At 64.6% G+C, this 109,015-nt stretch carries 80 protein-coding genes and 3 pseudogenes (1 of these 83 cut by a window edge); 44 read left to right on the top strand and 39 right to left on the bottom strand.

All coding sequences use genetic code 11. From position 1 onward, the window contains the following. The 4 genes from A7Q26_RS08580 to A7Q26_RS26140 all read left to right on the top strand — a co-directional run. Window positions 1-170, top strand: partial view of an amidohydrolase gene (locus A7Q26_RS08580; protein WP_066858959.1) — the 3' end only. Its footprint begins 1,417 nt before the window's first position; 170 of the gene's 1,587 nt are visible here — the last part of the coding sequence; the start codon falls outside the window, past its left edge; it ends in the stop codon at window positions 168-170. Between the two features lie 144 nt (window positions 171-314). Beyond that, entirely contained in the window at window positions 315-2,414 is a 2,100-nt protein-coding gene (locus A7Q26_RS08585; protein ID WP_066858960.1) for a TonB-dependent siderophore receptor, read from the top strand. A 13-nt stretch (window positions 2,415-2,427) separates the two neighbouring features. Then, window positions 2,428-3,060, top strand: a complete 633-nt coding sequence (locus A7Q26_RS08590; protein ID WP_066858961.1) for a DUF4198 domain-containing protein — start codon at window positions 2,428-2,430, stop codon at window positions 3,058-3,060. A 180-nt stretch (window positions 3,061-3,240) separates the two neighbouring features. Continuing rightward, window positions 3,241-6,201 (top strand): amidohydrolase family protein, encoded by a 2,961-nt coding sequence (locus A7Q26_RS26140; protein WP_066858962.1) that lies wholly within the window; start codon window positions 3,241-3,243, stop codon window positions 6,199-6,201. A 45-nt stretch (window positions 6,202-6,246) separates the two neighbouring features. Here A7Q26_RS26140 and katG read toward each other — a convergent pair whose 3' ends face one another. Next, window positions 6,247-8,448, bottom strand: a complete 2,202-nt coding sequence (katG, locus tag A7Q26_RS08600; protein ID WP_066858963.1) for a catalase/peroxidase HPI — start codon at window positions 8,446-8,448, stop codon at window positions 6,247-6,249. Between the two features lie 224 nt (window positions 8,449-8,672). Here katG and A7Q26_RS08605 point away from each other — a divergent pair, with 224 nt between their 5' ends. From A7Q26_RS08605 to A7Q26_RS08630, 6 genes are all read left to right on the top strand, one after another. After that, window positions 8,673-10,142, top strand: coding sequence for a diguanylate cyclase domain-containing protein (locus A7Q26_RS08605; RefSeq protein WP_066858964.1), 1,470 nt, complete (start codon window positions 8,673-8,675; stop codon window positions 10,140-10,142). 256 nt (window positions 10,143-10,398) lie between these two features. Then, window positions 10,399-13,137, top strand: a complete 2,739-nt coding sequence (locus A7Q26_RS08610) for a TonB-dependent receptor (protein WP_066858965.1) — start codon at window positions 10,399-10,401, stop codon at window positions 13,135-13,137. Window positions 13,138-13,163: 26 nt separating this feature from the next. Continuing rightward, window positions 13,164-13,829: a DUF6250 domain-containing protein gene (locus A7Q26_RS08615; protein ID WP_066858966.1), complete on the top strand. Its 666-nt coding sequence runs from the start codon at window positions 13,164-13,166 to the stop codon at window positions 13,827-13,829. A 22-nt stretch (window positions 13,830-13,851) separates the two neighbouring features. Then, complete coding sequence (locus A7Q26_RS08620; RefSeq protein ID WP_066858967.1) at window positions 13,852-16,554, top strand: exo-rhamnogalacturonan lyase family protein; 2,703 nt, start codon at window positions 13,852-13,854, stop codon at window positions 16,552-16,554. A 15-nt stretch (window positions 16,555-16,569) separates the two neighbouring features. Beyond that, window positions 16,570-17,892 carry an oligogalacturonate lyase family protein gene (locus A7Q26_RS08625; protein WP_066858968.1) on the top strand — a complete coding sequence of 441 codons (1,323 nt, stop codon included), beginning with the start codon at window positions 16,570-16,572 and terminating at the stop codon, window positions 17,890-17,892. Between the two features lie 300 nt (window positions 17,893-18,192). Further along, complete coding sequence (locus A7Q26_RS08630) at window positions 18,193-20,991, top strand: TonB-dependent receptor (RefSeq protein ID WP_066858969.1); 2,799 nt, start codon at window positions 18,193-18,195, stop codon at window positions 20,989-20,991. A gap of 60 nt (window positions 20,992-21,051) precedes the next feature. On the opposite strand, the gene hutC is transcribed toward A7Q26_RS08630, so the two are convergent. Both hutC and A7Q26_RS08640 read right to left on the bottom strand, forming a co-directional pair. Further along, on the bottom strand, window positions 21,052-21,750 hold the full coding sequence (gene hutC, locus A7Q26_RS08635) for a histidine utilization repressor (RefSeq protein ID WP_066858970.1): 699 nt from the start codon (window positions 21,748-21,750) through the stop codon (window positions 21,052-21,054). Continuing rightward, entirely contained in the window at window positions 21,747-23,111 is a 1,365-nt protein-coding gene (locus A7Q26_RS08640) for a formimidoylglutamate deiminase (RefSeq protein ID WP_066858971.1), read from the bottom strand. The genes hutC and A7Q26_RS08640 overlap by 4 nt, the downstream gene beginning before the upstream one ends. 73 nt (window positions 23,112-23,184) lie before the next feature. Between A7Q26_RS08640 and hutI the strand changes: the two genes are divergently transcribed. The 4 genes from hutI to hutU are packed head-to-tail and all read left to right on the top strand — an operon-like array spanning window position 23,185 to window position 28,391. Further along, complete coding sequence (gene hutI / locus A7Q26_RS08645) at window positions 23,185-24,384, top strand: imidazolonepropionase (RefSeq protein ID WP_066858972.1); 1,200 nt, start codon at window positions 23,185-23,187, stop codon at window positions 24,382-24,384. After that, a complete protein-coding gene (hutH, locus tag A7Q26_RS08650; protein WP_066858973.1) occupies window positions 24,381-25,910 on the top strand; it encodes a histidine ammonia-lyase in 1,530 nt (509 codons plus the stop codon). The genes hutI and hutH overlap by 4 nt, the downstream gene beginning before the upstream one ends. After that, window positions 25,907-26,710, top strand: coding sequence for an N-formylglutamate deformylase (gene hutG / locus A7Q26_RS08655; RefSeq protein WP_066858974.1), 804 nt, complete (start codon window positions 25,907-25,909; stop codon window positions 26,708-26,710). Before hutH ends, hutG begins: the two co-directional genes overlap by 4 nt. Window positions 26,711-26,723: 13 nt before the next feature. Then, complete coding sequence (hutU, locus tag A7Q26_RS08660; protein WP_066859057.1) at window positions 26,724-28,391, top strand: urocanate hydratase; 1,668 nt, start codon at window positions 26,724-26,726, stop codon at window positions 28,389-28,391. Between the two features lie 34 nt (window positions 28,392-28,425). Here the strand turns inward: hutU and A7Q26_RS08665 are convergent, their stop codons facing one another. Beyond that, window positions 28,426-29,547, bottom strand: coding sequence for an MFS transporter (locus A7Q26_RS08665; protein ID WP_066858975.1), 1,122 nt, complete (start codon window positions 29,545-29,547; stop codon window positions 28,426-28,428). 188 nt (window positions 29,548-29,735) lie between these two features. Continuing rightward, entirely contained in the window at window positions 29,736-31,250 is a 1,515-nt protein-coding gene (locus tag A7Q26_RS08670; protein WP_232313731.1) for a right-handed parallel beta-helix repeat-containing protein, read from the bottom strand. 235 nt (window positions 31,251-31,485) lie between these two features. Between A7Q26_RS08670 and A7Q26_RS08675 the strand changes: the two genes are divergently transcribed. Then, window positions 31,486-32,310, top strand: coding sequence for a HoxN/HupN/NixA family nickel/cobalt transporter (locus A7Q26_RS08675; protein WP_066858977.1), 825 nt, complete (start codon window positions 31,486-31,488; stop codon window positions 32,308-32,310). Here A7Q26_RS08675 and nikR read toward each other — a convergent pair. From nikR to A7Q26_RS08690, 3 genes are all read right to left on the bottom strand, one after another. Beyond that, window positions 32,290-32,763, bottom strand: coding sequence for a nickel-responsive transcriptional regulator NikR (nikR, locus tag A7Q26_RS08680; RefSeq protein WP_066859058.1), 474 nt, complete (start codon window positions 32,761-32,763; stop codon window positions 32,290-32,292). The genes A7Q26_RS08675 and nikR overlap by 21 nt on opposite strands. Before the next feature lie 106 nt (window positions 32,764-32,869). Beyond that, window positions 32,870-33,496: a response regulator FixJ gene (gene fixJ / locus A7Q26_RS08685; protein WP_066858978.1), complete on the bottom strand. Its 627-nt coding sequence runs from the start codon at window positions 33,494-33,496 to the stop codon at window positions 32,870-32,872. Then, complete coding sequence (locus A7Q26_RS08690) at window positions 33,493-34,641, bottom strand: sensor histidine kinase (RefSeq protein WP_066858979.1); 1,149 nt, start codon at window positions 34,639-34,641, stop codon at window positions 33,493-33,495. Before A7Q26_RS08690 ends, fixJ begins: the two co-directional genes overlap by 4 nt. Window positions 34,642-34,821: 180 nt before the next feature. Between A7Q26_RS08690 and A7Q26_RS08695 the strand changes: the two genes are divergently transcribed. Beyond that, a complete protein-coding gene (locus A7Q26_RS08695) occupies window positions 34,822-35,184 on the top strand; it encodes a hypothetical protein (RefSeq protein WP_066858980.1) in 363 nt (120 codons plus the stop codon). Window positions 35,185-35,251: 67 nt separating this feature from the next. Here A7Q26_RS08695 and A7Q26_RS08700 read toward each other — a convergent pair whose 3' ends face one another. Then, on the bottom strand, window positions 35,252-35,914 hold the full coding sequence (locus A7Q26_RS08700; protein ID WP_066858981.1) for an OmpW/AlkL family protein: 663 nt from the start codon (window positions 35,912-35,914) through the stop codon (window positions 35,252-35,254). A 625-nt stretch (window positions 35,915-36,539) separates the two neighbouring features. Between A7Q26_RS08700 and A7Q26_RS08705 the strand changes: the two genes are divergently transcribed. Together A7Q26_RS08705 and A7Q26_RS08710 are read left to right on the top strand one after the other, a co-directional pair. After that, window positions 36,540-37,526, top strand: coding sequence for a UbiA family prenyltransferase (locus tag A7Q26_RS08705; RefSeq protein WP_066858982.1), 987 nt, complete (start codon window positions 36,540-36,542; stop codon window positions 37,524-37,526). 12 nt (window positions 37,527-37,538) lie between these two features. Beyond that, window positions 37,539-38,237, top strand: a complete 699-nt coding sequence (locus A7Q26_RS08710) for an HAD family hydrolase (RefSeq protein WP_198162879.1) — start codon at window positions 37,539-37,541, stop codon at window positions 38,235-38,237. Between the two features lie 718 nt (window positions 38,238-38,955). On the opposite strand, the gene A7Q26_RS08720 is transcribed toward A7Q26_RS08710, so the two are convergent. From A7Q26_RS08720 to A7Q26_RS08730, 3 genes are read right to left on the bottom strand one after another with little or no spacing between them, the layout of a single operon-like run. Continuing rightward, complete coding sequence (locus tag A7Q26_RS08720) at window positions 38,956-39,399, bottom strand: hypothetical protein (protein ID WP_157102502.1); 444 nt, start codon at window positions 39,397-39,399, stop codon at window positions 38,956-38,958. A 49-nt stretch (window positions 39,400-39,448) separates the two neighbouring features. Beyond that, on the bottom strand, window positions 39,449-41,749 hold the full coding sequence (locus tag A7Q26_RS08725; RefSeq protein WP_066858985.1) for a GumC family protein: 2,301 nt from the start codon (window positions 41,747-41,749) through the stop codon (window positions 39,449-39,451). Window positions 41,750-41,773: 24 nt separating this feature from the next. After that, entirely contained in the window at window positions 41,774-42,922 is a 1,149-nt protein-coding gene (locus tag A7Q26_RS08730; RefSeq protein WP_198162880.1) for a hypothetical protein, read from the bottom strand. A gap of 364 nt (window positions 42,923-43,286) precedes the next feature. On the opposite strand from A7Q26_RS08730, the gene A7Q26_RS08735 reads away from it, so the two are divergent. The 5 genes and pseudogenes from A7Q26_RS08735 (at window position 43,287) to A7Q26_RS08750 (ending at window position 48,459) form a co-directional block, all read left to right on the top strand. Beyond that, complete coding sequence (locus A7Q26_RS08735) at window positions 43,287-44,720, top strand: pectate lyase family protein (RefSeq protein WP_232313735.1); 1,434 nt, start codon at window positions 43,287-43,289, stop codon at window positions 44,718-44,720. After that, on the top strand, window positions 44,717-46,024 hold the full coding sequence (locus A7Q26_RS08740; protein WP_066858988.1) for an O-antigen ligase family protein: 1,308 nt from the start codon (window positions 44,717-44,719) through the stop codon (window positions 46,022-46,024). Before A7Q26_RS08735 ends, A7Q26_RS08740 begins: the two co-directional genes overlap by 4 nt. A gap of 125 nt (window positions 46,025-46,149) precedes the next feature. Beyond that, a pseudogene (locus A7Q26_RS25130) lies at window positions 46,150-46,357 on the top strand (IS5/IS1182 family transposase); the annotation flags it as partial. Between the two features lie 565 nt (window positions 46,358-46,922). After that, window positions 46,923-48,227, top strand: a complete 1,305-nt coding sequence (locus A7Q26_RS08745; protein ID WP_066858989.1) for a radical SAM protein — start codon at window positions 46,923-46,925, stop codon at window positions 48,225-48,227. Then, window positions 48,217-48,459: a hypothetical protein gene (locus A7Q26_RS08750; protein ID WP_066858990.1), complete on the top strand. Its 243-nt coding sequence runs from the start codon at window positions 48,217-48,219 to the stop codon at window positions 48,457-48,459. Before A7Q26_RS08745 ends, A7Q26_RS08750 begins: the two co-directional genes overlap by 11 nt. On the opposite strand, the gene A7Q26_RS08755 is transcribed toward A7Q26_RS08750, so the two are convergent. The 4 genes from A7Q26_RS08755 to A7Q26_RS08770 all read right to left on the bottom strand — a co-directional run bounded on the left by A7Q26_RS08755 (window position 48,456) and on the right by A7Q26_RS08770 (window position 52,701). Then, window positions 48,456-49,682, bottom strand: coding sequence for a dicarboxylate/amino acid:cation symporter (locus tag A7Q26_RS08755; protein WP_066858991.1), 1,227 nt, complete (start codon window positions 49,680-49,682; stop codon window positions 48,456-48,458). The genes A7Q26_RS08750 and A7Q26_RS08755 overlap by 4 nt on opposite strands. A gap of 5 nt (window positions 49,683-49,687) precedes the next feature. Beyond that, the gene (dgcA, locus tag A7Q26_RS08760; RefSeq protein WP_066858992.1) at window positions 49,688-50,680 is read right to left on the bottom strand and encodes an N-acetyl-D-Glu racemase DgcA; all 993 of its coding nucleotides are present in this window, start codon (window positions 50,678-50,680) and stop codon (window positions 49,688-49,690) included. A gap of 5 nt (window positions 50,681-50,685) precedes the next feature. Then, window positions 50,686-51,723, bottom strand: a complete 1,038-nt coding sequence (gene dgcN, locus A7Q26_RS08765) for an N-acetyltransferase DgcN (RefSeq protein WP_066858993.1) — start codon at window positions 51,721-51,723, stop codon at window positions 50,686-50,688. A gap of 93 nt (window positions 51,724-51,816) precedes the next feature. Beyond that, a complete protein-coding gene (locus tag A7Q26_RS08770; RefSeq protein WP_066858994.1) occupies window positions 51,817-52,701 on the bottom strand; it encodes a LysR family transcriptional regulator in 885 nt (294 codons plus the stop codon). Between the two features lie 162 nt (window positions 52,702-52,863). On the opposite strand from A7Q26_RS08770, the gene A7Q26_RS08775 reads away from it, so the two are divergent. After that, a complete protein-coding gene (locus tag A7Q26_RS08775; RefSeq protein WP_084439046.1) occupies window positions 52,864-54,492 on the top strand; it encodes an N-acyl-D-amino-acid deacylase family protein in 1,629 nt (542 codons plus the stop codon). A 299-nt stretch (window positions 54,493-54,791) separates the two neighbouring features. Then, entirely contained in the window at window positions 54,792-55,802 is a 1,011-nt protein-coding gene (locus A7Q26_RS08780; RefSeq protein ID WP_066858995.1) for an extracellular catalytic domain type 2 short-chain-length polyhydroxyalkanoate depolymerase, read from the top strand. Window positions 55,803-55,878: 76 nt separating this feature from the next. On the opposite strand, the gene A7Q26_RS08785 is transcribed toward A7Q26_RS08780, so the two are convergent. Further along, on the bottom strand, window positions 55,879-58,755 hold the full coding sequence (locus A7Q26_RS08785) for a TonB-dependent receptor plug domain-containing protein (RefSeq protein WP_066858996.1): 2,877 nt from the start codon (window positions 58,753-58,755) through the stop codon (window positions 55,879-55,881). 408 nt (window positions 58,756-59,163) lie between these two features. On the opposite strand from A7Q26_RS08785, the gene A7Q26_RS08790 reads away from it, so the two are divergent. Beyond that, a complete protein-coding gene (locus tag A7Q26_RS08790) occupies window positions 59,164-61,545 on the top strand; it encodes a penicillin acylase family protein (RefSeq protein WP_066858997.1) in 2,382 nt (793 codons plus the stop codon). A gap of 11 nt (window positions 61,546-61,556) precedes the next feature. Here the strand turns inward: A7Q26_RS08790 and dacB are convergent, their stop codons facing one another. From dacB to A7Q26_RS08815, 5 genes are all read right to left on the bottom strand, one after another. Beyond that, entirely contained in the window at window positions 61,557-62,999 is a 1,443-nt protein-coding gene (dacB, locus tag A7Q26_RS08795) for a D-alanyl-D-alanine carboxypeptidase/D-alanyl-D-alanine endopeptidase (RefSeq protein WP_066858998.1), read from the bottom strand. A gap of 130 nt (window positions 63,000-63,129) precedes the next feature. Continuing rightward, complete coding sequence (locus A7Q26_RS08800; protein ID WP_157102504.1) at window positions 63,130-64,146, bottom strand: serine hydrolase domain-containing protein; 1,017 nt, start codon at window positions 64,144-64,146, stop codon at window positions 63,130-63,132. Between the two features lie 9 nt (window positions 64,147-64,155). Then, the gene (locus A7Q26_RS08805; protein ID WP_066859000.1) at window positions 64,156-65,658 is read right to left on the bottom strand and encodes a permease; all 1,503 of its coding nucleotides are present in this window, start codon (window positions 65,656-65,658) and stop codon (window positions 64,156-64,158) included. After that, window positions 65,658-66,389, bottom strand: a complete 732-nt coding sequence (locus tag A7Q26_RS08810) for a GntR family transcriptional regulator (RefSeq protein ID WP_066859001.1) — start codon at window positions 66,387-66,389, stop codon at window positions 65,658-65,660. Before A7Q26_RS08810 ends, A7Q26_RS08805 begins: the two co-directional genes overlap by 1 nt. Before the next feature lie 5 nt (window positions 66,390-66,394). Then, on the bottom strand, window positions 66,395-67,285 hold the full coding sequence (locus A7Q26_RS08815) for an N-acetylmuramic acid 6-phosphate etherase (RefSeq protein ID WP_066859002.1): 891 nt from the start codon (window positions 67,283-67,285) through the stop codon (window positions 66,395-66,397). Between the two features lie 173 nt (window positions 67,286-67,458). Here A7Q26_RS08815 and A7Q26_RS08820 point away from each other — a divergent pair, with 173 nt between their 5' ends. Genes A7Q26_RS08820 through A7Q26_RS08835 form a run of 4 tightly spaced genes read left to right on the top strand, consistent with a single transcriptional unit; the run spans window position 67,459 to window position 72,219 of the window. Beyond that, entirely contained in the window at window positions 67,459-68,517 is a 1,059-nt protein-coding gene (locus A7Q26_RS08820) for an SIS domain-containing protein (protein ID WP_066859003.1), read from the top strand. Next, a complete protein-coding gene (nagA, locus tag A7Q26_RS08825) occupies window positions 68,514-69,665 on the top strand; it encodes an N-acetylglucosamine-6-phosphate deacetylase (RefSeq protein WP_066859004.1) in 1,152 nt (383 codons plus the stop codon). Before A7Q26_RS08820 ends, nagA begins: the two co-directional genes overlap by 4 nt. Beyond that, window positions 69,662-71,362, top strand: a complete 1,701-nt coding sequence (gene dld, locus A7Q26_RS08830; protein WP_066859005.1) for a D-lactate dehydrogenase — start codon at window positions 69,662-69,664, stop codon at window positions 71,360-71,362. The genes nagA and dld overlap by 4 nt, the downstream gene beginning before the upstream one ends. Next, the gene (locus tag A7Q26_RS08835) at window positions 71,359-72,219 is read left to right on the top strand and encodes a BadF/BadG/BcrA/BcrD ATPase family protein (RefSeq protein ID WP_066859006.1); all 861 of its coding nucleotides are present in this window, start codon (window positions 71,359-71,361) and stop codon (window positions 72,217-72,219) included. The genes dld and A7Q26_RS08835 overlap by 4 nt, the downstream gene beginning before the upstream one ends. A 98-nt stretch (window positions 72,220-72,317) precedes the next feature. Here the strand turns inward: A7Q26_RS08835 and tenA are convergent, their stop codons facing one another. Next, complete coding sequence (gene tenA / locus A7Q26_RS08840; RefSeq protein WP_066859007.1) at window positions 72,318-72,980, bottom strand: thiaminase II; 663 nt, start codon at window positions 72,978-72,980, stop codon at window positions 72,318-72,320. 11 nt (window positions 72,981-72,991) lie between these two features. Continuing rightward, window positions 72,992-75,142, bottom strand: a complete 2,151-nt coding sequence (locus tag A7Q26_RS08845; RefSeq protein ID WP_066859061.1) for a TonB-dependent receptor — start codon at window positions 75,140-75,142, stop codon at window positions 72,992-72,994. Between the two features lie 617 nt (window positions 75,143-75,759). On the opposite strand from A7Q26_RS08845, the pseudogene A7Q26_RS08850 reads away from it, so the two are divergent. Continuing rightward, window positions 75,760-76,742, top strand: a pseudogene (locus tag A7Q26_RS08850) (carbohydrate porin). Here the strand turns inward: A7Q26_RS08850 and A7Q26_RS08855 are convergent. Next, a complete protein-coding gene (locus A7Q26_RS08855) occupies window positions 76,743-77,855 on the bottom strand; it encodes a ThuA domain-containing protein (protein ID WP_084439047.1) in 1,113 nt (370 codons plus the stop codon). Window positions 77,856-78,021: 166 nt separating this feature from the next. Here A7Q26_RS08855 and A7Q26_RS08860 point away from each other — a divergent pair, with 166 nt between their 5' ends. After that, window positions 78,022-79,944, top strand: coding sequence for a rhamnogalacturonan lyase (locus A7Q26_RS08860; RefSeq protein ID WP_198162882.1), 1,923 nt, complete (start codon window positions 78,022-78,024; stop codon window positions 79,942-79,944). Window positions 79,945-79,990: 46 nt separating this feature from the next. Here A7Q26_RS08860 and A7Q26_RS08865 read toward each other — a convergent pair whose 3' ends face one another. The 3 genes and pseudogenes from A7Q26_RS08865 to A7Q26_RS08870 form a co-directional block, all read right to left on the bottom strand. Next, window positions 79,991-80,872 (bottom strand): tyrosine-protein phosphatase, encoded by an 882-nt coding sequence (locus A7Q26_RS08865; protein WP_066859009.1) that lies wholly within the window; start codon window positions 80,870-80,872, stop codon window positions 79,991-79,993. A gap of 15 nt (window positions 80,873-80,887) precedes the next feature. Further along, window positions 80,888-81,595: a TonB-dependent receptor domain-containing protein gene (locus A7Q26_RS26220; protein WP_332308765.1), complete on the bottom strand. Its 708-nt coding sequence runs from the start codon at window positions 81,593-81,595 to the stop codon at window positions 80,888-80,890. 70 nt (window positions 81,596-81,665) lie between these two features. Further along, window positions 81,666-83,531: pseudogene (locus A7Q26_RS08870) on the bottom strand (TonB-dependent receptor plug domain-containing protein); the annotation flags it as partial. A gap of 137 nt (window positions 83,532-83,668) precedes the next feature. On the opposite strand from A7Q26_RS08870, the gene A7Q26_RS08875 reads away from it, so the two are divergent. Further along, window positions 83,669-84,883 (top strand): TetR/AcrR family transcriptional regulator, encoded by a 1,215-nt coding sequence (locus A7Q26_RS08875; RefSeq protein ID WP_084439048.1) that lies wholly within the window; start codon window positions 83,669-83,671, stop codon window positions 84,881-84,883. Between the two features lie 7 nt (window positions 84,884-84,890). Here the strand turns inward: A7Q26_RS08875 and A7Q26_RS08880 are convergent, their stop codons facing one another. Continuing rightward, window positions 84,891-85,775, bottom strand: a complete 885-nt coding sequence (locus A7Q26_RS08880) for a LysR family transcriptional regulator (RefSeq protein WP_066859011.1) — start codon at window positions 85,773-85,775, stop codon at window positions 84,891-84,893. Between the two features lie 96 nt (window positions 85,776-85,871). Between A7Q26_RS08880 and A7Q26_RS08885 the strand changes: the two genes are divergently transcribed. Beyond that, entirely contained in the window at window positions 85,872-87,371 is a 1,500-nt protein-coding gene (locus A7Q26_RS08885) for a CoA-acylating methylmalonate-semialdehyde dehydrogenase (protein WP_066859012.1), read from the top strand. A gap of 17 nt (window positions 87,372-87,388) precedes the next feature. Here the strand turns inward: A7Q26_RS08885 and A7Q26_RS08890 are convergent, their stop codons facing one another. Beyond that, the gene (locus A7Q26_RS08890; protein WP_066859013.1) at window positions 87,389-88,024 is read right to left on the bottom strand and encodes a TetR/AcrR family transcriptional regulator; all 636 of its coding nucleotides are present in this window, start codon (window positions 88,022-88,024) and stop codon (window positions 87,389-87,391) included. Between the two features lie 82 nt (window positions 88,025-88,106). Between A7Q26_RS08890 and A7Q26_RS08895 the strand changes: the two genes are divergently transcribed. From A7Q26_RS08895 to A7Q26_RS08920, 6 genes are read left to right on the top strand one after another with little or no spacing between them, the layout of a single operon-like run. After that, window positions 88,107-89,231 carry an acyl-CoA dehydrogenase family protein gene (locus A7Q26_RS08895; protein ID WP_066859014.1) on the top strand — a complete coding sequence of 375 codons (1,125 nt, stop codon included), beginning with the start codon at window positions 88,107-88,109 and terminating at the stop codon, window positions 89,229-89,231. Between the two features lie 12 nt (window positions 89,232-89,243). Then, window positions 89,244-90,428 carry an acetyl-CoA C-acyltransferase gene (locus A7Q26_RS08900; RefSeq protein WP_066859015.1) on the top strand — a complete coding sequence of 395 codons (1,185 nt, stop codon included), beginning with the start codon at window positions 89,244-89,246 and terminating at the stop codon, window positions 90,426-90,428. Between the two features lie 19 nt (window positions 90,429-90,447). Then, a complete protein-coding gene (locus A7Q26_RS08905) occupies window positions 90,448-91,209 on the top strand; it encodes an SDR family NAD(P)-dependent oxidoreductase (RefSeq protein WP_066859016.1) in 762 nt (253 codons plus the stop codon). After that, the gene (locus A7Q26_RS08910) at window positions 91,206-91,994 is read left to right on the top strand and encodes an enoyl-CoA hydratase/isomerase family protein (RefSeq protein ID WP_066859017.1); all 789 of its coding nucleotides are present in this window, start codon (window positions 91,206-91,208) and stop codon (window positions 91,992-91,994) included. Before A7Q26_RS08905 ends, A7Q26_RS08910 begins: the two co-directional genes overlap by 4 nt. A 3-nt stretch (window positions 91,995-91,997) precedes the next feature. Further along, the gene (locus tag A7Q26_RS08915) at window positions 91,998-93,158 is read left to right on the top strand and encodes an acetyl-CoA C-acetyltransferase (RefSeq protein WP_066859018.1); all 1,161 of its coding nucleotides are present in this window, start codon (window positions 91,998-92,000) and stop codon (window positions 93,156-93,158) included. Then, on the top strand, window positions 93,158-94,153 hold the full coding sequence (locus A7Q26_RS08920) for an NAD(P)H-dependent flavin oxidoreductase (RefSeq protein ID WP_066859019.1): 996 nt from the start codon (window positions 93,158-93,160) through the stop codon (window positions 94,151-94,153). The genes A7Q26_RS08915 and A7Q26_RS08920 overlap by 1 nt, the downstream gene beginning before the upstream one ends. A 36-nt stretch (window positions 94,154-94,189) precedes the next feature. Here A7Q26_RS08920 and A7Q26_RS08925 read toward each other — a convergent pair whose 3' ends face one another. Further along, on the bottom strand, window positions 94,190-94,966 hold the full coding sequence (locus A7Q26_RS08925) for an SDR family NAD(P)-dependent oxidoreductase (protein ID WP_066859020.1): 777 nt from the start codon (window positions 94,964-94,966) through the stop codon (window positions 94,190-94,192). A 168-nt stretch (window positions 94,967-95,134) separates the two neighbouring features. Between A7Q26_RS08925 and A7Q26_RS08930 the strand changes: the two genes are divergently transcribed. Beyond that, window positions 95,135-96,043 carry an SDR family NAD(P)-dependent oxidoreductase gene (locus tag A7Q26_RS08930; RefSeq protein ID WP_066859021.1) on the top strand — a complete coding sequence of 303 codons (909 nt, stop codon included), beginning with the start codon at window positions 95,135-95,137 and terminating at the stop codon, window positions 96,041-96,043. A gap of 25 nt (window positions 96,044-96,068) precedes the next feature. On the opposite strand, the gene A7Q26_RS08935 is transcribed toward A7Q26_RS08930, so the two are convergent. From A7Q26_RS08935 to A7Q26_RS08960, 6 genes are all read right to left on the bottom strand, one after another. Next, entirely contained in the window at window positions 96,069-97,658 is a 1,590-nt protein-coding gene (locus A7Q26_RS08935; protein WP_157102513.1) for an AMP-binding protein, read from the bottom strand. 35 nt (window positions 97,659-97,693) lie between these two features. Next, window positions 97,694-98,251 (bottom strand): nuclear transport factor 2 family protein, encoded by a 558-nt coding sequence (locus tag A7Q26_RS08940; RefSeq protein ID WP_066859022.1) that lies wholly within the window; start codon window positions 98,249-98,251, stop codon window positions 97,694-97,696. Next, window positions 98,241-99,134 carry an SDR family NAD(P)-dependent oxidoreductase gene (locus tag A7Q26_RS08945; RefSeq protein ID WP_066859023.1) on the bottom strand — a complete coding sequence of 298 codons (894 nt, stop codon included), beginning with the start codon at window positions 99,132-99,134 and terminating at the stop codon, window positions 98,241-98,243. The genes A7Q26_RS08940 and A7Q26_RS08945 overlap by 11 nt, the downstream gene beginning before the upstream one ends. Next, the gene (locus A7Q26_RS08950; RefSeq protein ID WP_066859024.1) at window positions 99,134-99,664 is read right to left on the bottom strand and encodes a nuclear transport factor 2 family protein; all 531 of its coding nucleotides are present in this window, start codon (window positions 99,662-99,664) and stop codon (window positions 99,134-99,136) included. The genes A7Q26_RS08945 and A7Q26_RS08950 overlap by 1 nt, the downstream gene beginning before the upstream one ends. Window positions 99,665-99,906: 242 nt before the next feature. Next, window positions 99,907-101,508, bottom strand: coding sequence for a family 43 glycosylhydrolase (locus A7Q26_RS08955; protein ID WP_066859025.1), 1,602 nt, complete (start codon window positions 101,506-101,508; stop codon window positions 99,907-99,909). Window positions 101,509-101,566: 58 nt separating this feature from the next. Further along, complete coding sequence (locus A7Q26_RS08960) at window positions 101,567-104,413, bottom strand: TonB-dependent receptor (protein WP_066859026.1); 2,847 nt, start codon at window positions 104,411-104,413, stop codon at window positions 101,567-101,569. Between the two features lie 764 nt (window positions 104,414-105,177). On the opposite strand from A7Q26_RS08960, the gene A7Q26_RS08965 reads away from it, so the two are divergent. Genes A7Q26_RS08965 through A7Q26_RS26310 form a run of 3 tightly spaced genes read left to right on the top strand, consistent with a single transcriptional unit; the run spans window position 105,178 to window position 107,094 of the window. Next, window positions 105,178-106,545 (top strand): pectate lyase family protein, encoded by a 1,368-nt coding sequence (locus tag A7Q26_RS08965; protein ID WP_443018154.1) that lies wholly within the window; start codon window positions 105,178-105,180, stop codon window positions 106,543-106,545. Continuing rightward, window positions 106,542-106,940 (top strand): cupin domain-containing protein, encoded by a 399-nt coding sequence (locus tag A7Q26_RS08970; protein WP_066859027.1) that lies wholly within the window; start codon window positions 106,542-106,544, stop codon window positions 106,938-106,940. The genes A7Q26_RS08965 and A7Q26_RS08970 overlap by 4 nt, the downstream gene beginning before the upstream one ends. A gap of 13 nt (window positions 106,941-106,953) precedes the next feature. Beyond that, window positions 106,954-107,094: a hypothetical protein gene (locus A7Q26_RS26310; RefSeq protein WP_084439050.1), complete on the top strand. Its 141-nt coding sequence runs from the start codon at window positions 106,954-106,956 to the stop codon at window positions 107,092-107,094. Here A7Q26_RS26310 and A7Q26_RS08975 read toward each other — a convergent pair. Next, a complete protein-coding gene (locus A7Q26_RS08975; RefSeq protein ID WP_066859028.1) occupies window positions 107,056-108,612 on the bottom strand; it encodes a carboxylesterase/lipase family protein in 1,557 nt (518 codons plus the stop codon). The two genes, A7Q26_RS26310 and A7Q26_RS08975, sit on opposite strands and share 39 nt — an antisense overlap. Window positions 108,613-108,698: 86 nt before the next feature. Continuing rightward, the coding region (locus tag A7Q26_RS08980; RefSeq protein ID WP_157102506.1) for an SDR family oxidoreductase at window positions 108,699-109,015 on the bottom strand (317 nt) is incomplete at its 5' end.

The following is a 109,015-nucleotide window of genomic DNA, read 5'->3' on the forward strand; positions in this document are numbered from 1 at the left end:
AGCTCAAGACCCAGAAATATGATCCGGTCCTGGCCCCCGACGACCAGCCGGCCATTCATCGCAACGAGAGGATAATGAACGAGTTGCGGCCGGAGATGGAGAAATATTATTATGATCCGGCCAGATATGGCAGCTATCTGGAGCAGCTGGGCGTGCGCTACGGCGACTGACGCGGGGTTGCGTTAGCCATTGCATATGCGGCGATCCTGGTCGCCGCATATCGCCCGTCTCGACATAAAATATTTCCGCTGTTTGCGAATTTGTCGCATTAGCGCTACTTGCGAGCGCAAATGAGTCGCAACAGGGGAAATCAGATGAATTTTCGACTATGGGCATTGAGCGGGGCGGCCGCGATCGCATTGTGTGGCACGGCTGCTCACGCGGAAGAGGTCGCTGCCGACGCGTCGGGCGATGAGGGCCAGATCGTCGTCACCGCAGCCAATGCGGGGACCAAGACCGAAACGCCCCTGATCGAATTGCCGCAGCCGATTACCGTCATCACCTCCGACCAGTTCATCGCGCAGGGCGCGATCAGCATCAGCGACACGGTCAAATATGCCGCCGGCGTGCTGGCCAATCCCTATGGTCGCGATACCCGCGTGGACGGCTTCAACGTGCGCGGCATCGACGCCTTGCAGTTTCGCGACGGGATGCGCGACATTTTCAGTTATTATGCCAGCATCACATCCGATCCCTATAATTTCTCTCGGGTCGAAATCGTGCGCGGCCCGGCATCGGTGCTGTTCGGCCAAGGGTCGATCGGCGGCTTGGTCAATCTCGTCTCCAAGACGCCGGAGTTCAGGACGGGCGGTGAAATCAACCTCGTCTACGGCAGCTATGACCGCAAGGAGGCGATGGGCGACGTCAATGTCGCGCTGGCGGACAATCTGGCGGTCCGCGTCGTCGGCCGCGTTCGCGATGCCGACACCTATGTCGATCATGTCCCCGACGATCGTGTGATGTTCGCGCCGTCGATCCGCTGGCAGCCCACGCCCGACACCGATGTAGTGCTGACCGGCCTCTATCAGGAGGATGACACCGGATCGACCTCCCAGTTCCTGCCGATCGTGGGCACGTTCCGCCCGAACACAGCCTATCCTGCGGGCACGCTCGATCAATATACATTTGTCGGCAAGCCGGGCTGGGATCGTTACAATGGCCGCTCGCTCCAGGGCGGCGGCTCGATCACCCATGATTTTTCGGACAAGGTCCGGCTTAGCCTCAAGGCCCGCTATATCGACAGCGACCTCGAATATTACACCCATTATGCGGACAGCTACACTTATCCGACCGATCCATTCTCGGTCTACGGGACGGACGGTCGGACGATCGGCCTCTATTCCAGTGCCGGCGACGCGAAGATGAACGTCTTTTCGACCGACAATAATCTTCAGTTCAGCTTCGACACGGGCGCAAATATCACACATAAGCTACTCGTCGGTCTTGATTATAGCTGGAACAGGGTCGGCAAGCGCACCACCTATGGTGCGACAGAGATCGTCGACCTGTACGACATCGATTATGATGCGCTGGCGGCCTACGCACCGACCGGCCCATTCGCTTATGATTCGCAGAAGCAACTCGGCGTCTATGTGCAGGACCAGATCCGCTTCTTCGACCGCGTCTCCCTCGTGCTGGGCGCGCGGCGGGATCATGTCACCAACTCGACGGGGCAGGAAGACAACGCAACCACTTTCCGCGCCGGCATCATCGGCGAAATCGGCGCGGGCTTCTCTCCCTTCTTCAGCTACACGGAGAGCTTCCTGCCGATCGCCGGCGCCAACAGCGATGGCGACCCATTCAGGCCGCAGACCGGCACCCAGTTCGAGGCGGGCGTGAAGTGGCAGCCCGAACGCGACACGCTCGTCACCATCACGGCCTTCCACATCAAGGAGCGCAACCGTGTCCTCTATCTGCCCAATGACGTCGTCACCCAGTCTGGTGAACTGACCACGAAGGGTGTGGAGTTAGAAGCAAGCCACCGCCTGCCCGGCGATTTCGAACTGCTGGTCAATTATGGCTACAACAAGCTCAAGTCCGAAGTGAACAGCAGCCTCGACTATATGCCGCGCCACACCGCGTCGATCTGGTCGACCAAGAGCTTCGGTGTCGTGGGGGGCGCGCGACTGAGGCTCGGCGCGGGCGCCGTCTATAGCGGCAAGAGCAAGTCGACCGGAGCGATCGACCCCTATGGCCTCAATCCCGCCATTCCTGCCGGTACGCTCTACACGATCGTCACGCCGTCCCGCACCACGGTCGACGCTCTCGCGGAGATCGACTGGCAGAACTGGCGCTTTGCGATCAACGCGACCAACCTGCTGAACAACCAATATTATGCGTCCTGCCTGGCGCGCGGCGACTGCTTCATGGGCGCGCCGCGCAATGTGATGGGCACGATCGGCTATCGGTTCTGAACGGAGAGAGACTATGCTGAAATGGACAAGCGCCCTGCTGGCGATCGCGTTCCTCCCGGCGCTGGCGCAGGCGCATGAAATCTGGGTCGAGCGCGACGGCGCCGGTCCGGCGCGCATCTATCTGGGCGAACCGGGCGAGGTGCTGCCCGAGGGTGGCGACCCCGAGTTCGAGAAGCTGAAGGCCCCGCGCCTGGTTCCCGCCGGGCAGGCGCCGCAACTGCGCAAGACCGGCTATATCGAGGTGGCCGCGCCTGCGGGCGATGTCCGCGTGACCGATGACAGCGTGTTCGCGCCATGGGGCGAGGAAGGCAAGAAGGAGGGCGTCATCTATTATGCCCGCGCCGGCCGCAACGAGACGAAGGCTGTATTGCCGCTGGAGATCGTGCCGACCGCGCCGGGCGCCGACAGCTTCATCCTTATCCGCGACGGCAAGCCGGTGGCGGGCGCGAAGCTGACCGCCATCACCCCGGAGAAATGGTCGAGAGCCTTCACCACCGATGCGCAGGGCCGGGTCGCGCTGCCGCTCAAGGACAAGGGGCGCTACATCCTCTCCGCGACGCAGGAGGAGAAAGGCGATCTGAGCCTCACCGGCCAGAAGGTCGCGACCATCTACCATATGACGACGCTCAGTTTCTTCCGCGACTGAGCGCTTTGGCTTGTCCTGATGCGCGCCAACGCGTTCCGGCTGGAGCGCGGTGGCACGCAGGATCCGGCCCAGCTGCGATTTCGCTTTCCAGATCGGTCAAGGTGCGGATTTTGCCGCCTCTTTCGTCCCAGCCTGTGTTGCCTTGCACCAGCAGCCGGCGCCGAAAGAGGATCATTCGACATGACGTCTTCGCTCAAGACCCTTGCGTTCGCGTTGATGCTCGGGGGTGCGGGAGCGGCTCTTGCCGAGCCCGCCAACCTGCCGCCTCCCGGAGGTGAAGCGCCCGTGGCTTTCGACGTGCATGAAGGCACCTCCATGGCCGTGTCGGTTTCGCCGGACGGCAAATGGCTGGCGGTCGACCTTCAGGGCAGCCTGTGGATCATTTCCGCAAAGGGCGGCAGAGCGAAGCGGATCACCGACTATTTCAACGACGCGCGCCAGCCGGTCTGGTCCCCGGACGGTGCACGCCTCGTCTATTTCGCCTATCGCGACGGCAACTATGACCTCTGGACCATCAGGCCCGATGGCAGCGACAGGCGGAAGCTGACCGACGGCGTCTATGATGATCGCGATCCGGTCTTTTCCCCCGACGGCAAGACCATCGCCTTCTCCTCCGACCGCAGCGGCAATTATGACATCTGGACGCTGGACATCGCCACCGGCGCGATGAAGCAGGTCAGCAGCAACCCGCGCGAGGATCGCCTGCCAAGCTGGTCGCCCGATGGTGGCCGCATCGCCTATTCGGGCGCGGAGGGCATGACGAAGAGCGCGATCTACGTCACCAACCTCGCGACCGGCCAGGAAAGCCTGCTGAAGGAAGTGCAGGGCAGGGCCGACGCGCCATCCTTCGGTCCCGGCGGCCAACTCGCCTATGTCGTCGCGGACGATGCCGGCAGCCACCTGGAAATCGACGGTACGCGGGTCAGTGGGAAGGAGAATGTCTTTCCCTTCCGCATATCCTGGGGGAAGCGGGGCGACTATTATTATGTCTCGGACGGCAAGATCCGGCGGCGCAGCGGAACTGCCCTCGCCACGGTCGATTTTGCCGCCACGCTGGAAGTCGTCCGCCCAAGCTACACCCGCGCAAAGCGCGACTGGGACTCCACCGCGCCGCGCAAGGCGCTGGGCATCGTCCATCCGCATATCTCGCCTGACGGCGGTCGCATCGCGTTCGTCGCGCTGGGCGATCTTTTTGTCGTCTCGTCAAACGGCGGGGTGCCGGAAAACCTGACGAAGGATGCCGCGCTGGACGCCGATCCGGCCTGGTCGCCGGACGGGCAGAGCATTGTCTTCAGCTCCGACCGGGTGGGCGGCCTGCCGCAGTTGTGGATCAGGGATCTGGGGACCGGCAAGGACCGGCAACTCACCCATATGGACACGCAGCCGCTGGGCGCGGCCTGGTCGCCCGACGGCACCCGCGTCGCCTTCATCGACGTGGACGGTCGCTGGGGCGTGGCAGGCGTGTGCGTCGTCGACGTCGCCACCGGCAAGGTCACGCGGCTCCAAAGCTCGCTCGGCCAGCCGGGCAGCCCAAGCTGGTCGGCGGATGGCAAATATGTCGCCATCAGCCTGTCCTACAAATATTCCAACAGTTTCCGCGAGGGCACCAATCAGGTCTATGTGATCCCTGCGGACGGCAAGGGCAAAGCCTTCTGGCAGATACCCGAACCCGATATGTCGCTCGACACGCGCAGCGGCAGCGGCCCCGCCTGGTCCCCGGATGGCACGAAAATGGCCGGCATCTATGAGGGGCTGCTCAAGATCTGGCCGGTGGACAAGGATGGCAAGCCACTGGGGCCGGTCCGCAGCTATACCGCCGACACGGCCTTCTACCCGACCTGGACGGCGGACTCAGGCACCATCCTCTATCAGGCGAACGACATGCTGAAGAGGATCGACGTCGCTACCGGGGTAATCGCCGACGTACCGCTCGACCTCAGCTATCGCCTTGCCAAGCCGAACGGTCGCACCGTCATCCATGTCAGCCATCTAATCGATTCGGTCACCGATGCCACCCAGGATGACAAGGATATCATTATCGAGGGCAATCGCATCGCCGCGATCCGCGACCATGATCCGGGCCTGCATTCGACCGGCCAGTTCGTGGACGGCACCGGTCTTACAGCAATACCGGGCCTGATCGAGTTTCATTCCCACGTCCAGAAGGACTTCGGGTCGAACCTGGAAAAGGCCTGGCTCGCCTACGGTATCACCACGGTGCGCGATCCCGGCACGCAGGTTTACGATGCGGTCGAGGATCGCGAGGCTGCCGAGGCTGGCGTGCGCCTGTCGCCGCGCCTCTATGTCGGGGGGCCGCTGCTCGAATGGCAGCGCGTCTATTACAAGATGGGCGTCGCCGTCTCCAGCCCGGCGCATCTGGAACGCGAGCTGGCCCGCGCCCGGACGCTCAAATATGACATCGTCAAAAGCTATGTCCGGATGCCCGACCTGTACCAGCGCCGCATCGTGGAGGCGGCGCATGCCATGGGCATACCCGTGTCGGGCCATGAAATCTTCCCGGCCGCCTATACCGGAGTCGACGGAACCGAACATCTGGGCGCGACCAGCCGGCGCGGCTATTCGCCCAAGCAGGGGCCGGGCGGCATGGCTTATGAGGACGTGATCCAGCTGTTCGGCCGCAGCGGACGCACATTGACCCCGACAAACTTCGGCGCCTTGACCGGCTATCTGGAGAAGAACCCCGACTATCGCACCGACCCGCGCGTCAACCTCTACCCGAGTTGGGCGCGCGAGACGGTGACCGGGACCAATGACCCGATGGCGATCTTCACCCGGCCGCTGCTCGCCGGTGGTCTGGTGAGTCTCAAGAAAATGTATGACGCAGGCACCCAGGTCGTTGCGGGCACCGACACGATGATCGCGACCAATCTCCATGCGGAGATCGCTTCATACGTGGATGCGGGGCTGACGCCGTTTCAGGCGCTCCAGACCGCGACCGTCAATTCGGCCAAGGCGCTGAACCTGGATGCCGGGACGTTGGAAGCGGGCAAGCTGGCCGATATCGTCCTGCTCGACGGCGATCCGCGCGAGAACATCGCCAACACGTTCAAGGTGCGCAAAGTAGTGGCGAACGGCGTCAGCCACGATGTCGAGCAACTGATCGGCGACGCCGGCAAATAGAACCGATCGCCGCCGGGACGGTCATCCCGGCGGCGATCAGCTACGTTACAGGTCGAACCGGTCCGCGTTCATGACCTTCGTCCAGGCCTTGACGAAATCGGCGACGAACTTGTCGCCTGCATCCGCCGCAGCATAGACCTCCGACAGGGCGCGCAGCTGCGAGTTGGAGCCGAAGGCCAGGTCGGTACGCGTGGCCGTCCATTTCTCCTCGTCGGTCGCGCGGTCGGTACCCACGAAGACCTCATCGCCCCGCGCGCTGACTTCCTTCCACGCCGTGCCCATGTCGAGCAGGTTGACGAAGAAGTCGTTGGTCAGCTGCCCCGGCCGGTCGGTGAACACGCCATGCGGCGAGCCACCATGATTGGCGCCAAGTACGCGCAGGCCGCCCACCAGAACCGTCATTTCCGGCGCACTGAGGCCGAGCAGCTGAGCGCGGTCGATCAGCAGTTCCTCGGTCGGTACGTTGAAACGGACCTGGAGATAGTTGCGGAAGCCATCCGCCCTGGGTTCCAGCGGGGCGAAGCTGTCGGCGTCAGTCTGCTCGTCCGTGGCATCGCCGCGACCGGAGGCAAAGGGGACGCTGATGTCACGGCCAGCCGCCTTCGCGGCCTTCTCGACCCCGACATTGCCGCCCAGCACGATCAGGTCGGCGATGCTCACCCGGCCGCCGAAATCGGCCTTAATCCCTTCATAGACCGACAGCACCCGTTCCAATTCGGCAGGTTCGTTGACGTCCCAGTCCTTCTGCGGCGCCAGCCGGACGCGGGCGCCGTTGGCGCCGCCGCGCTTGTCGGAATCGCGATAGGTGGCGGCGGATGCCCAGGCGGTCTTGACCAGCTGGCTGACGCTGAGGCCGCTTGTCGCGATCCGATCCTTCAGCGCCTTTACATCCGCATCGCTCAAGGTCGATCCGGTCGGAATCGGATCCTGCCAGATCAGATCCTCGGCAGGCACATCGGGGCCGAGATAGCGGACCTTCGGGCCCATGTCGCGATGGGTGAGCTTGAACCAGGCGCGGGCGAAGGCGTCGGCGAACTGGTCCGGGTTGCGATAGAAGCGTTCCGCGATTTCACGATAGGTCGGGTCTTCCTTGAACGCCATGTCGGCCGTGGTCATCATCGTCGGCACGCGTTTTTCCGGGCTGTGCGCGCCGGGCGCCATATCCTCCGGCTTCTGGTTTTTGGGCTGCCATTGCCAGGCGCCGGCCGGGCTCTTGACCAGTTCATAGTCATGGTCGAGCAGCATCCGGAAATAGTTCATCGACCATTGAATCGGGGTGGGCGTCCATGGCCCTTCCAGCCCGCTGGTGATGGTATGGTCGCCCATGCCACTTTCATGCCCGCTCTGCCAGCCAAGCCCCTGCTGCGCGATGTCCGCGCCTTCGGGTTCGACGCCCACCTTGGATGCGTCGCCGGCGCCATGGCATTTGCCGAACGTATGGCCGCCAGCCGTCAGCGCCAGCGTTTCCTCGTCATTCATCGCCATCCGGCTGAACGTTTCGCGAATGTCACGCGCCGACTGGAGCGGATCGGGCTTGCCGCCCGGTCCTTCCGGATTGACGTAGATCAGACCCATCTGAATCGCGGCGAGCGGGCTTTCCAGCACCATCTCCTTTTCAGGCTGGATGCGCGTCTCATTGCCTTCCTGCCCGACCCAGAACTCTTCCGTGCCCCAGTAGATGTCCTTTTCCGGCTCGAACACGTCCGCACGCCCGCCGCCGAAGCCGAACACCGGACCGCCCATCGATTCAATCGCGACATTGCCGGCCAGGATCATCAGGTCCGCCCAGCTGAGCTTGCGGCCATATTTCTGCTTGACCGGCCAAAGCAGGCGCCGCGCTTTGTCCAGATTGGCGTTGTCCGGCCAGCTGTTGAGCGGCGCGAAGCGCTGCGTACCCGACGACGCGCCGCCGCGCCCGTCTCCGGTGCGATAGGTGCCGGCGCTGTGCCAGGCCATGCGGATGAAGAAAGGACCATAATGACCATAGTCGGCCGGCCACCAAGGCTGGCTGTCCGTCATCAGCGCGGTCAGGTCGCGCTTCACGGCGGCGAGATCGAGGCTCTTGAATTCCGCAGCATAATCGAAATCGTCGCCCATTGGATCGCCGGTGCGGCCATGCTGGTGAAGGATGTCCAGCGACAGCTGATTGGGCCACCAATCCCGGTTGGTCCGCCCCAGCAGGCTTCGTAGCGCGGCCGGTTCCTTGGCCGGGTCGCTCAGGGGGCTTCCACTCGTCTTCGCGTCCATGGGAATAGACTCCTCTCTAGATCGAACCGCTACCCTTCGGCTCTCATGTTACTTATAGGCGTTCGCCGCCCCGAAGCGGAAATTGGAAAATCCGTTGACAGTAACAAGCAGAGCCGTTGAGGCCGCGACGACCAGTCGAGGCGGCGGGGCGATGACCCGACTCAGCCGGTAAGCATTTCTTAGCTTTATCGGTCAAACTTCATCTCGATAAGGAAACAGGGCGCATGAACCAGAGCCTCGAAGCGGCTCGCCTCGACAAGCTGGCGAGCTTTCGCATTCTCGATACGCCTGCGGAGCGCGATTTCGACGCCCTGACCGCGCTGGCACAGCGGCTGCTGGACTGCCCGATTGCGCTGCTGTCGCTCGTTGACGGCCGACGCCAATGGTTCAAGTCGGCCCAGGGCATGGGGCATGTGCGGGAAACCCCGCGCGAACAGGCTTTCTGCGCACATACGATATATGAAGACGATTTGCTGCTGGTAGAGGATGCGCGGCGGGATGTCCGGTTCGGGGACAATCCGCTGGTACGTGGCGACCCGCGCATCCGCTTCTATGCCGGCGTGCCGCTGCGTCCGCACAGCGATGGCTTTGCCGATGATCTGCCCGGACTCGGATCGCTGTGCGTGATCGACACCCGGCCGCGCCGCCTGTCGGAGGATCAACTGGCGATATTGCGCGATCTGGCAGCGCTCGCGAACAGTCTGCTGCGCGCGCATGTGTCGGCGGAGGAAGCCCGCGACCTGGCGGAATTGGCGGAGGAGCGCGCGAATATCCTGGATGGCCAGCATCGACTGCTGCGCCAGGCGGAAAAGCTCGCGGGAATCGGCTCGTGGAGGCTGTCTCTCGATGAGCGGCGAATGGAATGGTCGGAACAGGTCTATGCGATCCACGGTCTTCCCGTTGGCGCAATGCCGACGCTGGACGAGGCGCTTGATTTCTTTGCGCCTGCCGAAGCCGTCCGCATACAGGATCGGCTCGCCCGCGCGGCCCGACTGGGCGAGCCTTTCGACTTCGAGGCCGATATCACGACCGCCGACGGCCGTCATCGCCGGGTACGCAGCGTAGGCGAAATCGAGTTCCGCCATGAACGGCCCGCCGCAATCGTCGGCGTGTTCCAGGATGTGACCGAACGCCATTTGCGCGAGGAGGAATTGCGGCACAGCGCGAGCACCGACAGCCTGAGCGGCCTGCCCAACCGCGCCAGCTTCGAGCACCGCTTCGCCGAGTCCCTGGCCGCGGCGGAAGGCAATGCCGAGCCGATTGCGCTGCTGCTGATCGATCTCGACGGTTTCAAGGCGGTCAATGACAGTTTCGGCCACGCCGCAGGCGACGAGGTGCTGAAGGAGATGGCCGCGCATATGCGCGTTGGCTGCATGGCGAATGCCTTTCCGGCGCGGCTGGGAGGTGACGAGTTCGCTTTGCTCGTCACGCGGCCGCGCGACTGCGCCGACCTGGAAAACTATGTGCAAAAGGTTCTGGATCGTTTGCAGGTCATGGTGCGACAGGATGGGGAGGTGCGCCGCGTATCGGCGACGGTAGGCGCGGTCCTCACCGACGGCGCGATTCTGACACCGGTGGAACTGATGCGTCGGGCCGATCTGGCCCTTTACCAGGCCAAGCGTCACCAGCGTGGGTCCGGCCGAATTTTCGGAGTGGATGCGCCGATTTTCCGAGCCAATGTGAGCGCAAACTAGCTGGACAATAAAGGAAAATACGGCCTGTCGCGGCCTAAGTAGATCGTTTGCGCGTCCGGCTTCGGCCCGTAGGCAGGGCCTATTCAAGCTCTCCAAGTTCAAGTTGCAGCTACTTCATGGGCCGGCTCCATCCGTCGCGCCCGTGGCTCATTCTGCCTGCCCGCAAAAACAGTAGCTTGACAAGGTGGGGCAGTTTTTTCCAAATAACGCAATCAAAGTCCAATATGTGGAATATTGGCTAAAGGGAGGATGACTGGTGCGGTTGCGATCTGTGAAACTGGCTTCGATTTCCTATGCGACGCTGATCGCGGTGACACCGCTGGCGGCGGCTGCCCAGGACGCGTCGCCGCAAGCGGGCGGGTCGCAGCAGGGCGATGTCAGCGAAACCGATATCGTCGTCACCGGGATTCGCAGCAGCCTTCAGGGCGCGCTCAATGCCAAGCGCAGCGCACCTCAGGTGCTGGACGCGATTTCGGCCGAGGATATCGGCAAATTCCCGGACAAGAATGTCGGCGAGGCGCTCCAGCGCGTGACCGGTGTGCAGATCAATCGTGCCGATGGCGAGGGCGCGGGCGTCACCATTCGCGGCGCCGACCCGTCGCTGAACCGGGTCGAGATCAACGGCACCACCGCGCTCTCGACCACCGTCGGCGGCGGCCGCGACGTCGATTTCCGCGATCTGCCTTCGGAGTTCGTCAACCGGCTGGAAGTTGTCAAGTCGGCCACTGCCGACATGACCGAAGGTGGCGTCGGCGGCACCGTGCGTATCATCACTCGCCGGCCGTTCGACAATGGCGGCAAGCCCTATCTGGCCGGATCGGCCCAAGCCATCTATGCCGACATCGGCGACCATATGGACCCGCGCCTGGCCATCATCGGCAGCGACACCTTCGCTGACGGTACGCTCGGCATATTGGTGTCGGGCACGTTCGAGAACCGCAATGTCGAAAGCCATCAGGCGCGCACCACGGGCTGGGTTCAGATCGACCGGGATCGCGTGACGCCGGGGATGCAGGCCTTCGACCTCAACAATGACGGCATGGGCGATTTCTTCCCGGACATTCCGCGTTATGTCATCAACCGCCTCGAAACCCGCCGCTATGCGCTCAACGGCATTCTGGAATGGCGGCCGAGCGACGATTTCAAGGCTTATCTCGAAAGCAACTGGACCCGGTCGAACCAGTCGGTGACGTCGCAATATCTCCAGACGGGCACCAGCGGCGGCCTGCTCGATACGGCCAACACGGTGATCGGCAAGGACAATACTGTCCAGTATCTGCGGATGGTCAACAATCCGGCCCTGGCCCAGGGAAGCCAACTGGGCGTTTCCTATCGCAATATCCTGGGCGACATCCGCCGGACCACCTACAATGTGGCGCTGGGTGCGGAATGGACGACGGGCAAGCTGACCCTGACCCCGAAAATCTCCTATTCCAAGGCGAAGGCCTATAATAACGAGATCAATGCGACGGCCGCCGTCACCGGGATGCCGTGGCTGGAGGTCGATTACGGCAATGGCCAGAATGCGCCGAAGATCATCCTGCCCAACGACCCGACGACCACGGCCGGCATCAACCAGCTGACCGTCCTGCGCCGCCCGCGCTATGATGACCAGTCCGAGAAAATGGCCAAGCTGGATGCGGAATATAAGCCCGACGGCGGCGTCATCACCTCGCTCAAGGTGGGCGGCCAATATCGTGACCTGACCGTGAAGAGCAAATTCTTCAATCGATCGACGGTCCTCAACGGCGTCGGCAACCCGGCTGTCCAGGCCCAGATCAACAATGCCGTCGGTCTTGCGGGACTGGGCACCGCGCCCTTCTTCGACACCGGCGACCTGGGCTTTTCGGACGGCTATGCCGGTTGGCTTAACATGAACCAGGCGGTGGCGGACGCGATCGGCATCCCGGACCCGTTTGCCGCAGGGGGCTGCCCGGCCAATGCCGGCGGTACGTGCCAGGTCTTTACCGACACCTGGGAAGTGGGCGAACGCAACCTTGCCGGCTTCGGGCAGGCTGCTTTCGAATTTGACGTGGGCGCCGTCCCGGTCAGCGGTGTGATCGGCGCACGCGTCGTCAACACGAAGGTCAACACGTCGGGCTATCAGAGCGCGTCGCAGGGCGCGGGCCGGCCCCCGATCATCACGCCTGTCGCCTATGAAAGCAGCAACACCGAGTTCCTGCCGTCGATCAACCTGAAGGCGGACCTGATCCCCAACCGGTTGCAGGCGCGTCTGACGGCCACTGAAGTGATGGCCCGCCCACTGCCCCAACAGCTCGCGCCCCGCTTCACGCTCGACGTGGTGGGCCTGTCCGGCTCGCGCGGCAACCCCGCGCTCCAGCCGTTCCGCGCGCGCCAATATGATGCGGGCCTGGAATATTATATCAACAAGACGAGCTTCGCGTCCGTCACCTATTTCCGCAAGGACATCACCTCCTTCATCCAGAACACGACGGAAGCCTTCACCGACGCCAATGGCGTCACCTACAATATCCTGGTGCCCACCAACGGATCGCAGAAGGTGACGATCAACGGCGTGGAGGCAGGCGCGCAGCTGGCCTTCGATTTCGTCGACGTGCCGGTCATCAAGAATATGGGTGTGATCGCCAACTATACCTATTCGAAGGACAGCGGCTACGAAGGGAAGGATTATTTCACCGGGGAATCGCTGCCGTTCCAGGGCCTGTCGCGCCACAGCTACAATCTGTCGGCCTATTATGAGGATGATGTCGTCAGCCTGCGCGGCGCCTATAACTGGCGGTCCAAATATCTGATCGTCGCACAGGGGCGCGGCAACAATCCCGAGTTCGGCGAGGCCTATGGCCAGCTCGACGCCTCGCTCAACATCACGGTCATGCCCGGGGTCTCCTTCTTCCTCGAAGGCGTCAACCTGCTCGATGCCACGCGCAAGGAGAATGCGAACAGCGTCTATCGCCGTACCATCATCGAGACCTTCGGTCGCAGGGTCTATGGCGGCGTTCGCCTGAAGCTGTGAGCCCGAGGGGGTTGAACCGCCGGGCGATGCTCGCCGCGCTGGCCGCCCTGCCAATGGCGGCGCGCGCGCCCGGTCGCATCCTCTACCGTGACGACTTCCGCCATGGCCTGATGCAATGGCGGATCGAGGCGGCGGGGGACGCAAAGGTGGCGGCGCGGGAGGGCGTGCTCGACATCGATACCCCGGCCGGTCTGACCTTGTGGTTCCTGCCCACACTGGATGGCCCGATCGCGATCGACTATGAAGTCAGGGCAGTGGACGCGGGCGGACCGCATGATGCGGTCAGCGACGTCAACGCCTTCTGGATGGCGACCGACGCCAATGCACCGGATGGATCGGTGCTGGCAACGCGGCGCAGTGGCGTGTTCGAGGATTATGACCCGCTTCGCACTTACTATGTCGGCATCGGGGGCAACCGCAACACGACCACGCGGATGCGCCGCTATGTCGGCAAGGCGGGCGAGCGCCCGCTGCTGCCGGAACATGACCGGCTGGCCAGAGCCGATATGCTGGAGCCGAACCGGTGGTTCCGCCTGCGCCTGATCGCCGACGGCCAGCGCATCGCGGTGGTGCGTGACGGCGCGACCCTGTTCAGCATGACCGATGGCGCGCCCTACCGGCGTGGCCATTTCGGCGTGCGGACGACGCAGAGCCATATCCAGATTCGCAATTTCTCGATCAGCCGGCTGTAGACCGGCCCCGCAAGGAGGGGGCATGAAGGAAGATCTGACGGTCAGGCGGCGGGACTTGCTGCGGCTCGGTCTGCTTGGCGGCGCGGCGGCCTGGATTCCGCCCGAAACGCTGGCCGCGACCCGGCCCGTGGCGCGTGCGCCACAAACGCCGGTGCGCTGGATCGACGGCGCGGCGCCGGTGCTGAGCCTGGGCCAGACGTATGGCGTGCCCTGGCCGCGTGGCGCGATCCGGGCCAATGCGCCGCTTAGCCTGCGCGCCGAGGATGGCAGATCGCTTCCCTCGCAGCATTGGACCCTGGCGACCTGGCCTGACGGCTCACTCAAATGGTCGGCCCATGCGGTTCCGGCCGGCACCGACCAGCCATCGGCTCTTAATGTCGTGCCGGGAAGGCCGCAAGCGCCCGATGCCCCGGTCCTCGTGCGCGAAAACGGCGATGCGGTCGAGATCGTCAGCGGGGCGGCCCGCTGGCGCATACCCCGCTCGGGCAGGACCGTCATCACCGGCGCCTGGTCGGGCGCACGGCAGGTGATGGGCGCTCTGTCGCTGGTCGCCAGCGTCGATGATGCGCCCGAAGCAGGCCGGCGGACCCGTCTCACCGGGCGGATCGACCGGCTGACGGTCGAGCAGAAAGGACCGGTCCGCGCCGTCATCAAGATCGAAGGCGTGCATGAAGGCGAGGGGCGGACGATGTTGCCTTTCACCCTGCGGTTTTACGCCTATGCGGGCGGCGACCATCTGCGCGTCGTCCACAGCCTCATCTTCGACGGCGATCCGGCCAGGGATTTCGTCAGCAGCATTGGCCTCAGCGCCGCGGTGCCCATGGCTGGCGCCGCGCACGATCGCCATGTTCGCCTTGCCACCGCCGAGGGCAGCCTCTTTTCCGAGGCGGTGCGGCCGCTCACCGGCCTGCGCCGCGATCCCGGCGCAGCAGCCCGTGCGGCGCAGATTGCGGGCAAGGCGGTGGCGCTGGACAATATCGCGCCGGGTGTCCGCCCCTTGCTCGACCGGATTCCGACCTGGAGCGATTTCACCCTCAGCCAGTTGACCGCCGACGGCTTCGCCATCGCCAAACGGACGGCGCCGGGCCATGCCTGGGTCGACGCGACCGCCGGCACCCGGTCGCTGGGGCTGGGCTATGTCGGATCGCCGCAGGGGGGCGTCGCGATGGCGGCGCGCTATTTCTGGCAGCGTCATCCCGCCCAGATCGACATTCGCGGCGCAGCGGGCGACGAGGCAGCGCTCAACCTCTGGCTCTGGTCGCCCGATGCCCGGCCCATGGACATGCGGCCCTATCGCGGCGTGATGGGGATGGAAGGCTATGATGGCCAGAATGAAGGGCTGGCCATCACCTATGAGGATTATGAACCGGGCTGGGACAGTGCGACCGGCGTCGCGCGCACGAGCGAACTGACGCTCTGGGCCTGCGCCGCCACGCCCGATTCAGAGCGGCTTTCCGCCATGGCGCAGGCCAATGCAGTGCCGCCGCAATTGATGGTGGCGCCCGAACGCATCCACATGGCGGGTGTTTTCGGACCCTGGAGCCTGCCCGACCGCTCGTCGCCGATGAAGGCGCGGATCGAAGACCAGATCAGCAACCTCGCCGACTTCTATGAAGGCGAGGTCGACCGCCGCCGCTGGTACGGATTCTGGAACCATGGCGATGTCATGCACAGCTATGACGAAGACCGGCACCAGTGGCGCTATGACATTGGCGGTTTCGCGTGGGACAATAGTGAGCTGTCGCCCGACCTCTGGCTCTGGCTAAGCGTGCTGCGATCGGGCGATCCGAAGCTGTTTCGGTTTGCCGAGGCGATGACCCGTCATACGGGCGAGGTCGATGTATACCATCTCGGCCGATTCAAGGGGCTGGGCACACGCCATGGTGTCCAGCACTGGAGCGACAGCAGCAAGCAGCCGCGTGTCAGCAATGTCGTCTATCGCCGTATCTTCTATTATCTGACCGCCGACGAGCGAGTGGGCGACCTGATGCGCGACCTGCTCGATTCCGATCAGGCGCTCCGTCATGTCGAGATCGGCCGCAAGGTGCCCGGCGCCGAGCGAACCCCGCTGCCCGAAGGTGTGATCGATCTCAGCTTCGGCACGATGTGGTGTTCGGTCGCATCGGCCTGGCTCACCGAATGGGAGCGGACCGGGGAGCGGAAATGGCGGGACCGGCTGATGGCGGGCATGGACAGTATCGGCCGGCTGAAGCGCGGCTGGCTGGCGGGAGCCGCCCCCTATGACCTGGCGACCGGACGGTTCCTGGGGGATGGGGGCAAGATCAGCCTGTCCCACCTCAATGCCGTGTTTGGCGCGCTGGAGGTCAATGCGGAACTGCTACAGCTGATTGACGTGCCGCATTATCGCAAGGCCTGGCTGGATTACTGCCGCTGGTTCAACGCGCCCAGGGCGGAATGGGAAGTGGCGTTCCACGAACCCTATAAGGGGCGCAACCTCAGGGAAGGCCATTCGCGCCTGACTGCCTATCTCGCACGGGAAACGGGCGATTCCGCCATGGCGCGACGGGCATGGGTGGAGTTCCTGTCGGGCGAGGCTGGCCTTGGCCTGTCTCGCGGCGACCCCCGCGTGACGCTGACGGGCGCGCGGGTCATTGCACCGACGGTCGAATGGCCGGACGTGTCCACCAATGCGGCTGCCCAGTGGGGGCTGGCGGCGATCCAGAACCTGGCGCTCATCCCCGATGCGCTGCCGACGCAGGACTGACGAGAGGATAAGAGGATGAAGATCGGCATTTCGGCTGTGGCGCTGGTGGCGCTGGCATGGACCGGCATTGCGATGGCCAAGCCGGTGAAGCAATGGACCGACGCGCTGACGGGTCATGAGATCGTCCAGATTACAGACCAGCCGGGCGGTGCGGCCAGCCTCTATTTCCATCAGAACAGCTATACGCCGCAGGACGACAAGATGGTCATATCGACGCCGCAAGGGATCAGCGTCGTGACGCTCGCGGACTGGAGCATCAAGCCGCTGGTAAAGGGCGCGGACCTGCAACTGCTCTTCACTGGCCGCAGGACGCGCAGCGTCTATTACGCCAGTCGGCGCCGCGACGATGGGGCGGGCGCCACGACCATTTTCGCTGCTGACGTCGACACCGGTAAGGTCCGCAGGATCGCGACCGTTGCGAACGGATCGATCGGATCGATCAATGTCGACGAGACGCTGCTGCTCGGCCAATGGGCGGCGAGCGACAGGCCGCTCCAGCCCGATGGCACAGCGAGGGGCAAGGCGCCGGAGATCAAGCAGCAGTTCGGCCAGGCCAGTTATGCGGCCAACGGTCCCGACGGCAAGCCGCTGAGCTTCGCCGAAGCCAAGGAGGTGCGCCTCAACGAGCGGCTGGAGGCGAAGATCCCCATGGAGATCTTCACCATCGACATTCGCACCGGCGAACGGAAAGTCGTCGTCGCGTCGACCGACTGGCTCAACCATGTCCAGTTCTCGCCGACCGACCCCGGCCTCATCATGTATTGTCATGAGGGGCCGTGGCACAAGGTCGACCGCATCTGGACCGTCCGCACAGACGGCAGCGGTCGACAATTGGTCCACAAGCGGACGATGAACATGGAGATTGCCGGGCACGAGTTCTTCTCGCCCGATGGCAAGTGGATCTGGTACGACCTCCAGACGCCGCGCGGCGAGGTCCTATGGCTCGCGGGCTATGAACTGGCGACCGGCAAGCGCCGCTGGTATCATGTCGATCGCAACATGTGGTCGGTCCACTATAATCAGGCGCCGGACCTGAAACAGTTTTCCGGCGACGGCGGCGACAGCGAGATGGTCGCCCATGCGCCGGACGGGAAATATCTTTACCTCTTCACACCCAGGGCCATTCCCGACGTGGCGGGCATCCATGCCGACAATGCCGCCGACCTCATCGCGCCGGGCACGCTGGAAGCCGAGAAGATCGTCGACATGCGCCGGCACGATTATCGACTGGAACCGAACATCACCTTCACGCCGGATGGCCAGTGGATGATTTTCCGGTCCAACATGGACGGCAGCAACCAGGTCTATGCCGCGCGTGTGGCGCGCGGACCGCGATAGGCCGACCGGCGCGCACGAGGCCGAGTCTCAGTCGGGTGGCGGGGTGTGGCGCGAAGCTGGCACGCCGTCGTCACCTGCAATGCGACGTAACATTTCCGATGTGACGAAATGTGACGACAACTGATGTAACATTCTGAAATAGGTGTATTTTATAAGTCACAGGCGGCGAAAAAGCCGTCGTTTAACAGATGTGCAACATTGACGATCCGCCTGCTCCCTCGGCACATCGTCGCACCAACTCGATGCAGCCGATCCAAGAACTGCACGGGTCGCACATTGCGAAATCGAAGGGAGCATTTCATGATATCGGCTCAATTCAGCCGGCGCCTTCTGGCGTCGACGATCCTGCTCGGGCTGGCGACGCCGGCCTTTGCCCAGGGCTCCGCGGATGAAGGCGCAGGCGAGGACACGATCGTCGTCACCGGATCGCGCATCGCCCGGCCGGACCTGCAACAGGCATCGCCGATCGCGATCGTCAGCGCCCAGGAACTCAAGCTCAGCGGAAAGGTGAATGTCGAGGCGATCATCAACGATCTGCCGCAACTGATCCCCAGCACCACGGCTGCGTCGAACAATCCGGGCGGCGGCGTTTCGACCGCAGACCTGCGCGGCCTTGGCGCGAACCGCACGCTGGTGCTGGTCAACGGCCGTCGTTATGTGTCCTATGATTCCAGCCAGATCGTCGACCTGAATACGGTGCCCGCCGGGCTGATCGACCATGTCGAGGTGGTGTCGGGCGGCCGTTCCGCCGTCTATGGGTCCGACGCGATCGCGGGCGTCATCAACTTCGTGATGAAGCAGAATTTCTCTGGCGTGGAGGCGAACGCCAATTACCGCATCAATCAGGAAGGCGACGGCGGCACCTTCAACACCAATCTGCTGATGGGTGGCAATTTCGCGGACGGGCGCGGCAATGCGACCTTCTACATCGACTATACCAAGCGCGATGGCGTGTTGCAGAATTCGCGCAGCTACACCCGCCAGGCCTATACCGATGACGGCGAGGGCGGCCTCGCGGCTGGCGGCTCGGGCTCCATCCCCGGCACGCGCCTTGCGCTGGCCGGCAGCCAGTACAAGTTCAATCAGGACGGCAGCTATTCGGCGTATAGCGCGGCGAGCGACGCCTATAACTATGCCCCCGACAATTATCTCCAGGTCCCGCAGAAGCGCATCCTGCTGAGCGCACAGACCCACTATGAGGTCGACGATCATCTGACCGTCTATGCCGAGGGGCAATTCATCAACAACCGGGTGCAGAACCGCCTCGCCCCCACGCCCTATACCGGCTCAGTCTCGCTGGACGTCGATTCCTCCTTCCTGTCGGCTGGCTCGCAGGCATTGCTGGCCGCAGCCGATACGGACGGTGACGGTTACACCACCGCCGCCATCTATCGCCGCATGAGCGAGGTCGGTCCGCGCATCTCCAGCGTTGATAACACCGCCTATCGCGCCCTGATCGGCGCCAAGGGGCTGATTGGCGGCGACTGGAATTATGACGGCTATTACAGCTATGCGCGCACCAAACAGGTCGAAAAGCAGACCGGCAATGTCTCCGACAGCAGAGTCCGACAGGCGCTGATGACGACCTATGACGCCGACGGCAATCTGGTCTGCACCGACACCAGCAATGGTTGCGTTCCCCTCAACATTTTCGGTGCCGGCAACATCAGCGACGAAGCTGCCGCCTTCATTTCCATTCCCGTGCAGAATGTCAGTACCATCACCGAACAGGTGGCGAGCCTCGCAATCACGAACGGCAATCTGTTCGATCTGGGCGCCGGGCCGGCTGGTATCGCCTTCGGCGCGGAATATCGCTCCGAACATGGCAGCTATGATCCCGATTATGCGCTTTCCTCGGGTGACGTGGTCGGCTTCAACGCGGGCGAAGGCCTGTCGGGCGGCTATAATGTCAAGGAACTGTTCGCCGAAATCGACGTGCCGCTGCTGGCCGACCTGCCCTTCGTCCACAAGCTCGAAGCGAACGGTGCCTATCGCTATTCGCATTATTCGACGGCAGCGAAGAATGTCAGCACCTATTCCGCCGGCCTGATCTACGCGCCGGTCAAGGATGTCACCTTCCGCGGCCAATATAGCCGCGCGGTGAGGGCGCCCACCGTCTATGATCTCTATTCGGGTCAGGCCCAGGACTTCCCGACGGCGAGCGATCCGTGCGAACTGGCGGCGGCGGTCACCAACGCCAACCTCAACGCCAGCTGCCTTGCCACCGGCGTTCCGACCAGCGCTCTGGGCACCGCGATCAACGGCGGCAGTTCGCAGATCGAATCCATCACGGGCGGCAATCCGAACCTGCGGGAGGAGACGTCGGACACCTGGACCGCCGGCGTGGTCCTCCAGCCAACCTTCCTGCCGCGCTTCACCGCGACGATCGACTATTACAACATCAAGATCGACAATTATATCTCGACGCCGGGCACCGCGAACATCATCGCGGCCTGCTACGGTACGGCAGCCAACGGCTGGACGCCCTATGACAGCAGCTATTGTTCGGCCCTGCCGCGCAATGCGAACAGCTATGCGATCGAGGGCGCGGAAAATCTCCTGTCGAACACCGGTGGTCTCAAGACCAGGGGCGTCGATTTCGAGATGAACTACAGCGTGCCACTGAACTTCGGCGTCTTCGGTGCCAAGACCGGAAAGCTCAGCTTCCGCGTCGCGGGCACCCGCCTGATCCGCTACGACCTGAACCCGGTGGCGGCGATCCCTGATCTCAACCAGAGCTGCGCGGGCAAGTTCGGCGTCTATTGCGGCAATCCCTATTCCAAGCTGCGGCTCAACAACCGCATTACCTGGAACAGCGGGCCGATTACGCTTGGTCTGACGCATCGCTATCTGTCGAGCGTCAGGGACGACGACGACACCACCACCTACAGCGTGGAGAAGATCAAGGCCTATAACCTGTTCGACCTCGCCCTGCAGGTGCAGCCGACCGAGCATTTCGGCTGGTCGATCGGCATGAACAATGTCTTCAACAAGAAGCCGCCGATCATGGGCGACAATCAGGAACAGTCCAACACCTATCCGTCGACCTATGACGTCTATGGCCGCGCCTTCTTCGTGAACGCATCGGTCAAGTTCTGACACATATCCGCCGGGTGCTGATGCACCCGGCGGAAGCCGGTCATGGCGGCACGGGTCTGCTCAGGCGATGAAACGTGCCGTCAACGCATGGGAACCGGGATAGATTTGCCGGACATAGGTGATCCGTTCCGCCGTGCGCCAGGTCCATCGCTCGATCGACAGGCAGGGCGCGCCCGCCTCTAGGTCGAGATTGCCGGCGATGACCGGCGTTGCGGCGATCGCCGTGATGCGGTGGCGGGCGTCGGTCCATGGCACATGGCCCAGCAGCCATCGGCCGGGACTTTCGCGGGTGAAGTCGATGGTGCGCGCGGCGGGCACCATCGCAAGATTGATGAGCCGCTCCTCCAGCGCGAAGGGCGCGCCATCGGCGCGATGCAGGCAGGTCAGCGCCAGCACCCGACCGCCCGCCATCGCCAGCAGTGCGCGATCGGCCGCTTCCGCCTCCCGGTCGGCCTGATCGAGCATGACCAGCCCGTGGCTGCGCCCTTGCCCTTCGATCTCTGCGGCGATGTCGGGAATGTCGATCGCGGCGCGGTGAACGGTCGGGGCGGCGACGAAACTTCCGGCGCGCTTGCGCCGTTCGATCAGCCCCCGCTCGACCAGAGCCGAAATCGCCTTGTTCACGGTCATGCGCGAACAGTCATAGTCGGCCATCAGCGCATGTTCGGGCGGAATGCGATGCCCCGCCTCCCACGCGCCTGACATGATCCGACTTTCGATGTCCTGCCGGATGCGGTCATGGAGCGAGGCGGGCTTCATGCGAGAATGTCGGCCAGCGCGCGGCGATATCGGGCGACGATCGCGTCGCGACGGACATGGCGGCCCTTTTCCACCAGGCGCCTGCCGCGCCGCCACACCCCGTCGATCGCCGACCGCCCCGCCGCAAAGACCAGCCCGTCGAGCAGAGCGTCGCCCTTGCGTCCGGTCAAGGAGGGATGGTCCCCATCCAGCGTCAGGAAATCGGCCGTCGCGCCGATCTGCAGGTCGGCCGATGCCCCCAGTGCCTGCGCGCCGCCGCGCAATGCCCCGCGATAAAGCGCAGCGCCGGTCGATCCTGATGGCGACGCGAAGATGTTGCGCCGACGCATGGCGAGGCGCTGTCCATATTCCAGCAGGCGCAATTCCTCCATCGCGTCCACCAGAATGTTGGAATCCGTGCCGATCCCATAGCCGCCGCCCGCGGCCAGGAACGGCGCGGCAGGGAACAGGCCGTCGCCCAGATTGGCTTCGGTGATCGGACAAAGGCCGGCCGCCGCGCCGCTGGCCGCCATCGCCTGCACTTCGGTCTGTTTCATGTGCGTCGCATGGACGAAGCACCAGTGGCTGTCGACCGGCATGTTGGCGAGCAGCCATTCCACCGGACGCGCGCCGCTCCACGCGACACAGTCCTCCACCTCCTTCACCTGCTCGGCGACGTGCATATGGATCGGGCCGGCGGCCAGCGGGACGAGACGGGCCAACTGCTCGGGGGTCACGGCGCGCAGGCTGTGCGGCGCAATGCCCAGCACCGCATCGGGGAGGGGAGAGAGAAGGGCGCGCAGCCTGTCGAGCAGCGCGGCAAAGCCGTCGATGCCATGGAGGAAGCGCCGCTGGCCCTCCTCTGGCGGAACACCGCCGAAACCGGCATGGGCGTAGAAGACCGGCAGATGGGTGAGGGCGATGCCACTGTCCTGCGCGGCGGCGGCTATTGCCATGCTCATCGCGGCCGGATCGGCGAACGGCCGGCCATCCCTGTCGTGATGAAGATAGTGAAACTCGCCAACGCGGGTGAAGCCGCTTTCCAGCATCTCGACATAGGCCAGTGCCGCGATCGCTTCCAGCAGATCGGGCGTCAGGCGATCTACGAAGCGATACATCGTCTCGCGCCATGTCCAGAAACTGTCCTCGCTGGCGCAGCGCCGTTCCGCGAGGCCCGCCATGCCGCGCTGGAAGGCGTGGCTATGAAGGTTGGGCAGGCCGGGCAGGGCAGCGCCAAGCCGCGCGTCGGTCGCCTGCGGCCGGACGGCGCGTTCGATCGCGACCACCACGCCGTCCGCAACGGCAAGCCGGACATTCTCCGCCCAGCCATCGGGCAGCAATGCCGCGGCGAAGTGAAAGAAATTGTCTGCGCCCCTGTCCATCGAACGTCCTCCGCAATTATGTCTATACATTAAAATCGTTCGGTGCAATGCTCCAGGGACAGGGAGATTCGGGATGCGGTGCGATCGACTTTGGAAGGATGCGCGGCTGGCGACGATGGCCGGCAGCGACCTCGGTATCGTCGAAGGGGGTATCATCGCCGCTGCCGGCGGCCGCATCCTCCATGCCGGGCCTGCCGCCGATGCCCCGCGTTTCGACGCGGCGGAAGTGACCGGCTGCGACGGTCGCTGGATCACGCCCGGCCTGATCGACTGCCACACCCATCTGGTCTATGCCGGTGATCGCGCCCATGAGTTTGAATTGCGTCTGGCTGGCGCCTCCTATGAGGAGATTGCGCGCGCGGGCGGTGGCATCCTTTCGACCATGAAGGCTACCCGCGCCGCCAGCGAGGCGGATCTGGTCGAGGGCGCACTTCCCCGCCTCGATGCGCTGATCGCAGAGGGCGTGACCACGGTGGAGGTCAAGTCCGGCTACGGGCTAACGCGCGACGATGAGATCAAGATGCTGCGCGCCGCGCGCGCCTTGGGGGACGCGCGCGCCATCCGGGTCCGGACCAGCTTCCTTGGGGCCCACGCGCTGCCGCCCGAATATGCCGGCGATGCCGATGCCTATATCGCGGCGCTGTGCGACGACATGCTGCCCGCCGCGGTCGATGCCGGCCTGGTGGACGCGGTCGATGCCTTTTGCGAAGGGATCGGTTTTTCGGCCAGCCAGACCGCGCGCCTGTTCGATGCGGCGCGGCGCCTTGGCTTGCCGGTCAAGCTTCATGCCGAACAATTGTCCAACCTGCACGGCGCCCAACTCGCGGCCGATGCGGGGGCGCTTTCGGCCGATCATCTGGAGCATCTGGACGAGGACGGGATCGCCGCGATGGCGCGGGCCGGCACGGTCGCCACCCTGCTGCCGGGCGCCTTCTACTTCACCCGCGAAACGCAACGCCCCCCGGTCGAGGAACTGCGCGCGGCGGGCGTGCCGATCGCGCTCGCCACCGACTGCAATCCCGGCACCTCGCCGCTCACGTCGCTGCTGCTGGCGATGAACATGGGAGCGACCCTGTTCCGCCTGACGGTGGCTGAATGTCTGGCGGGCGTCACGCGCAACGCCGCCAGCGCGCTCGGCCTGGGGCAGGAGGCAGGGACGATCGAAGCAGGCAAGAGCTGCGACCTCGCTATCTGGGAGGTCGAGCGGCCTGCCGAGCTTGTCTACCGCATGGGCTATAATCCGCTCCATGCCCGCATCTGGAAAGGCCTATGAGCGAGATTATCCTGACCCCAGGCAAAGCCACCCTGTCCGACTGGCGCGCCATCTATCGCGGGGCCACCCCGCGCCTGCACGCTGCCAGTGCGCCGGCGATCGCCGCCAGCGCCGCTGCGGTCGAACGCATCATCGCGCAGCACAGGCCGGTCTATGGTCTCAATACCGGCTTCGGCAAGCTGGCGAGCGTCAAGATCGGCGACGAGGATCTGGCGATCCTCCAGCGCAACATCGTCCTCAGCCACGCGGCGGGCACCGGCGATCCGTCGCCCGCCCCAGTCATCCGGCTGATGATGGCGCTCAAGCTGGCCAGCCTGGCGCAGGGAGCGTCGGGCGTGAGGCCGGAAACCATCACCCTGCTGGAGGGGATGCTGCGGGCCGGGTTGACCCCGGTGGTTCCGGCGCAGGGATCGGTTGGCGCAAGCGGCGATCTCGCGCCATTGGCGCACATGGCTGCGACCATGATCGGCGTTGGCGAGATCGAGGTGGACGGGGAGCGCCAGTCCGCCGACGCGGCGCTGCGCAGCGGGGGATTCACGCCGCTGACGCTTGGTCCCAAGGAAGGGCTGGCTTTGCTGAACGGCACCCAGTTCTCGACCGCCAACGCGCTCGCCGGGCTGTTCGAGACGGAGACATTGTTCCAGTCGGCGCTCGTGACCGGGGCACTCGCCACTGAAGCTGCGAAGGGATCGGACACGCCGTTCGATGCGCGCATCCACGCGCTGCGCCGTCAGCCGGGTCAGATCGAAACGGCCGACGCGCTGCGCCGGCTGATGGCGGGATCGGCGATCCGGGCGAGCCATCTGGAAAATGACGCCCGCGTGCAAGACCCCTATTGTCTGCGATGCCAGCCGCAGGTGATGGGCGCGGTGCTCGACCTGATGCGTCAGGCGGCGACCACGCTGGAGATCGAGGGGAACGGCGTTTCCGACAATCCGCTCATCTTCCCCGATACGGACGAGGCGCTGTCGGGCGGCAATTTCCACGCGGAGCCGGTTGCCTTCGCGGCCGACATGATGGCGCTCGCCATCTGTGAGATCGGGTCGATCACCGAGCGGCGCATCGCCATGCTGGTCGATCCCGCGCTATCGGGCCTGCCCGCTTTCCTGACCCCCAGGCCGGGCCTCAATTCAGGCTTCATGATCCCGCAGGTAACGGCGGCCGCTCTGGTGTCCGAGAATAAGCAGCGCGCGACACCCGCAAGCGTCGATTCACTGCCGACCTCCGCCAATCAGGAGGATCATGTATCGATGGCGGCCCATGGTGCGCGGCGGTTGCTCGACATGGCGCGCAATGCAAGCGCGGTGGTCGGGATCGAATTGCTGGCCGCCGCGCAGGGATGCGATTTCCACGCCCCGCTGACATCGAGCGCCGCGCTGGAGCGGGCGCGGGCCTGCCTGCGCGCGCGGGTGCCGATGCTGGCGGATGACCGCCATTTCCATCCGGACATGGAGGCGGCGAATGCCCTCGTCCGGTCGGGCGCACTGGTCGATGCGACCGCCATGGCGCTACCGGGCCTCTCATGACCGACTGGCTCGACATACATCGCGGCGCCGCGCCGCTGGTGATCGGCCTGCCCCATGCCGGCACCGACATCCCGGCCGAACTGGAGGACGGCTTCCTATCCCCCTGGCTGGCGCGCAAGGATGCCGACTGGTGGGTCGATCGCCTCTATGGCTTCGCGGCCGACATGGGCGCGACGCTGGTGCGGACCCGAATGTCGCGCAGCGTGATCGACGTCAATCGCGATCCGTCTGGCCGCTCGCTCTATCCGGGGCAGGCGACGACCGAGCTTTGCCCGACCACGACCTTCGCCGGGGAAGCACTGTATCGCGATGTAGTACCTGATGCCGGGGAGATCGCCCGGCGCCGTGAATGCTGGTTCGATCCCTATCATGCGGCGCTGGCCGGCGAACTGGATCGACTGCGCGCGATCCATGGCAAGGTGGTGCTGTACGACGCCCATTCGATCGTAAGTCATGTCCCGCGGCTGTTCGATGGCGAACTGCCCGTCTTCAACATCGGCACCGATGGCGGCGCGACCTGCGCTCCCGCACTGAAGGCGGCGGTGGTGGCCGCGGTGCAGTCGACGGGACGCAGCCATGTCCTCAACGGCCGTTTCCGCGGCGGGTGGACGACCCGCCATTATGGCCGTCCGGCAGAGGGCATCCACGCCATCCAGATGGAGGTGGCCATGCGCGCCTATCTGACCGAACCGGAATATCCCTCGGCCGACAACTGGCCGCCGCCCTATGAACCCCAAACGCCGCTGATCCGCGATCTCAAGACCATCATGGCGGCGTGCCTCGCCTTTGGCCGCGCCTGAGCTGGAGACTGACATGACCCGCCTCGACAATAGCCGCCTCATCAAGCCTGCAACCGGCACAGAGCTTTCGGCGAAAAGCTGGCTCACCGAAGCGCCGCTGCGGATGCTGATGAACAATCTTCATCCCGACGTCGCCGAACGGCCGGAGGAGCTGGTGGTCTATGGCGGCATCGGCCGCGCCGCGCGCGACTGGGAAAGCTATGACCGCATTGTCGATGCGCTGCGTCGGCTGGAGGATGACCAGACCCTTCTGGTCCAGTCGGGCAAGCCGGTCGGCATCTTCCGCACCCACGAAGATGCGCCCCGCGTCCTGATCGCCAACAGCAATCTGGTGCCCAAATGGGCGAACTGGGATCATTTCAACGAACTGGATCGGCGTGGCCTCGCCATGTACGGCCAGATGACGGCTGGCAGCTGGATCTATATCGGCACGCAGGGCATCGTTCAGGGCACCTACGAAACCTTTGTCGAAATGGGGCGGCAGCATCATGGCGGCGACCTGTCGGGGCGCTGGCTGCTGACGGCGGGGCTGGGCGGCATGGGCGGCGCGCAGCCGCTCGCGGCGGTGATGGCGGGCGCCTCTTGCCTTGCGATCGAATGCCAGCGCAGCCGCATCGAGATGCGGTTGCGCACCGGCTATCTGGATCGCGCGGCCGACACCATCGAGGAAGCGATGGCGATCATCGAGGAAAGCCGCGCGGCAAGGACGCCCATCTCGGTCGGCCTGTTGGGCAACGCGGCCGAAATCCTGCCGGAACTGTATCGCCGGGGTATTCGCCCAGACCTGTTGACCGACCAGACATCGGCACATGATCCGGTGAACGGCTATCTGCCTGCCGGCTGGACGGTGGCCGAGTGGGTCGAACGGCGCGAGCGCGAGCCTGAAGCGGTCGCGAAGGCGGCCAAGGCGTCCATGGCCGTGCATGTCCGCGCCATGCTCGATTTCCAGGCGGCCGGCGTGCCGACGGTGGATTATGGCAACAACATCCGGCAGGTTGCGAAGGATGAAGGCGTCTCAAATGCCTTCGATTTTCCCGGCTTCGTTCCGGCCTATATCCGCCCGCTCTTCTGCCGGGGCGTCGGTCCCTTCCGGTGGGCGGCGCTGTCGGGCGACCCCGAGGATATCTATCGCACCGACGCCAAGGTAAAGGAACTGTTGCCCGACAATGCCCATCTCCACCGCTGGCTCGACATGGCGCGGGAGAAGATCCGTTTCCAGGGCCTGCCCGCGCGCATCTGCTGGGTCGGGCTGGGCGACCGCCATCGCCTTGGTCTCGCCTTTAACGGCATGGTGGCGCGGGGGGAACTCAGCGCGCCGGTGGTGATCGGCCGCGACCATCTGGATAGCGGTTCGGTCGCCAGCCCCAACCGCGAGACAGAGGCGATGCGCGACGGTTCCGACGCCGTGTCCGACTGGCCCCTGCTCAATGCGCTCCTCAACACGGCCAGCGGCGCCACCTGGGTGTCTCTCCACCATGGCGGGGGCGTCGGCATGGGTTACTCGCAACATTCCGGCATGGTCATCGTGGCCGATGGGACGGACGCGGCGGCAAGGCGGCTGGAACGGGTACTGTGGAACGACCCCGCCACCGGCGTGATGCGTCATGCCGATGCCGGCTATCCCATCGCCCTGGATTGTGCGCGCGAAAAGGGGCTGGACTTGCCCGGCATCCTGCGCTGATCCGTCAGGCATACAGCGCCGGACATGACGCAGGTCAATGCCCGCGGGCCGTCTGCGGCGCAAAGCGCGCGACGATGGCGGTCAGGAATGCGAGCAGCAGGAAAGAGGTCGCAAGGCTGGCCCACTCCGCCAGGAAGCCGATCGCGGCCGGCCCTGTCAGCACCCCGGCGAAACCTATCGATCCAGCGGCGGTCAGCGCGAGATTCTGCGGCATGATCGTCTGCCGCCCGACGGCGCTGTAGAGCAACGGAACCACGTTCGCCAGACCGGCGCCTACCAGCGCGAAGCCGCCCACCGCAAGGGTCCAGTGCAGCGGCACGGTGGCGAGGATGAAGCCCGCCGCCGCGATCAACGGGCCGGACAGGAGCATATGGCGGTCGCCGAAGCGGCGGACGAGGCGATCGCCCATCAAGCGTCCGCCAGTCATCGTGATCGCAAAGGCGACATAGCCAAGGCCCGCCCGCGCCGCGTCCAGCCCGAAATGGTCGGACAGCAGGAGGGCGCTCCAGTCGAGCACCGAACCCTCCGCCATGAAGGTGATGAAACAGAGCAGGCCGATGACCAGGACAACGCCCCTCGGTCGGGCATAGGCCGGACCCTTGCCGCTTCGCTGGTCGGTGATGCGCGGCGTGGAGATCAGGACGCCCAGCAGGATGAGGGAGGCGACCACAACGATCGACAGATGGGGGGCGACGCCAGTTCCCATGAGCAGGCTCATCGTCCCGGCGCCGAAGATGCAGCCGACACTGTAGAAGCCATGGAAACCCGACATCAGTCGGCGGTCCAGCGCACGCTCGGTATAGATGGCGTGGAGGTTGCGAGCGCAGCTGATGAGGCCCAGCGCCACGCCCAGGGCAAACAAGGTCACGGACAGCATGAGGGCGGTCCGCACGATCGCCAGCATCGGGAGAATGGCTGCGATTGCACAGCCGGCGGTGGCGAACAACCGTCGGCAGCCGGTCTTGCCCACCAGCCAGCCCGCGAACGGCATGGTCGCCATCGATCCGGCGCCGAGGGCGAGCAGCGCCAGCCCCAGCCGTCCGGCATCCAGGCCGATCCGTTCCTGGACATGGGGGATTAGGGGCGCCCAGGAGGATATGGCATAGCCGGGAACCACGAATGCCAGGCGGGTCGATGTCAGGAGGCCGGGGCGCAATCTCGTTCTTCCAGCGGAATGAAACGCGCCGGTGCTGGCTTGCTGGCCATTGCCGATGCACATTGCCATCGGCCATCTGCAAAACTGCTCCGCAGGTCAAGGCCGGGAGACGCCATTACCGCCCGGAACAGTTTGATACTGGCAAAGTGCGTCGCGATCACCGGCGATGCGCGAGGCCGTCCCGCCGATCAGCGGCGCGCCTGGAAGAAGGCGCTGCGCTGCGGCTGGCGGAGCTTGACCGGTTCGCCCAGTTCGCGCTCCAGCATCGCCAGCATCCAGCTGCGGTGGCGGACGATGAAGTCGGCAAAGCCCTCCGGGCTGGCCGGATCGAACGTCGGCACCTGCCAGTCCGTCGCCTGCTCGGCATAGGCCGGCATCGGTCGATCCGCGCCGTCGTCGGGCAGGTCGACATGGCGGCCGAGATAGCTGTTGCCCTTGAAGCGGATGAACGTCGCCGGCGCGAAACCGGCCTTGATGAGATAATGGGGGCCATCGCGCCCGGCTTCGCTGCCATAACGGGCCGTGCCCGCGACCTGGAAGCGATTGTCATGGAAGCGCACGTCGCGCGCCCATCCGTCCCACTGTGTCGCCACCACCATCTGCACGTCCATGTCCGGGCCGACATGGACGACGTTCTTCTCGACCAGCGCCCCGGTCACATTGCCGGCCAGCTGGACGATGCGGCTGCCGTCGTTGCGGCTGACATTGAAGCGGGCGACAGTGCCGCGATTGCCCAGATTATCCTTGTCGTTGAGCCGGGGCGAACAGATGAGCAGGAAGCCGCCGGCATTATCGTGGCTGTAATTGTAGAGGATCGTCGTCCAACGCGAATTGAAATCGGAATCGAAGCCCTGCCCGTCATAACGGGTTTGCGTACGGGCCGCCTCATTGAGCTGGATCAGGCTGTTGTCGGTACTCCACTGCCAGATGCCCGCCACATAGCCCGGCGCGCGGCTGCCGGCATGGCGCACGATATTATGTTCGATCAGCGCCCCGTCCGTGCCGCGCGGGACGATGCCGTCGCCGCCGATATCCTCGACATAATTGTCGCGGATGACGACCTTTTCGCTCGGAAACCAGTTGTGCGCCGTCACCTGGTCGCTGATCCCCGCGATGCCCGAGCGGTCCACCCGCCAGATGATATTGCGTTCGATCGCCAGGTCATGGAAGCGGGTCGCGATGCGCGGCCCAAGGGCGCGAAAGACGATGCCGCCATTGTCCTTGCGCGCATTGGTGCCGCGCACGTCGTGGATATACATGCCATTGACACGGATGCCACGTGTGACGCCACGATCCTCGGCTGAAATCAGCACGCCGAACCGGGGCGCCGGAGCCGGCGCGTCGTTGGTGATCTCGATCCCGCTGATCGTCACATATTCGGCGTTGAGGATGGCGACGCCATATGGCGAGACGCCACCGACATCGATACGCGGCATCGGCCCCGGTCCCGTTGCGCCGATGCGGATCGGCGCGCCTGCGCGGCCGGATCGCGTGATGGTGAGCGGTTCCTTCCACGCCGATCCCGCCGCGAGCAGCAGCTGATCGCCGGGCTTGAGGGGAAAGTCGCGCACGCGCGCGAGTGAGCGCCAGGGCCGGGCTTCGGACAATCCGTCCGCCCGGTCATCGCCCGTGACCGAGTTGACATGATAGACTTCCGCGCTGGCCACGCCGGCTGATCCGGCCGCCAGCAGCAGAATCGCCAACCATTTCCAAAGCGCGCCGGACACTCGAGCCACTCGCAAAGCGTTATCGTTGGACAATATCCTGCGTCCCGACGACTGAATGCAAGATGAAACCGGGTCTGCCGACATGCGGTCATATGCGGGGTTGGGCGGCGATATACGTCATATGCCCCATCCTCCGGCACATCGCCCAGCGTATGAATATTTGGATCATTATTCATACGAGGTGGCAAGTGTACGGGAATGGCGGTCGGATATGACGGAAACGGCGATCCTGACCCTGCCCGCGCTCGCCCTGACGGCCCTTGCGCTCGGTGCGCGCCATGCGCTGGACGCGGATCATCTGTCGGTCATTGACGCGGTGGCGCGCCGGGACGCACTGACTCGGCCCTGGTCCGCGCGCCTTGCGGGCCTGTCCTTCTCGGTCGGCCATGTGCTGGTGGTCGCCGCCGCGGCCTGTCTCGCCAGCCTGTTCCTCGATTCCGGTGATGCGCCGCCTGCCTGGCTTGCAACCTCCGGCATCACCATCTCCGCTTCGGCGCTGATGCTGCTGGGCCTCGTCAACCTCCACGCGGCCTGGCGGCCACCATATCATGGGGCGACCGCCGTTACAGGCTGGAAGAGCCGCTGGGTCCGTCCCGCCGATCGTCATGGTTTGATCCTGCTGACCGGCGCGCTGTTCGCCATCTCGTTCGACACCATCGCCGTTGCGCTGGGCCTTGGTCTCTCAGGCAAGCTGCTGGGCGGATGGCCCTTTGCGCTGCTTGCCTGTCTCGCCTTCGGGATCGGCATGATACTGGTGGGCACCGCCAATGGCGCGCTGACGGTTCATCTGCTCCGGTCGGCCAGTCATCGGGCCGCCATCATGGCTCGGGCGATGACGGCCGTGATCGGCTTCATCAATCTTGCCCTCGGCCTGCTCGCCGTCGCCGCATTGCTGCTGCCGCGACTGGATGCCTGGCGCGAAAATCATGGCCTGACGACCAGTGGCGCGGTCATCGGCCTGTGTCTGGCCGTATTTGCGGGCGCGGCGTTGCTCTGCCGGTCGCGCCCGGTCCGGTCATTTGCCGCGCGGGGATAGATGGGCATGGCCATGATGGTCGTGCGATCCGGGCTGGTCATGATGATCGTCCGTTTCCACGTCCAGCAGGTTGATGGTGCCGAACCGCACCCCGCGTTCGGCCCGGATGCGATCGGCGAAGTCCCGGACCGCGTCCGTCGGTCCCTTCAGCATCACGCTTTCCAGGCTATGATCATGGTCCAGCCGCACCAGCATGGTTGCGGCGACCAGATCATGATGGGCATGTTGCAGATCGGCCAGCCGCTGTGGCAGCGACCGCACCCGACGGTCGAACACATAGGAAAGGTTGGCGACGCAGTGCGCGCTCTGGCTGTTTTCCTGCCGCCAGCGCTCGATCGCGTCGCGCAGCATGTCGCGCATCGCCTCCGACCGGCTCTGATAGGCACGCTCGCCGATCATGCGGTCCAGCGCCTCCGCCAGATGATCGTCGATCGAGATGGTAATGCGTTGCATGGTGCCGGTGCCTTTGGGAAGGATGTCCATCCTGTCTGGCGAGGCGGCGCCCCGCCGTCAAACCGGCAGGCACGGGCGCGATGCTATAGGGCAAATATTACCCGGGTCAGCCGGGATTGTCCTGCGCCACCCCGGCGTGGAAGGCGATGCGCAGGGCTTCAGCGAGGCTCTTCACCTCCAGCTTCTGCATCAGGTTGGCGCGATGGATTTCGACGGTGCGGGGGCTGATGCCCAGATCATAGGCGATGGTCTTGTTCGGTAGACCCTCCACCAGCCCGTTCAGCACGTCGCGTTCCCGGTCGGTCAGGATGTTGAGCCGCGCCTGCGCCTCCTGCGCCTGGGCACTCGCGCCGCGTGCCGCGACCGATTGCTTGCGCGCAGCCTCGATGCAGGCGAGCAAGGCAGCCTTCTCGAAAGGCTTTTCGATGAAGTCGCTGGCGCCGGCCTTCATCGCCGCCACTGCCATGTCGACGTCGCCATGGCCGGTCATGATGACCACGGGCAGCATCACGCCGCGTGCACGCAGTTCACGCTGGACATCCAGTCCATCCATGTCGGGCATCCGCACGTCCAGCAGCACGCAGCCCGGTTCCAGTCCGCCCGCCGCCTTCAGGAAGGGCAGGCCGCCCTCGAACAGGGTCACGGAAAAGCCGCTGGTCCGCAGCAGGAAGGACAGCGACCGGCGGATCGCCTCGTCATCGTCGACGACATAGATGGGATAGGCTTCGCTCATTCTTCGTCCGCGCGGTCCAGGGTGAAATGAAAGGCAGCACCACCCCATTGGGAGGGCGTCGCCCAGATGCGGCCGCCATGGCCTTCGACGATGGTCTGGCTGATCGACAGGCCAACGCCCATCCCGGTCGCCTTGCTGGTCGTGAACGGGGTAAAGAGCGTGTGCGACATGTCGGGATCAAGGCCGGGGCCGGAGTCCGCCACGATCACCTCCACCCGGTCATCCTCGGCCGGGACGGCGGTCAGGCGCAGGATGCGGACCGGGCTGTGCTGCATCGCCTCGACCGCGTTGCGCACCAGGTTGATGATGACCTGCTGCAATTGCACCCGGTTGACCAGCACCTTATCGATGCGCCTGTCGACGCTGACGTCCATGTCGATGCCGCGACTGTCCGCGCCGATGAAGGCGAGCGCGGCCCCCTCCGCCAGCAATGTGCGGAGGGGTTCGGGCTGGCGGACGGTTTCGCCGCGCCTGATGAACTCGCGCAGCGACCGGATGATCTCGCCCGCGCGCAGCGCCTGGCCGGCGCTCTCCGTCATCGCCTCGCCCAGCATCTCGCGATCGACCTCGCCTGGCGCGGCCAGCAGGTCGCGACCCGCCTCCATATAGTTGGCGATGGCGGTCAGCGGCTGGTTCAGTTCATGCGCCAGCGCCGACGCCAGCGTTCCCATCGCCGTCACCCGGCTGGCATGGGCCAGTTCGGCCTGAAGGTCCGCGACCCGCCTTTCGGCCTGCTGCCGCTCGGTCAGGTCGCGGATGAAACCCGTGAACAGCCTTTGTCCCTGGTCCTGCACTTCGCCCACCGACAATTCGATCGGAAAGGTCGATCCGTCCCGCCGCCGCGCGGCCGTCAGCCGACCGATGCCGATGATCTTCTTTTCGCCGGTGCCCAGATAATGGCTGATATAGCCGTCGTGCCGCTCCCGGTCGGGGGAGGGCATCAGCATGGAGATATTTTCGCCCAGCACATCGCTTTCGGCATATTGGAACATGCGCTGCGCCGCCGCGCTGAACGACACGATCCGCCCGCGCATGTCGATGACGATCAGGGCGTCGGGCACCGTCGCCAGAATCGATCCCAGCAGCGCCTGTTCCAGGCTATGCGCGTCGGTCAGCGCCTCTGTGTCGTCATCCGCTACCGCCATGGGCCGACCATGCCGTTCTTTCCCGGCGCCAGCAAGAGCGTCCCCCCGAGGGGGCAGGCGTGGGGGGTGGAAGGGATGTTCGTCGGGATCATTCGGATCCGGTTAGGCGTGCCACCGTCAAGGGACCATCCGGGATAGTCCTTATAGCGTTCGCGGCCCGCGCGTCCGATGTAACGAACCATGACGTGGACCACGATACGCCTTGAACTTGCACGCACACCGGGCTTTCCCAATGGTTCTGCGGCGCGCAGCTATGTGATGCGGCTGCCGCTCGGTGTGGATGGCCTGATCGACGAGGGCGAATTTCGTCACCATCCCGAATATGCGACGGTGCGCCGGTTCTGGCCCAATGAGCCGGATCGTCATGGCTATCTGCTGCGGACCGCCGATGGCTGGGCGCTGTCTTATGCGCCGGGGAGCGAGGACGACGAAAATCTTTTTCGCCTGGATGCACACGCCATCCAGTCCGGCAGTTATCTGACCCTGACAGAACCCGATGGCGAGCGTTTGCCCTTCGTGGTCAAGGCGCTCGCAGCGGCCTGAACTCCCTTTCTTCGTTTCCGAGAACCGGAAGGCGGGGGCATCTGTCGAGATGCCCCCGCCTCCTGGCTCACAGGCGGAAGCCGATACCGACGCCGAAGACAAGCGGGTCCAGATCGACGCGCACCTTCTGTACGCCGGCCGCCGTGGTGGACAGACGGGCGGTGGTGTCGATGTCGATATATTTGACGTCCAGGTTCAGGAACATACTGTCGTTGAGGTCGATGTCGACGCCTGCCTGAGCCGCCCAGCCGAAGCTGTCGGACATGTGCACCCTGGTGTCGCCTACTGCGCCCTCCAGCGCGCTCGACGGCTTTTCATTGTAGAAGACGGTATAGTTGACGCCTGCGCCGACATAGGGGCGAATCTTCCCCTCCGGCATGAAATGATATTGTGCCGTCAGCGTCGGCGGCAGCACCCACGTCGATGCCAGCTTGCCCAGCGATCCCGTCGTGCCGGTCCGGCCGCTCGCCGAATGTTTGGTGGTTGCGGCGATCAGTTCGAAACCAATATGGTCGGTGGCCATATAGGTGAAGTCGATTTCCGGCATCACGGAATTGTCGATGCTGACCTTCTCGCCGGGGAAGGCGGGCAGCACGCTGCCGCTCTTCTCGTTGGGCGCGACGAGGATGCCGCGCAGGCGAACAAGCACATCGCCCTGCCTGGCCTGGGCGGGCGAGGCCAGCGCGGCCGTTATCGCGGTGGCGCTCAGTAACAGGCCTTTGATATACATGATGGAGTCTCCTTCCCTTTCGTTGGCGACCCCGCTTTGCGCGTCCGTCCGATGGATGGCATTGATCCCGCGCAAGCTGCAATTTGACCTCGCGCAATGCAGCGATGACCAGCGCGTGCGAAGCAATGGCCATGTGGATTTGTCGCTGATCGGCGCATCATGACGGGTCGCATCATCAAATCTGCGTCGCCCAGCCAAAACCGATGCCTTGTCAATGATTTCGTACAAACCGTCGCATGGCCAACGACATGATTATTCATCGCCGCAATCCAGCTCTTCCCTCGCCGCATCACAAGGGCAGGAAGCAAGCCGAAAATTATGAGACACGGACTCCGCCAGGAACGGCAACGCGCTCTTTTTTGCAGCGTTATTACAGTTTTCTGGGAGCTGCCTCTCCCAATCGATCGCTCCGGCACCTGCTCTGCATGGCTGTCTATTGATGACTACCCGTAAGGGTTGCGGCGCTGCCCATTTGAACCCGCCGCCCCACTGGCGAGCGGCGGATGGCTGTGGCACTTCTTCATTGTATTGCGCAAGATCGCCGGACAGCGAGCCGCGCTCGCGTCCTGACGGATCGTCGCGAATGGAACCACGAATCTGAAATGGCCGGAAGGGACAGAGACACATGATCAACCAGTCCGACGTCAATCCAGCAGCCTTGGCGTCCCAGGCTTCGGTGCAGGACTATCTGGCAATCGCGCGCTTCGATCACATGACGAAGCATGTCTTTATTGTGCCTGGGATCGTGCTTGCTTACGCCCTGCATCAGGGTTTCGCGCAGCTTTCGGTCGAGAGGCTCTTACTGGGATTTGCCAGTGCAATCCTGATCGCATCGGCAAATTATGTGATCAACGAATGGCTGGATCGGTCGTCCGATGCCTACCATCCGGTAAAGTCGCAACGCACCGCCGTCCATCGTTCGCTCTCGCCGATCTTGGTTTATTCCGAATATCTCGCGCTTTTGCTCTTCGGGCTGCTGCTGGGTTATCAACTCGGGATATTGTTCTTCACTGCATCGGTCGCGTTCGGTATCTCCGGTATCACCTATAATATCGAGCCGATCCGGACAAAGGACAAGGCCTATCTGGATGTCATCAGCGAATCGGTGAACAACCCAATTCGTCTAATTCTTGGCTGGGCCATGGTAGATCCCCATACTTTGCCTCCGGCTAGCCTGTTCATCGCTTATTGGGCGGGGGGCGCATTCCTGATGGGCGCCAAGCGCCTGAGCGAATATCGTGATGTCGTTGCCGGGCAGGGTGTTGAAACGCTACACCGCTACCGGAAGTCGTTTCGAAACTATTCGGACGAGAGCCTTACCGTATCCTGTTTCCTCTATGCGATGCTTTCCGGGTTCTTCATCGCGGTGTTCCTGATCAAATATCGTATCGAATATATTGTTGCCTTTCCGTTCATCGCCGGACTGTTCGCGATCTATATGTGGCTAGCTTTGCGACAAGGGTCGGTCGCGCAGCGACCCGAGCGCCTGTTTCGTTCGCGTCGATTGCTGGCCACGGTTGGTTTGGCTGTTCTGTCGGTAGCTTTTGCAACCGTTGTCGACCTTCCCTGGTTGAACTCGCTGTCGCAGCCCTCGCTCATCCACGTAGACTGATCGGGCGAGATTGTGGCGACACAGCTTTCGGTCCCGCTCGACTGGAGTGCGGTTGAACTTGTGGTCTTCGACATGGATGGGACACTTTATGACCAGAAGCGTCTTCGACTACGGATGCTGGTGGCATTATTGCGGGATGCCATTGCCCGGCGGAGTTTCGACACATTGCTTACATTGCGAGCCTTCCGTCATTGTCGCGAAGCATTGGCCGAAAGTTCGTCGGAAAATTTCCTGATCGCGCAATATGCAATTCCAGCGGTTCGACGCGGCTGTACCGCAGAAACGGTGCGCGCGCTTGTAACCGAATGGATGGAAGAGCGGCCGCTGAAGATGCTCAATTCCTGCCGGCGACCTGGAGTCGAGCAACTTTTTACGGCGCTTGCAAGCGCGGGCAAGCGGATTGCAATCCTGTCCGACTACCCGGCAGCGGATAAACTGGCCGCGTTGGGCCTTGCCGCCGATTTCGTGGTTGCAGCCACTGACCCCGATGTGGGACGCCTTAAGCCCGATCCGACCGGTCTCCACAAGCTGCTGCAAATGGCCGGCGTAGCTCCCGATCGGGTGGTGCTGATTGGGGATCGCGTCGATCGTGACGGAGCCGTCGCAGCGCGAGCAAATATACGCGCGCTGATTCTATCGCGTGGTGGCAAGAGCGATGCCAATCAGTTTGCCTCCTTCTCGGATGCGCTGTTTCAACCGCTGTTTGCGTAAATGTGGCATGCTGCCTGCTGGAAGGACATCGAGATAAGGCTTTTCCGCAGGCGCATTGATCAGCAGGTATCACAGTGTAGCGGCGCAGTCTCCCAATGGATCGGCCAGCGTAGAAAGGCTCAGATCCACGCCTTCCCGGACATGCAGAACACGCTGGTGATTAAGGGGTTGATGCGCGCCGAACGTCTCGCATAGCAGCATCACCAGGAAGCTGGGGCCGAAGCGCCTCCGGGGGGCGTGACATAACATGACATGACATGACATGACATGGCGTCTGCGACCGGGTGATCTGGCAGGAGCAGTCCTCCCGCACGGGACCACATTCCTCTGGCGCGACATGAGAGCGAGCGTCTCGGTGTTATCCTTGCCCAGGTTGCACAGCCGGTCCGAGTTGCAACAGGGGCCAGTCTCGGCTGCGGCGGCGACAACGCGCTCGCGCAGCAAAATGCTCGGGCAAGGGCTTGTGCGCGGGCCGATTCCGTTCAAATGGCGAAGCATCGGCCCTCGACGCTGCAAGCGGGGCTGGCGCCTCGGATTCGATGGCGGCGGCTTCGCCTCTCAAAGGCCAGCTCCATCGGATCAATCCAATGGCGCGGATGCTCGATGCCTTTGACATGCCGCGACCTTTATACCGAATGCCTCTTTCGCATTACGTCTGTTCATTGGCAGACCATACATCGGAATGAGGGAAGTTTCGGCGAGCAGGTCATCCCGAATGTCACAGGCTGCGGGCTGTTTCCACTCCGCCGGTCGTATGTTGCGATCGTGTCTTCGATGGCGCGGACAGTCCGATCAGCATCACTCCGAAAACGATAGCGCCAACACCAACGAGTTTGCTCGCGGTCATCGCTTCGCCCAGAACAAAATGACTGGAGGTCACGGTGATGACCAGGCCCAAACCTACAAAGGGATACGCAATCGAGAGTTCAACATGGGCTAGAACGAGCAACCAAATGACGGCACTCAATACGAAACAGGTGAGCCCGCATATCACCAACGGTGAAGTTGCGACGACAATCGCTGCGCGAAAAGGCGGCAGGTCGTTTTGGGTGAGGGCGCGCTGTACGATTTCGCCCGACATTCCTATCTTGAGGATCAACTGAGCGGCCGCCGCCAAGAGGACGCTGGCTAATACCAGTCCCATCAACATCAGCTTTGCCAAAGTTCCATTCCTTTCTCGTCACCCATGTCGGTTCGGACTATGGTAGCCCTTAGCTGTGCTGCCGGCCCAGGCGTAACCAAGGCTTCGCTATCTTCTCCGGTTGAATATAATATCCGCCGCCATAGCGCGAAGCATGATCGATCGCATCGCCATAGGCACGCCTTGCGTGCTCAGTATAGTCGACGCCATTGATGACTACACCCATTAGCTCGTTGCCGAAGATATCGACCGCAGTGGCGGCTGCGCTCGGATCCGTCACCCCCCAACGGATGACAAGAATGGCGCTGTCGGCAATCGAGGTAAGAGTCTTTGCATCGCGAACTGGAATTATTGGAGGCGCATTGAGCGCGACCAGATCGAAGCGATTCCTCAACTCTTCTATCAGAGCGCGCAAACGGGGCGATTCAAGCAGCCCGCGCGGATCCACAACTTTCTGGCGGATACTTATCGTTGAAAAGCCATGCTCCCCATCGACCAGCAGTTCGTCCAGGTTCGCATGATCGCCCAAGAACGCGATCAGATCCGCTCCAGCGCTGGCGTCGTCATCCGCTTGGTTTCCAGGTCGGCGCATGTCCAGGTCGACGACAATGGCGCGTCGTCCGAGAGAAGCGGCGGCGGCGGCTAGTGCTGCAGAAATTGTCGACTTCCCGTCGTCGGGCACGGGTGAAGTAATCACCACCACTTGCGACCCGGGCTGGGTTCGCCTCGTCTCCAGTTCGATCACCAGATTCCGCATCGCTTCCGAGAACAGGCTTCTAGGCTGATGCGTGATCATCTCAGCGGGCGGAAGCTTGCGCATCTCCTGCGAAAGCAGTGGCACCATCGCCAAAGTCGGGAGGTTCAGAAGTCTCTGAACCTGGTCAGCGTTGCGGATGCGATCGTCAACGGCCTCCGCTGCCAGAGCGAGGATGACGGCAAAGGCGAGGGCCGAAATCAACGCAACAGCAAGGATCTGCTTGGTCTGCGGGAAGCTTGCGCTGTCCGGTAGCCATGCGCGAGAAACGATCGAGATATCGGCGTCTTTTGATTGACGTTCGCTTTCCCGCTTCAAACGCTCCAGGAGGGACTGATATAGCGTCCTGGTCGCAGCGGCTTCGCGTTCCAAGCTTTGCAGATTGACGTTCGATAGGCGAGCCTGAATCGTGCTCCCGCTGACCAAGCCGACTTCACGGCTCAAAGCAGATTCACGAGCCATCGCTGCAGCAGTCAGGGCTGCGGCCTCCTGCCGCTCAGCTGTTTGGACACGGGCGGTTTCCACTGATATGCGACGACGGATTTCGCTCAATTGAGATACGCTCGCCACAACCTCGGGATGAGCGCTGCCGTAGTTGACTTCCAGTTCCAGAAGGCGCCGAGCTACGGTAGCTTCCTGGCCACGCAAGCTCTCCAACAGCGCGGAGGAGGCGCTGACAGCGCTACCCCGGCCATTTTGTTGATTGTCGATAGCAGCGCGATCGGCGCGCGCTTGTGCCAGCGCTATACTGGCTTGGCTGAGTTGCGACTGTTGCATCCCCGCGGGGTCTTCAGCGATGAGACCATGGCTAGCGCGATATTGTGCGATGGCGGTTTCCGTTTCGCGCAGTTGGCGATCGAGGGCTGTCACACGCTCGGTCAGCCATTTGTGTGATGCTTCATCAGCATCGTCTTGACCTTCGGTCACCCCCTTGATGTATGTCTGTGCCACACGATTGGCGAGCATCCGTGCGAGCATTGGATCCTCAGACTTGACGGATATGTCGACAAGATTGGAATCGCCGACACGATCCACGGACAAGTTGCTGAGGAATTTTCCCGTTACATTTTCAATTAACTTCTGCTGCGCTTCCTCTATCGCGTCCTTGTCATTCAAGGATACTTTAGGCTCATTTTGGCTCGAACGCGCTGGCCCAAACCAGTTGGAGATGCTGTCAATCAGGCCCGGCTTTTCCGAGTTAGGCGCAAATTCTTCGATATCCTGCAGGCCCGCAGACTTGACGACCTGTCGCGCCAGCGACCGGGACTGGAGCAGACGGACCCTTGTCGCAATGCGGGCAGCCTCATTGGGCGGTGCGGTGATTGGGGTGTCGCCTTGTTGGTCTACACTGGCCTGCTCCAACAACGGCTTGACCAATACCGTAGTCGTGGCTTCATAGATCGGCGTGATCCGCATCAGTGCAATTATGGTTATCGCCATAATCACGGCTATTGTTGACACGATGATACGCCGACGCCTGCGCAGCAAGCGGATAAAGTCTGTCAGACCGGAGTAAATTGGCGCAGTCGCCGAGAGCCGCTCGGTCTCATTATTTGACGAAAACCGTTCAAGAGGCTTGGCCTCTTGAGTCCATGTGCTCATGGAACGACTGGCCATGACGAACTACTCCTAGCTTACGTCTTACGGTTGTTTGGACATGCCTGCTCCGGCAAAATAGCGGAGTGGCGCGGTGGGTGGCGCAGAGGGCGTCCGATCATATGCTGAATGTTCATCTTCGGGCGGGCGAACGCCTGGACGTTGCCGTGAAACATTCGCGATGGCGCCAAGCAGAAACAGCGGCACGACGAACATCATAATCCGACCGAGATTGTACTGGACGTCAAGCGCCAAGGCGAAGAGGAAAAGGGCGGCTACGACACCGACATCGCAACCATAGACTATCGGATTACGATCCCGACTGAGGCTCGCCCACCACATCAGCAAGAGAAGCATCACTGGCCAGAGATTCTGATAAACTCCCTTGGGGTTAGCCAGATGGCGAACGGAACTGGCGATCGCCGAAAAATAAGTGCTCGGATCTCGCTGATTTTCAAGCCCAGGGAGAGCGAGGGCCAGCACCAAGACGGCATAGGCCGCAAGCGCGATCGCGGCAAAGCCTGCCATCAAGAAATGGGCCTTGCGATGCTCCGGAACCATTAGTGCCCGGAAGCCAGCGCAAAGGAGCGCGATCAGCGCCACCTTCTCGTTCACGACGGTGCCCAGTATGACCACTATGGCAAAAAGCGCGACCTTGCGCTCAATCATAGCGATGGCTGTGATCATGAGCAGCGGCGTCGCTATCCCGTCCGCCGAGCCCATGCCAAGGTAGCGGGTGAGCATAAGAAATACGAGCGCAGCGGAAAAAGCCCATCCCAACGGTACATCGCGCCGTTGCGTGAGATACAGCGTCGCGAGAACCGCCGAAAGCGAAGCATATACCGCGTTGGCCGCGCACATCGCCTGCAACGCCTTGGCATATTCCGGTGTTGTATTAACCAGCGGATGCGAAATGCCTTCGCCGGAAAACAAAACGAGCGGCAGATGGTAGAATGGTGCGGCCATGATCACCGAACCTAATCGGTATACATGAGGACTCGGTGGAAGTTCGCCCCCCGGTTCTCCCAGAAACCACAACAGGTATCGCGAGTAGTTATCGAACGACATGGTGCCATAATAGGCGGTCCTGTAGGCGTCGAAGAACATCGGCAGAACAACGGCTGCGAGAATGGCCGTCAAGAAGATCGGGGTTAATAGCCTGCGATGCGCGTCCGTCGGATTTTTGCTCCACATAGTCCGGCAACCCCTAGGCGAGCGCTTCAGAGCGGACGCCAAAGGTCTGCCTGAATCGGTCAAGCGAGAAGCTGGGACTCTGGGATATGGCGGTCACGGAAAGGCCTCCGTCTTTGGAACTTGTTCGTAATTTTGTATCGCAGCGCTTCCCGATCCCCATGCGCAATTCCGGGTGAACTTGACCCCTTTGGATGATGGCTATGGCACTTTGGATAGTTTCTGGAATAGTTCTTCCGATCCTCGCGCCATCCGCAATGATAGGCCTATGAAATCGGCGCTAGAATCAGTCCGCAGCGGGGCGACTCCCTGCCCCGGGGCCGTCGCGTCCGGGCTCGCGAGCCGGGGTGCTATTCCCTTGACCAATGTGCTGCGGCGGCTTTCCCACGCTTGCGCAGCCTTGTTGTTGATTGGCCCGCTCGCCGCCGAGGCCCGGAATCTTGAGGCTTTTCCCGATGCGTCAGGTTATGGTCGGTACGCTAAGGGCGGACGAGACGGCGCCATCATCTTCGTCACGAGCCTTGCGGATCGCGGACCGGGAACATTGCGCGCCTGCATTGACGCGCAAGGTCCGCGCACCTGCATATTCCGGGTCGGCGGCATCATCCGCTGGACATCTGAGCGCCCGATAATCCGCAATCCCTATATCACCATCGCGGGACAGACTGCGCCGGGGGGCGGAATCCTGATTACCCATGGTGGCGGCAGATACGGCGTCACGCCGCTCGTCGCGAAGAACACGCACGATGTCGTCATCCGTCATATCCGGGTAAGACTGGATAACAGGGGCGCCACACGCGCGGTGAACAGCGGGATCATTTTCGAGAATAGCAAGAATGTAATTGTCGATCATGTCAGCGTTTCATGGGCGGAGGACGAAACGATTGGCGGTCAGGGGCAGAATGACAATATAACCATATCCAACTCTATCCTGGCGGAGGGATTGCGCAGGCACGACAAATGCGCGCTTCTGAGCAGCGACCCGCTTGGCAGTCAGAATATGACATTTATCGGGAATATCTGTGCCCATAACGGAGATCGAAATCCAGACGTTAATTTCTTTCCAAAATCCTGTGTAGATGTCGTAAATAATGTAATATATAATGCGCGTTCTGATTTTGTTGAAGTGTGGGAGCAACATGGTGGCAGCCCAGTCAATATTGTCGGAAATTATTTCAAATCAGGCCCCAACATGGTGCCAGGCAGATACATTATTGCCCGACAGTCGGTGAAATCGACTGGTCGCGCCCGGATCTATGAAGCAGGCAACCATATCGACGGTAAGATCGAACGTGAGCCTCCGCCCTATGTGCGCGAAGCGATGGTCGATACTCCAACCTGTCCGCTTGGGGCGCCGGTCCTTGATGCACGGCAAGCCTTTGGTCGCGCTTTGCGGGAGGCTGGAGCCTTTCCCCGCGACACAGTGGACATGAGGTTGGTGAAAGAGGTGAAGAATGGTACCGGCAGGATCCGCAACGCCCCCGGCATCCTTCCTGAAATTGCCGATGGTACGCCCTATGCGGACTCGGACAAGGACGGGATGTCGGACGAATGGGAGCGAACGAACGGTGCCGACGCCGGAAGGAGCGACGCATGGGATGATGCCGACCATGATGGTTGGCGGAATCTCGACGAGTTTCTCGACTATGCGCATCGACGTTCGTTGGCGGGTTCGAGTGTCGCAGAGACCGAAGGAAGCGTGACGCGTCCCTGGACTCTGGCGGCATTGGCAGTCGTCCTCATCGCGGCTGTTATCGCCGGTTTCGGTAGCCTCTCGAATACAGGTGCAGTTTCATCATGACGGCATCGTCCTTGCCAACGAGACTTCAGAAGGCCGAGTTTTGGGCGATCCAGGCGGCTGTTTTAATGGCTCCCTTTCCCGCGATCCGTCACTCGACGATTTTCTTCACTGTCAGCGACTATCTGTTTCTCATAGCAATCATCCTTCGCCTGGGTTGCAAGATCCCGATCGCTCCGTTGGGGGCCCTGACTGGCGTATGGTTTGCTGGCTTGGTGGCATTGACAGGGGGGCTGATGGCGAGCAGCCTTGTAAGTGGCGATCCGCTCCGCGGACTGATTGTTGATGCCCAGTATGTGTTCGCATTCATGATCCTGCCTTTCGCCCTGCTCGGACGGACAAATGATCAGGCGTGGCGTCTTGTGAAATGTTTCGTGGTCGCGATGGCGGTCATGAGTGCCATTGGCATCGCATTTTATGCTTCTGGTTATAATGGTGGAACGGCACGTCGCCTCGCAATCGTGACGGGCGGAAACCGCCTCTCTGGCTTCGTCGACAATGCCAATGGTATGGCGGGCTATATCGTCCTCACGCTACCGCTGCTTTGGCTTTTGTGGCAGCAACGGAGCCTGAGTTCCAAGTATGCTCTTATAATATTGATCATCCTTATCACCGCACTTATATTAACAAGTTCAAACACAGGACTTATAGGACTCGGCGTTGTTACAATAATATTGCTTGGAGGGCGCCGAAATCTTTTTGCGCTATCGTTTGTTGGTGTCCTCGCAACTGTGATAGCGACATGGGGTCAGCCATATCTTCCTCAAGTTTTCAAGGATAGGGTTCTTAACGCAATACTCAATGAAGATATCACGCAGGCCGGAACGTACCAGGGGCGGCACGATCTTGCCGTCGAAGCAATGCGCTGGACAGAGGATCATCTTTTTCTCGGAGTCGGGGCAGATCAGTATCGGTTATTGAGCGAATATAATTTGCCGGTTCACAATACCTACCTGCTCTTGTGGGTCGAAGGCGGCTTGGTTGCGATGCTGGGCTTCGTCATTTTGTTGCTATGCATCATCGCCGCTCCCTTGACACAGCGAGGAGGCTCTCCAGCTGGGAGCGTCGCATTGGCCGCATTCGCGACCACAGTGGTCTTCGCGGGGATGGGCATGGGCTATACCCACGTCTATGCACGGTCATTGATCCTCCCGATGCTGCTGGCGATCAGCCCTGCCGTCGCCGCGATCCCGCAATTTAGAAACCGAAGGCGCAATTCATCAGCCAATGCGGAAATGCGTAACAAGATGTCTGCTGCCGCTCTCGGCGTACCGGCTCAACGGCTGAACCATTCGACTGAAGGATGACATGGACTTTACCTAATTGCCGGCAAAGACCCCGGACCTGCTCGCCGAACGTTCGCTCATTCTGATACGAGGCCTGGCTCTGGAAGGAGCAGGTGCAATCAGGAAGGGGCGTTTCGCCCGAGGCCTCGACGCCGGCCAAGGCGCGGCAGAAGGACTGTGGTGTGCGCTGGTCGATCAAATACAACAAGGCTAAGGTCCGCGAGATGCCGACCCGAAGGCGACAAAGCCGGTTGATCTTACCATCCATATGCCCGGCCACCAAAATCGCATCGGCATTGACAACCCCACCGCTTGATCCGTGCCTGGGGCGCCAGCGCAGCCAATGGCGATGATCCTGGGACCTGATCAGGCCCGCCAGTCGCTCCAGATCGAAAATCAGGCCATCAAAATAGCCGAAGATTATACTCCATCAGCCGGCCGCGCCCCTCAACCAGCCGGCCGGGCGAAATCGGACGGTACCCGGAGGCGTCCATGTCCCGCCGAACTTGGAAGATGTTTATCTTTCAGGTCATGGAAGATCGCTATTTCAGCTGGCTGGCTGTCTGATTGAACGGATCGGGTCGTATCCCTAAGATCATCGCATTCGACAAGTGGCACATGCTGCCCAGCGTTACGTAAACGCGTAAATGCTTCCTCGACTGGTCCGGTGATATCAAGAACTGAAAGTTGACGACGGTTCTTGAGATAAATCAAGGTACGGGCAAAATCCGTCTCTTATATGCCTGTCTCTGCGCAGGGGCGACATCGGCTCCGGTGACAGGAGATCTCAGCCGGAGCTACTCAGCATGTCTATCCCTATCGCGATTTTTCCCCAATTGGAAAATTGGGCGGGGCAGAGTGACAAGGATGATAAAAATGCAGTTTGGCAGGCCCCTGAGAGCGGTCTTGAGACAGCCTGATGTGGACCTATCACCCCGACCTGCTCGCCCGACCGGTGCCGCGCTACACCAGCTACCCCACCGCGGCCCAGTTCACCGACGCTGTCGGGATTATCGAGATGGCGGAGCGGCTGGACCGGGTGGAGGCGGAAACGCCGCTCTCGCTCTATCTCCACATTCCCTATTGTCATGACATTTGCTGGTATTGCGGCTGCAACACCGGCGCGGCGAACAAGGCGCAACGCTTGTCCGCCTATGTCGAGGCGCTGGAGCGGGAGATTGCGCTGGTGGCGCGGCGGCTTGGCGGGCGGGCGCGGGTGCGGCGCATCGCCTTTGGCGGGGGCAGCCCCAATTCGCTGCCGCTGGTCGACTTCATCCGGCTGCTCCAGCAATTGCTGCTCTGCTTCGACGCGCAGAATGCCCGGATTTCGGTCGAACTGGACCCGCGTCGGCTGGACCGGCAATGGATCGACGCGATGGCGGCCATGGGCGTCGATCGGGTCAATCTGGGCGTGCAGACCTTCACCCCGTCGGTGCAGGCGCGCATCGGCCGCATCCAGCCGCTCGACATGGTGGAACGCGCGGTCGAGGGACTGGCTGCTGTCAATGTCGCTGTCGGTTTCGACCTGATGTATGGCCTGCCGGGCCAGTCTCCGGACGATCTCGTCGCGACGCTCGACGCCAGCATCGCTATGGCGCCGGCGCGGATCGCCCTGTTTGGCTATGCCCATATGCCCCGCCTTCTGCCCCGCCAGGCCCGTATCGACGTCACCGACCTACCGGACCTGCGGACGCGCTTCACCATGGCGGCCGAGGGACATGACCGGCTGGTCGCGGCCGGATATCACGCAATCGGGTTCGATCATTTCGCCAGTCGGGGCGACTCCCTCGCGCGCGCTGCGCAGCAGGGGCGTTTGCGGCGGAACTTTCAGGGCTTCACCGACGATGACGCCGATGTCCTCATCGGCATGGGGGCGAGCGCGATCAGCCAGTTTCCCGACCTCATCATCCAGAACGAGAAGCGCGCTGGCCCGTATCGCGAGCGGATCGCCGTGGGCCAGTTGACAGCGACGCGCGGGCTCGTCCGCACCGGCGATGACCGGCGCCGGGGGCGGATCATCGAAGCGCTGCTGTGCCAGGGGGAGGCGCATCTGGGCATGGTTCCGCCCGTCGACCTTTCTCGCTTCGAAGCGCTGGGATTGGTTCGGTGCAGCGGAGACCATGTGCGGCTGACGCCGGCCGCACGGCCCTATGCCCGCGCCATCGCCGCCTGCTTCGACGCCTATCTGGAGCCGCAGGAAAAGCGGTTCAGCCATGCGATATAGTCTTGCCCTGTTGGCCTGCCTGGATCTGGCCATCGGCGCCGGACCGGCGGTTGCCGCCAGCCGCCCCATCGCCTTTTGCGGAACCCCGCCGCCCGGCTGGACGCCCCCGGGCCCGCGCAGGCCGGCCCTGCCCGACAGGCCGGGTGGCTACTGCCATGTTGCCGGTTGCGCCGCCAAGAAGGACCGGAGCGGCTGTGCCGGCAGGATCGTGCCGGAACGGGGCGGCCGCTAACCGTCGATCGCTTTTTCCTGCCGCGCGACGACCGCGGTGACGGTCAGGTTCGCGCTGGCGCTGGCCACCGTACGCGTCATGTCGAGCAGCCGGTCGAAGGGCAGGACGAAGCCCACCACCAGTGCGGTCTGTTCCGGCGAGACGCCCACGGCAGACAGGACGGCGGCCAGCATGAAGAGTGAAGCGGAAGGGATCGGCGCGGTCCCGAAGGCCGCAAGCGATCCCGTCAGCAGCATGATCGCCAGCATCGCGGGATCGGGATGCACGCCCAGCGCCTGAAGACTGAAGACGCTGAGCAGCCCGACATACATGGCAGTCCCGTCCTTGCCGATGCTGGCGCCGATCGGCAGCACGGTGGAAGCGATCGCCGGTTCGATGCGTAACGTATCCTGCGCCACCCGCAACGCGACCGGCAGGGTCGCGGCCGACGAAGCGGTCGAGAAGGCGACCAGCAACGGGTCGATCGCGGCGCGGAAGAAGCGGCGGATCGACAGGCGCGCGACGAGCGCTATGAGCGGCAGATGGACGATCAGTATCTGCGCGATCACGCCCAGCAGCACGCAGAGCGCCAGCCAGCCGATATTGGCGAAGACGGCGACGCCATTGTCCGCCACCGCCTTGGCGATCAGGGCAAGGACGCCGAACGGCGTGATTTCCATGACGATGCGGACGAGGTGGAACAGCACGCGACTGGCCGATTGGAGCATGGTCGCCATCGGCCGGCCCTCGTCCCCGGCCAGTATGACGCCGAAGCCCAGCAGCATGGCGAAGAAGATGATCGCCAGCATGTCCCCTTCGGCGAGCGACTGAACGATGTTGACCGGGACGATCCCGACCAGCTGGTCGTGCAACGACTTGGCTTCGCCCAGCGCATGGGGCACCGCCTTGCCCAGCGCAGTGCCCACGCCGGGACCGACCAGAAGACCCAGCGCCATCCCGACCGAAACGGCGCAGATTGTGGTGAGCGCGAACAGAAGCACCGTGCGTCCGCCGACGGATCCCAGGCGGCGCGGATCAGCCAGGGCCGTCACGCCCGAAGCGATCGACACGAAGACGATCGGGACGACCAGCATCCGGATCAACCGGACGAAAATCTCGCCGACAAAGGCGATCCAGGATGCGGCGGCGGGCCAATAGAGGCCCAGCAGGACACCGACGGCCAGTCCGCCCAGCACGCGCTGCCAGAGCGGGACGGCGAACCAGCGACGGGCGAACGCGGTCATGGGGGTTACAGCCCGCCCCAAAAGCCCGGCTGCGGCGGCAGCAGATAACCGCGATCGCCGGTGACGCCGCCGTCGCGATCGGCCGAGAGCCAGAGCGGCCCGTCGAGATCGACGAAGGCGCTACCCGCCGCGATCGCCCAGGCGGGCGCGATCGAGAGGGAGGAGCAGATCATGCAGCCGGTCATGACGTCCAGGCCACGCGCGCGCGCGGCGTCGGCGAGGTGAAGTGCTGCGGTCAGCCCGCCTGCCTTGTCGAGCTTGATGTTCACGACGCGATAGCCATCGGGCAGACCGTCGAGGTCGGCTGCGACATGGACGGATTCGTCCGCGGCGATGGGGATGGCGGACCGGAAACCATCAAGCGCGCCATCCTCATGCGCTGGCAGCGGCTGTTCCAGCAGGTCGATGCGCAAGTCGATCATCAATCCCTGAAGGTCGCTGACCTCCGCGATGGTCCAGCTTTCATTGGGATCGACGATCAGGCGCGGCGCGGGCGCAGCGGCCCGGACCGCGCGAAGCTGGGCGGCGGGATCGTTCCGGTCCACCTTGACCTTGATGAGCGGCACATGGGTCAATGCTGCGGCCGCCAGTCCCATGGCGTCTGGCGTGTCGAGGCCGACAGTCATGGCGGTCGCGATCGGACGCAGCGGCCTGGGCAGGCTCAATTCGGTGGCGATGTCGCTGCCCGCCAGTTTCAGTTCCAGATCCCAGAGCGCGCAGTCGACCGCGTTGCGCGCTGCGCCCGCCGGCAGGATTTCGAGCAGCCCGCGGCGGCTGACGCCCTTCTCCAGCGCCTCGCGCACCGCCTCGATCTCCGCGATGCTGGTATCGACGCTTTCGCCATAGCGGGGATAGGGCACGCACTCGCCCCGACCGATGGCGCCGTTTTCGGCAAGGGTGACGGTGACCACTTCCGCGGCGGTCTTGACCCCGCGCGAGATGCGGAAGGGGGTGGCGAGGGGGAAGACTTCCCCCAGAGCGGTCAGCGTGCGGCGCATGGGATTCAGGCATTCTCCGTGGCGTGGGCGACTGTCGCGGCAGATGATTCCAGCAGACGGTCCAGGATTGCCTCCACACCCATGCGATAGGGATCGGAACAGGGCAAGCCGAACTCTTGCGCCGTGCGGGCGCACAGCGCAACGGCGTCGGCCTCCTCCATCGCGGAGGTATTGAGCGCGATGCCGACGACGCGGACGTCCGGATTGGTCAGGCGCGCAGTTCGCAGGTTCGCCTCCAGGCAATCGGCGAGCGATGGCGGGCTGTAATGCGGCAGGCCGCGCATGGTCCGGCGCAGCGGATCATGGCACATGACCAGCGCATCGGCCTGGGCACCATGGAGCAGCCCGGTCGACACGCCTGCGAAGGAGGGGTGGAAGAGCGAACCCTGACCCTCGATCAGATCCCAGCCGCCATCGTGGCGATCCGGCGAAATCTGCTCGATCGCGCCGGAAATGAAGTCGGCGACCACCGCATCCAGCGGCACACCGTCTCCGGCGATCAGGATGCCCGTCTGCCCGGTCGCGCGGAAATCGGCCACCACGCCGCGCGCCGCGAGCGCACGGGCGAGGCAGAGCGTCGTATACATCTTGCCGACCGAACAGTCAGTGCCGACGGTCAGAAGGCGCTTGCCCGCGCGGCGCCTGCCATTGCCCACCGGGATGTCGGGACGGGGATCGCGCACGTCATGCAGGGTGCGGCCGAGCCGCGCGGCCGCTTCCACCAGCCGGGGTTCATCCTTCAGTCGCTGGTGCAGCCCCGAGGCAATGTCCAGCCCCGCCGCCATCGCGGCGAGCGCGTCCTGCACCAGATCCTCGCCCAGCCGGCCGCCGGCATTGGCGATGCCGAGCACCAGCGTCCGCGCACCCGTGGCATAAGCCGTCGCGAAGTCCATCCTGCGCAGGCCGAGTGTCAGGCGGCAGTCGTCGTGGCGAAATTCCCCCACGCAGACATCCGGCCGGAACACCGCCAGGCCGCGCGAAGTCTTGATGCCGATCTCGTCATTGCTGTGGCCGAGATAGAGGAGATAGGGCGTGGCGATCATGGATGTCTCGAACCTGTGCTGATTGGACGTCCGCTGTATCGTCCCGGCGGGTCCAACCCCAATAGCAAGGCCCGCATAGGCTATAGCCTGACGCTATAGGCTTTCGATTACCTCTGACAACAGGGCCAGAAATTCGGACGCGGTCTTGGACGGCGGACGGTTCTGGAGATAGACGGCGTTGATGTCGAAAGTGATGGCCGGCTGGAGCGGGCGGCTCGACAGACCCGGCGCGGTGGCGGCGTGGGCGGTGAAATTATCGACGATCGCCATGCCCACCCCGGCGCGGACGAGGGCGGCTGCGATATAGTAGGTGCGCGCAGACACCACCTCGTCCAGTTCGACGTCGAGTCGGTTGAGTTCGCCGGAGAGGACGCGGCCGATCGGACCGCTCTGCACCGGGCTGATGAACTTCTGGTCGCGCAGTTCCTCCAGATGGAGTCGGCCGGGCGCGTCAGGCATGTCCTCCTCGCGGTAGAGGACGACCAATTCGCCTTCGCCGATCACCTGATGGGCGACCGGCGCGGACAGAGGTACCTCGAAGCTGATCGCGATGTCGGTTTCGCGCTCATAGAGTTTGCGCACCATTTCATCATGATGCAGCGTCTGGAGGTCGAACATGATGTCCTCATGTCCGCGCAGGAAGCGCGCTACGGCATCGGGGATCGCGCCGAGGCCCAGCGAGGGCAGGGCGGAGACGCGGAGGATCGCGCCGCGCCCATGGCGCATATTCTGCGCCGCCTGGCGCAGCGAGCGGACCCGATCCTGAATGTCTGACACTTCGGTGAAGAGCGTGCGGGCGTCCTGCGTCGGGATCAGGCGGCCCTTGGCCCGTTCGAACAGCGGCAGGCCAATCGAACGTTCCGCGTGGCGCAGTACCTTCGTCACGGCGGGTTGCGACACGTTCAGCGCGCGCGCGGCGGCGCTGACGGTGCCGTGGAGATAGACGGCGTGGAAAATTTCGATCTGGCGCAGGTTCATCGGCGCGTCCCCTTTGGCTGCGGCCCGTCCTTGCGATAACGACAGCGGCGCTGCGAGCCGCTATGACATCCGGTTATAGGCCGCGCAACACGCCGCTCTGGACGGGCGCGACTTATAGGGGCCATGTTGCCAATAAGGCTCACCTTCCAAGGACTTCGCTGTATGCCCTCGTCTGTCGTTCTCCGCCGCCTTCGGACGCTACTGCTAGCGGGGGGACTGGCGGCCGGAACAGCGGTGGCAGGCCCGGCACCGGGCGAGAAAGCCGACATCCTTATCCGAGGCGGCACCATCCATGATGGCGGCACCGGCGAACCCTATGTCGGCGATGTCGCGCTGAAGGGCGACCGGATCATCTATGTCGGCCGCGCCGCGCCCATGACGGCGGCGCAGGTGATCGACGCACGGGGCATGATCGTCGCCCCCGGCTTCATCGACGCCCATACCCATGCCGACAGCTTCATCCGCTCGCCCGACGCCGCGACGCGGGTCAATGCCGCCTGGCTGAACCAGGGGGTCAGCACCGTGATGATCGGCGTGGACGGTTTCGGCACGCCGGACGTCGGCGCGGATGCGGCGAAGCTGGAAGCGTCGGGGATCGGCACGAACATCGTGCCCTTCATCGGCTTTGGCGCGGTGCGGCAGCGGGTGTTGGGGCAGGATGCACGCCCCCCCCGGCCGAATGAACTGGACGCGATGAAGGCGCTGGTCGCCAAGGGCATGTGCGAGGGCGCAACCGGCTTTTCGGCCGGGCTTTTCTACCCGCCGCAGAGCTTCGCCAGGACGGAAGAGGTGGTGGCTGTTGCGCGGGAGGCGGCGATCCGGGGCGGCCTGTACGACACGCACCAGCGCGACGAGTCCAGCTATTCCATCGGTTTGCTGGGATCGGTGAAGGAAGCCATCGCCATCGGCCGGCAAGCGGTAATGCCGGTCCATTTCGCGCATCTCAAGGCGCTGGGCGTGGATGTGCAGGGCCAGGCGCCTGCGGTGATCGCGGAAATCGAGGCTGCGCGGAAGGCCGGGCAGGATGTGACGGCCGACCAATATCCCTGGCTGGCATCGGGATCGAGCCTGGACGCATCGCTTCTGCCGGGCTGGGCGGTGGATGGCGGCGGCGCGGCGCTGGTCCGGCGGCTGGACGATCCTGCGACGCTGACGAAGATTCGGGATGAGATGCAGAATAATCTGCGGCGGCGCGGCGGTGCGAAGGCGCTGCTGTTGATCGCTCAGGGCTTCCCCTGGACCGGCCGGACGCTGGAGCAGGTGGCGGCCGAGTGGCAAGTCGATCCGCGCGATGCGGCGCTGCGCATCATTCGCCAGAGCATCGAGTCCAGCGAACCGGGAAAGAAGGGCAAGGGCACGGCCGTCGCCTCCTTCAACATGGCGCAGGCCGATGTCGACCTGCTGATGAAGCAGCCCTGGGTCGTGACCTCCTCGGACGGGTCCGATGGGCACCCCCGCATGTTCGCGACCTTCCCCGAAAAATATGTCCAATATGTCCGGGACCGGAAGGTCATCAGCCTCCAGGCCTTCGTTCGTCAGTCGACGGGATTGACTGCGGACATCTACAAGCTCGACCGTCGCGGCTATCTGAAGCCGGGCTATCATGCCGATGTGGTGGTGATCGACCCCGCCCATTATGCCCCGCGCGCGGACTATGTGCATCCGCGCGAACTGAGCGTTGGCGTAGCCAGGCTGTTCGTGAACGGCCAGTTGGCGGTCAGCGACAGCCAGGCGACCGGCGCGACGGCGGGTCGGGCATTGCTGCGGCCTCGGCCGACGGCCTGCCCTTGAGGGTGTGAAATCACTCAACAACGGTCGGTAAAGTTTTAGCAAGGGTGGCACGATTGCCGGGGCTGCGGCGGAGCCGATACCTATCCCCCACCCTGCAAATAAATTGCGACCCATTGTACCCATTTCCGGCACATCCTCGTGCCTTATCCATAATTAACCCCAATTCGGAATATTTCATATCCTGCTCGCAACGATTCTGTGCGAAAAGGATGGAAGAATATTCATAAGAAACGGATGTGAGAGGGCGTGAAGGGCGATTCGTCTATTCATGAAAATTTATAGATATTTAGGAGGCAATCATGCGTATTGGCCGACTAACCCTGTCGTTTCTTTCGATTTTCGTTCTCCTTGCTCCGCAAGGTGTATCCGCTGCGGAAAAACTGCCCGCACTGGGCGCCGATCCAGCCCGAATTTCGATTTCGGGCCTGTCGTCCGGCGCCTTCATGGCGGTGCAATATGATGTCGCCTTCTCCGCCAGCACCATCGGCGTGGGCGTGGTTGCTGGCGGTCCCTATAATTGCGTCTATGTCAATCTGGGCGGAATCTACACCTGCATGCAGGGGGCGCCTGTCGGGCAATCGTCCTACCAGGCTGCGGTCGGCTTTGCCGGCCTGGGTCAGATTGATCCGGTCAATCACATTGCCGGTCAGAAAATCTATCTGTTCAGTGGCACCCAGGACACTACCGTCAGGCAATCGGTGATGGACGCGGTGCATGATTTTTATCGAGCGGCGAACGTGCCGGCGAGCAGCATCCAATATGTCAAGGGAACCGCGGCCGGCCATGCGTTCATCTCGGACGATTTCGGCAATGGCTGCGCCATCACCCAGGCGCCGTTCGTCAACGAATGCACCGTGGCCGGCGCGCTCTACGACCAGCCGGCGGCGATCCTGACTCAGATCTACGGGCCGCTGAAACCCAAGGCCACGAGCCTGTCTTCCTCGCCGATAGCGTTCGATCAGGCTCAGTTCGCCGGTGCGCTGAGCGGCATGGCGCCCTCGGGCTATCTCTATGTCCCCAAAAGCTGCCAGCAAAGCGCCGCGAAATGCGCGGTGCATGTCGTTTTCCATGGCTGCCTCCAGAGCGCGGACGCGGTCGGCGACGCAGTCTATGGCAAGCTGGGTTATAATGAATGGGCGGATAGCAACGGCATCATCATCCTCTATCCGCAGGTCGACAAGAGCAGCATTCCCTTCAATCCGCAGGGGTGCTGGGACTGGTGGGGCTATAGTGGGCTGAACTTCCAGACGAAGGGCGGCGCGCAGCTTTCGGCGGTCCACGCCATGGTCCAGCAACTGGTCAGCCAATAGCATCCGCGACATTGGCCGACGAAAAAGGGGGTGGAGAGGCCTATTGCTCCTCCACCCCCTTGTCCTTTGCCTCGCTTCAGTTGGTCTTGAAGCGCACGCCCACGCGGAAGGCGCGACCCAACAGGTCGCTGAAGGTCGAATTGGCCGACAGGCCGCTTTCTGGCAGCAGGATCGGATCCTTGTCGAACAGGTTGGTGATGTTGAAGAACAACTGACCGTCGGACCCGCCAACCTTGATCTTCGCGGTGAAGTTGAGGTCGGTGTAGAATGTACCGTCGATATGGTTGCTGTTGATCGTCGGATTGGCCGCGGTGCTGGTCGGGCAGGCCGACGTGCAGACGACATAGGTGTTGTTGTAGGTCCCCGAACTGACGCCGCGCCCGACCGCGGTGATCGAGTAGCTCGGCGTGTCGAAGGTCGCCGACAGGCGGAAGATCCACTCCGGCGTGCCGCTGGTCTGCCCGCTATTCTGGCCGACCGTGTCGACCGCCACAGACACGCCGTTGTCGACGAGGTTTTCCAGATAGTTGGTCGCGGTGCCGCGCAAGGTCAGGTTGCTGGAACTGCTGTTGAATATCTGGTCGAGCGGGACGCGGTAGCTGGCTTCATAGTCGATGCCGCGCACCTTGACCTTGGCGAAGTTGAAGGGGCTGGCCGAAACGAAATAGTCGCGCACGCCATCCGGATCGGGGACGATGGCATCGCAGAAGGATTGCAGTCCTTCGGTGCAGCGGCGGGCGATGTCGTCGGCGAAGAACTGGCTGATCGCATCTGACACCTTGGTGCGGAACCAGTCGACCGAGAAGGAGAATCCCGGCAGGAAGCGGGGTTGCAGCACGGCGCCGAGCGTCAGCGTATCGGCCTTTTCCGGCTTCAGCGCCAGATTTCCGGTAGTCAGTTCGCGGAAGGTCGCGCCGGCATATTGGCCATAAGCCGACCCGGTGCTGAATGTGTTGGTGCGCGACGTGCCCGACTGGAACAGTTCGTTGAGGTTGGGCGCGCGAATGTCGCGTGAGCGGGTGCCGCGCAGGCGAATGTCGTCGATCGGCTGCCAGGTCAGGCCGGCCTTCCAGGTCGTCACCGTGCCGGAGGTGGAATAATCGGTCACGCGCGCCGCGCCGTTGAATTCCGCGCCCAGGCCCAGGGGCACGACCGTTTCCAGATAGGCTTCCTTGACATTGTAGCTGCCGAAGGTGGGACGGAAATTGCCGACCGACCAGCCGCTCTGATATTCGATCGGGACATAGCCCGAAACCTCTTCCTTGCGATATTCGCCGCCCACTGCGACGCTGACATCGCCGGCCCAGGTGGCAAAGGGCGTCATGGACAGGTTGACGCCCGCCACCGTCTGCTTGAACCGTTGGTCGCGATAGGGATCGCCCAGCACCCATTCGACCGCCGCCGGATTCGCGACGCCGACGCCGAGGCGGTTCAGCGGAATGCAGCCATTGGTCGGGCTGGTCAGGGTGGACCGGCAGACGATCGTGCCCGCCGCCACGCCCAGCGCATTGCCCGCCGGGGCGAACACGGCGTCGGTCGCCAGGGCCAGGCGCGACGTGTTCATGATGTCGCGCAGCAGTTCATGCGTGTCGGTCTGGCCATATTGGGCATAGGCATCCCATATCGCCTTGTTGCCGAACATCTGGAATTCACCGCCCGCACCGATGGTGTAGCGCTGCACCTCGCGGCTGCTGTTGTTCTTGCGATAGGGCATATCGGCTGCCGACGTGCCCAGCGTGACGTTCGTCACGCCCGCCAGCGCGGCGCTGCCCAGCGCCTGGATCAGATAGGCATTGTCGGCGGTCAGGGTGAAGGTCGCCGCCTGCGGCCCGGAATTGAACAGCGTCTTGTTCCAGTTGTAGGACGCTTCGCCATAGACCCCGATCCAGTCGGCCAGTTCGTAGCTGAGGCGGCCATAGACGCCGCGCCGATCGTCCGTGGCGTCGAGGCCGATGCGACGCGATGTGTCGTTGATCGCCCAGTCGCCGCCGACCGTCTGCGAACTGTCGGTCAGCGAACCGAACTGATATTGCCGCGCGACGCCGCCTTGGTCGAAATAGGTGCCGCGCAGCGCTGTCGATCCGCCGACCTGCGAGCGGATGATGCTGCCGGGCGTGGCGTTCCATGTGCCCGCGCCGCGAACCACCAGATTGGCCGGGCCGCCAGCGGCAATGGCGGCTGCGGTATTCGCCACGGTCCGATACCCTAGCTGGTTCCAGTCGCGATCCACTTCGAAAATGCCGTCGCGATGGGCATATTCGCCAGCCAGAAGGATGCGGCCGCGCCCGCCGGCGAAGCTCTTGCCCACCGCGCCGGAGAAGCTGTAGTTGAAGCCGTCACCCTTGTCGGTGATGCCGCTGTCGGCCTCCACCTTGATGCCTTCGAACGTCTTGTCGAGCACATAGTTGACGACGCCGGCGACGGCGTCGGAGCCATAGGCGGCCGAAGCGCCGCCGGTCACGATCTCGACGCTCTTCACCAGCGACTGGGGGAAGGTGTTGATATCGACCAGCCCGGTGATGGTCGATCCGACCGAGCGGCGGCCGTCGAGCAGCACGAGCGTACGCACCTCACCCAGATTGCGAAGGTTCATCGTGTTGACGCCCGCCAGACCCGAACTGATCGCGAGCCGTGAGTTGGACGGACGGGTGCTGCCCGCCAGCGCCGGGATCTGATTGACAAAGTCGGCGATATTATTGGTCGGCGACTGGTTCTCTATGTCCTCCTGCGTCATGACTGTCAGAGGGGTAGGAGACTGGAAGCCGTTGCGGATGATGCGGGTGCCGGTGACGACGATCTGGCTGTCGGGCGCATCCGCTTCGACGCCCTGCTGCGGGGCGGCCGAATCCTGCGCCAGGGCGGGCGCGCCATGGACCAGAGCCAGCGCGGTCATCGCCAGACCAAGGCCGTGCGAGCGGCCGAACGACCGACGAATTCGCCTGAAATCACGCATGTACAGAACCCCCTTGTCACGGGACAGGGCTGCGCGCAGTGATTGCACGCGCGGCGTCAGAGCGCCGATCTGGCCCGACCCTTCCCTTCACCACATGACCGCAGGGCGGGCTCAAGCCTTCTGCCGATCCCCGCCCTGCCGTCATCACGATCCCCGCCGCGCCCCTCACTTGACGGGGGCAGACGCCGGTTCCATGACGGGGAGGTTACAGGGTGGTCGCGGCTGGTCAATAGATTTGGTATTACTTTGATCGTATAAAGGTATAGCCTGAGGGAATGGCGGCGAACCGCGACGGCCATCACGCTGGTTGATAGCTTGCAGTTATGGGCGCTGGGCGGCTTGCTATATGTGCGGCCGGCCATCCTGCGATAATCGTCGCATAACAATCCCCTAGTCAAGGAGGCTGAGTTGATTCAGCGTCGAGCGTTTCTTCTGGCCTCCGTGGCCGCCCTGGCCCTGCCGGGCAAGGTGATGGCGAAGTCGCTGGTCAAGGGCGGCAAGGCCTCGCAGCTCCGGGCGAAAGGGGCGAGGGCGCCGATCGAGATCATCGAGGACGAGCTGGGCGTGCCCCATGTGCGGGCACGGTCGCCGCATGACGCCTATTTCGGGCAAGGCTATCTGGTGGCGCGCGACCGGCTGTTCCAGATCGACATGGAGTATCGCCGCGACATGGGGCGCATGGCCGAAGCCTTCGGCCCACGTTTCGTGGCGGCGGACAAGGCGGCGCGGCTGTTCCTCTATCGCGGCGACATTGACGCGGAACTGGCGGCATTGCCGCCCGGCGTGCTGGACTGTGCAAAGGGCTATGTCGCCGGCGTGAATGCGCGGATCTCCGAACTGGCGGCCGATCCGACGCAACTGCCGCTCGAATATGGGATATTGAACCTTCAGCCGCTGCGCTGGGACGTGCGCGACCTGGTGCGCAACAGGGGCATCGGCATGGGCGATGCCGATGATGAGGTGCGCCGCGCGCAGATGCAGGCGCTAGGGCTGCTGGATGCGGATCAGTTGATGGCGCCGCTGCGCCCGGCCTGGTCATTCACCGTGCCGGAGGGGCTGGACTGCGCTGCGGTGAGCGATGCGGATTTGGGAATATTGGACCCATCGGCGCGGCCCGTGCCCTTTGACGCCATCCAGGAGGCATCGCTCGATCGTGCCGAGCGCCGCGCCGATCGTTTTGCCCAGGGCAGCAATGCCTGGACGATCGCGCCGTCCCGCAGCGCGACCGGGCGACCGATCCTTGCCAACGATCCGCATCTGGGCATCGGCGGATTCAGTCCCCGCCACATGGTCCATCTGACCGCGCCGGGGCTGGACGTGATCGGTGCGGGGGCACCCGGCCTGCCGGGCATCATGCAGGGGCACACCGATCGCTTCGCCTTCGGCCGGACCAATTTCCACATCGACCAGACAGACCTGTTCATCCTGCGCACCGACAAGGACGATCCGGAGCGATACTGGCACAAGGGGCGATGGAGGCGGTTCGAGACGTTCGAGGACGAGATTGCGGTCAAGGACGGGCCGGCGCAGCGCGTGAGCTTGCGTTATGCGCAGGGGCGGCCGATCGTGGCGCAGGACGCAGCGCGCCAGCGGGCCAGCGCATTCGCCACGGTCAGCATGTTGCCCGGCGCCAACATGCGCTTCGCGATCATCGCGATCAACCTGGCGAGGGACTGGACGTCGCTGCGGCAGGCGTTCAAAATCCATGTGTCGCCGACCAATTTCCATTATGCCGATGTGGACGGCAATACCGGGTGGCAGACGATCGGCTTCACCCCCCGGCGGCCCCGGCATGACGGGCTGTTCCCGGCGCCGGGCGACGGCGATTTCGACTGGACGGGCATCATGCCGGTCGAGGAGATGCCCCATGTATACAACCCCAAGGAAGGCTGGTTCGCGTCGGCCAACCAGTTGAACATTCCTCCCGACTATCCCCACGCCAGCAACGTCATCAGCTTCGACTGGAGCGACCCCTTCCGCTACGACCGCATTTCCGACGTGCTGCGCAGCCAGCCCAGGCATCGCATCGAGGACAGCATCGCGCTCCAGCATGATGTTCGGTCGCTTCCGGCGCGCGCGCTCATGAAGCTGATCCCGGACAAGCTGCTGCCGGCGGCCGCTCCGGCCGCGGCGATGCTCAAGCGCTGGGATTGCGGGCTGGAGGCCGACAGCGCGGCAGCCTTGCTTTATGAAATGGTGATGCCGGAATTGCAGGCGGGCTTCCGCGATCTCGTCGTACCCGCCGCCGCGCGCGAGTTCATACCGTCGGTCAACCTGTTCGAGATGCTGCGTATTCTCGCGACACCGGACAAGCGCCTCGGTCCGGTGCCGAATCTGGCGCGCGACGCGCTGATCGAGCGGTCGCTGGTGGCGGGTTGGAACAAGGCGCTGGAGCAGGGCGGTCCCGATCCGGCGCAATGGCGCTGGGGCGACCTGCACCGGGTCACGATCGCCCATCCGCTCTCGTCGCTGCCGGGGATCGGTGCGGCCTTCCCCAAAATCGACGGCGGCCGGTCGGGCGGCGACGGCTATACGCCGATGGCGCGCGGCTTCAATGGGAAGCGGGGCTATCAGGTGTCGCACGGTGCCAGCTATCTGCTGGTGGCGGATGTCGGCGCGTGGGACAATAGCCGCTTCCTGCTGCTGCCCGGCCAGTCGGGCGACCCTCGCTCGGCGCGCTATCGCGACTTCTATCCGCGCTGGGTGGCGGGCGAGATGCAGCCGCTCTGGTTCAGCCGGGAGGCGGTGGATCGACACGCGGCCGGGCGGATGGAGATTGTGCCGGCGTGATCTGACGAGGGTCAGAACGCCCCGGCAATCTCCACCAATATGCGGTCGACGGCGTCGCTGGCCTGCGCGTCGGTGCCGTCGGGCATGTCGTTCGCGAGCGCGGAAAAGACCAGCGTCCGGCCGCTTTTCGTCACCAGATAGCCCGACAGTGCGCGTGACGCGTTGAGCGAGCCGGTCTTGGCGAACAGCCTGCCTTCCAGCGTCGTACCCTTGAACCGGTTACGCAACGTCCCGTCCTGCCCGGCTATGGGCAGCGTCTCGCGCCAGGCCATGCCCCAGGGTTGACGCGCAATCCATGCCAGCAAGGTAACGGCGGCGCGCGGGGTCATACGGTTGTAGGAGGACATCCCCGAGCCGTCGGCGAAGCTGTAGCTGCCTTCGGTCAGGCCCGCCTGCGCCATCAGCCGGTGCAGCGCAGCCTGTCCATCAGAGATCGAGCCGCTGCCCGTCGCGCGCGACACACGGCGCAGCATCAACTCGGCGTGCAGATTCTGGCTCTGCTTGTTGATGATACGCATGTCGTCGGCCAGCGGCAGGGCGGGAAGCTGGGCCACCATATCCGGTGCGGGCGGCCGGGCAGCGGGCGCGCCCTTGCGGATCGTCGGGTCATCGGCAGGCGCAAGCGGGCGATGGCGGGTCTGGATATCGCCGTCGACGCGCACGCCGCGGGCACGGAGCAGTTCGCTCAGGCGCCAGGCGGCATGGTGCGCGGGATCGTCGACACCGAAATGGAGCGAAACGGGCTGCGCCTCCGCACCGATCGTGCCGGTCAGACGCAGGAGGCGGCTGTTGGGCGCGCGGTCGGCGACGATCGCCGCGACCTTGCCTGGGACGGTCGTGATGCGATTGTCGATCGCATAATAAGTGGACGCCTTGATCGCCGGACGAGCGCCGATTGCACCGGGGATCACTGTGGCGGCTAATTCATTGTCGTCCAGCGTGAGCGCGGAAATGCCGGTGCCATAACGCGACTGGATATTGTTCCAGCTCATTCCCGGTCCCCAACGCTCATCGGGAAACCAGCTGTCGTCGCCTACGATGTGGCGGACTTGCCGGATTTTTGCGGCGATCGCATCGGCGAGCGTCTGGAGGCAGTCGCTCGCGCAATCCTCCGCGCTGGACAGGCGTGCGTCCCCGCGACCTTCCAGGATGACATCGCCCTGCTCGATGCGGACGCCTGTCCCCTGCGCGGCTCGGTCCAGCGCCGGGAGATCCGCATAGGCCGCTGCGGTGGTGAACATCTTGGTGTTGGATGCGGGAATGAAACGCTGGTCCGGCGCGATCGCGATGATCGGCTCTCCCTCCAGCGTGGCGACCAGCAGGCCGTATCGGGCGCCGGCCGGACCCTGGGCCAATTGCCGTTCGATCCGGACCTGTAGCGGCGGCGCAGCTTCCTGCGCGGCGACACCGGTCAGGGGAAGGACGAGAGCGAGCAGGGGGAAGGCAAGGCGCATGAGGCGGACTATAGACCGCAACTAGACCGGTGAAACAGAGGCACGAAGGCCGCAACCCATAACCTGCGGCAATAAGGTGGGGAGGGGGCTTGGCGACAAATTGGCGCGGTTTCGCGCGCTTACATCCCCTTCACTGCGCCTCCCAAGCCCGGATCAGCGCGTCGCCCACCGCCGGGCGGAGGGCGAAGATGCCGCTATCGGCGTGGCGGGTGGGGTGGACGCGGTTGGTGAGCAGGGTCCAGGCGAGACCGCGTTCGAAATCGATCCAGAGGCCCGTGCCGGTAAAGCCGGTGTGGCCGATGGTTTCGGCTGAGCAGGCGTCGCCCCCCGACCAGCCGTCGAATGCCCGCTCCCAGCCACAGGTGCGGTGCCCTTCCTGCGCCGTCCGGGCCTCCGCCAGCATCGCTGGGGACAGGATCGATCCGTCGAGCATCGCCCGGGCAAAGCCGAGTACGCCATCGACCGTGCCGAACAGCCCGGCGTGGCCCGGTGCCCCGCCGAGCGCGAACGCGTTTTCGTCATGCACCTCGCCCTTCAGCACCCGGCCGCGCCAGCTGCACGCTTCGGTTGCGACGGCGGGGCCGGGGGGCGGCCCGTAGGACAGGCCTTCACCCAGCGGCCATGCGGAAAGCGGCGCGCCAGTGATGCGCTCGATCGCGATGCCGAGCAGGATGAAGTTGATGTCGGAATAGACCGGCGGGCCATGGCGCCATTCCCGTTGCAGGACGAAGGCACGCAGCCGGGCGGGATCGTCGCCATAGGTGTAGATGGGCTCGACCGCCGGCAGGAAGCTGCGGTGGGCAAGGCAATCGCGGAAGGTCAGTCTGCGTTCCGCGGCGTTCGCCACATCATATTGGCGCAGGTCAGGGATGGCATCGGTCAGCGGCCGGTCAAGGTTGAGCCGGCCCTGCTCCGCCAGGTGCAGGATCATGGTGGTGGTGGCGATCACCTTCGACACGGAGGCAAGGTCGAACCAGTGGTCGCGGGTCAATGGCTCCCGGTCCGGCACGATCGCCGCCGCTCCGGCGAAGCGGACGGCGCTGCGGCCATCGATGCTTACCACGCCCAGCGTCGCGCCGGGGATGCGGCCGCTGTTCACGGCGGCTGCGGCCGGGGCGAAGGCGGCTTCGCAGATTTGCTCGATCATCATTGGCCTCTAAGCAGTTCTGGCCCGAACGCGCATCACGATCGGCAGGAAGAAAATGGCGGCGAAGCTGAGCGCGCCCGACAGGATGAAGAAGCCGTCATAGCCGATCTGCTTCTGGATCGCCCCGGCCGCGCCCCCGATCAGGCGCGGCAACAGGAAGGCGAAGCCCGAAAGAAACGCATATTGGGTGCCGGGATAGCGGGGGCTGACCAGCATGGAAAGATAGACGACGAACACGGCGCCCTCCAGCCCATGGCCGAACTGGTCTACACCGGCGGCGACATAGAGGACGAAGGAGGAGGGTTCGGCATACCAGAGCCAGACGAACACCCAGTTGCCGATCGCCGACGCGCAGGCCCCTATGATGAGCGCGACCGTCATCGGAAGTCGCGCGGCGCAAAGTCCGCCCAGCGCCACGCCGGCCATGGAGCAGGTGAGCGCGACGACGCCGTCCGCCATGCTGATCTGTTCGAGACTGTAGCCCGCCGCATTCCAGAGCGGATGCGAGAGGGTGAGCGTCAGCACATCGCCCATGCGGTAGAAGGAAACGAAGGCCAGCACCGGCAGCACGGCATAGCCGTCGCGCCAGAAAATCTCGACATAGGGGGCGATGAAGCCCGGCATTTTCGAGGGGGCGTCGGCGGGCAGTCGGCGGATGCGGGGCAGGGCGATGGCGAGCGCGACAAAGGGCAGCAGCGCCACGGCCAGAACGATCGGCGTCACGTTGGTCTGGGCGGAGAAGCCCGCGCCCTGCACGGCGGAAAGAAGCGCCCAGCCGATCAGGGCGGTGGCGACGCCGGTGACGGCGAGGATGGCGAGGCTGACAAGGGTGCCGCTGGCGAGCGCGCTTGCTCGCCCCTTCGCGCCCTCCTGCTCGGGTCGCATCGCCGCGAGCATGGGGAAGGGCAGGAAGGCAGCGATGGCGATGGCCAGATAGGCCCATGTCCAGTCGGCCCAGGCCGCGACCAGCACAGCGCCGCTCCCCGCCGCGACCATGGCGCTGCGATAGCCCCAGAGATTGGCGGCGACGATCGGTCCCTGTTCGGCCTGCGTGGGCGCCAGTTCGATACGCCAGCCGTCGGCGGCGACCTCCAGCGTGGTCGTCCAGAAGGCGAGCAGAATCGCGAACAGGGCGGTGAGCGGCAGGCTCTGGTCGCTGGAGGTGAAGGCCATCGCGACCATCGAGAAGAAGATACCGAGTTGCGACAGCATGATCCAGCCGCGCCGCCTGCCCCAGAAGCGGGAGAAGCCGGGGACGCTGTAGCGGTCCAGCAACGGCGCCCAGACGAACTTGAACGTCGGCAGCAGCGCGATCCAGGCGAAGAAGCCGATGATGACGATGTCGACGCCGTGCCGGGCGAGCCGCAGGGTTAGTACCGCGTTGAACATGTAGAAGGGCAGGCCGGCCGAAAAGCCGAGCAGCAGATAGAGGCCCAGCGTGCGCAGTGGTGGCCGCCTGGCCTGCGGTCCTTCGCCCAGATCATGTGCCTCGGCGGCGATCGTGGCGGTCATCAGCCGATTTCCTTGAGTTCGGTCACGAAGTCATAGCGGTCGCCGCGATAGACGGACCGGGTGAATTCCACCGCCCGGCCGCCGGGGATGCGGGTCAGCCGCTCGATCCGTAGCACCTCGCTATTCTGGCGGACGCTTAGCAGGCCCGCTTCGGTGGGAGTGGCGAGCGAGGCGCGGACGCGCTGGGTGCCGGATGTGGGGCGAAAGCCGCTGCGCCCCATCGCCTCGTAGAGAGAGTCGCCGATGGTCGAGAGATCGGGCAGGCAGTCGGCGGGCACGACCGCATGTTCGATCGCCAGCGGCTCCCCGCCCGACAGCCGCACCCGGCCGAGCCGGGCGACACGGGCGGACGTGGAGATGGCGAGCATGGCGGCTTCCTCCTCGGTGGGCTGGGCGTAATTCTTCATCATCCATATGACGCCGGGATCCTCGCCGCGCGATCGGGCGTCGCTGGTGAAGCTGGAGAGGACGGAGGCGGGCGCCTCGATCCGTCGGGCCACGAAAGTGCCCGATCCCTGCTTGCGGAACAGCACGCCTTCCTCGATCAGCTGCTCGATCGCTTTGCGCACGGTGACGCGGGATATGCCGGCCATTTCGCTGAGGTCGCGCTCCGACGGCAGCGCGTTGCCGGGGGTGATGGCCCCGCTTTCGATATGATCGCGCAGGTTGCGCGCCAGTTGCAGGTAGAGCGGCGTGCCGTCCTCGCTGCGAGGAACCAGTTTTTCCCGCATCTCCGCTATCCCCCCTGTTGCACGGCCCGCATTGCGTCCGGCAGATTCTGGCCATGCGCCTCCAGCAGCCGTTGCGCCTCGTCCGCCGCTACGCCCATGGCGACAAGCACCGCCTGCTTGATGTCCTGCCCGACCGAGTCCAGCGCGCGCGCGGCCGTTCCCAGGTCGACATCGGCAATGTCGCGCACCATTGCCTGGCCGCGCAAGCGCAGCTTTTCGTTGGAGATTCGCATGTTGACCATGCGGCCGCGATAGACGAGGCCCATGCGCAGCATGATTGCGGTCGACAGCATGTTGAGCATCGCCTTCTGCGCGGTCCCGGCCTTCATCCGGGTGGAGCCGGCGACGATCTCCGTCCCGGTTTCCGCGACCAGCCCATGGTCGGCGGCGTCGAGCAGGGCAGTGCCGGCATTATTGGCGATGCCGATGGTGAGCGCCCCGGCTTCCCGCGCGGCGGCGATGGCGGCGAGCGTATAGGGGGTGCGACCGCTCGCGGCGACGCCGATCACCACATCCTGCGCGCCGATTTCAGCGGCGTGGATTTCGGCGCGCGCGGCGTCCGCATCATCTTCGGCGCCTTCGGCCGCCTCGGTCAGCGCGGCAAGGCCACCCGCCATCAGGAAGATCAGCCGTTCCTGCGGCCAGTTATAGGTCGGGTAAAGTTCCACGCCGTCCTGCACCGCGATCCGGCCGGAGGTGCCGGCGCCGACATAGACCAGTCGTCCCCGCGCGCCCAATCGCAGGGCGGCGGCCTCCGCGGCCTGCGCGATCCGGCCGGTCTGCGATCCGATCGCGGCGATGGCGGCCATCTGCCCTTCCAGCATCGCCTCGACCGCGCGGATGGTCGGCCATTGGTCGATATCGACATAGCGCGGATCGATGGCTTCGGTACTCATGGATACTCCGGGACGGGGCATTGGCGCCGGCGGTGTGGTCGGTTCATCGACGAGCGGCCGGGACACGACGGGCGCGCGCAGCCGTTCGTTGATCTGGTATTATCCCTCCTTTGGTCTGATGCAACCAAATTAATTCCAATTGCCCTTTCAGCGGCATTTGGTATTGTTTCGGCATGATCGACCACCGAGACGAGCGGATCGCCACGCTGATGGCGCGCGAGGCTGCGGAAGCGCCCGGCCGCTGCGAAGCGCAGGTCACACGCAATGCCGGCCTCATGCGGCAGGCGGGACAGCGGCTGCGGGCGCTGGCGCCGCCCTTTGCCGCGACGTTGGCGCGGGGCAGTTCGGACCAGGCGGCCTCTTTCGCCAAGTTCTTGCTGGAAACGCGTGCGGGCATACCGACGCTCAGCCATGCGCCTTCGATCGGATCGCTCTACCATGCGACATCTCCGCGCTTCCGGGGTGTGCCGCTGATCGCCATCTCGCAATCGGGCCGAAGCCCGGACCTGATCGCGGCGGCGCAGGACGCGCAGCGGCAGGGTGCGCTGGTGGTTGCGGTCGTCAACGACGAAGCCTCCCCGCTGGCGGCGATGGCAGACATCTGCATCCCCATCCATGCCGGACCCGAAACCAGCGTGGCGGCGACCAAGAGTTTCATCGCCACCTTGGTCGCGATCACGCATCTGGTTGCCGAATGGAGCGGCGACGAAGCCCTGGGCGAGGCGCTGCCCGTCGTGGGCGATACGCTGCGCGCGGCGGCGGCGGCAGACTGGGGCGAGGCGGTGCCGCTGCTGCGCGACGCGCGCACCATGCTCGTGCTGGGGCGCGGCCCGACCCTGCCGATCGCCGGCGAGGCGGCGCTGAAATTCAAGGAAACATCCAATCTGCACGCGGAAGCCTTCAGCATCGCCGAGGTCGCGCATGGTCCGATGACCCTGGTCGGGGCGGGCGACCCCGTGCTGGCGCTCGGGCCGACGGACCCGGCGCGGGCGGGGCTGCGCGAGCGGCTGGAGGATTTCCGCGCGCGTGGGGCGCAGGTGATCGCCGCGGGCCATCCCGACGATGTCGTTGCCGCGACGCTGGCGCTGCCCAGTCGTTGGGAGGTCCATCCGGTACTGGGCGCCATCGCCCAGATCCAGAGCTTCTATGGCCTCGCCAACGCCCTGGCGCTGGCGCGCGGGCGCAATCCCGACACGCCCCCGCATCTGGCCAAGGTGACGCGGACGCTATGACGATCCAGGCGCTGGTCGGCGCGACCATCGTGCTGCCGGACGGGATAGCGCCTGACAATGCGCTGTTGATCGACGGCGCGCGCATGGGGCCGGTCGTACCGCGCGGCTCGCTGCCGGCCGGGTGCGTAGAAGTAGACCTGGATGGCGGCTGGCTGCTGCCGGGCTTCATCGATACGCAAGTCAATGGCGGCGGCGACGTGCTGCTGAATGACCGGCCGGACGTGGACGGCATCCGCACGATTGCGCAGGCGCATAGGCGCTTTGGCACCACTGGCCTGTTGCCGACCCTCATCAGCGACGATGCCGATGTCGTGGATGCGACGATCGCGGCGGGGGAGGAGGCGCTGAGGCAGGGTGTGCCGGGCGTGCTGGGCGTCCATATCGAGGGGCCGCATCTCAATCCCGGAAAGAAGGGCATTCATGACGCGGCCAAATTCACCGCCATCGATCCAGCGGTGCTGGAGCGACTGACGCGGCCCACCATCGGGCGGCGGATCGTCACGCTGGCGCCTGAACTGGCCCCGCCCGGAGCGATCCGCGCCCTCACCGAGGCGGGTGTGCTGGTTGCCGCGGGGCACAGCCTGGCCGACTATGCGCAGACGGTCGCGGCGCTCGCCGAGGGGCTGGCCGGGTTCACCCATTTGTTCAACGCGATGACGCAGATGGGGAGCAGGGAGCCGGGCATGGTTGCGGCCGCGCTGCTGGACCGGGGGAGCCATTTCGGCCTGATTGTCGATGGGCTGCATGTGCATCCCGCCGCCCTCCGCGTCGCGCTGGCCGCGCGGGGGTTGGAAGGCGCGATGCTGGTGACCGACGCCATGCCGCCGGTCGGAGGGGAGCGGGATAGCTTTACCCTGATGGGCCAGCCCATCCATGTGGTGGACGGAACCTGCCGGGGACCGGACGGCACGCTGGCCGGATCGGCGCTCAGCATGGCGCAGGCCTTCCGCAATGCGATGGACCTGATGGGCTGCTCGATGGTCGAGGCGTCACGCCTGGCGAGCGGCAATCCGGCGCGCTTCCTGCGGCTTGACGGGAAGACGGGAGCCATCGCGCCGGGGCTGCGCGCAGACCTGGTGCATCTCGACGCGGACCGGCGGGTGCGGCGCACCTGGATCGGCGGACAGTTGAGCGAGGCCGGCGAATGAGCGACCTGATCGCCGCGCTGCGCGTGATCGTCGGGCCGCGCCATGTGCTGACGGGCACGCAGGCGACGGCGCGCTATCGCCATGGCTATCGCACCGGCTCGGGCGCGGCGCTGGCGGTCGTGCGACCGGGCAGTCTCGTCGAACAATGGCGCGTGGCGCAGGCCTGCGTGGCCGCCGACGTGTCGATCATCATGCAGGCGTCCAACACCGGACTGACCGGAGGGTCGACCCCCGATGGCGAGGATTATCCCGGCGGCTGCGTCATCATCAGCACCACGCGGATCGCCGGGCTGCACCTGATCGGCGATGGGCGGCAGGCGATCTGCCTGCCGGGCACCACGCTCCATGCCCTGGAAAAGGCGCTGGCGCCGCTGGGCCGGGAACCGCATTCAGTGATCGGCTCCTCCTGCTTCGGCGCATCGGTGGTCGGCGGCGTGTGCAACAATTCGGGCGGTTCGCTGGTGCAGCGGGGGCCGGCCTTCACCCAGTTGAGCCTTCATGCCGTGGTCGGCGGGGACGGGACGCTGCGGCTGGTCAACCATCTGGGCGTTGCGCTGGGCAATGATCCCGAAGAGATGCTGCGGCGGCTGGAACAGGGCGATTTCGACGAAGGGGACGTGGACCCGGCGGTGGATCGCTGGGCGCATGATCGCGCCTACGCCACGCATGTCCGCGACATAGACAGCGAGACGCCGGCCCGCTTCAACGCCGACAGCCGCTGCCTGTTCGAGGCGGCGGGCAGTGCGGGCAAGCTGATCGTCTTTGCCGTGCGGCTTGATACCTTCGCGAAGGAGGAAGGGGCGGCGACCTTCTATATCGGCACCAATGATCCGGCGGAACTGACGGCGATCCGCCGTGCAATCCTGGGCCATTTCGCCACGCTACCGATCGCGGGCGAATATATGCACCGGGATGCGTTCGACATCGCCGACCGTTATGGCAAGGATATGTTCGTCGCGATCGAGCGGCTGGGAACGGACCGGTTGCCGAGGCTCTTCGCGCTAAAGTCGCGCGTGGACGGGATGCGCTTTCTGGGCGAGGGTTTCAGCGATCGGATGATGCAGCGGATCGGACGGCTTCTGCCCGATCATCTGCCGCCCGAGATGCGGCACTATCGCGACCGCTTCGCCCATCATCTGCTGCTCAAGATGCCGCGACTGGCTTTGGCGGAAACGCGCGCACTCTTGTCAAATCTGCTGGCCGAGGGCGAGGGCGATTATTTCGAATGTACGCCCGAATTGGCGGCCAAGGCATTCCTCCATCGCTTCGTGACCGCAGGGGCCGCGGTGCGCTATCGCGCGGTGCATCGCGAACAGGTGGAAGACATCGTCCCGCTGGACGTAGCCCTGCCGCGCAACATGCTGGACTGGCAGGAGGTCTTGCCCCCCGACCTCGCGGCGCAGAGCATCCACAGCCTCTATTACGGCCATTTCCTCTGCCATGTGTTCCATCAGGACTATATCGTCCGCAAGGGCGTCGATCCGTTGGCGTTCGAGCATCGGCTATGGGCGCTGCTCGACGATCGCGGCGCGGAATATCCCGCGGAGCATAATGTCGGCCATCTCTACCGGGCCAAGCCTGCGCTGGAGGGTTTCTATCGACATATCGATCCGCGCAACCAGTGCAATCCGGGGATCGGCCACACGACGCGCGATCGTCACTGGGGCGACGAACAGAAGGAGACGGCCGGTTCATGACCTTTTACTTGGGCATCGACGCCGGCGGCAGCAATTGCCGGGCGCGCCTGATCGCGGCGGATGGCACGGTGATCGGCACGGGACAGGGCGGGACCGCCAATGCGCGGATCGGGCTGGAGGCGCTATACGAGACGTTGCGCGCTGTGTCCGAACAGGCGACGACCGCAGCCGGGCTATCGACGGAGCAGGTTGCAACCATTCGTGCGGGCATGGGCATCGCCGGCATCTCGCGCCCCGGCGTGCGTGATGCGCTGCGGGACTTCGCGTTTCCCTTTGCCTCGGTCACTTATGAAACCGACGCCTTCATCGCCAATCTGGGTGCCCATGGCGGTGCGGACGGCGCGATCCTGATCCTGGGCACCGGCAGCATCGCTCAGGTGCGCGCAGGCGGTCGGGATTTCACCATCGGCGGCTATGGCTTTCCTATCTCCGACGAAGGGAGCGGCGCGGCGCTGGGCCTCAGCGCCATGCGCCATGCGCTGCGCGCGCTCGACGGGCGGACGCAGGCGACGCCGTTGAGCCGCGCCGTGACGGACCGCTTCGGCCATGACACGGCGCAGGCCATCGGCTGGATGGATCAGGCAAGCCCGAGGGATTATGGCAGCTTCGCGCCGTTGGTGATGGATTATGCCGAAGCGGGCGACGCCATCGCGCGATCGATCGTCGAGGATGCGGTGGCGCATGTCGAGCGCTTCATCGAGACGATCTTCGAGCGCGGCGCGAGCCGCTGCACGCTGGTCGGCGGCCTTGCCCCGCGAATGCGCCCCTGGCTCAAGGCGCGGACGGTGGCGCGGCTCAGCCCTATGCTGGGCGACCCGCTGGACGGGGCGCTCCATCTGGCGGGCTTTCGCGGCTAGAGCATCTTGCGCAAAAGTGGGCACCGGTTTTGCGAAAAACCGATGCGACAACAAACATCTAGAGCGCGCGTCCTCCGTTCAATTTAATGCAGCGCGCTCTAGATCGGCCAGCTTTCGCGCCGATAGGCGGAATCCCAGAACATCCATTCATAGCGGGTCGCCATGCGGAAGGCCTGCGCCATGGCGTCACGCAGCAGAGCGGGCGCTGTTTCCGCCGCCTGGTCGACCAGTGCGCGGACGCGGGCGGTCGCCTCGCCAAAACCCGGATCGGCATAGGTATCGATCCAGGGCGCATAGGGATTGGGGCTGGCGGCGCGCGGCTTGATGGCGCAGCCAACCTCCCAATAGACCCAGAAACAGGGAAGAATACCGGCAATCAGTTCCTCGTAACTGCGCGTCGCCGCCAGCGTCATCAGATAGCCGGTATAATTCTGGCAGGCCGGGCTGGGCGCGCTGGCCCGTGCCATGTCGGGTGTGACGCCGAACTGCGCGAAAAAGGCCTGGTGCAGCGCTTCCTCCACCTGCACCGCGACCTTGGCGCCGTCGGAAAATTCCAGGCGGCCTGTGGCCGTCGGCGCGCGCGCGGCGGCGATCGCCAGCACCCGCGCATATTCGGCGAGATAGAGGCTGTCCTGCACGATATAATGACGGAAACTTTCGGGTGGCAGCGTGCCCTGCGCCAGTTCCTCCAGGAAGGGCTGCGTCAGGATCGCCTGGCGCAGCGGCGCCACATCGGCCCAGATTTCGTCGCAAAATCCCATGGCGTGCTCCTTCAGAAGCGCAGGCTGGCGCTGGCGCCGAACTGACGCCCGCTATTGATCGTGAAACTGTCATAGGGACCGCCCGGCCCCAGCCCCAGCAGCAGCGGCAATTGCTGCTGGCCGAAGGCGGAGATCGCCCAGCGGCGGTCGAACAGATTTTTCGCCCAGAGTTCCAGCGTCCAGTCCTGCACGCTCACCCCGACCCGGCCGTCAACCGATATATAACCGGGTGAGTATAGGATATTGTCGATCTCGAAATCCACTCGGGAGACGTAGGTGGCGGACAAGCGCGCATCGACCGTGGCCGCACCGGCCGCTCCGCGCCAGCCGACGCCCCCATTCGCCGTCCAGTCGGGCGCGTTGGGCGTGCGCTTGCCGCTCATGTCGACGATCGCCGGTTCGCCCGGCTCGAGGGTGGGATTGGGGGTCAGGTAACGCCCGGTGCGGCTGTGGGTCCAGGCCAGCCCGCCGTCGACGCGGAAGCCCGCGCCCAGCGCCACATCGGCCGACGCCTCGATTCCATGGACATTGACCTGCGGGACGGACAGCACCACAGAATTGCCGAGGAATACGGTATTCTGGAAATTGTCATAGTCGGTGACGAAGCCCGCCAGCGTCGCACGAACACGGCCGTCGCTGCTCTGTGCCTTGATGCCAGCCTCGACCGACCGGGTGGTTTCGGCCTTGAAGTCCGCCTGCCACACATCCGTCGGGCCGGGCAGGGGATTGAAGCCGCCCGCCTTGAAGCCCACCGCGCCGGTCACATAGGCGGTCAGGTCTGCCGAAGGGCGCCAGGCAATCGACAGCTTTGGCTGCCATTTGTCGAAGGTGCGGGCGCGGGCCGCTAGCAGCGCGCCGCTGGCCGTGCCCACCGTGTCCTCCCTGCGCCGGTCGCGGTCGTAGCGCAACGCGGCCGTGAGTTCGACGCGGGGCAGCAGGTCGTAGCTTGCCTGGCCGAAAATCCCGACCTGGCTGGACCGGGTTTCCGCCCGCAGGGCCTCGCCGCCGAACAGCAGCGGTCCGAAATCGTCGGTCCGTTCGCGCTCCAGCCGCTGGAAGAAAAGGCCGACATGCCAGCGTAACGGCGACGCAGCGCGCGATGTCAGGCGCAATTCGCTGGTCCAGGCCTTGATATCAACCGGTTGGGCGATGGGTTGAATACCGTCCGGGAAGAAGGGTACGCCGTTCAGCGTGATCGGCGTGTCATTGCGGAAATCCAGTTCCTCAACAAAATCCTTGTGATATTCATCATAGCCGCCAGTCCAGCTGAGCAGAAGGGTATCGCCCAGTTCCTGCTCATAGCTGGCCTGCGCGCCCCACCACTGCCGATCGGCGCGCCCTTCGAAATCGCCGAAGGGATTGGTCAGCGCCTTGCCCGAGAGGCGACCGCCATAAAGGCCGGTGACATTGCCGGATGAAATATAGGCCGCGCCGCCTTCCTCATCGGCCCAGCCGAGGCGCAGCTTCAGCGTCGCCGTTTCGGTCAGCGCCACCTTCGCCTTCAGCCGCAGGTTGCGGCTGATCGCGCCGTCGACCTTCTTGTCCAGATAGCTGTTTCGGATGAAGCCATCGCTGTTGCGGTAGGAGCCGGAAAGGCGCAGTTGCACCTGCTCGGAAACCGGCGCATTGACCACTCCGTCGGCAGTCCAGGTGAAGCCATTGCCGATCCCGATCGCCGCTTCGCCGCCCCAGTCCGGTCCCGGATCATTGGTCGCGATGTTGATCGCGCCGCCCGAGGCCGAGCGGCCGAACAGGGCGCCTTGCGGACCCTTCAATATCTCGATCCGGGCCATGTCATAGGGACGCAAGGTGAAGAGCTCTGAATCCGGCAGCGCCAGCCCGTCGACGATCATCGCAATGGAGGGCGACTGGTTGCGATTGGTGGACACGCCGCGAATCGAGATCAGGTTGGTTCCGGGGTCCTGGTCGTTTATCAGGAAGATGCCGGGCGTTGCTGCGATAATATCATCGATCGTGGTGAGCTTGCGTGCGATGATGTCGGCCGGGCCGAAGACGGTGACGCTGTCCGGCACGGCGATCGCCGCTTCCTCGCGCCCGCGCGCCGTCACGGTGATGCTCGCGTCCGCGGCACGGGTTGCGGACGGCATGGCGCAGGCAAGGGAGATCGCGCAGATGGATGCAGTGGTGACGTAACGCTTCATGGTCCCTATTCCTCCGCCGGTGTGAACCGGATCAGGTTCTCGGGTCCGCGGCCTAGACGCCCCCTGCGCCCGATCCGCGTCTCAGCCCTGACTGCGCCAGGACACCCCGTGGGTTGACTGTGCCGCCGCGCCTATGCGTTCGGCCCGCCGGCGTCAAATGCTTCCGTCCTCGCCTTGTCATGCCGGCCGCCCGATGGGCCAGGCCGGAAGCCTGTCGCTGCGGCGTTTCCTGCTGAACCGCCACGGAAATTCGATCATCCATGGCGTGCCGGGCCTGAAATCCGCGCTATCCGATCGGATAGCGCCCGCCTACTGTACGTCACCATGATGTCGAAGGCCCACAACCCCGTCCCGCCCATGGAGCGACTGACATGATCGGCGCGGCACTACTGCTGGCTGCTGCGGCCGCCGCGCCCGCGACCGAGGCAACGATGGACGCCGGCGCAATCAGCCCGCGGATCACGCCGATCCGGCCACATTCGCATATCCATGCCGGGGAACATGCGCCCGGTGAGGGGCCGATCGTCTTCGACCTCAGCTATAGCAGCGACATCATGGGCACGGTGGCGGGCGGATTGAAGCGGCGCGCCCGCTATCTCGACAATCTCGACCTTGTAATGGAAGTCGACCTGGAGGAATTGGTCGGCTGGCGCGGAGCCGAGATGCATGTCTACGGCCTCTACAATAATGGCCAGTCCATTTCGGAGGTGGTGGGCGACGCCCAGATGGTCAGCGAAATGGAGGCCAATGCCCAGGCGTTCAAGCTCTACGAAGCCTGGATCGACCAGATGCTGGCGCCCAACCTGTCGGTGCGCGCGGGCATCTATGACCTCAATTCCGAATTCGATATGCTGGAAACGGCAACCCTTTTCGTCGGCGGCGCGCATGGCATGGGCAGCGACATCGGCATGTCGGGCCGCAACGGCCCCTCGATCTTCCCCGCAACGGGCCTTGCCGCGCGCGTCCTCTACCGGCCGGCGGAGGGCTGGGCGGTGCGAGCGGCGGTGCTCGATGGCGTGCCCGGCAACCCCGACCATCCGTCCCGCACCAGCATCCGGCTTGGCAAGGGGGAGGGCGCGCTGCTGATCGGCGAAGTGGAAGCGCCGGTCGCCGGCGGTCGTCTGCTCATCGGCCATTGGCGCTACACATCCTCCTTCGAACGGTTCGACGGCGTGACGGCCGACGGCGTGACGGCCGACGGCAACGACGGCTTCTATCTGCGGGGCGAAAAGACGCTGGCCGAGGATGGTGATCGGAAGGTCGACGGCTTCTTCCGCCTCGGCATCGCCGACAAGAATTCAACATGTTCGATCGCTTCGCCAGCGCAGGGATCAAGCTGGGCGGCTGGGTCGGCGGGCGGCCGGACGACGAGATCGGCTTTGCCGTCATCGGCGCCTTCACCTCGCCCGAATATCGCCGCGCGAATGACTCCGAGCGGGCGGAGATGGTAGCGGAGGCGACCTATCGTGCGCCACTGACGTCCTGGCTGACGGTCCAGCCGAACCTGCAATATGTCCGCAATCCGTCTGCCGATCCGACGATCGACGATGCCTGGGTGCTGGGACTGCGTGTCGAAATGGCGTTCCGCCTGATCGACTGATCAGTCGCAACGCGGGCCCTTCCTCCGGGGTGCCGCCACCCAGGCCAGCGCATTGTCCAGCATCCGACTATATCTCGGATCGGTGTAGGTTTCGGGCCGATGTCCGATCGCTGAGTAGAAGACCCGGCCCTTGCCGACGCAGCGGCTCCACGCGATCGGATGGTCGCCCATGATGAGCGCCGCGCCCGGCTGATAGCTTTTCTCGTCAAGCGTCGCGACGATCCGCGCGCCGGTCGCGCGGGGGTTGGCGCGGAAACTATACCATTCATCCTTCATGATCCATTGATCGGGCAATCCCTGCGCGACCGGATGGGAACCGTCCTCGATCATGATCCGCCCATCCTGGAACTGCGGGTTCATCGGGTGGCCGGCGAAGCGTGCGCCGATTAGCGTGTCCGCATACCAGGGCCAGAAGGTCGCGGGATCGCCCGAGGAGCCATGCACGCCCACGAAGCCGCCGCCTTGCTCGATATAGTCCCGAAACGCCTGCCGCTGAGACAGAGTGAGGACGTCGCCGCTGACATTGTTCCAGATGACCGCGTCGAACTGCCGCAGAGTCTGCGCATTCATCGCCCCGCCCTTGTCGGTGACGGCGATCGCCCATCCCCGGCGCGCCGCAAGGTCGACAAATGCCGATCGCGCCGCCTCCACCGACGGACCATCGCGAAAGCCGGTCATCTTCTCGAACAACAGCAGGCGGGGCCGACCCGCCGGCAGCGTGAAGGTCGGCCGGTCGTCATCATAGCGGGCGCAGCGGACCTGCCCGTCCTGTGCCGTTACCGGTAGCCGCCGTAGCGCCGCATCGGCGCGCGCGACCTGAGCGGCGGGCACCCGCCCGGAAGCCACCATCTCGTCCAGAGTCAGGATCGCGGCGAAGGTTGGCGCCTGGGTAGTAAAGAAGCGTGGCGGCAGCGCCTTGAAAAGATCGGGAACATCGCGTTCCAGGACCGCCTTTGCCTGAGGGCTGAGCAGGATGTCGACGATCGGCAACGCTTGCGAAAAAGGCGCATCGCGAAACGGGCAGTCGATCGCTGCGGCCTGCGCTGCCTTGAACGGCAACAAGCTCAAGCCCCACGCAGCCAGCAGCAACGCCATCGCCTTTTTGCGCCTCATGACCATCCTCTCCTCTTATGGCTATGGCCAGCCTAATCGCCCGTCCCCGGCCTGGGAAGGTCATATATATCCCATAATGCGGGATGATATATGTAAATATGGAACGCTATTGCTGCGTCCATGTACTCGATCTATAGCTGCCACCAAAGAGGAGAGAGGAGCGGCTATGCGGTTGGCAGATGCGTTGGCAGGTTTGGGCGGCATGGCGGGACTTTTGCTGGGAACCGCGGCGATCCAGGCGGCGGCGCCCGCTGCGCGCCAAATGGAGCGGCTCGATCGCGCCCTCGTGGCCGTCCCGCTGGCGGCGGCGCAGGGAATTCATGTCAGTTGGCGCCTTCTCCGCACTGATGCGGCCGATCTGCGCTTCACTCTGCTGCGCGACGGCAGGCTTATCAAGCGCATCGGCGCGAAGGATGCGAGCAGCGTCACCGATCCCGCTGGTACCGCGCAGAGCCGCTACAGCCTACGTGATGCGACTGGTCGGACAGTGGCGACTGCTACGCCCTGGGCCACGGGCTATCTTCCTGTCCCGCTCGACCGGCCGGCAGACCGGATGACGCCAGACGGCGAGCGCTACAGCTATACCGCCAATGATGCGAGCGTGGGCGATCTTGACGGCGATGGCCGTTATGAAATCATCGTCAAATGGTATCCGTCGATCGCCAAGGACAATGCCTTTGGCGGCTATACGGGCGAGACGCTGCTGGACGCCTATACGCTCGACGGCAAGCGGCTATGGCGGATCGACCTTGGCCGCAACATCCGCTCGGGCGCGCATTATACGCAGTTCATGGTGTTCGACCTGGATGGCGATGGCCGCGCAGAGGTGGCAATGAAGACCGCCGACGGCACGATCGACGGCGCGGGCAAGACGATCGGCGACGCCAGCGCGGACTGGCGCGAGCATGATGGGGAAGCGCCGCAGGCCGATCGCACCGGGGCGACCGTGCTCCCGGACGGACGCAAGGTGGCGCGGCTCAAAGGGCGGATACTGCGCGGCCCGGAATATCTGACCCTGTTCGACGGGATGACCGGAAAGGCGCTCGCCACCGCGCCCTATGCTCCCTCGCGTGGGCCCAGCGGCGACAACCCGGCGGCCGAGGAGATGAGCGCCAGCTGGGGCGATGCCTATGGCAACCGATCGGAACGCTATCTCGCGAGCGTCGCCATGCTCGACGGGCAGCGCGCCAGCCTGATCTTCGCGCGCGGCTATTATGGCCGCTCTACCATCGCCGCCTGGGATTGGCGCGACGGCAAGCTGACGCAGCGCTGGCTGTTCGACAGCGCCGCGCCGGGTAATGGCGACTATGGCGGGCAGGGCAATCACCAGATGTCGGTGGCGGATGTCGACGGCGATGGCCGCGACGAAATCTTCTACGGATCGATGGTCGTGGATGACGATGGCCGGGGGCTATGGTCGGCGCGTCTCTTCCATGGCGACGCCATGCATGTGTCGGACCTCGATCCCGCTCGCCCCGGCCTGGAGAAATTCGGCGTGCATGAGGATATGCGTAGCAACGGCAATATCGGGGCCGCCATGCTCGACGCGCGGACCGGGGAACGGCTCTGGACCAAGCCGGCCGATCGCGACACCGGACGCGGCATCGCCGTGGACATCGATCCGCGCCACCCCGGCGCCGAAGCCTGGGCCTCCAATTCGCCCGACCTCTGGGATGCGAAGGGCAATGTCATCCCTGGCGGCCATCCCCGCGCGGCCAATTTCGCCATCTGGTGGGACGGCGATGGCCTGCGCGAGCTGCTGGATGGCACGCGCATCGGCAAATGGGACTGGCGGGCGAGCCGGGAACTACCCCTGCTGACGCCCGACGCCGTGGAATCCAACAACGGCACCAAGCAGAACCCGGCCCTGTCGGCTGACATCGTCGGCGACTGGCGCGAGGAACTGCTGGTGCGCAGTAGCGACAGCAGCGAGTTGCGCCTCTACACCACGCCCTGGCCGACCGCGATCCGCCTCGCCACGCTGATGCACGATCCGGTCTATCGGCTCGGCATCGCCTGGCAGAACAGCGCCTACAACCAGCCGCCGCATTTGTCCTTCGCCATTCCGGTGCAGGCACCGGCGCAATGAAACGGAGCGGGCGGGGCATGACGCCCCGCCCGCCCGGAAGGCCGGATCAGGCACCGGCCCTGGTCAGATATTTCGCCCGCAGGCTGGCGATCTTCACATCGTCCAGGCCCAGCTTCTCGCGATAATAGCCTTTCATGCCGCCGGGATAGGCTTCCATCGTGGCGAAGGCGGCCTCGATATAATGGCGGTCGACGCCCATCAACGCCTTGACCGCCTCTGGCGGCAGCTTGCGGAACATGGCCATGTTGGGATCATCCGCCTTCATCGCCTGCGGCCGGAAATGGGCGTTGGACAGAAGATAGTCCTGGATCACCGTTTCCCGATCGACGCCCAGCACCGACAGCAGGATGGCGGCGGCGACCCCCGTTCGGTCCTTGCCCGCCGAGCAGTTGAACGCCACCGCCCCGTCGGTCGCGAGCAGCTGCTCGAACAGCGTGCGATACTGGTCGGCGAACAGGTTGGGGATGTCCCGATAGAGCGTGGCCATCACCTTGCTTACTTCCTCACCGGTCTGGTCGGGCTTGAGCAAGGCGTTCATGAACATGCCATGCTCCATCGCATAGTCGCGCGACAGCACGGTCGGCTTTGCTGTCGCGGGCCAGTTCACCGGCTCGGCGGTGCGTTCGCGGGTGTCGCGAAAGTCTACCACCGTCTTGAGGTCATGCGCGGCGAGCCAGGCGAAGTCCTTTTCGGTCAGGCGCGACATCGCGCCCGACCGGTAGATCCTGTCCCATTTCACCACCCGCCCATCGGCAGTGCGATAGCCGCCCAGATCGCGGAAATTCTGCCCGCCCTCCAGTGGCAGAAGCCGGTCGTGCGCGGACGTCGCGATGGCAGGAACGGGCGCGGCCTGGGGCTGGCCGAAGGCGGGAACCGCCATGGCCAACCCGATCGCCAGAAGCGGTAAACAACGGAAAAAGCGCATCATATTGGTCCTTCTGGTTCAGAGCGCGAAGCGGATGCCGAACATGTAGCGGCGGCCGACCTGTTCGACTTCGGTGGGTCTGGACTCATCATCCTCATAAGCCATGTAGATGGCGTCGGTGAGGTTGGTGGCGTCGGCGAACAGGGTCAGATTGTCATTGACCGCATAGCGGACCGACACGTCCAGATTGTCATAGCCCTTGCGATATTCGCCGCTGCCCAGGCCGCCCAGCGTGTCGAGCCAGTCGCTGCGCCACTGATAGCTGACGCGCGCCGACAGGCCATATTTCTCATAGTAGAAGGAGCCATTGAGCACGGTGTCGGACAGCCCCTGGAAGGGCAGTTTCTTCGCCGTCGACGTGTCGAAATGACCGCCCAGCAGCGCGATATTGCCCTGCACGCCAAAGCCGTCCAGCGGCGACGGCAGGAAGCTGAACTGCTGCTGATAATTGAACTCGACGCCATAGAGCCTGCCGCTCGTCCCGTTGAAGGTCGAAGTCAGCAGATAGCCGGACCGGTCGACACCGTTGCTGTCATACAGGTCGCTGCCCACCGCCTGCTGGTTCTGGTAGAGAACATTGTCGACCCAGCGATGGAAGGCCGAGACCGAAGCCAGCCCGCCGCCGGACAGATAATATTCCAGGCTGGCATCCACGCCCCAGGTATATTCGGGCTTCAGATCGGGATTGCCGCCGGAAATCGTGCCGGGCGAATTGGTGTCGTTGATGGAGCTGCCGACGAATCTCGCCGAAGGAGGGGCGCGCGATGCCGCGCTGGCCGGCGATGCGGAATACCAGGTCCGGGGTCAGGTCGAAGCGGGCGTTGATGCTGGGGAAGAAGTCGGTGTAGCTCTGTTGCGCCGAGAGCGGCACGGTGCCCGCCGCGGTGACGGCGGTACCGACATTGTCCAGTCGGAAATGTTCGACGCGCACGCCCGCGACCACCTGCCCGCCTTCGAACTCGACCTTGCCCATGACATAGCCGGCCAGCGTCTTTTCATTCAGGCGATAGCGGTTGGCGGCGGGCACATTCTTGGCCGGATCATAGAGGCCAGCGGCCTGCAACGCCGCGAGCAGCGAGTCGACGTCGCGGCGCATCGCGACATTGTCGATCTGGTTGAAGCTGAAACCGAGCGGGAAATTCGTATCCCACGGCTTGCTGGTCACATATTTGCCGATATTGAAGGGCTGGCCCACGCTCGCGCCGCTGGCGAGCGAGACGATGTTCGACGTGGCGAAGGTGAAGCCGCTGATGTCCCGGTCGGCGTAGAGGAAGCCGCCCGACAAGGTGGTGGCGCCCAGCGCCTTGGAAAAGTCGGCCTTCACCGTGTAGCTGTCGGAGAATGTGTCCTGCATCCCCGGAATGACGATGCCGCTGGAACTGACCGTCGTCTGGTCGATGGCGGTCAGCGACGCGCCGCGCGTGCGGCTCGCACCGGTGCCGACTGTGCTGTAGAGGCTGATGATCGGAAAACGCGGATCGCTGGCGTCATAATGGATCGAGGGCGACGCATTGCCCGACGTGCGCAGCTGGGTCAGCGGCAGGTAAGTGGTATTTTCCGTGCGGGTATAGTTGAGGTTGACCGACGCCTTCAGCCCGTCCTCGCTCTCATATTCGCCGCCGATCGTGTTGATATAATTGCGGGTGCGATATTCGCCATAGTTGAAGGTCGACACGACCGGCACGCCGACCAGGTCGCCGCTGGCAAAGCCGCGCGTGCCGATCGCGCTGCTGCTGTCCAGGTCGAACTCATACTGGTTGCGCTGCTCGTCATCCTTGAACTCGGTGTAGATGGAGCGGATGAAGAAGCGCTGCCCCTCGACCGGTTCATATTCGATCGCGCCGAACAGCCCATTATTCTCGCGCTCCAGCTGGTAGGAGCGGATGTCGAACTCGGTCGGCCCCTTGGCGTCATAGGCGCCCACCTCGCGATTGTCGGTCGTCTGCTTGCGGCGATAATGCGATCCGCCGACCACGACGCCGAACGTACCGTCGGACCAGCTGGCGCGCAGCGACGCCTGGCGCTGGTCCTTGTCACCCAGCTCCATGAAGCCGTAGCCGACATCGCCCTGCAGGTCGAAGCCGGTCTTGGCCAGCGGCGAATAGGTGCGCAGGTCGATATTGGCGACGATCGCCTCGGCCTGGAGGTTCGACGTCAGCGACTTGTTCACTGCCATCGCGCTCAGCAGCACGGCGGGCACCGCGTCGAACCGATAGGCGCGGGTCGTGCCGCCTTCATCGACGCCGATCATAGGCACGCCGTCGATGCTGACCGATGTCCAGCGGTTCGGCGCGCCGCGCACCTGGATATAGCGTTCCTGACCCTGGTCACGCTGCACAGCGACGGCGGGGAGTCGTGACAGGGCGGCGGCGCTGTTCTGGTCGGCGAAACGGCCGACCGAATCCGCCGCCACGATGTCGATCAGATTGTCGGCCTTGCGCTTGAGTTCGACCGAGGCCGCCTGCGCCGTCGCGATCGAACCGGTGACGACGATCGCCTCGCCGTCGAACGCATCGTCCTCCATGGCGGCGGGCGTTGCCATCTGCTGCGCCTCAGCCCTGCTCGTCGCCGCCAGCGCCAGCAACGCCGCGCCTGCGAACATCATGATGCGAACCTGCGTCCGCTGCGACCTGTGAACCGTCATATATTCCCCCGATGTCATGGTGAGTCGGGGCGCGGTTAGAACGTCTGTATGTAACAGGAGTGACGGGACAGTTGCAGTTTTGTGGAACCGGCGGGGGTTGGCGGTGGCGAATGATCTGGTAGATTTGCATCAGCCCCAACAAAGCGACTGCCAGGATGTCAGCGACAAATTCCGAATTTTCCGGCCTTTCGATGAAGGCGCAACTGCTGGTCGACACGGTCCTGGCCATCTGGATGGAGCGCGGGACGGGGGAGATGTCCGCGCGCAGCATCGGCAGCGCTGCCGGCTTCAGTCCATCCGCTCTCTATTATCACTTCGATGATATTGAACGATTGTATGAAGCCGCGCAAGAGCGTGCTGTGGCGATGGGCCAGTCATGGTGCGACGCCAAACTGTCCATGCTGGACGAGGCGTGCGGCGCCGATGCACCTTCCGCCGATGCGCTGGGCCCAGTACTCGCCGCGCTGATCGACGATTTCTGCACCCAGGAGCGCATGACCGCCTTCGCCTGGCGCGAATGCCAGATGCTGGCCGGACGATCCGCGCGCTTCGCTACCCTCAGCGAACGCTGGGACGCGGTATGGCGGCATTTCTGGCAACAGGTCTGCGCGCACTTCGACATGGCGGACAAGGGCGAACTGTGCCGCCATTTTTTCGATGGAGAAAGCGGCCTGCACCTGATGCGCTGGAACCGTGCGGCCGACCGCGCCAGCCTGGATGAAATGGCGGCGGCCTGGGTGGGTTGGCTGATGGGCGAACTGCCCCGCCACGCCCCATGGCGACGGTCGCTGATGGCGCGCGCCATTGGTTCGGGCGGGTTGGACAAGCCTGACGGCCTGCGTCTCGACATCGCGCGCGCCGCGGCGGCGCTGCTCGCCGACGGGGGCGTGGGCGCGATCACCCATCGCGCCGTGGCGGCGGCGACCGGCCTGACGCTGGGCGTCGTTTCGCACAATTGCCGGCGAACAGACGATCTGCTGCGCCTCGCCTATGGCGAGGTCTATCGCAGCCTGACCAGCGAGCGGGAGGAGATGTCGGACAGGGACGGGCCGTCGGTCGCGCCGGTTTCAGACCTGCCGGCACGGCTCCAGTTGCGCGCGATCGATGAACTCATCCTGGCCGTCGCACGCGGCCGCACCGATGCGGCGCTGACTTTGCAGTTGCGCTATCTGCGCGGCATCACCAGCCGCCAGGCGCTGCTTGATCGCGTGGCCCTGCGGGGCGAGGCCTTCGATCTGCTGGCTGCCGTTTATTCCAGCGCGATGATGGGTGTCTTGCGTTCTTCCGGCTGCCAGCCGGAGGACGATGCCAGTCCGGTTGTTTCGGCAGTCAGCGACCAGCTTCTCTCTCTCCTCCCGCGCGCGCTCTGACCCCTATTCAGAGGCGATCGCGCGCCGCGCGAACAACCTCCCCGATGAAATCGGCGACCGCCCGCACGCGCGGCAGGCGCTGAAGATCGGCGTGCATCACCAGCCAGTAGCTGCGCGACAACTGCATTTCGTCGGGCATCAGCTGCACCAGCCGGTCGTCATCCTTGGCAGCGAAAACATGCAGGAAGGCAAGGCCGAGGCCCGCGGCGGCGGCGGCCTGTTGCGCGGCGCTCGAACTGGCGCGAAAGCCGATGGTGGCGCCGGGCAGCAACTGATTGAGCGCGATCATCTCCGGGAAGCCGGCCAGTTCCTCGATATAGGAAATGAAAACATGGTCGTAGAGCTGCGCCCGCGTCTCGGGCGCGCCATGCCGGTCCAGATAGGCGCGCGAGGCGAACAGGCCCAGCTGGTAATCGGCCAGCTTCCGCGTCACCAGCCGGCCGCGCGGCGGCGGCTTCAGCATCACCGCCATGTCGGCCTCTCGCCGCGACAGGCTGTTCGTCCGGCTTTCCGACGCCAATTCCAGCACCAGCCCCGGATGCCGGTCCCGCAGCTGGGCGGCCCTGGGGGCCAGCAAATGGCTGGCGAAGGCCTCTGGCGTCGCCAGCCGCACTGTGCCGTCGACCGCCCGGTCGCGATCGCGCACGCTGGCGGCGGCGGCCAGCAGCTCGCTTTCGATCCGTTCGGCATGGGGTTGCAGCGCGAAGGCGGCCTGCGTCGGCGTCACCCCGCGCGGCGACCGATCGAACAGGCGCACGGCCAGCGCCGACTCCAGCTGGCCGATCCTTCGCGCTACCGTGCTATGGTCCATCCCGACCCGTCGGGCCGCCGCCAGCATGTTGCCTTCCCGCAGGATGGTCAGGAACAGGCGCAGGTCATCCGGGTTCAGCATATGTATTTCTACACAATGATTGTGGGTTGATTACCGTATAATCACCAATCAGGATCGTCTAGTCCCGCCGCAGCGAATTGGTGTGAGGAGAGTGTCATGCGGACGGTCAATCATTTCATCCATGGGGAACAAATGGCGCTTTCGGGCGGTCGCGCGGCGGACGTACTGGACCCTTCTACCGGGGCGGTTCAGGCGCAGGTACGGTTGGCGCGCGCCGTCGATCTGCAACAGGCGGTGGACTCCGCCCGCGCCGCTCAGCCGGCCTGGGCCGCCATGAACCCGCAGCGTCGGGCGCGCGTCATGTTCCGGTTCAAGGAATTGATCGAACAGAATATGGACGATCTCGCCCATCTTCTCTCGTCCGAACATGGCAAGGTCGTGGCCGACTCGAAGGGCGACATCCAGCGGGGCCTGGAAGTGGTGGAGTTCGCCTGCGGCATCCCCCATCTGCTGAAGGGCGAATATAGCGAAGGCGCAGGGCCGGGCATCGACGTCTGGTCGATGCGCCAGCCGATCGGCATCGCGGCGGGTATCACGCCGTTCAACTTCCCGGCGATGATCCCGCTCTGGATGGCCGCGCCGGCCATTGCCTGCGGCAACGCCTTCATCCTCAAGCCGTCCGAACGCGATCCGTCGGTGCCAGTCCGGCTCGCGGAACTGGCGATGGAGGCCGGCTTGCCGGCGGGCATCCTCAATGTCGTCCATGGCGACAAGGAGATTGTCGACGCCATCCTGGACCATCCGGACATCAAGGCGGTCAGCTTCGTCGGCTCGTCCGACATCGCCAACTATGTCTATGGCCGGGGCGCGCAGAACGGCAAGCGGGTGCAGTGCATGGGCGGCGCCAAGAATCACGGCATCATCCTGCCGGACGCGGATATGGACCAGGCGGTGGCCGACATCATCGGCGCGGCCTATGGCAGCGCGGGCGAACGCTGCATGGCGCTGCCGGTCGTGACCCCGGTGGGCGAAGCGACGGCAGAGATATTGCGCGCGAAGTTGGTGACGGCGATCGAGGGGTTGCGCGTCGGCATCTCGACCGATCCCGATGCCCATTATGGCCCCGTCGTCACCGCCCAGCATAAGGCGCGGATCGAAAACTACATCCAGATGGCGGCTGATGAGGGCGCGGAGATCGTCGTCGACGGCCGCGGCTTCTCGCTCCAGGGCTATGAGCAGGGCTTCTTCCTTGCGCCCACGCTGATCGACCGCGTGACACCGCAGATGAAAAGCTATCAGGAGGAGATTTTCGGCCCCGTGCTTCAGATCCTGCGCGCCGATACGTTCGAGGAAGCGCTCAGCTACCCCACCAACCATCAATATGGCAACGGCGTCGCCATCTTCACCCGCAACGGCGACTATGCACGCAAGTTCGCGGCCCAAGTGGAGGTCGGCATGGTCGGCATCAACGTGCCGATCCCGGTGCCGGTCGCCTATCACAGCTTCGGCGGCTGGAAGCGGTCGGGCTTCGGCGACCTGGATCAATATGGCATGGACGGCGTGCGCTTCTACACCCGCACCAAGAAGATCACCCAGCGCTGGCCCTCGGGCGGCGGCGTGGTCGACCAGAGCTTCGTCATCCCGACCATGGGATGACGGGCGACGCGTCCCGGCTACGGCCGGGGCGCGAGTCCGCCGATAACCGTGTCGACCAGCGCATCGGCGATGGCGTCGACAGTCATCGGCCCAGCCGGATCATGCCAGCGGGCCGGCCAGTTGAGCGCGCCGGCCAGGGCGAAGGCCGCCATCTTCACGTCGACCGGCGCGATCGATCCGTCAGCGACTCCCGCCTCGATCAACCCGCGCAGCGCCAGGTCGATGTCGCGTTTCCCCGCGCGGAACAGCGCCGCGCCATCGGGCGAGAGGGACTCATCGCCGGTGCGAACCACGCAACGGCCGAAATCATCCATGTTGATCTGCGCATAATGACGCAGGAACTTGCGCAGCCGGTCAAGGCCGCTGCCCGGCTCGTGCCTGGCTGCTTCCGCCGCGAGGCGCAGCGGCTCCAGCCCGCGCGTCACGCACTCGATCAGCACCTGCTCCTTGTTGCCAAGATAATGATAGATGGTCGGTTTGCTGATCCCCAGCGACGCCGCCACATCGTCCAGGGAGGTTGCGTGATAGCCGCGCGCATTGAACATCCGCACCGCCGCCCGCAGCACCGCCTCGCGCTTTTCCTCGCGGTCCCGGATCTTTTCGGCGCGTGTGCGAAAGGGGGAGGGGGCTTGCGAAGCGGACGCGGTGGACAATGAAAACTCCTTCGCCCTCCTCTTGACAAAAAACGCAGCCATAAGCAATCTACTCATCAGTATATAAACGACGAGTGAGTTTATGCTGACCGAAATTCAGCTGTCGATCCGGGACATGGTGAGAGGATTTGCGCAGGATCGGATCCGCCCCCACAGCGCCGGATTCGAGGCGGAGGGCGGCTATCCGCCCGCCCTGTTCGAGGAGATGGGCGGGCTGGGCCTGTGGGGCATGACCGCACCGGAATCCTTTGGCGGGGCGGAGGCGGATTCGGTGTCCTATGCGCTCGCGCTGATGGAGATCGCGGCGGCCGACGGCGCGCTCTCGACGATCGTGTCGATCCAGAACAGCATCATGGTCGGCGGCCTGCTCAAGGACGGCAGCCCCGCGCAACAACGGCGCTTCCTGCCCGACCTGATCGCCGGCCGGACCATCGGCGCCTTCGCCCTGACCGAAGCCGACGCCGGGTCGGACGCCGCCGCGATCCGCACTCGGGCGGAGAAGGTGGAAGGGGGCTGGCGCCTCAACGGTTCCAAGCAGTTCATCACCTCGGGCCGGATCGGCGGCCTCACCATGGTTATTGCTGTCACCGACCCGCAGGCCGGCAAGAAGGGGCTGTCCGCCTTCCTCGTCCCCACCGACCGTCCCGGCTATGTTGTCGACAAGGTCGAGCACAAGATGGGGCAGGGCGCGTCGGACACCTGTGCCCTGCGCTTCGACGATCTGTTCGTCGAGGACGACCTGCTGATCGGGGAGCCGGGGCAGGGCTATCGCATCGCACTCGCCAATCTGGAGACGGGGCGGATCGGCATCGCCGCGCAATGCGTCGGCATGGCGCAGGCCGCGCTGGAGATCGCGGTCGGCTATGCGAGGGATCGCCGCTCGATGGGCAAGGCGATCATCGATCATCAGGCGGTCGGCTTCCGCCTCGCCGACCTCGCCACCCGGCTGGAGGCTGCGCGGCAACTCGTCCTCTCCGCCGCCGCGCTCAAGGATGCAGGGCAACCCGCCCTGACCCAGGCGTCCATGGCCAAGCTCTTCGCCTCCGAAAGCGCCGAGGCAATCGTGTCCGGCGCGCTCCAGACGCTGGGCGGCTATGGCTATCTGGAGGAATATGGCGTCGCCAAAATCTACCGCGATGTGCGCGTCTGCCAGATTTACGAGGGCACATCCGACATCCAGCGCATGGTCATCGCGCGCAGTCTTTGAAGGGAATCCATCATGGAACATGATCCGGTCGTCATCGCGGGCTATGCCCGCACCCCCATGGGCGGGTTCCAGGGCGTGCTCTCGCCGCTCAAGGCCACCGATCTGGGCGCGGCGGCGGTGAAGGCGGCGGTCGCGCGCGCCGGGGTCGCCGCCGACGCGATCGACCGCATCTATATGGGCTGCGTCCTGCCTGCGGGCCTTGGTCAGGCGCCTGCGCGCCAGGCGGCGCTGGGTGCGGGCCTTGGCCTCAACACGCAAGCGACCACCGTCAACAAGATGTGCGGATCGGGGATGCAGGCGGCGATCATGGCGCACGAGGCGCTCGTCGCCGGAACCGCCGACCTGGTCGTGGCGGGCGGCATGGAAAGCATGACCAACGCCCCCTATGCCCTGCCCAAGCACCGCGCCGGCGCGCGGATCGGCCATGACAGGATCATCGACACGATGATGATGGACGGTCTGGAGGACGCCTATGAACCCGGCAAGGCGATGGGTGTCTTCGCCGAGGAGGCAGTGCGCGACTATCAGTTCACGCGCGGCGACCAGGACGACTATGCCATCCGCTCGCTCGCCCGCGCCAATGAAGCGATCGCCTCGGGCGCCTTCGCACGCGAAATCGTGCCGGTGACGGTGTCGGGCCGGGGCGGCGACAGTGTGATCGACACCGATGAGCAGCCCGGCAAGGCGCGGCCGGACAAGATACCTTCGCTCAAGCCCGCCTTCGTCAAGGACGGCACCATCACCGCCGCCAACGCCTCCTCCATCTCCGACGGCGCCGCCGCCCTGGTGATGACGCGGCAGAGCGTGGCGGACAGGCTGGGCCTGCCGGTCGTCGCCCGCGTCGTCGCCACGGCCGCCCATGCCCATGAACCTGCGAAATTCACCACCGCACCCGTCCCTGCCATGCGCAAGCTGTTGGAAAAGGCAGGCTGGTCGGTCGAGGATGTCGATCTATTCGAGGTGAACGAAGCCTTCGCCGTCGTCGCCATGATCGCCGCCCGCGAACTGGACATCCCGGCGGACAAGCTGAACGTGAACGGCGGCGCGACAGCGCTCGGCCATCCGATCGGCGCATCGGGCGCCCGCATCCTGGCGACGCTGATCGGCGCGCTGGAGCATCGGGGGCTCAAGCGCGGCGTTGCCAGCCTCTGCATCGGCGGCGGCGAGGCGACGGCCATGGCGGTCGAACTCGTCTGATTTCGGAGAGGGAAAGAACATGGACATCAAGGGACTGGCCGCCATCGTTACCGGCGGTGCTTCGGGCCTGGGCAAGGCGACGGCGCAGATGCTGGCCGCCAACGGCGCGAAGGTTACGATCTTCGACCTGAACGAGGAAGCGGGCAAGTCCGTGGCCGCCGAGATCGGAGGCGTCCATGTCGCCGTCAACGTCGCGGATGACGCCAGCGTCGCCGCCGGCCTCGACGCCGCCGAGCAGGCCCATGGCGTCGCCCGCATCCTCGTCAACTGCGCTGGCATCGCACCGGCGGTCAAGACGGTGGGGAAGGAGAATGTTGCTCATCCGCTCGACAGCTTCGCCAGGACGATCGCGGTCAATCTGGTCGGCACCTTCAACGTCATCTCCAAATTCGCCGCCCGCGCGGCGGCGGCCGACGAACTGGACGGGGAGCGCGGCGTCATCGTCAACACCGCTTCGGTCGCGGCCTATGACGGCCAGATCGGCCAGGCCGCCTATTCGGCGTCTAAGGGCGGCGTGGTCGGCATGACCCTGCCGGTTGCCCGCGACCTCGCCCAGCACAAGATCCGCGTCATGACGATCGCGCCCGGCATTTTCCTCACCCCCATGCTGGAGGCATTTCCCCAGAATGTGCAGGATGCGCTGGGCGCGCAGGTGCCGCACCCCAGCCGCCTTGGCAAGCCGGCTGAATATGCGCAACTGGTCGAATCCATCGTCCGCAATCCCATGCTCAACGGGGAAGTCATCCGTCTCGACGGCGCCATCCGCATGGCGCCCCGGTGAGCGGGGCGGGCATCGCCTTTACGGTCGAGGACGGCATCGCCCGGATCACGCTCGACCGGCCGGACGCGGGCAATGCCATCACCCTGCCGCTGGCGCAGGCGATGCTGGCGGCGGCGATCCGGTGCGAGAATGATCCCGCGGTGCGCTGTATCCTGATTACCGGCAATGGCCGCCTCTTCTGCGCGGGCGGCGATCTCCCGCTGCTCGCCGGGGCGGGCGATCGCCGCCCTGAAGTGCTGAGCGAACTTATCGCCACCCTCCATGCCGCAATCCAACGTCTCGTTCGCGGGTCCAAACCGCTGGTCACCATGGTCAACGGGCCGGCGGCTGGCGCCGGCTTCAGCCTGGCCCTGCTCGGCGACGTGGTCGTTGCTGCCCGGTCGGCGCATTTCACCGCCGCCTATGGCGCGATCGGCCTGACGGCAGATGGCGGCCTCAGCTGGCTCCTGCCGCGTCTCGTCGGGTTGCGCAAGGCGCAGGAGATCATCCTGACCAACCGCCGCATCAAGGCGGACGAGGCCGAAGCCATTGGCCTCATCACCCGCATGGTCGATGATGACGCGCTGACGGATGAAGGATTGCGCGTGGCCAGGGCGCTGGCCGACGGGCCGGTGCGCGCGCTCAGCGCCGCCCGCGCGTTGCTCTACGACAGTTTCGAGACGGGCCTTGAAACCCAGCTCGACCGGGAATTGCGGTCCATGGCGACAGCGGGCGCCGCGACCGAAAGCGAAGAGGGGCTGGCCGCGCTGCTGGAAAAGCGCAGGCCCGATTTCAGGGGAGTTTGATCCATGGCACAAGCCTATATCGTCGAAGCCGTCCGCACGCCCGGCGGCAAGCGCAAGGGTGCGCTGGCCGGCTCCCATCCGGCCGACATCGGCGCGGTCGTGCTCAATGCGCTGGTCGATCGCACCGGCGTCGATCCTGCCGCGATCGACGATGTGATCCTGGGCTGCGTCACCCAGGCGGGGGAGCAAGCCTTCGCCTTCGGCCGCAATGTCGTCCTCGCATCGAAACTGCCGCAGAGCGTTCCTGCCGTCACCATCGACAGGCAGTGCGGCTCGTCGCAACAGGCTCTGCATTTCGCGGCGCAGGCGGTCATGTCCGGCACGCAGGACCTGGTGATTGCCGCAGGGGCCGAAAGCATGACCCGCGTGCCGATGATGTCGAACTTCACCCTTCATGCCCAGGCCGGCATGGGCGATGGGCCATGGCCTCGCAGCATCCAGCAGCGCTTCGGCATCGCGGAATTCAGCCAGTTCCATGGTGCCCAGGCGATCGCCGACAAATATGGCTTCACCCGCGAGGATATGGACGGCTTCGCCATGCGCAGCCATCACAAGGCCGCTGCCGCGATCGCTGCTGGTGCCTTCGATCGGGAAATCGTGCCGGTCGAAACACTCCAGGGCCCCTTCGTCCAGGATGAGGGCGTGCGCGCCGACAGCTCGATGGAGGCGCTGGCCGGCCTCAAGACATTGGCCGAAGGCGGCACCATCACCGCAGGCAACGCCAGTCAGATGACCGACGGGGCGTCAGCCGTGCTGGTGGCCAGCGAAGCGGCGCTCAAGCGCTTCAACCTGACCCCGTTGGCGCGCATCCACAATCTTACGGTAACGGCGGGCGATCCGGTCATCATGCTTGAGGAGCCGATCCCGGCCACCCGCCGGGCGCTGGTGCGGGCAGGCCTGAAGCTGGACGATATCGACCTGTTCGAGGTCAACGAGGCCTTCGCCGCCATCCCCATGGCCTGGCTCCAGGCGATCGGCGCGGACCCGGACAAGCTCAACGTCCATGGCGGCGCGATCGCGCTCGGCCATCCGCTCGGCGCCAGCGGCACAAAGCTGATGGCGACGATGATCCACGCCCTGCGCGCGCGCGGCAAGCGCTATGGCCTGCAAACCATGTGCGAGGGCGGCGGCATCGCCAACGTCACGATCGTGGAGGCGCTCTGATGGCCCTGCGGACGCGCTTCACCGATCTTGTCGGGATCGAACATCCGATCGTCCAGGGCGGCATGATGTGGGTAGGCCGGGCCGAGCTGGCCGCCGCCGTCTCCAATGCCGGCGGGCTGGGCATGTTGACCGCGCTCACCCAGCCGACGCCGGACGACCTGCGTCGCGAAATCGACCGCTGCCGGGCGATGACCGACAAGCCCTTCGGCGTGAATCTCACCATCCTGCCCTCGGTCAGCCCGCCGCCTTATGCGGACTATCGCCGGGCGATCATCGACAGCGGCATCACCGTCGTCGAAACCGCCGGCCACAAGCCGCAGGAACATGTCGATGATTTCAAGGCACACGGGATCAAGGTGATCCACAAATGCACTGCCGTCCGCCACGCGCTGTCGGCCGAGCGGATGGGCGTGGACGCGATCTCCATCGATGGTTTCGAATGTGCGGGCCATCCGGGCGAGGATGATATTCCGGGCCTGATCCTCATTCCGGCAGCGGCCGACCATCTCAGCATCCCGATGATCGCCAGCGGCGGTTTCGGCGACGGCCGGGGCCTGGCCGCCGCGCTGGCGCTGGGCGCCGATGGCATCAACATGGGCACCCGCTTCTGCGCCACGGTGGAAGCGCCGATCCACCAGAAGGTCAAGCAGTTCCTCGTCGACAATGACGAGCGCTCGACCAACCTCATCTTCCGCAAGTTCCACAATACCGGCCGCGTCGCCAAGAACAGCGTCTCGGATCAGGTGGTGGAGATCAGCACCCGCGATGGCGCGGTATTCGAGGATATCCGGCCGCTCGTGTCGGGCCTCAAGGGGCGGCAGGCGCTCGAAAGCGGCGACATCGACGCCGGCCTGGTCTGGGCCGGCCAGGTGCAGGGGCTGATCCGCGACATCCCGACCTGCCAGGATCTGGTCGCGCGGATCGTGGCGGAGGCGGAGGACATCATCAGCGGCCGGCTCGCCGCAATGCTGGTGCGCGAACCCCAGCTCGCCTGACCGGAGACGGCGCCACCGCCGCCTCCGCGCCACCCCCTATTCGGCCTCGACCCAGGTGGAGGTGAGCGCACGCGGCGAAAGATATTTGGTCGACGTCCAGCCACCATCGACCACGATCGTCTGCCCGTTGATGAATGCGGCGCCCGGAGAACAGAGAAAGGCAATGGTGCTCGCCACATCCTCGACCTCGCCCAGGCGCGGATAGGGCGTCGTCTCCACATTCACCCGCTTGAACATCTCGTCGTCGAACCGGTGCCGCACCATGTCGGTCATGGTGACGCCCGGCGCCACGCAATTGGCGCGGATGCCGCGCGGGCCATAGTCGCAGGCGATATGCTTGGTCAGCGCGTCGAGGCCGCCCTTCGACGCCGAATAGGCGCCCCCGCGCCGGCCACCGACCACCGCATAGGTGGAGGTGACGTTCACGATGCCGCAGCCATCGCCCATATGGCCGATCACTTCGCGACAGAGGCGGAAGGGCGCGCGCAGCATCAGGTTCAGGAACGCGTCGAGTGTCGCGTCGTCGGTCTCGTGCAGGGGCTTGGGGCTGCCCGCCCCGGCATTGTTGATCAGGAAGTCGATCCGCCCGAACCGCTCCAGCGCCAGCGCTACGATCCGCGCCGGCGCATCATCATCGGTCACATCGACCGACAGCGTCGCCAGCCGCGACGGGTCGGCGATGTCCTGCTCCAGTTGCGCCAGCTTGCCGGGGTCGCGCCCGACGCCGACGATCGCCATGCCGGCATCGTGCAGCATCCTGGCCGTACATAGGCCGATGCCGCTGCCCGCCCCGGTGATGATCGCTACCTGCATCCCGCTTCCCAATCCTCTCCTGTCATGCTCCGGTCATAGCCAAAGTCGGAGGGCGGCGTGACCCTCCGGCCGCAAATGACGCGGGGGCGATGCCTGCTGGCGGGAGACTTGCCGACACGCCCGCCGGAGCGCACCGATCATGGACCTATTCATGCCAAGGAACTGTCCATGTCGCTGTTGAGATTCGATGATCGCGTGGCCGTCATCACGGGAGCGGGGCGCGGTCTGGGGCGCGCCTACGCGCTGCTGCTCGCCGAGCGCGGCGCCAGGGTGATCGTCAACGATCCGGGCGGCCTGATGAGCGGAGTGGGCGGAGATGTCGGCCCCGCCGAGGAGGTGGTCCGCGAGATCCGCGCTGCCGGGGGTGAGGCCATGGCCTGCACCGAGTCTGTCGCGACACCGCATGGGGGGCAGGCGATCATCGATGCCGCGCTCGACCAATTTGGCCGGATCGACATTCTCATCCACAATGCAGGCAATGTGCGATACGGCTCGCTCAAGGACTTGAGCCAGGAGGATTTCGACGCGGTGCTCGACGTCCATCTGCGCGGGGCCTTCCATGTCGTGCGGCCCGCCTTTCCCCGCATGTGCGCGGCGGGCTATGGCCGGGTGGTGCTGACCTCCTCGATCGGCGGCCTTTACGGTAATCATGGCGTCGTCAACTATGCGATGGCCAAGGCCGGCATGATCGGCCTCAACAATGTCGTCGCGATCGAGGGTGCGGCGGAAGGCGTCAAGTCGAACATCATCGTCCCCGGCGCGGTCACGCGCATGGCCGAGGGCATCGACGTGTCGGCCTATCCGCCCATGGGTCCGGACCTTGTCGCACCCGTCGTCGGCTGGCTGGCGCATGAAAGCTGCCCCGTCAGCGGCGAGATGCTGGTGTCGATCGCCGGGCGGGTCGCCCGCGCCTTCATCGGCGAAAGCCGGGGCGTCTACCGGCCGGGCTGGACGATCGAGGATGTCGCCGCGCAGCAGGACGGCATCTTCGACAGCGCCAATCCACTCATCTTCGGGCTGGACGGCCATGTCGATCATATCCGTTACAGTTGCGAGCGCGCGGCGCGGGGCCACTGACGCGCCTCGTCGGTGCTGAAGCGCCTCAGCCCGTCGTCAACGACGCGCGGATGGCGTGCTTCAGCACCTTTCCTGCGTCGTTCTTGGGCAGGGCATCCCACAGCGTTACCGCTTCGGGATATTTGAACCGCGCCACCCCATGGCCCGCCAGGAAGTCGCTGATTGCCGCGATGTCTGGCGTCGCCCCCGCCTGCGGCACGACCACGGCGACGGCGCGTTCGCCCGTGCGGGGATCGGGGATGCCCACGATCGCGATGTCGGCGATGTCGGGATGGCCGGCCAGCAGATCCTCTATCTCCTTGGGCGAGATATTCTCGCCGTTGCGGATGATCAGATCCTTGATCCGCCCGGTCACCACCAGATGATCGCCATCGACCCAGGCGCCCTGGTCCCCAGACCGGTAGAAGCCGTCCGCATCGAAGGCGTCCGCCTCGTCCTCCGCATGGATATAGCCGACCATCATCTGCGGCCCGCGCGCGCAAATCTCGCCCTCGGCCGACAGGCGCACGGTCGCGATGCCGGGCCGGCCGTCGGTGTCGGCCGCATGGGCCTGATCGGTGGCGTCGACCACGCCGATGGTCGTCACCGGCACTTCGGTCGAGCCATAGACGCGGCTGACGATCGCCCTGTCGAAATAGTCCGCAGCATCGCGGATCAGAGCTGGCGGCACCGAGGCGCCGCCACAGATGAACAGCTTGAGGTGGGGCAGGCGGGTGGCGGCCGCGCGGGCCGCCGTCAACAGCGTCTGGAGGAACGGTGTCGCCCCCGCCATATGGGTGCAGCGTCCCTGCACCATCTGCCGAACGGCCTCGTCTCCGTCCCATTTCTCCATCAATATCGCCGTCGTGCCGAGCATGACAGGCATCTCGAACGCATAAATGGACCCGCCGATATGGCTGATCGGGGAGGGGACGAGGAAACGGTCGCCTGGCTCCACCAACCAATGGCGGCCGATCTGCCGGATCAGCGCATTGAGCGAATTATGGCTGTGGAGCACCCCCTTGGGCCGGCCGGTGGTGCCGCTGGTGTACATCACCATCCGCACGTCGCCCGCGTCCAGTGCGGGCAGGGTGTCACCGCCCGGCGTATCCAGCAGCGCCTCGAAGTCCCCGGTCGCACCGGGTTCGCCGCGCAGAACGACGATCTCCGGCGGCTCTGCCAGATCGGCGCTCACGCGCGCCAGCATCGCGGCATAGTCATGCCCCCGGAAGCTCGCCGGAATGAAGATCATCCGGCTCCGCACATCGGCCAGGATGAAGCGCAGGTCGTGGTCGCGCAACGACGGCAGGATCGGGTTGGCGACCATGCCGGCCAGCGTCGATCCCATGTAGATGACGGCCGCCTCCCGCCAGTTGGGCAGCATGAAGGAAATGACGCTGCCGGGGGCGAAGCGAGCCAGCAGCGACCGGGCTAGGGCGCTGGCCTGAGCGAGCAGCACGGCGGCGGACAATTGGCCCATATCGTCCTGCACCAGTATCCGGTCGGGCGTGTCGATGGCGGCACGGCGCAGCGCGTCGGCGCAGGTGTCGTCCCGCCACCAGCCATCGGCTCGCGCCGCTTGGGCGAGCGCTTCGTTCCAGCGGATATTCCATCCGCTCCGCGTCGTGCGTCGCATGGTCGTGCTTTCGGTCAGGGGGGAAGCCAGAGATGTCATAGCGCCGCGTCCGGCCGCTGCCGCGCCCGCCGATTGACGAGCGGGCGCTGGTAGGAGGGATCCTCCCGCCCGCGCGCCGACACGCCATTGGCGGCGATGTCGGGCACATCGGCGAAGGGAATGGCGACGGCGGGAGGCATCACCGACCATTCGATGACATTGACCCGCAGCGTGATCCGCCATGCGCCGTCGCGCCGCTCGAAGCGGTCGATATAGCGTCCCCCGGCCATGATGACGCTGTCGTCGCGGTTGCGGCCGATGAACTGATAATAGGTTTCGCCATGGGCCGTGTCGCCGTCCACGTCGATGCTCGACTGGAGCAGGACGTGATGGGTCAGGCTCTGGGCCTGGTCATGCAGGGGCATGGCCCAGTCCCAGCAATCGGCCGCGCTGCCGACGAAGGGACCGGCCGCGATCTCCGCATCGGCATGAAAGGCGGACAGATAGGCGTCGCGATCGAACCGGTCCATGCCCCGGCAGAAGCGGGCAAGGCAGTCCGCGATCGCCTGCCGGTCGATCAGGCCGGCCAGCCGGGTGTCCAGTTCATTGCCCATGACGGCCGGCCCCTGCGATTGGGCCCCAGATGGGGGCGCCCCTGGTCGCCCGCGCCGACGGAATGACCGCGCCGTCAATGTCGACGATGCCATAATGCCGGGCCAGTTCGGCGGTGATATATTCGCCCCCCGACCGCTGCATGATGTCGGGGTCTGCGGCCAGCGCCGCGATCACCCGGCCGGGATGCTCGACCGAGCTGCCTTGCTGGCTGGTGATCGATTGCGTCATCCGTTCCCCCATCCTGGCGAGGTTGTCGCGCGCCTTCTCGGTCAGGGTCAGCCCCTGCCACAGCGTCAGCGACGCGACATTGTGCGGCGCCAGCTCGATCGCCATGTCCCGCGCCATGCGGTCGACCGCCGACTTGGCGGTGCCGAACACCACGCCATAGGTATAGGTCACGGCGGCGAAGCCCGAGATGGCAACGATCAGTCCCGACCGCTGCGGCGCCATGATGCGCGCCGCATGCCAGGCGGCGACAAAGTTGGAGCGGACGCCGACATCCCACATTTCCAGGTTGGACAGCGGCTTTTCCCAGAAGGACTTGGGTTCGATCAGATCGTCCGACAGCAGGAAGGCATTGTTGACCAATATGTCTAGCCGCCCCTGTTCCGCCTCGATCCGCTCGAACAGAGCCGCAACCGCCGCATCGTCGCCATGGTCGCAGACCGCCGCGATGCCGCGACCGCCGCTGGCCTGTCCCCGCTCGGTACATTGCTGGGCGGTTTCGCCGACCGTGCCCGGCAGATAATAATCACCCGGATTGACCGTCCGGCCAGTGACATAGACGGTGGCCCCCTGCTCGGCGAGGACCAGCGCGATGCCCCGGCCGATGCCCCGGCTCGCGCCGGTGACAAGCGCGACCTTGCCCGACAGCGGGCCCATCAGGCGTGCCCTTGGGCGAAGAAGGCGACACTGGCGTCGCGCCGGGCATCACCCGCATGGCGATCTGCCGGGAAGGGGAGGCCCATCAGCCCCTTGGACCAGTCGGCCGCCTCGCCCCAGTCGCAGCACCAGTCATACAGCATGATCCGGGTGGCGATGCGCCAGTTCCCACCACGTTCCTCCAGCAGATCCAGATAACGGCCGCCGATCACCTTGTCCCGATCGCCCGCGCCCATGTCGACGCGATGATAGGAGAGGACATGTGTTTCGGCCCTGGCCTTGCTGCCCGCCAGTTCGACATGGCTCTGGCCCAATATATGCTGGGTGTTGGCAATGGCGTCGGAACCGGGGACTACCCACGCCAGATAGTCGGCAAAATCGCCGGCCCGCACGCCGTAGTCATAGCGCGCATCCGGCCACCAGCAGGACCGGATCAGGCCGGCGTCACGCCGATCTTCGCCGCGCGCAAGCCGCGCCAGGCAATCGCCAATCCGCGCCCGCGCCAACAAGGCTGCAACGCTTCCGTCCATCGCTCCGGTCTCCCATTCCGCTCGGTTTCCCCGAACCGTCGGACGACGCTATCAGCCGATGGGCCGAAGCGAACAGGGCCAACCCGCATGTTCCGGCACATACCACGGGGGCGATATGGACTAATATTCGATAATATATATTATGTTAAATCCCGTCACGCCGTACAATGGCGTTCAGCTGTCCAGATCGCTGTCGGCTTTCGCTACCACGCCACTGGTTCTCCCCCGCAACCAGCCAGTCGTCACAGCGCGCGAAAGCGGAAATCGCGGAAGCGTGCCTCGCCGGTCCCGGCAGCATAGAGACCCGGCCGCAGCATCAGGAAACCGCCGCGGACATTATGATGATAGCCCGACACTTCCATCCCCCGGTCGAACCGGCGCCAGGTCCGCCCGCCGTCCCCGCTCAGATGATAGGAAATGATATGGTGATGGTTTATGACCTTCATGGTCAGCCGGCGACCATGGGGGTTGGCGGGCCGTCCTCTCTCCATCCCATATTGATGGGTGACGAAGCGCGTCTCGTCAAAGCCCAGGCCGCAATAGAGCTTGTCGTCGTAGAAGAGCAGCAACCCCGCCGTTCCGCCCGGCGCGATCTCGATATCGCACTGGAATTCATAGGCTGGGTCACCCGCGATCAATAGCAGCGGGGAGGAATCGACCGGTGCGGTGCCCCGTCCCTTGAGCACCAGCGCGCCCTTCTCCGCCCGCGCCCGGCTTGCTTCGTCCGGATCCGGGCGAAAGAAATTCCACTTCGCGCCCAGCTTCAGGTCGTGGAAATCGTCCGACAGCGCCATCCCATGGGGTAAGGCTTGCCCGCCGCGGGGCTTGGGCAGCGGCTGCGACAGGTCGCCGCCGGTCATGCGGAACCAGCCGTCCGCCGTCCATTCGACGGGATCGAGCAGTGTCTGCCGGCCCAGCGTCCAGAGACCATTTTCATAGCCGTGATAGAGCGCCCACCAACTCCCGTCCGGCGCCTCGACCAGGCTGGCATGACCGCGCGACCACCAGCGTTCGTCCAGCCGCTCGGTCCGCACCAGCGGATTGCCCGGATGCTGTTCCCAAGGTCCGTGGATGGAGCGCGACCGCGCCGCGATCACCATATGTCCGGTCGGCGGCCCAGCGGTGCCGCCCACCGCCGTCAGCATGTAGAACCAGTCACCATGCCGGTGGATCTTCGGGCCCTCGGGCGAAAATCCTTCCACATCCCACGTGTCGGGATAGCGCCAGGGATCATAGACATGCTCGACTTCGCCCACGGTCGACAGCCCGTCATCGGACAGGCGGATGCGGTCACCGCCGGACAGGAACAGCCAGCGGCTGCCATCCTCGCCCACCGCATGGCATGGATCGATATGCGCGGGCAGTTTCAGGTCGATCGGGTCGCTCCAGGGTCCGTCGATGCTATCGGCATGAATGACGAAGATGCTGTTCGGACTCGCCTTCACCGGAATGTATAGGAAATAGCGACCCTCATGCTTTTCCAGGCTGACAGCCCAGACCGACCCGATATTCTTTGTCAACGCGGCCTTGCGCGGTTGCCAGTTGATGAGGTCGCGGCTGTGCCAGATGGTGATGCCGGGATAGGAATCGAAGGTGGAGAAGGTCATGTAATAATCCGCGCCGTCCTTCAGGATGGCGGGATCAGGCCGGTCGCCGGAAATCAGGGGATTGAGGAAACGCCCGTCGCCAAGGTCGGCGATACGCTGATTGTCCGGTCCGCGTTTCCACTCGACCGCAAGGCGTGATGAAGGTCCGGACGACGCCATCACCGTTCTGCTATGCCCCAGCGCAAGGGCGCTGCCCGCCAAGGCTCCGGTCATCGCATCGCGGCGGCTGATGGTCATGATCTCTCCTGAATGGAAAATGCCGGACCGCCCGTGCAGAGGCGGCCCGGCCGAGCAGTTACAGCTTGAACCGTGCACCCAGCTGGATGGTGCGGCCGAAATGCAGCTGCTCATAATTGCGATTGGCGTCCTGGTCGGTGTAGCGGTCGCGATAGTCGTCGGTCAGGTTGATGCCTTCCAGCGACAATTCGATCCAGTCGGTCAGCTTGTACCGGACAGATGCGTCGACGTTGATCGTGCTGTTATAGCCTTCGAACACATTGCCGGTTCCGCTGTTCTGGTCGATATATTTGCTGCGATAGCTGGCGGAAACGCGTGCCGAGAATTTCGCATCCTCATAATAGAGCGTACCGTTGAACGCCCTCTTCGAGAGTCCGAACAGGGTCGCGTTGCGCACCGCCGCGACATTGCCGCCACCCGGCACGATTGCCGGACCCGAGACGGTATAGTCCGCACTCGAATCCACGAAGGTCGCATTCAGGATACCGCCGAAGCGCGACAGGAAACCGGGCAGGAAGGTGAAGGGTGCCTGGACCGCCACCTCTATGCCTTTGAGGCTCGCGCCAGTGCCGTTGACGATCGTGCTGATCGCCCAGCCTTCCGCCCGCTCGGGCTGGATCGCCGCTGGCGAACTGGGCGGGATGACAGACAGCGGCAGGCCGGTCGATGCGAATGTCCCGGTGATCGTCTGGCTGATCGGGAAGCTCTGCACATCCTTCTTGAAGGCCGCGACCGAGAATACCGACTGGGGCGCGAAATACCATTCGATCGCCAGATCATAGGCAGTCGCACGGAAAGGATCGAGGAAGGGGTTGCCGAAGCTGACGCGATAGTTGAAGCCGTCGACCGACCCGCCCGGCGTAAGGTTGCCGAGCGACGGACGGGTCATCACGTCTGCAACCGATGCGCGGATGATGATGTCGCGATGGGGGAACAGCGCAACGTTCACCGCCGGCAACCAATCCTCATAGGATCGGGATACGCCGACCAGCTGGCCATTGTTGAGGCCCGTCGAACTCTGCTCGGTCCTGACGTAGCGGATGCCGGCATTTGCCGCATATTCAAGCCCGAAAATGTCGCCCTTGGCATCGAACTGGATGTAGCCGCCCTTGGTCTTTTCCACCACGCCGCGGGTGTTGCCCGCGTCTACAGTCAGCGCCCGCTCGTAAAGATTGGTATAGTCCGTCCCTGTCGCCAGATTGGGGATCAGCCACTGGGTGGTCGTCCCCGCCGGAGCGCCCGCGCCCTTCAGGGTAAACAACTCGGCGAGTTGCGAGGTGACCGGCAAGCCATAAACGGCAGTCGGGCCGAAGAGGCTGCTCGGCGAGCAGTTCACGGTGCCTAGCACCCGGTCGACACCACCATTACCGCACACCACCGTGTCGCGGGTGAAACCTTCGGTGTCGAACGAGAAGCGGCGATAAACTGCGCCCGCCTTAACCGTGAAGCCGTCGGTCACGTCCCATTCGGTGCGCAGCTGCGCGGTGCGGAATTTGTTGACGGTCGAGGAGGGCCGATCACGGATCTCCGCCAGCTGGAAATTTGCGGGATCGGTGACGCTGGTGCCGAAGGTCAGCACCGGGCGACGCATGTTGCTGTAGTCGTAGCTATAGCCCTGCGCGTCGCGATCATCGAACACCAGGGTTGTCTCCACCGGGATCGACGCATCCGACTTGGAAAAGCCGCCCAGCAGGGTGAAGCGGAAGCTGTCGCTCACATCCTGGTCCCAGGTCGCGCCCAACTGGTAGAATTTGGTCTGCGACTTGCGCAGATAATGTTCGGTCCGGACCCAGGCGTCGTTCAGCGTCGCCGACACCATATTGTTGTTGCTGTCATAAACCGGGTCCACCACGTCGATCGAGCGCTCGTTGGAGCGCAGCAGGACCTCGCCCCATTTCTCCTCGCGCGTCTCGCGGAAGCGCGAGAATAGCCCGTCGATCGAAATCTTTGTCGCATCCGAAGGCGCCCACTGGATCGATCCGGTCACACCGATGCGTTCACGTTCCTGCGCGATCTCGCCGTAGCGCGGAATGCGCGGGTGGAAGGCGAGCGCCGCGTCGTTGCAGGCCGCGCTCGGCACATAGGCGCCGCCGCTGTTCTGCGTGGTGAAACAGCGGGTGCCATCGACGCTGTCGAACCGCGCCTGCGACCAGCGCACCGTGTTATTGCCCATCTGGAGCGTGTCGAGCTTGGAATAGGCACCCGACAGCGACACGCCCCATTGTCCGTCCGGCGACTTCCAGGACAGCAGGCCCGCAAGGCGTGGCCCCCATTTCTTGCTGAGGTCATTATAGGAGCCTGTCGCCGATCCGACGAACGTGAAACCGTCCTTACCGGCCAGAGGATTGCCAGTGTTAAGGTCCACGACAGCGCCCAGCGAGCCTTCGTCCAGCGAGGCTTCGGCGGTCTTGTGGACCACCAGCGAACTGAACAGTTCGGATGCGAAGACATTGAAATCGAATGCACGATCGCGGTTCGAGCTGGCGCCATCGGTCGAAGTTGCGACCGTTTCCAATCCATTGACACGGACGCGGGTGAATTGCGCACCCAGGCCGCGTACCGTGATGGCCCGCCCCTCGCCACCGTCGCGTTGAATCGAGATGCCGGGAATGCGCTGCAACGACTCCGCCAGATTCTGATCGGGGAATTTGGCGATATCCTCGGCCACGATCGCATCGACCGACCCGACTGTCTGGCGCTTGAGATTGATAGCCGCGCCCAGCGACTGCCGGAAACCGGTGACGACAATGTCGGCGACCTCGCCCTCCGCCGCGTCCTGTGGCTGCGGGGCAGCCGCATCCTGGGCCAGGGCGCCGCTCGAAAGGGTCATGACCATCGCGGCGAAGGATGCCCCCGCCAACCAGCGCCGCGCCGCAAATTTGTCCTGCTGAATCTGCACGTTCATCCACTCCCTTCCCAAATCTCCACCCTGCGATCCGGCGCAGGCGGGTTTCCGGGCTATCCCCGGCCGGGAGGAGTGCGCCTCACTGTGGCCGCAACCTCCCCCAGCCCGCGCGCCGCCAGCTATAGCTGGTCGTCAGCACACCGCGGAAACCGGTGTCATAAATGCGCCCAACACAAAAGCCTGTCAATATGCTGCTGCATTCATGAAACCGAACCAGATCGGAACGGCATGTAGGCATCTGAGATAAATGGAATTATTTTAAGGCAGGCTTTGCGAAGGCGGTGCTATGGCCGCCCGCTCCGCGCTTTTAACCACAATCGTGAACGCCTTGGTTGAGGCGTCTCGGTTGCACCGCCGTGTTCGTTGATCGGCATCCATGATGGGCGGTGCGGGCCGGTGACGTATCTTGCCGAAACGATGGTCGCACACAGCCGGATCCCGGCCTGTCTCATTGATCGATAATCCAATGTCGAGCGGGCGGTCTGTAATGAGAACGGGGAGTGGCGAGACCGCGCCGGGAGCAAGAGCAGGGATTGCCTGCCCTCATCATCTACCAGCGCCCAGTCATCTGGGGCGTTCAAGATCAGATGAATGGCTCAGTCAGACACCGGTGTCAGAAAAGGTTGCAACGGCCGAAGCGGGATGCCAAGATTGCGGACGAGAGGAGAATGAAACTGATGGCGCATCCCCTGTTGCCGGATATGGCCTTGCCTGCCAATGTCGCCCGGTCCCCAAGGCTGTTCCGCCTGCCCCTGCTGACCGCGATGCTGGTCATGGCCGTCCCATCGGCTACCGCCGCTTCCGCTCGGCAGGATTCCTCCCCCATCGCCTTCCCCGGCGCTGTCGGCTGGGCGGCAACGACGCCCGGCGGACGCGGCGGGCGCATCATCCGCGTCACCAGCCTCGCCCCCGACGGGCCCGGCAGCTTCAAGGCCGCGATCGAGGCGAAGGGACCACGCATCATCGTGTTCGAGGTGGCCGGTGTCATCGACATGGGGCGCCAGACGTTGAAGATCAGCGAACCCCATGTCACCATCGCTGGCCAGACCGCGCCCTCGCCCGGCATCACGCTCATCAAGACCGGCATCGACATTGCAACCCATGATGTCGTCGTTCGCCATATCCGCGTCCGCACCGGCGTCGATGGCCAGCCGAAACTGAGCGGCTGGGAAGCGGACTCGCTCTCGACTGTGGGCGCCCATAATGTGATCATCGACCATTGCAGTTTCACTTGGGCGATCGACGAGAATATGTCGGCCTCCGGTCCCCGTTTCGAGGGCAGGACACCGGAGGAGTGGCGGCAGAATACCAGCCACGCCATCACCTTCTCCTATAATATCGCGGCAGAAGGGCTGGCCAACGCCAGCCACCCCAAGGGCGAGCATAGCAAGGGTACGCTGATCCACGACAACGCCAGCGAAATTCTCATCTACCGCAATCTCTACGCGCATAATGTCGAACGCAACCCGCTGGTCAAGGGCGGCGGCCAGGTGGAACTGGTCAACAATATCCTCTATGATCCCGGCGAACGGGCGCTCCATTACAACCTGATGGCACTCGAATGGGGCGAGCATCCCTACCAGACCGGCAAGATCTCGGCCGTGGGCAATGTCATGCGCGGCGGCGTATCGACTGCCCAGGGCCTCCCGTTCCTGACGCTGGGCGGCGACGGCGACCTCGATTATCACGGCAAGGATAATATCGCCGTGGACAGGTTCGGCCAGCCGCTCCCGATGTTCGGTCGTTATGGCGAAACCCGTGCCAGGCTCAACCAACTGCCCGCCCCGCCGGTCTGGTGGCCCGGCACACAGGTTCTGCCGGTGCGCGAAGTTGAAACCCATGTCCTTGCCCACGCCGGCGCCCGCCCCTGGGATCGCGACGCCGACGATCTGCGCGTCCTCTTCTTCGTGGCCGAGGGACGCGGCGAGATTATCGACGATGAACGGCAAGTGGGCGGCTATCCCAAGATGGCGCAGACCCGTGCGCCCTTTGTCGAGGCCGATTGGGATCTCGACACGATGGAGCCGAAGTCGGGCCGCTATCCTGGCCAGAAGTCGGAAAAAATCGCCGAGCATCTGTCCGATCGCGACAAGATGATGCGGCAGGGAGAACAGGCAGGAGATCGGAAATGAGCATGATGCCCCTCCTCATGGCTGCGGCTGCCGCGTCCGGCGCGCCGCCGATGGCCGTGATCGATGAGAACAGCGTCCGCCGCGACGAGCAGACGCCTCACGGCCGGATCGGCATGAGCACCGCCTATCGCATCAGCGATGCCGTGCCCCAGCCGCGCCGCATGGAATTTCGCAAGCGCATCCTCCATATCGGCGCTGCGATCGGCCTCCATCCCATAGCCCATGACGAGGTCTATTATGTCCTCTCTGGCACCGGGGACGTCACCTCCGACGGGGAAACCCGGGCGCTGAAGCCGGGCATGGCCGCATATCTCTATGACGGTGCGGTGGTCGGGATCAGGCAGACCGGGCAGGAACCGCTGGCGCTGATCATCGCCTATCCGGTGAAGGAGTAGGCCACGCCACGACTTGTCCACCGGTTCGTTTGCGGCAGAGCGTGGGCGGCGCTTTTATCTTGCTCGCCATCCCCGCAGATGCGGGACTTGTGCGAAAGGAAGGCACTGTCGCCTGTCAACTGCCCGGCTGGATATAGGGCACGCGCGCGAATAATGCGCGCTCCCACCCACGCGGGTTCTCTACTATTCGACTTTCGACGTCGAAGAGCATCGTGGTCCGCCGATCGAGCCGATATTGGGGCCAGGCCTCCATGCCCGGCCCGTTGGGATCGCCGTCCCGGGCAAAAGCCAGGAAGCGCGACATCATCGCCATGGACGCGGCCCGCGCTGCGGCGCCCGTACCGGTAAACGAGCCCGGCGCATCCAGCGTGCCGAAGGCCAATGCTATGTCCATGGTATGCGGCGCACCGCGCTTGGGTTGTGTCGGCGACTGGAAATCGACTTGATAGACCCAGGTCGGCGCCTCTGCCCGCGCCCGCGCCTCGGCCTCGATCACCTGTCCCGGCCAGCTTCGCCCGGCCGTGGTCGCGGCATAGAAAATGCGCTCGGCCGACCAGTCGGGATAATGCGCTCGATATTGTGACACAATCCATTCGGGCGACAGGTCCACGCGCAATTCCCCCGCCATCCGCTCAGCAAGGTTGCTCCAATCCAGCCCATGCAGCAGCGGCCCGTCAGGATCAATGAACGCCCGGGTCTCGTCCAATGTGTTGCCCAGCATCATCGGGATCGCATTGCCCTGCGGCGCGGCGTCTGGCCAGAAAGGGTGCCGGGCCAGCCAGCGCATGTCGAGCACTGGCCCCATATAGACGTCTCCGCCCAGGATCGGGTCTTCCGCCCCAAGCCCCTCGATCAGCCGCTCGACCGGCAGCGTCAGCAGGGGTTCGAGATTGCCGGGTGACAGGCCCAGCCTGTCCAGATAGGCGGCGGTACGGCGGGACGCATTGATCGGGCCGCTCGCCGTCACCTGCTGGCCGCTCATGGTAACGGCGCGATGGAACAGCCCCTTGGCAGCGGGCATCGCCATCATCGTGGCGATCTTCGCCCCGCCGCCAGACTGGCCGAAGACGAGCACATTGGCCGGATCGCCTCCAAAGGCCGCGATATTGTCCCGCACCCAGCGCAGAGCCAGGATCAGGTCCAACTGCCCCGCATTGCCGCTGTCGGCAAAGCGAGGGTCGAGCCGCGCAAGATAGAGATAGCCCAGCGCATTGAGGCGATGGTTGACCGTCACCACCACCACATCGCGGGCGGCCAGATGTCGTCCGTCATTGAGCGGGTCGACCACACTGCCGTTAGCATAGGCCCCGCCGTGGATGTAGAGCAGGACTGGCCGCCGGGCGCCCGGCTCCCTCCCCGGCGTCCAGATGTTGAGGAACTGGCAATCCTCGCTGGTGGCGTCCTGCTTCGCCTTTTGCGGACAGGAGGGCGCGAAGCGGGTAGCCGGCACGATGCCCCGCCAGGGTGTTGGCGCAACCGGCGCACGAAACCGGTGGAACGCAGTGTTCTGCCCGTAGCGTACCCCGCGAAACACCTGTAGCCCGCTTTCGCGCGTTCCCTGGATGCGCCCGTTCCGCGTCGCAACCACAGGATCGCCCTTCTCTGCCCAGGCGGGCGAGGACGCCAGGACCAGCCCCGCGCCGATCATAGTTCGCCTGTCGATTGCGGGCATCGATCCTCTCCTGTGGGGTGCGGGAGGGTTTGCCCCTCCTCCGGCCAATCAGCGCTTCCGGTCAACGCCGGCAGCACACAGTCCAGTCAGCGCGCGAGCCATCCGCCGTCGACGGCGAGGATATGGCCGTGGATATAGTTGGCGGCGGCGGAGGCGAGGAACACGGCGGCCCCGCCGATGTCGCCGGGATCGCCCCAGCGGCCGGCGGGGATGCGTTCCTGGATCTGGCGGTTGCGGGCCTCGTCGGCCTGCAAGGCGGCGGTGTTGTTGGTGGCGATATAGCCCGGCGCGATGGCGTTGACGTTGACGCCCTTTGCCGCCCACTCGTTCGCCAGCAGCTTGGTGAGGCCCGCGATCCCGCTCTTGGACGCGGTGTAGCTGGGCACGCGGATGCCGCCCTGGA

The sequence above is a fragment of the Sphingobium sp. TCM1 genome (genome assembly GCF_001650725.1).
GTDB lineage: Bacteria > Pseudomonadota > Alphaproteobacteria > Sphingomonadales > Sphingomonadaceae > Sphingobium.

What these genes read in the sequence shown, in the direction of transcription:
- A7Q26_RS08745 (WP_066858989.1), top strand. Translation starts at nt 46,923, where the DNA reads ATGTGGACCTATCACCCCGACCTGCTCGCCCGACCGGTGCCGCGCTAC.
- A7Q26_RS08755 (WP_066858991.1), bottom strand. Translation starts at nt 49,682, where the DNA reads ATGACCGCGTTCGCCCGTCGCTGGTTCGCCGTCCCGCTCTGGCAGCGC.
- A7Q26_RS08705 (WP_066858982.1), top strand. Translation starts at nt 36,540, where the DNA reads ATGATCAACCAGTCCGACGTCAATCCAGCAGCCTTGGCGTCCCAGGCT.
- A7Q26_RS26140 (WP_066858962.1), top strand. Translation starts at nt 3,241, where the DNA reads ATGACGTCTTCGCTCAAGACCCTTGCGTTCGCGTTGATGCTCGGGGGT.
- fixJ (WP_066858978.1), bottom strand. Translation starts at nt 33,496, where the DNA reads ATGAGCGAAGCCTATCCCATCTATGTCGTCGACGATGACGAGGCGATC.
- A7Q26_RS08590 (WP_066858961.1), top strand. Translation starts at nt 2,428, where the DNA reads ATGCTGAAATGGACAAGCGCCCTGCTGGCGATCGCGTTCCTCCCGGCG.
- A7Q26_RS08615 (WP_066858966.1), top strand. Translation starts at nt 13,164, where the DNA reads ATGCTCGCCGCGCTGGCCGCCCTGCCAATGGCGGCGCGCGCGCCCGGT.
- A7Q26_RS08965 (WP_443018154.1), top strand. Translation starts at nt 105,178, where the DNA reads ATGCTGGTCATGGCCGTCCCATCGGCTACCGCCGCTTCCGCTCGGCAG.
- A7Q26_RS08935 (WP_157102513.1), bottom strand. Translation starts at nt 97,658, where the DNA reads ATGCGACGCACGACGCGGAGCGGATGGAATATCCGCTGGAACGAAGCG.
- A7Q26_RS08690 (WP_066858979.1), bottom strand. Translation starts at nt 34,641, where the DNA reads ATGGCGGTAGCGGATGACGACACAGAGGCGCTGACCGACGCGCATAGC.
- hutH (WP_066858973.1), top strand. Translation starts at nt 24,381, where the DNA reads ATGAGCGAGATTATCCTGACCCCAGGCAAAGCCACCCTGTCCGACTGG.
- A7Q26_RS08700 (WP_066858981.1), bottom strand. Translation starts at nt 35,914, where the DNA reads ATGTATATCAAAGGCCTGTTACTGAGCGCCACCGCGATAACGGCCGCG.
- A7Q26_RS08740 (WP_066858988.1), top strand. Translation starts at nt 44,717, where the DNA reads ATGACGGCATCGTCCTTGCCAACGAGACTTCAGAAGGCCGAGTTTTGG.
- dacB (WP_066858998.1), bottom strand. Translation starts at nt 62,999, where the DNA reads ATGCGCCTTGCCTTCCCCCTGCTCGCTCTCGTCCTTCCCCTGACCGGT.
- A7Q26_RS08970 (WP_066859027.1), top strand. Translation starts at nt 106,542, where the DNA reads ATGAGCATGATGCCCCTCCTCATGGCTGCGGCTGCCGCGTCCGGCGCG.
- A7Q26_RS08725 (WP_066858985.1), bottom strand. Translation starts at nt 41,749, where the DNA reads ATGGCCAGTCGTTCCATGAGCACATGGACTCAAGAGGCCAAGCCTCTT.
- dgcN (WP_066858993.1), bottom strand. Translation starts at nt 51,723, where the DNA reads ATGATCGCCACGCCCTATCTCCTCTATCTCGGCCACAGCAATGACGAG.
- A7Q26_RS08855 (WP_084439047.1), bottom strand. Translation starts at nt 77,855, where the DNA reads ATGAGGCGCAAAAAGGCGATGGCGTTGCTGCTGGCTGCGTGGGGCTTG.
- A7Q26_RS08695 (WP_066858980.1), top strand. Translation starts at nt 34,822, where the DNA reads ATGACGTGGACCACGATACGCCTTGAACTTGCACGCACACCGGGCTTT.
- A7Q26_RS08750 (WP_066858990.1), top strand. Translation starts at nt 48,217, where the DNA reads ATGCGATATAGTCTTGCCCTGTTGGCCTGCCTGGATCTGGCCATCGGC.
- A7Q26_RS08730 (WP_198162880.1), bottom strand. Translation starts at nt 42,922, where the DNA reads ATGTGGAGCAAAAATCCGACGGACGCGCATCGCAGGCTATTAACCCCG.
- A7Q26_RS08895 (WP_066859014.1), top strand. Translation starts at nt 88,107, where the DNA reads ATGCTGACCGAAATTCAGCTGTCGATCCGGGACATGGTGAGAGGATTT.
- A7Q26_RS08930 (WP_066859021.1), top strand. Translation starts at nt 95,135, where the DNA reads ATGTCGCTGTTGAGATTCGATGATCGCGTGGCCGTCATCACGGGAGCG.
- A7Q26_RS08620 (WP_066858967.1), top strand. Translation starts at nt 13,852, where the DNA reads ATGAAGGAAGATCTGACGGTCAGGCGGCGGGACTTGCTGCGGCTCGGT.
- A7Q26_RS08845 (WP_066859061.1), bottom strand. Translation starts at nt 75,142, where the DNA reads ATGAAGCGTTACGTCACCACTGCATCCATCTGCGCGATCTCCCTTGCC.
- A7Q26_RS08960 (WP_066859026.1), bottom strand. Translation starts at nt 104,413, where the DNA reads ATGAACGTGCAGATTCAGCAGGACAAATTTGCGGCGCGGCGCTGGTTG.
- A7Q26_RS08925 (WP_066859020.1), bottom strand. Translation starts at nt 94,966, where the DNA reads ATGCAGGTAGCGATCATCACCGGGGCGGGCAGCGGCATCGGCCTATGT.
- A7Q26_RS08950 (WP_066859024.1), bottom strand. Translation starts at nt 99,664, where the DNA reads ATGGACGGAAGCGTTGCAGCCTTGTTGGCGCGGGCGCGGATTGGCGAT.
- A7Q26_RS08805 (WP_066859000.1), bottom strand. Translation starts at nt 65,658, where the DNA reads ATGACCGCCACGATCGCCGCCGAGGCACATGATCTGGGCGAAGGACCG.
- hutG (WP_066858974.1), top strand. Translation starts at nt 25,907, where the DNA reads ATGACCGACTGGCTCGACATACATCGCGGCGCCGCGCCGCTGGTGATC.
- A7Q26_RS08815 (WP_066859002.1), bottom strand. Translation starts at nt 67,285, where the DNA reads ATGAGTACCGAAGCCATCGATCCGCGCTATGTCGATATCGACCAATGG.
- A7Q26_RS08945 (WP_066859023.1), bottom strand. Translation starts at nt 99,134, where the DNA reads ATGGGCCCGCTGTCGGGCAAGGTCGCGCTTGTCACCGGCGCGAGCCGG.
- A7Q26_RS08900 (WP_066859015.1), top strand. Translation starts at nt 89,244, where the DNA reads ATGGAACATGATCCGGTCGTCATCGCGGGCTATGCCCGCACCCCCATG.
- hutI (WP_066858972.1), top strand. Translation starts at nt 23,185, where the DNA reads ATGCGGTGCGATCGACTTTGGAAGGATGCGCGGCTGGCGACGATGGCC.
- A7Q26_RS08955 (WP_066859025.1), bottom strand. Translation starts at nt 101,508, where the DNA reads ATGACCATCAGCCGCCGCGATGCGATGACCGGAGCCTTGGCGGGCAGC.
- A7Q26_RS08800 (WP_157102504.1), bottom strand. Translation starts at nt 64,146, where the DNA reads ATGATCGAGCAAATCTGCGAAGCCGCCTTCGCCCCGGCCGCAGCCGCC.
- hutU (WP_066859057.1), top strand. Translation starts at nt 26,724, where the DNA reads ATGACCCGCCTCGACAATAGCCGCCTCATCAAGCCTGCAACCGGCACA.
- A7Q26_RS08820 (WP_066859003.1), top strand. Translation starts at nt 67,459, where the DNA reads ATGATCGACCACCGAGACGAGCGGATCGCCACGCTGATGGCGCGCGAG.
- A7Q26_RS08875 (WP_084439048.1), top strand. Translation starts at nt 83,669, where the DNA reads ATGTCAGCGACAAATTCCGAATTTTCCGGCCTTTCGATGAAGGCGCAA.
- A7Q26_RS08835 (WP_066859006.1), top strand. Translation starts at nt 71,359, where the DNA reads ATGACCTTTTACTTGGGCATCGACGCCGGCGGCAGCAATTGCCGGGCG.
- A7Q26_RS08810 (WP_066859001.1), bottom strand. Translation starts at nt 66,389, where the DNA reads ATGCGGGAAAAACTGGTTCCTCGCAGCGAGGACGGCACGCCGCTCTAC.
- A7Q26_RS08915 (WP_066859018.1), top strand. Translation starts at nt 91,998, where the DNA reads ATGGCACAAGCCTATATCGTCGAAGCCGTCCGCACGCCCGGCGGCAAG.
- A7Q26_RS08880 (WP_066859011.1), bottom strand. Translation starts at nt 85,775, where the DNA reads ATGCTGAACCCGGATGACCTGCGCCTGTTCCTGACCATCCTGCGGGAA.
- A7Q26_RS08775 (WP_084439046.1), top strand. Translation starts at nt 52,864, where the DNA reads ATGCCCTCGTCTGTCGTTCTCCGCCGCCTTCGGACGCTACTGCTAGCG.
- A7Q26_RS08770 (WP_066858994.1), bottom strand. Translation starts at nt 52,701, where the DNA reads ATGAACCTGCGCCAGATCGAAATTTTCCACGCCGTCTATCTCCACGGC.
- A7Q26_RS08640 (WP_066858971.1), bottom strand. Translation starts at nt 23,111, where the DNA reads ATGGACAGGGGCGCAGACAATTTCTTTCACTTCGCCGCGGCATTGCTG.
- nagA (WP_066859004.1), top strand. Translation starts at nt 68,514, where the DNA reads ATGACGATCCAGGCGCTGGTCGGCGCGACCATCGTGCTGCCGGACGGG.
- dld (WP_066859005.1), top strand. Translation starts at nt 69,662, where the DNA reads ATGAGCGACCTGATCGCCGCGCTGCGCGTGATCGTCGGGCCGCGCCAT.
- A7Q26_RS08940 (WP_066859022.1), bottom strand. Translation starts at nt 98,251, where the DNA reads ATGGGCAATGAACTGGACACCCGGCTGGCCGGCCTGATCGACCGGCAG.
- A7Q26_RS08920 (WP_066859019.1), top strand. Translation starts at nt 93,158, where the DNA reads ATGGCCCTGCGGACGCGCTTCACCGATCTTGTCGGGATCGAACATCCG.
- A7Q26_RS08605 (WP_066858964.1), top strand. Translation starts at nt 8,673, where the DNA reads ATGAACCAGAGCCTCGAAGCGGCTCGCCTCGACAAGCTGGCGAGCTTT.
- A7Q26_RS08905 (WP_066859016.1), top strand. Translation starts at nt 90,448, where the DNA reads ATGGACATCAAGGGACTGGCCGCCATCGTTACCGGCGGTGCTTCGGGC.
- katG (WP_066858963.1), bottom strand. Translation starts at nt 8,448, where the DNA reads ATGGACGCGAAGACGAGTGGAAGCCCCCTGAGCGACCCGGCCAAGGAA.
- A7Q26_RS08885 (WP_066859012.1), top strand. Translation starts at nt 85,872, where the DNA reads ATGCGGACGGTCAATCATTTCATCCATGGGGAACAAATGGCGCTTTCG.
- tenA (WP_066859007.1), bottom strand. Translation starts at nt 72,980, where the DNA reads ATGGGATTTTGCGACGAAATCTGGGCCGATGTGGCGCCGCTGCGCCAG.
- A7Q26_RS08630 (WP_066858969.1), top strand. Translation starts at nt 18,193, where the DNA reads ATGATATCGGCTCAATTCAGCCGGCGCCTTCTGGCGTCGACGATCCTG.
- nikR (WP_066859058.1), bottom strand. Translation starts at nt 32,763, where the DNA reads ATGCAACGCATTACCATCTCGATCGACGATCATCTGGCGGAGGCGCTG.
- A7Q26_RS08625 (WP_066858968.1), top strand. Translation starts at nt 16,570, where the DNA reads ATGAAGATCGGCATTTCGGCTGTGGCGCTGGTGGCGCTGGCATGGACC.
- A7Q26_RS08975 (WP_066859028.1), bottom strand. Translation starts at nt 108,612, where the DNA reads ATGCCCGCAATCGACAGGCGAACTATGATCGGCGCGGGGCTGGTCCTG.
- dgcA (WP_066858992.1), bottom strand. Translation starts at nt 50,680, where the DNA reads ATGCGCCGCACGCTGACCGCTCTGGGGGAAGTCTTCCCCCTCGCCACC.
- A7Q26_RS08785 (WP_066858996.1), bottom strand. Translation starts at nt 58,755, where the DNA reads ATGCGTGATTTCAGGCGAATTCGTCGGTCGTTCGGCCGCTCGCACGGC.
- A7Q26_RS08585 (WP_066858960.1), top strand. Translation starts at nt 315, where the DNA reads ATGAATTTTCGACTATGGGCATTGAGCGGGGCGGCCGCGATCGCATTG.
- A7Q26_RS08780 (WP_066858995.1), top strand. Translation starts at nt 54,792, where the DNA reads ATGCGTATTGGCCGACTAACCCTGTCGTTTCTTTCGATTTTCGTTCTC.
- A7Q26_RS08865 (WP_066859009.1), bottom strand. Translation starts at nt 80,872, where the DNA reads ATGATGCGCTTTTTCCGTTGTTTACCGCTTCTGGCGATCGGGTTGGCC.
- A7Q26_RS08860 (WP_198162882.1), top strand. Translation starts at nt 78,022, where the DNA reads ATGCGGTTGGCAGATGCGTTGGCAGGTTTGGGCGGCATGGCGGGACTT.
- hutC (WP_066858970.1), bottom strand. Translation starts at nt 21,750, where the DNA reads ATGAAGCCCGCCTCGCTCCATGACCGCATCCGGCAGGACATCGAAAGT.
- A7Q26_RS08675 (WP_066858977.1), top strand. Translation starts at nt 31,486, where the DNA reads ATGACGGAAACGGCGATCCTGACCCTGCCCGCGCTCGCCCTGACGGCC.